Annotated in this window: 119 protein-coding genes and 2 pseudogenes (1 of these 121 running past the window's edge); 30 read left to right on the forward strand and 91 right to left on the reverse strand. The window is 71.0% G+C overall.

All coding sequences use genetic code 11. The annotated features are described in order from the left end of the window. The first annotated feature begins 70 nt into the window (after window positions 1-70). The 4 genes from OG494_RS32880 (at window position 71) to OG494_RS32895 (ending at window position 5,430) form a co-directional block, all read left to right on the forward strand. A complete protein-coding gene (locus OG494_RS32880) occupies window positions 71-1,306 on the forward strand; it encodes a hypothetical protein (protein ID WP_328445370.1) in 1,236 nt (411 codons plus the stop codon). 260 nt (window positions 1,307-1,566) lie between these two features. After that, window positions 1,567-2,433, forward strand: coding sequence for a hypothetical protein (locus tag OG494_RS32885; RefSeq protein WP_328445372.1), 867 nt, complete (start codon window positions 1,567-1,569; stop codon window positions 2,431-2,433). Window positions 2,434-2,648: 215 nt separating this feature from the next. Next, entirely contained in the window at window positions 2,649-4,283 is a 1,635-nt protein-coding gene (locus OG494_RS32890; RefSeq protein WP_328445374.1) for a serine/threonine-protein kinase, read from the forward strand. A gap of 13 nt (window positions 4,284-4,296) precedes the next feature. After that, window positions 4,297-5,430 (forward strand): serine/threonine-protein kinase, encoded by a 1,134-nt coding sequence (locus OG494_RS32895; RefSeq protein WP_328445376.1) that lies wholly within the window; start codon window positions 4,297-4,299, stop codon window positions 5,428-5,430. Here the strand turns inward: OG494_RS32895 and OG494_RS32900 are convergent. Beyond that, the gene (locus OG494_RS32900) at window positions 5,427-6,329 is read right to left on the reverse strand and encodes a LysR family transcriptional regulator (RefSeq protein ID WP_328445377.1); all 903 of its coding nucleotides are present in this window, start codon (window positions 6,327-6,329) and stop codon (window positions 5,427-5,429) included. The two genes, OG494_RS32895 and OG494_RS32900, sit on opposite strands and share 4 nt — an antisense overlap. A 103-nt stretch (window positions 6,330-6,432) precedes the next feature. Between OG494_RS32900 and OG494_RS32905 the strand changes: the two are divergent. Further along, window positions 6,433-7,299 (forward strand): annotated as a pseudogene (locus tag OG494_RS32905) (DMT family transporter); the annotation flags it as partial. Between the two features lie 233 nt (window positions 7,300-7,532). Here the strand turns inward: OG494_RS32905 and OG494_RS32910 are convergent. Both OG494_RS32910 and OG494_RS32915 read right to left on the reverse strand, forming a co-directional pair. Beyond that, on the reverse strand, window positions 7,533-8,201 hold the full coding sequence (locus OG494_RS32910; RefSeq protein ID WP_328445379.1) for a response regulator transcription factor: 669 nt from the start codon (window positions 8,199-8,201) through the stop codon (window positions 7,533-7,535). A 40-nt stretch (window positions 8,202-8,241) separates the two neighbouring features. Next, window positions 8,242-9,567, reverse strand: a complete 1,326-nt coding sequence (locus tag OG494_RS32915) for a PspC domain-containing protein (RefSeq protein WP_328445381.1) — start codon at window positions 9,565-9,567, stop codon at window positions 8,242-8,244. Window positions 9,568-9,788: 221 nt separating this feature from the next. Between OG494_RS32915 and OG494_RS32920 the strand changes: the two genes are divergently transcribed. Next, window positions 9,789-11,090 carry a PspC domain-containing protein gene (locus tag OG494_RS32920; protein WP_328445382.1) on the forward strand — a complete coding sequence of 434 codons (1,302 nt, stop codon included), beginning with the start codon at window positions 9,789-9,791 and terminating at the stop codon, window positions 11,088-11,090. Next, window positions 11,083-11,322 carry a hypothetical protein gene (locus OG494_RS32925; RefSeq protein WP_328445384.1) on the forward strand — a complete coding sequence of 80 codons (240 nt, stop codon included), beginning with the start codon at window positions 11,083-11,085 and terminating at the stop codon, window positions 11,320-11,322. Before OG494_RS32920 ends, OG494_RS32925 begins: the two co-directional genes overlap by 8 nt. 66 nt (window positions 11,323-11,388) lie before the next feature. Here the strand turns inward: OG494_RS32925 and guaA are convergent, their stop codons facing one another. After that, a complete protein-coding gene (gene guaA, locus OG494_RS32930; RefSeq protein ID WP_328445386.1) occupies window positions 11,389-12,945 on the reverse strand; it encodes a glutamine-hydrolyzing GMP synthase in 1,557 nt (518 codons plus the stop codon). A gap of 124 nt (window positions 12,946-13,069) precedes the next feature. Between guaA and OG494_RS32935 the strand changes: the two genes are divergently transcribed. Then, complete coding sequence (locus OG494_RS32935) at window positions 13,070-13,615, forward strand: DinB family protein (protein WP_328445387.1); 546 nt, start codon at window positions 13,070-13,072, stop codon at window positions 13,613-13,615. A 98-nt stretch (window positions 13,616-13,713) separates the two neighbouring features. Further along, complete coding sequence (locus OG494_RS32940; RefSeq protein ID WP_328445389.1) at window positions 13,714-14,151, forward strand: hypothetical protein; 438 nt, start codon at window positions 13,714-13,716, stop codon at window positions 14,149-14,151. On the opposite strand, the gene OG494_RS32945 is transcribed toward OG494_RS32940, so the two are convergent. Then, a complete protein-coding gene (locus OG494_RS32945) occupies window positions 14,138-14,794 on the reverse strand; it encodes a rhomboid family intramembrane serine protease (protein WP_328445391.1) in 657 nt (218 codons plus the stop codon). The two genes, OG494_RS32940 and OG494_RS32945, sit on opposite strands and share 14 nt — an antisense overlap. A gap of 65 nt (window positions 14,795-14,859) precedes the next feature. On the opposite strand from OG494_RS32945, the gene OG494_RS32950 reads away from it, so the two are divergent. Together OG494_RS32950 and OG494_RS32955 are read left to right on the forward strand one after the other, a co-directional pair. Then, complete coding sequence (locus OG494_RS32950; RefSeq protein WP_328445393.1) at window positions 14,860-15,894, forward strand: zinc-dependent alcohol dehydrogenase family protein; 1,035 nt, start codon at window positions 14,860-14,862, stop codon at window positions 15,892-15,894. A 55-nt stretch (window positions 15,895-15,949) separates the two neighbouring features. Then, entirely contained in the window at window positions 15,950-17,395 is a 1,446-nt protein-coding gene (locus OG494_RS32955; RefSeq protein WP_328445395.1) for an aldehyde dehydrogenase family protein, read from the forward strand. Between the two features lies 1 nt (window position 17,396). Here the strand turns inward: OG494_RS32955 and OG494_RS32960 are convergent, their stop codons facing one another. The 3 genes from OG494_RS32960 to OG494_RS32970 all read right to left on the reverse strand — a co-directional run bounded on the left by OG494_RS32960 (window position 17,397) and on the right by OG494_RS32970 (window position 21,491). Beyond that, a complete protein-coding gene (locus tag OG494_RS32960) occupies window positions 17,397-18,932 on the reverse strand; it encodes an FAD-binding oxidoreductase (RefSeq protein ID WP_442874310.1) in 1,536 nt (511 codons plus the stop codon). A 116-nt stretch (window positions 18,933-19,048) separates the two neighbouring features. Beyond that, window positions 19,049-19,771 carry a maleylpyruvate isomerase N-terminal domain-containing protein gene (locus OG494_RS32965; RefSeq protein WP_328445397.1) on the reverse strand — a complete coding sequence of 241 codons (723 nt, stop codon included), beginning with the start codon at window positions 19,769-19,771 and terminating at the stop codon, window positions 19,049-19,051. Between the two features lie 10 nt (window positions 19,772-19,781). After that, window positions 19,782-21,491 carry a GMC family oxidoreductase gene (locus OG494_RS32970; RefSeq protein WP_328445399.1) on the reverse strand — a complete coding sequence of 570 codons (1,710 nt, stop codon included), beginning with the start codon at window positions 21,489-21,491 and terminating at the stop codon, window positions 19,782-19,784. Window positions 21,492-21,654: 163 nt separating this feature from the next. On the opposite strand from OG494_RS32970, the gene OG494_RS32975 reads away from it, so the two are divergent. Continuing rightward, on the forward strand, window positions 21,655-21,855 hold the full coding sequence (locus tag OG494_RS32975; protein WP_328445401.1) for a DUF397 domain-containing protein: 201 nt from the start codon (window positions 21,655-21,657) through the stop codon (window positions 21,853-21,855). On the opposite strand, the gene OG494_RS32980 is transcribed toward OG494_RS32975, so the two are convergent. The 4 genes from OG494_RS32980 to guaB all read right to left on the reverse strand — a co-directional run bounded on the left by OG494_RS32980 (window position 21,839) and on the right by guaB (window position 25,775). Beyond that, the gene (locus OG494_RS32980; RefSeq protein ID WP_328445403.1) at window positions 21,839-22,972 is read right to left on the reverse strand and encodes a GuaB3 family IMP dehydrogenase-related protein; all 1,134 of its coding nucleotides are present in this window, start codon (window positions 22,970-22,972) and stop codon (window positions 21,839-21,841) included. The genes OG494_RS32975 and OG494_RS32980 overlap by 17 nt on opposite strands. 76 nt (window positions 22,973-23,048) lie before the next feature. After that, complete coding sequence (locus OG494_RS32985) at window positions 23,049-23,486, reverse strand: hypothetical protein (RefSeq protein WP_328445405.1); 438 nt, start codon at window positions 23,484-23,486, stop codon at window positions 23,049-23,051. Between the two features lie 57 nt (window positions 23,487-23,543). Next, window positions 23,544-24,074: a hypothetical protein gene (locus tag OG494_RS32990; protein ID WP_328445407.1), complete on the reverse strand. Its 531-nt coding sequence runs from the start codon at window positions 24,072-24,074 to the stop codon at window positions 23,544-23,546. Window positions 24,075-24,263: 189 nt separating this feature from the next. Next, on the reverse strand, window positions 24,264-25,775 hold the full coding sequence (gene guaB / locus OG494_RS32995; RefSeq protein ID WP_328445409.1) for an IMP dehydrogenase: 1,512 nt from the start codon (window positions 25,773-25,775) through the stop codon (window positions 24,264-24,266). Between the two features lie 129 nt (window positions 25,776-25,904). On the opposite strand from guaB, the gene OG494_RS33000 reads away from it, so the two are divergent. Continuing rightward, on the forward strand, window positions 25,905-26,300 hold the full coding sequence (locus OG494_RS33000; RefSeq protein WP_247060636.1) for a DUF5319 domain-containing protein: 396 nt from the start codon (window positions 25,905-25,907) through the stop codon (window positions 26,298-26,300). Between the two features lie 62 nt (window positions 26,301-26,362). Here OG494_RS33000 and OG494_RS33005 read toward each other — a convergent pair whose 3' ends face one another. From OG494_RS33005 to OG494_RS33025, 5 genes are all read right to left on the reverse strand, one after another. Then, window positions 26,363-27,304, reverse strand: coding sequence for an anti-sigma-D factor RsdA (locus tag OG494_RS33005; RefSeq protein WP_328445411.1), 942 nt, complete (start codon window positions 27,302-27,304; stop codon window positions 26,363-26,365). After that, a complete protein-coding gene (locus OG494_RS33010) occupies window positions 27,305-27,877 on the reverse strand; it encodes a sigma-70 family RNA polymerase sigma factor (protein WP_026468912.1) in 573 nt (190 codons plus the stop codon). A gap of 394 nt (window positions 27,878-28,271) precedes the next feature. Beyond that, the gene (locus OG494_RS33015) at window positions 28,272-28,868 is read right to left on the reverse strand and encodes a response regulator transcription factor (protein ID WP_003073605.1); all 597 of its coding nucleotides are present in this window, start codon (window positions 28,866-28,868) and stop codon (window positions 28,272-28,274) included. A gap of 131 nt (window positions 28,869-28,999) precedes the next feature. Next, a complete protein-coding gene (locus OG494_RS33020) occupies window positions 29,000-29,854 on the reverse strand; it encodes a hypothetical protein (protein WP_328445413.1) in 855 nt (284 codons plus the stop codon). Window positions 29,855-30,304: 450 nt separating this feature from the next. After that, window positions 30,305-31,279, reverse strand: a complete 975-nt coding sequence (locus tag OG494_RS33025) for a MerR family transcriptional regulator (RefSeq protein WP_328445415.1) — start codon at window positions 31,277-31,279, stop codon at window positions 30,305-30,307. A gap of 191 nt (window positions 31,280-31,470) precedes the next feature. Between OG494_RS33025 and OG494_RS33030 the strand changes: the two genes are divergently transcribed. Further along, the gene (locus tag OG494_RS33030; RefSeq protein WP_305879369.1) at window positions 31,471-31,791 is read left to right on the forward strand and encodes a WhiB family transcriptional regulator; all 321 of its coding nucleotides are present in this window, start codon (window positions 31,471-31,473) and stop codon (window positions 31,789-31,791) included. 437 nt (window positions 31,792-32,228) lie between these two features. Here the strand turns inward: OG494_RS33030 and groL are convergent, their stop codons facing one another. Beyond that, on the reverse strand, window positions 32,229-33,842 hold the full coding sequence (gene groL, locus OG494_RS33035) for a chaperonin GroEL (protein ID WP_328445417.1): 1,614 nt from the start codon (window positions 33,840-33,842) through the stop codon (window positions 32,229-32,231). A gap of 97 nt (window positions 33,843-33,939) precedes the next feature. Continuing rightward, complete coding sequence (groES, locus tag OG494_RS33040; RefSeq protein WP_007031106.1) at window positions 33,940-34,233, reverse strand: co-chaperone GroES; 294 nt, start codon at window positions 34,231-34,233, stop codon at window positions 33,940-33,942. Window positions 34,234-34,483: 250 nt separating this feature from the next. Here groES and OG494_RS33045 point away from each other — a divergent pair, with 250 nt between their 5' ends. Beyond that, window positions 34,484-36,364: an N-acetylmuramoyl-L-alanine amidase gene (locus tag OG494_RS33045; RefSeq protein ID WP_442874311.1), complete on the forward strand. Its 1,881-nt coding sequence runs from the start codon at window positions 34,484-34,486 to the stop codon at window positions 36,362-36,364. Between the two features lie 62 nt (window positions 36,365-36,426). On the opposite strand, the gene OG494_RS33050 is transcribed toward OG494_RS33045, so the two are convergent. Both OG494_RS33050 and xrtP read right to left on the reverse strand, forming a co-directional pair. After that, window positions 36,427-37,755, reverse strand: coding sequence for a glycosyltransferase family 2 protein (locus tag OG494_RS33050; protein WP_328459096.1), 1,329 nt, complete (start codon window positions 37,753-37,755; stop codon window positions 36,427-36,429). A gap of 44 nt (window positions 37,756-37,799) precedes the next feature. Further along, window positions 37,800-38,315, reverse strand: a complete 516-nt coding sequence (gene xrtP / locus OG494_RS33055; RefSeq protein ID WP_328445424.1) for an exosortase P — start codon at window positions 38,313-38,315, stop codon at window positions 37,800-37,802. Window positions 38,316-38,683: 368 nt separating this feature from the next. On the opposite strand from xrtP, the gene OG494_RS33060 reads away from it, so the two are divergent. The 3 genes from OG494_RS33060 to wecB all read left to right on the forward strand — a co-directional run bounded on the left by OG494_RS33060 (window position 38,684) and on the right by wecB (window position 40,889). Next, complete coding sequence (locus OG494_RS33060; protein ID WP_328445425.1) at window positions 38,684-39,448, forward strand: choice-of-anchor P family protein; 765 nt, start codon at window positions 38,684-38,686, stop codon at window positions 39,446-39,448. An 11-nt stretch (window positions 39,449-39,459) separates the two neighbouring features. After that, window positions 39,460-39,642, forward strand: coding sequence for an LPXTG cell wall anchor domain-containing protein (locus OG494_RS33065; RefSeq protein WP_328445426.1), 183 nt, complete (start codon window positions 39,460-39,462; stop codon window positions 39,640-39,642). 95 nt (window positions 39,643-39,737) lie between these two features. Next, window positions 39,738-40,889: a non-hydrolyzing UDP-N-acetylglucosamine 2-epimerase gene (wecB, locus tag OG494_RS33070; RefSeq protein WP_328459097.1), complete on the forward strand. Its 1,152-nt coding sequence runs from the start codon at window positions 39,738-39,740 to the stop codon at window positions 40,887-40,889. Window positions 40,890-40,947: 58 nt separating this feature from the next. Here the strand turns inward: wecB and tsaD are convergent, their stop codons facing one another. From tsaD to tsaB, 3 genes are read right to left on the reverse strand one after another with little or no spacing between them, the layout of a single operon-like run. Further along, window positions 40,948-41,994 (reverse strand): tRNA (adenosine(37)-N6)-threonylcarbamoyltransferase complex transferase subunit TsaD, encoded by a 1,047-nt coding sequence (gene tsaD / locus OG494_RS33075; protein ID WP_328445428.1) that lies wholly within the window; start codon window positions 41,992-41,994, stop codon window positions 40,948-40,950. Continuing rightward, window positions 41,994-42,473, reverse strand: coding sequence for a ribosomal protein S18-alanine N-acetyltransferase (gene rimI / locus OG494_RS33080; protein ID WP_328445430.1), 480 nt, complete (start codon window positions 42,471-42,473; stop codon window positions 41,994-41,996). Before rimI ends, tsaD begins: the two co-directional genes overlap by 1 nt. Then, complete coding sequence (gene tsaB, locus OG494_RS33085) at window positions 42,470-43,135, reverse strand: tRNA (adenosine(37)-N6)-threonylcarbamoyltransferase complex dimerization subunit type 1 TsaB (RefSeq protein WP_328445432.1); 666 nt, start codon at window positions 43,133-43,135, stop codon at window positions 42,470-42,472. Before tsaB ends, rimI begins: the two co-directional genes overlap by 4 nt. A gap of 158 nt (window positions 43,136-43,293) precedes the next feature. Here tsaB and OG494_RS33090 point away from each other — a divergent pair, with 158 nt between their 5' ends. Both OG494_RS33090 and OG494_RS33095 read left to right on the forward strand, forming a co-directional pair. Then, the gene (locus tag OG494_RS33090) at window positions 43,294-44,718 is read left to right on the forward strand and encodes an acyl-CoA synthetase (RefSeq protein ID WP_328459098.1); all 1,425 of its coding nucleotides are present in this window, start codon (window positions 43,294-43,296) and stop codon (window positions 44,716-44,718) included. After that, window positions 44,711-46,042 (forward strand): carboxyl transferase domain-containing protein, encoded by a 1,332-nt coding sequence (locus OG494_RS33095; RefSeq protein ID WP_328445434.1) that lies wholly within the window; start codon window positions 44,711-44,713, stop codon window positions 46,040-46,042. The genes OG494_RS33090 and OG494_RS33095 overlap by 8 nt, the downstream gene beginning before the upstream one ends. 42 nt (window positions 46,043-46,084) lie before the next feature. Here OG494_RS33095 and tsaE read toward each other — a convergent pair. The 8 genes and pseudogenes from tsaE to glmS form a co-directional block, all read right to left on the reverse strand. Further along, window positions 46,085-46,522, reverse strand: a pseudogene (gene tsaE, locus OG494_RS33100) (tRNA (adenosine(37)-N6)-threonylcarbamoyltransferase complex ATPase subunit type 1 TsaE); the annotation flags it as partial. Next, window positions 46,519-47,616, reverse strand: coding sequence for an alpha/beta fold hydrolase (locus tag OG494_RS33105; RefSeq protein ID WP_328445436.1), 1,098 nt, complete (start codon window positions 47,614-47,616; stop codon window positions 46,519-46,521). The gene OG494_RS33105 and the pseudogene tsaE, both read right to left, overlap by 4 nt. Beyond that, window positions 47,613-48,728 (reverse strand): alanine racemase, encoded by a 1,116-nt coding sequence (gene alr, locus OG494_RS33110; RefSeq protein WP_328445438.1) that lies wholly within the window; start codon window positions 48,726-48,728, stop codon window positions 47,613-47,615. Before alr ends, OG494_RS33105 begins: the two co-directional genes overlap by 4 nt. Window positions 48,729-48,756: 28 nt before the next feature. Then, a complete protein-coding gene (locus OG494_RS33115) occupies window positions 48,757-49,848 on the reverse strand; it encodes an ABC transporter ATP-binding protein (RefSeq protein WP_328445440.1) in 1,092 nt (363 codons plus the stop codon). Window positions 49,849-49,852: 4 nt separating this feature from the next. Beyond that, entirely contained in the window at window positions 49,853-51,283 is a 1,431-nt protein-coding gene (gene xylB, locus OG494_RS33120) for a xylulokinase (protein WP_328445442.1), read from the reverse strand. Beyond that, a complete protein-coding gene (locus tag OG494_RS33125) occupies window positions 51,273-52,106 on the reverse strand; it encodes a DeoR/GlpR family DNA-binding transcription regulator (RefSeq protein WP_328445444.1) in 834 nt (277 codons plus the stop codon). The genes xylB and OG494_RS33125 overlap by 11 nt, the downstream gene beginning before the upstream one ends. Window positions 52,107-52,257: 151 nt before the next feature. Continuing rightward, complete coding sequence (locus OG494_RS33130) at window positions 52,258-53,700, reverse strand: NAD(P)H-hydrate dehydratase (RefSeq protein WP_328445446.1); 1,443 nt, start codon at window positions 53,698-53,700, stop codon at window positions 52,258-52,260. 15 nt (window positions 53,701-53,715) lie between these two features. Continuing rightward, window positions 53,716-55,578, reverse strand: coding sequence for a glutamine--fructose-6-phosphate transaminase (isomerizing) (glmS, locus tag OG494_RS33135; protein ID WP_328445448.1), 1,863 nt, complete (start codon window positions 55,576-55,578; stop codon window positions 53,716-53,718). 275 nt (window positions 55,579-55,853) lie between these two features. On the opposite strand from glmS, the gene OG494_RS33140 reads away from it, so the two are divergent. Beyond that, on the forward strand, window positions 55,854-56,678 hold the full coding sequence (locus tag OG494_RS33140) for a dienelactone hydrolase family protein (protein WP_328445450.1): 825 nt from the start codon (window positions 55,854-55,856) through the stop codon (window positions 56,676-56,678). A gap of 56 nt (window positions 56,679-56,734) precedes the next feature. Here OG494_RS33140 and OG494_RS33145 read toward each other — a convergent pair whose 3' ends face one another. The 5 genes from OG494_RS33145 to OG494_RS33165 form a co-directional block, all read right to left on the reverse strand. Further along, a complete protein-coding gene (locus OG494_RS33145; RefSeq protein ID WP_328445451.1) occupies window positions 56,735-57,211 on the reverse strand; it encodes a hypothetical protein in 477 nt (158 codons plus the stop codon). Between the two features lie 33 nt (window positions 57,212-57,244). Then, a complete protein-coding gene (locus OG494_RS33150) occupies window positions 57,245-59,863 on the reverse strand; it encodes a WXG100 family type VII secretion target (RefSeq protein WP_328445452.1) in 2,619 nt (872 codons plus the stop codon). Beyond that, window positions 59,863-60,174 carry a hypothetical protein gene (locus OG494_RS33155; protein ID WP_328445453.1) on the reverse strand — a complete coding sequence of 104 codons (312 nt, stop codon included), beginning with the start codon at window positions 60,172-60,174 and terminating at the stop codon, window positions 59,863-59,865. Before OG494_RS33155 ends, OG494_RS33150 begins: the two co-directional genes overlap by 1 nt. 150 nt (window positions 60,175-60,324) lie before the next feature. Next, window positions 60,325-60,585, reverse strand: a complete 261-nt coding sequence (locus OG494_RS33160) for an acyl carrier protein (RefSeq protein WP_328445454.1) — start codon at window positions 60,583-60,585, stop codon at window positions 60,325-60,327. Then, window positions 60,578-62,137: a fatty acyl-AMP ligase gene (locus tag OG494_RS33165; protein ID WP_328445455.1), complete on the reverse strand. Its 1,560-nt coding sequence runs from the start codon at window positions 62,135-62,137 to the stop codon at window positions 60,578-60,580. The genes OG494_RS33160 and OG494_RS33165 overlap by 8 nt, the downstream gene beginning before the upstream one ends. Window positions 62,138-62,167: 30 nt before the next feature. Between OG494_RS33165 and OG494_RS33170 the strand changes: the two genes are divergently transcribed. Beyond that, window positions 62,168-63,040, forward strand: a complete 873-nt coding sequence (locus OG494_RS33170) for a cytochrome P450 (RefSeq protein ID WP_328445457.1) — start codon at window positions 62,168-62,170, stop codon at window positions 63,038-63,040. Between the two features lie 51 nt (window positions 63,041-63,091). Here OG494_RS33170 and glmM read toward each other — a convergent pair whose 3' ends face one another. The 3 genes from glmM to rplM form a co-directional block, all read right to left on the reverse strand. Further along, complete coding sequence (glmM, locus tag OG494_RS33175) at window positions 63,092-64,426, reverse strand: phosphoglucosamine mutase (protein ID WP_328445459.1); 1,335 nt, start codon at window positions 64,424-64,426, stop codon at window positions 63,092-63,094. Between the two features lie 199 nt (window positions 64,427-64,625). Next, a complete protein-coding gene (rpsI, locus tag OG494_RS33180) occupies window positions 64,626-65,210 on the reverse strand; it encodes a 30S ribosomal protein S9 (protein WP_442874312.1) in 585 nt (194 codons plus the stop codon). Window positions 65,211-65,224: 14 nt separating this feature from the next. After that, the gene (rplM, locus tag OG494_RS33185) at window positions 65,225-65,677 is read right to left on the reverse strand and encodes a 50S ribosomal protein L13 (RefSeq protein ID WP_328445461.1); all 453 of its coding nucleotides are present in this window, start codon (window positions 65,675-65,677) and stop codon (window positions 65,225-65,227) included. A 265-nt stretch (window positions 65,678-65,942) separates the two neighbouring features. On the opposite strand from rplM, the gene OG494_RS33190 reads away from it, so the two are divergent. Both OG494_RS33190 and OG494_RS33195 read left to right on the forward strand, forming a co-directional pair. After that, window positions 65,943-66,836, forward strand: a complete 894-nt coding sequence (locus OG494_RS33190) for a hypothetical protein (RefSeq protein WP_328445463.1) — start codon at window positions 65,943-65,945, stop codon at window positions 66,834-66,836. A 41-nt stretch (window positions 66,837-66,877) separates the two neighbouring features. After that, a complete protein-coding gene (locus OG494_RS33195) occupies window positions 66,878-67,603 on the forward strand; it encodes a DUF4333 domain-containing protein (protein ID WP_328445465.1) in 726 nt (241 codons plus the stop codon). Window positions 67,604-67,682: 79 nt separating this feature from the next. Here OG494_RS33195 and OG494_RS33200 read toward each other — a convergent pair whose 3' ends face one another. From OG494_RS33200 to eccCa, 5 genes are all read right to left on the reverse strand, one after another. Continuing rightward, on the reverse strand, window positions 67,683-67,976 hold the full coding sequence (locus OG494_RS33200) for a WXG100 family type VII secretion target (RefSeq protein ID WP_328445467.1): 294 nt from the start codon (window positions 67,974-67,976) through the stop codon (window positions 67,683-67,685). A 60-nt stretch (window positions 67,977-68,036) separates the two neighbouring features. After that, window positions 68,037-68,363, reverse strand: a complete 327-nt coding sequence (locus tag OG494_RS33205; protein WP_328445469.1) for a WXG100 family type VII secretion target — start codon at window positions 68,361-68,363, stop codon at window positions 68,037-68,039. A 254-nt stretch (window positions 68,364-68,617) separates the two neighbouring features. Then, the gene (locus tag OG494_RS33210; protein ID WP_328445470.1) at window positions 68,618-68,983 is read right to left on the reverse strand and encodes a hypothetical protein; all 366 of its coding nucleotides are present in this window, start codon (window positions 68,981-68,983) and stop codon (window positions 68,618-68,620) included. A 14-nt stretch (window positions 68,984-68,997) separates the two neighbouring features. Beyond that, window positions 68,998-71,025 carry a type VII secretion-associated protein gene (locus tag OG494_RS33215; RefSeq protein ID WP_328445472.1) on the reverse strand — a complete coding sequence of 676 codons (2,028 nt, stop codon included), beginning with the start codon at window positions 71,023-71,025 and terminating at the stop codon, window positions 68,998-69,000. Between the two features lie 115 nt (window positions 71,026-71,140). Further along, a complete protein-coding gene (eccCa, locus tag OG494_RS33220) occupies window positions 71,141-75,157 on the reverse strand; it encodes a type VII secretion protein EccCa (RefSeq protein ID WP_328445474.1) in 4,017 nt (1,338 codons plus the stop codon). 323 nt (window positions 75,158-75,480) lie between these two features. Between eccCa and eccD the strand changes: the two genes are divergently transcribed. After that, a complete protein-coding gene (eccD, locus tag OG494_RS33225) occupies window positions 75,481-76,845 on the forward strand; it encodes a type VII secretion integral membrane protein EccD (RefSeq protein ID WP_328445476.1) in 1,365 nt (454 codons plus the stop codon). Window positions 76,846-76,865: 20 nt separating this feature from the next. Beyond that, window positions 76,866-78,485, forward strand: a complete 1,620-nt coding sequence (locus OG494_RS33230; protein WP_328445477.1) for a S8 family serine peptidase — start codon at window positions 76,866-76,868, stop codon at window positions 78,483-78,485. 9 nt (window positions 78,486-78,494) lie between these two features. Here the strand turns inward: OG494_RS33230 and OG494_RS33235 are convergent, their stop codons facing one another. The 3 genes from OG494_RS33235 to eccB form a co-directional block, all read right to left on the reverse strand. Then, the gene (locus OG494_RS33235; protein WP_328459099.1) at window positions 78,495-79,616 is read right to left on the reverse strand and encodes a WXG100 family type VII secretion target; all 1,122 of its coding nucleotides are present in this window, start codon (window positions 79,614-79,616) and stop codon (window positions 78,495-78,497) included. Continuing rightward, the gene (locus tag OG494_RS33240; protein WP_328445479.1) at window positions 79,616-79,933 is read right to left on the reverse strand and encodes a hypothetical protein; all 318 of its coding nucleotides are present in this window, start codon (window positions 79,931-79,933) and stop codon (window positions 79,616-79,618) included. Before OG494_RS33240 ends, OG494_RS33235 begins: the two co-directional genes overlap by 1 nt. A 64-nt stretch (window positions 79,934-79,997) precedes the next feature. Further along, on the reverse strand, window positions 79,998-81,635 hold the full coding sequence (gene eccB, locus OG494_RS33245) for a type VII secretion protein EccB (protein WP_328445481.1): 1,638 nt from the start codon (window positions 81,633-81,635) through the stop codon (window positions 79,998-80,000). A gap of 597 nt (window positions 81,636-82,232) precedes the next feature. On the opposite strand from eccB, the gene eccE reads away from it, so the two are divergent. Together eccE and OG494_RS33255 are read left to right on the forward strand one after the other, a co-directional pair. Next, the gene (gene eccE / locus OG494_RS33250) at window positions 82,233-83,468 is read left to right on the forward strand and encodes a type VII secretion protein EccE (RefSeq protein WP_328445483.1); all 1,236 of its coding nucleotides are present in this window, start codon (window positions 82,233-82,235) and stop codon (window positions 83,466-83,468) included. Continuing rightward, the gene (locus tag OG494_RS33255; RefSeq protein WP_328445485.1) at window positions 83,465-84,184 is read left to right on the forward strand and encodes a hypothetical protein; all 720 of its coding nucleotides are present in this window, start codon (window positions 83,465-83,467) and stop codon (window positions 84,182-84,184) included. The genes eccE and OG494_RS33255 overlap by 4 nt, the downstream gene beginning before the upstream one ends. 62 nt (window positions 84,185-84,246) lie before the next feature. On the opposite strand, the gene OG494_RS33260 is transcribed toward OG494_RS33255, so the two are convergent. From OG494_RS33260 to OG494_RS33335, 16 genes are all read right to left on the reverse strand, one after another. Then, on the reverse strand, window positions 84,247-84,429 hold the full coding sequence (locus tag OG494_RS33260; RefSeq protein ID WP_328445487.1) for a hypothetical protein: 183 nt from the start codon (window positions 84,427-84,429) through the stop codon (window positions 84,247-84,249). A gap of 81 nt (window positions 84,430-84,510) precedes the next feature. Continuing rightward, window positions 84,511-85,347 (reverse strand): tRNA pseudouridine(38-40) synthase TruA, encoded by an 837-nt coding sequence (truA, locus tag OG494_RS33265; RefSeq protein WP_328459100.1) that lies wholly within the window; start codon window positions 85,345-85,347, stop codon window positions 84,511-84,513. Between the two features lie 65 nt (window positions 85,348-85,412). Further along, complete coding sequence (rplQ, locus tag OG494_RS33270) at window positions 85,413-86,090, reverse strand: 50S ribosomal protein L17, sunset domain variant (protein WP_442874313.1); 678 nt, start codon at window positions 86,088-86,090, stop codon at window positions 85,413-85,415. A 44-nt stretch (window positions 86,091-86,134) separates the two neighbouring features. Continuing rightward, the gene (locus OG494_RS33275; RefSeq protein ID WP_328445489.1) at window positions 86,135-87,205 is read right to left on the reverse strand and encodes a DNA-directed RNA polymerase subunit alpha; all 1,071 of its coding nucleotides are present in this window, start codon (window positions 87,203-87,205) and stop codon (window positions 86,135-86,137) included. 94 nt (window positions 87,206-87,299) lie between these two features. Further along, a complete protein-coding gene (rpsD, locus tag OG494_RS33280; RefSeq protein WP_328445490.1) occupies window positions 87,300-87,905 on the reverse strand; it encodes a 30S ribosomal protein S4 in 606 nt (201 codons plus the stop codon). A gap of 23 nt (window positions 87,906-87,928) precedes the next feature. Beyond that, on the reverse strand, window positions 87,929-88,336 hold the full coding sequence (rpsK, locus tag OG494_RS33285; protein WP_247060546.1) for a 30S ribosomal protein S11: 408 nt from the start codon (window positions 88,334-88,336) through the stop codon (window positions 87,929-87,931). An 18-nt stretch (window positions 88,337-88,354) separates the two neighbouring features. Further along, on the reverse strand, window positions 88,355-88,540 hold the full coding sequence (locus OG494_RS33290; RefSeq protein WP_020643221.1) for a hypothetical protein: 186 nt from the start codon (window positions 88,538-88,540) through the stop codon (window positions 88,355-88,357). Further along, window positions 88,537-88,917 (reverse strand): 30S ribosomal protein S13, encoded by a 381-nt coding sequence (gene rpsM / locus OG494_RS33295; RefSeq protein ID WP_004558883.1) that lies wholly within the window; start codon window positions 88,915-88,917, stop codon window positions 88,537-88,539. The genes OG494_RS33290 and rpsM overlap by 4 nt, the downstream gene beginning before the upstream one ends. 205 nt (window positions 88,918-89,122) lie before the next feature. Beyond that, on the reverse strand, window positions 89,123-89,236 hold the full coding sequence (rpmJ, locus tag OG494_RS33300; protein WP_004558882.1) for a 50S ribosomal protein L36: 114 nt from the start codon (window positions 89,234-89,236) through the stop codon (window positions 89,123-89,125). 96 nt (window positions 89,237-89,332) lie between these two features. Then, window positions 89,333-89,554 (reverse strand): translation initiation factor IF-1, encoded by a 222-nt coding sequence (gene infA / locus OG494_RS33305; protein ID WP_004558881.1) that lies wholly within the window; start codon window positions 89,552-89,554, stop codon window positions 89,333-89,335. 264 nt (window positions 89,555-89,818) lie between these two features. Beyond that, window positions 89,819-90,595 (reverse strand): type I methionyl aminopeptidase, encoded by a 777-nt coding sequence (gene map / locus OG494_RS33310; RefSeq protein ID WP_328445499.1) that lies wholly within the window; start codon window positions 90,593-90,595, stop codon window positions 89,819-89,821. Between the two features lie 44 nt (window positions 90,596-90,639). After that, window positions 90,640-91,194 (reverse strand): adenylate kinase, encoded by a 555-nt coding sequence (locus OG494_RS33315; RefSeq protein ID WP_328445500.1) that lies wholly within the window; start codon window positions 91,192-91,194, stop codon window positions 90,640-90,642. Continuing rightward, on the reverse strand, window positions 91,191-92,498 hold the full coding sequence (gene secY / locus OG494_RS33320; RefSeq protein WP_328445501.1) for a preprotein translocase subunit SecY: 1,308 nt from the start codon (window positions 92,496-92,498) through the stop codon (window positions 91,191-91,193). The genes OG494_RS33315 and secY overlap by 4 nt, the downstream gene beginning before the upstream one ends. A 284-nt stretch (window positions 92,499-92,782) precedes the next feature. Beyond that, complete coding sequence (locus tag OG494_RS33325; RefSeq protein WP_328445503.1) at window positions 92,783-93,442, reverse strand: LysE family translocator; 660 nt, start codon at window positions 93,440-93,442, stop codon at window positions 92,783-92,785. A gap of 21 nt (window positions 93,443-93,463) precedes the next feature. Then, complete coding sequence (locus OG494_RS33330; protein ID WP_328445505.1) at window positions 93,464-94,075, reverse strand: hypothetical protein; 612 nt, start codon at window positions 94,073-94,075, stop codon at window positions 93,464-93,466. 427 nt (window positions 94,076-94,502) lie between these two features. After that, window positions 94,503-95,126 (reverse strand): hypothetical protein, encoded by a 624-nt coding sequence (locus tag OG494_RS33335; RefSeq protein ID WP_328445507.1) that lies wholly within the window; start codon window positions 95,124-95,126, stop codon window positions 94,503-94,505. A 259-nt stretch (window positions 95,127-95,385) separates the two neighbouring features. On the opposite strand from OG494_RS33335, the gene OG494_RS33340 reads away from it, so the two are divergent. Next, window positions 95,386-95,652 carry a hypothetical protein gene (locus OG494_RS33340; protein ID WP_328445509.1) on the forward strand — a complete coding sequence of 89 codons (267 nt, stop codon included), beginning with the start codon at window positions 95,386-95,388 and terminating at the stop codon, window positions 95,650-95,652. Window positions 95,653-95,691: 39 nt separating this feature from the next. Here the strand turns inward: OG494_RS33340 and OG494_RS33345 are convergent, their stop codons facing one another. The 27 genes from OG494_RS33345 to OG494_RS33475 all read right to left on the reverse strand — a co-directional run bounded on the left by OG494_RS33345 (window position 95,692) and on the right by OG494_RS33475 (window position 111,517). After that, a complete protein-coding gene (locus OG494_RS33345) occupies window positions 95,692-96,384 on the reverse strand; it encodes a hypothetical protein (RefSeq protein ID WP_328445511.1) in 693 nt (230 codons plus the stop codon). 107 nt (window positions 96,385-96,491) lie between these two features. Further along, window positions 96,492-96,938, reverse strand: coding sequence for a 50S ribosomal protein L15 (rplO, locus tag OG494_RS33350; RefSeq protein WP_328445512.1), 447 nt, complete (start codon window positions 96,936-96,938; stop codon window positions 96,492-96,494). After that, window positions 96,935-97,120, reverse strand: a complete 186-nt coding sequence (rpmD, locus tag OG494_RS33355; protein WP_328445513.1) for a 50S ribosomal protein L30 — start codon at window positions 97,118-97,120, stop codon at window positions 96,935-96,937. The genes rplO and rpmD overlap by 4 nt, the downstream gene beginning before the upstream one ends. A gap of 1 nt (window position 97,121) precedes the next feature. Further along, the gene (rpsE, locus tag OG494_RS33360) at window positions 97,122-97,769 is read right to left on the reverse strand and encodes a 30S ribosomal protein S5 (protein WP_328445515.1); all 648 of its coding nucleotides are present in this window, start codon (window positions 97,767-97,769) and stop codon (window positions 97,122-97,124) included. A 34-nt stretch (window positions 97,770-97,803) separates the two neighbouring features. Next, entirely contained in the window at window positions 97,804-98,202 is a 399-nt protein-coding gene (gene rplR / locus OG494_RS33365; protein WP_328445517.1) for a 50S ribosomal protein L18, read from the reverse strand. 2 nt (window positions 98,203-98,204) lie between these two features. After that, the gene (rplF, locus tag OG494_RS33370) at window positions 98,205-98,744 is read right to left on the reverse strand and encodes a 50S ribosomal protein L6 (protein WP_328445519.1); all 540 of its coding nucleotides are present in this window, start codon (window positions 98,742-98,744) and stop codon (window positions 98,205-98,207) included. Between the two features lie 16 nt (window positions 98,745-98,760). After that, the gene (gene rpsH / locus OG494_RS33375; protein WP_155548873.1) at window positions 98,761-99,159 is read right to left on the reverse strand and encodes a 30S ribosomal protein S8; all 399 of its coding nucleotides are present in this window, start codon (window positions 99,157-99,159) and stop codon (window positions 98,761-98,763) included. A 157-nt stretch (window positions 99,160-99,316) separates the two neighbouring features. Continuing rightward, the gene (locus OG494_RS33380) at window positions 99,317-99,502 is read right to left on the reverse strand and encodes a type Z 30S ribosomal protein S14 (RefSeq protein ID WP_020643210.1); all 186 of its coding nucleotides are present in this window, start codon (window positions 99,500-99,502) and stop codon (window positions 99,317-99,319) included. A 4-nt stretch (window positions 99,503-99,506) separates the two neighbouring features. Continuing rightward, the gene (gene rplE, locus OG494_RS33385) at window positions 99,507-100,070 is read right to left on the reverse strand and encodes a 50S ribosomal protein L5 (protein ID WP_328445524.1); all 564 of its coding nucleotides are present in this window, start codon (window positions 100,068-100,070) and stop codon (window positions 99,507-99,509) included. Beyond that, window positions 100,070-100,384, reverse strand: a complete 315-nt coding sequence (rplX, locus tag OG494_RS33390; protein ID WP_328445526.1) for a 50S ribosomal protein L24 — start codon at window positions 100,382-100,384, stop codon at window positions 100,070-100,072. The genes rplE and rplX overlap by 1 nt, the downstream gene beginning before the upstream one ends. A 3-nt stretch (window positions 100,385-100,387) precedes the next feature. Next, complete coding sequence (gene rplN, locus OG494_RS33395; RefSeq protein ID WP_004558867.1) at window positions 100,388-100,756, reverse strand: 50S ribosomal protein L14; 369 nt, start codon at window positions 100,754-100,756, stop codon at window positions 100,388-100,390. A 94-nt stretch (window positions 100,757-100,850) separates the two neighbouring features. Further along, complete coding sequence (rpsQ, locus tag OG494_RS33400) at window positions 100,851-101,129, reverse strand: 30S ribosomal protein S17 (RefSeq protein ID WP_328445528.1); 279 nt, start codon at window positions 101,127-101,129, stop codon at window positions 100,851-100,853. Then, window positions 101,126-101,374 carry a 50S ribosomal protein L29 gene (gene rpmC / locus OG494_RS33405; protein WP_247060522.1) on the reverse strand — a complete coding sequence of 83 codons (249 nt, stop codon included), beginning with the start codon at window positions 101,372-101,374 and terminating at the stop codon, window positions 101,126-101,128. Before rpmC ends, rpsQ begins: the two co-directional genes overlap by 4 nt. Next, window positions 101,374-101,793 carry a 50S ribosomal protein L16 gene (gene rplP, locus OG494_RS33410; protein WP_004558864.1) on the reverse strand — a complete coding sequence of 140 codons (420 nt, stop codon included), beginning with the start codon at window positions 101,791-101,793 and terminating at the stop codon, window positions 101,374-101,376. Before rplP ends, rpmC begins: the two co-directional genes overlap by 1 nt. Window positions 101,794-101,796: 3 nt before the next feature. Next, a complete protein-coding gene (gene rpsC / locus OG494_RS33415) occupies window positions 101,797-102,618 on the reverse strand; it encodes a 30S ribosomal protein S3 (RefSeq protein ID WP_247060521.1) in 822 nt (273 codons plus the stop codon). Then, window positions 102,618-103,031, reverse strand: coding sequence for a 50S ribosomal protein L22 (gene rplV, locus OG494_RS33420; RefSeq protein ID WP_328445532.1), 414 nt, complete (start codon window positions 103,029-103,031; stop codon window positions 102,618-102,620). The genes rpsC and rplV overlap by 1 nt, the downstream gene beginning before the upstream one ends. 28 nt (window positions 103,032-103,059) lie before the next feature. Then, window positions 103,060-103,341, reverse strand: coding sequence for a 30S ribosomal protein S19 (rpsS, locus tag OG494_RS33425; protein WP_026468892.1), 282 nt, complete (start codon window positions 103,339-103,341; stop codon window positions 103,060-103,062). Window positions 103,342-103,359: 18 nt separating this feature from the next. Continuing rightward, window positions 103,360-104,196: a 50S ribosomal protein L2 gene (gene rplB, locus OG494_RS33430; RefSeq protein ID WP_323329518.1), complete on the reverse strand. Its 837-nt coding sequence runs from the start codon at window positions 104,194-104,196 to the stop codon at window positions 103,360-103,362. Between the two features lie 15 nt (window positions 104,197-104,211). Further along, complete coding sequence (rplW, locus tag OG494_RS33435; RefSeq protein ID WP_091618496.1) at window positions 104,212-104,523, reverse strand: 50S ribosomal protein L23; 312 nt, start codon at window positions 104,521-104,523, stop codon at window positions 104,212-104,214. Beyond that, window positions 104,520-105,209 (reverse strand): 50S ribosomal protein L4, encoded by a 690-nt coding sequence (gene rplD / locus OG494_RS33440; RefSeq protein WP_247060518.1) that lies wholly within the window; start codon window positions 105,207-105,209, stop codon window positions 104,520-104,522. Before rplD ends, rplW begins: the two co-directional genes overlap by 4 nt. Next, window positions 105,206-105,862, reverse strand: a complete 657-nt coding sequence (gene rplC, locus OG494_RS33445; protein ID WP_247060517.1) for a 50S ribosomal protein L3 — start codon at window positions 105,860-105,862, stop codon at window positions 105,206-105,208. The genes rplD and rplC overlap by 4 nt, the downstream gene beginning before the upstream one ends. A gap of 31 nt (window positions 105,863-105,893) precedes the next feature. Next, the gene (gene rpsJ, locus OG494_RS33450) at window positions 105,894-106,199 is read right to left on the reverse strand and encodes a 30S ribosomal protein S10 (RefSeq protein ID WP_003102098.1); all 306 of its coding nucleotides are present in this window, start codon (window positions 106,197-106,199) and stop codon (window positions 105,894-105,896) included. Window positions 106,200-106,606: 407 nt separating this feature from the next. Continuing rightward, window positions 106,607-107,800: an elongation factor Tu gene (gene tuf, locus OG494_RS33455; RefSeq protein WP_328445538.1), complete on the reverse strand. Its 1,194-nt coding sequence runs from the start codon at window positions 107,798-107,800 to the stop codon at window positions 106,607-106,609. Window positions 107,801-107,969: 169 nt separating this feature from the next. After that, complete coding sequence (fusA, locus tag OG494_RS33460; RefSeq protein WP_328445540.1) at window positions 107,970-110,069, reverse strand: elongation factor G; 2,100 nt, start codon at window positions 110,067-110,069, stop codon at window positions 107,970-107,972. 63 nt (window positions 110,070-110,132) lie between these two features. After that, on the reverse strand, window positions 110,133-110,603 hold the full coding sequence (gene rpsG / locus OG494_RS33465; RefSeq protein ID WP_247060514.1) for a 30S ribosomal protein S7: 471 nt from the start codon (window positions 110,601-110,603) through the stop codon (window positions 110,133-110,135). Beyond that, complete coding sequence (gene rpsL / locus OG494_RS33470; RefSeq protein WP_003102113.1) at window positions 110,603-110,977, reverse strand: 30S ribosomal protein S12; 375 nt, start codon at window positions 110,975-110,977, stop codon at window positions 110,603-110,605. The genes rpsG and rpsL overlap by 1 nt, the downstream gene beginning before the upstream one ends. A 381-nt stretch (window positions 110,978-111,358) precedes the next feature. Beyond that, window positions 111,359-111,517: a hypothetical protein gene (locus OG494_RS33475; RefSeq protein ID WP_328445543.1), complete on the reverse strand. Its 159-nt coding sequence runs from the start codon at window positions 111,515-111,517 to the stop codon at window positions 111,359-111,361. Between the two features lie 165 nt (window positions 111,518-111,682). On the opposite strand from OG494_RS33475, the gene OG494_RS33480 reads away from it, so the two are divergent. After that, on the forward strand, window positions 111,683-111,906 hold the 5' portion of the coding sequence (locus OG494_RS33480; RefSeq protein ID WP_328445545.1) for a YbaB/EbfC family nucleoid-associated protein. The gene runs 337 nt beyond the window's last position; the window shows 224 of its 561 coding nt (coding positions 1-224); its start codon is at window positions 111,683-111,685; its stop codon lies beyond the right edge, outside the window.

Here is a 111,906-nt window from a genome sequence, read left to right on the forward strand (position 1 = left end):
AGGGTGCTCCGTTCGGGTTGACCGGGGGCCGGACGGCGTCAGGACCGGACCGCCGGGTGGTCGAGCCTGCATGAGCAACGGCACGGAGTTCCACGGACGCGGCACCGCCCCCGCGCATCCCGGACGGCACCGCCAAGGCGTGACGGACGGCTGGACGCCGTCGGCGCCGCCGTACCGCCCCGTGCGGCACTGCGCCGAGGACACGGCGCCGATCGACGTGCCGCTGTCCGGGTCGCTCCCCCAGCCCGGCCGGCCGCTGCTGCCCCAGCCGCGCGACCGGCGGCCCGCCCCCTTCCCCGCCGCGCAGGGAAACCTGCCGCTGGACGACGCCCCCGACTTCGGCGAACCGGGCCGGGAAACGGGCCCGATCTCGATGCCCGACACCGAATCCCGCGCCGAGCAGGCCGCCCGGCGCACCCGGGTTTCGCTCGCCACCAACCCGAAGCCGCGCTGCCTGGAGTCCGACGAGGACGACGTCCGCATCTACGCGGCCCCGCCGATCGACGCCATCGACGGGCTCGGCGGGTTCACCATCGGTTCGGTGCCCGCGTCGGTGACTCCGCCGAAGACGTGGCGGAAGGCCGCGTGGTTCGCCACCGGCGCGTCCGGCGCCGTCGTCGTCGGCCTGCTGTTCGCCGGGTCCTTCATGGTCGGCAAGCCGCCGATGGACCAGGCCGTGCAGGGCGCGTGGCCCGGTTACCAGGGCGCACCGACGGTGGACGACCCGGTGAACGGCGGCGGCGACCGGCAGCAGCCGACCTCCCGGCCGGGCGGGTCCGCGCCCGGCCCCGACAGCACGCGGCAGCCGGACGACGCGACCGGGACGAGCAGCGGCGGGGGCGCCGGGCCGGTCGACGGCACGGTCCCGCCACCCCCGGCCGGCACTTCGGGATCTTCGGGGACGTCGGTCACCGACGAACCGGCCACGACGACCGGTCTGCCGCAGAAACCGCCGGTCACCGCGGCCGAGCGCGAGACCCCCGTGAAAGCGCCCTGGTGGTACTCCTTTCCGCCGGACGTCCAGACCTTGGGCGACAACTCGGAGAAGTTCTTCAACACGGTTACGACCGACCCCGGCACGGCGTCGTCGGTGACCACCGGAGACCTGCACGACCAGGGCCCGCACGCGCTCGCCGAGCGGTACGCCGGCATCGCGTACTTCGAGGTCAAGAAGGTCAGCATCGACCAGCAGCGCGGCGTCACCGTGAACACCGTCGAGATCACGCACGACGACGGGACCAAGACGATCGAGCAGCGCACGCTGACGTTCGGGGACGGCGACAAGATCACGAGTGACGGTCAGTAACCGATCTTGCACGTGCGGTTCGCCCGTTCCGATGCACGTGCGGTGCGCCCAGCGGTAATGCCTGGTCCGGGTGGGTGACATAAGCTGCCGCTCGTCGTATCGCGACGGCATTCCGGCGACAGAGCCTGGCGATTGCCGTCCGCACAGGGTTACCTGGCGACAGCGGCTCCGGACCCCGGCCACAAGTCGGCCATCCGGAGCAACGGACATCCGGCCGAACGGCCGAGTGCCCGTCCCCGGAACCCAGAGCGAGGACTTTCGTGCTTGATCGGCAGCGCACTCGGCGTGAGGCACCCAACGCCGTCCGCGTCGAGGACGTGATCCCGGCCGAGATTCTCGACGGCGTCGGTGACGCCGATCGTGACTATCTCGAGCAGGTCTTCCGCGATCCGCAGAAGTTCCTGCCGCCGCGCCCGGAACCGGACCGTGCCACCGAGCAGGCCGACGACCAGGGTGAACCCGAGAGCCGAGTCGCCCGCCGGGCCAAGCTGGCCGGGCTCCTCGCCGCCGGCGCGCTCGTCGCCGCGGCCGTGGTCGCCGCACCCATGCTGACCAGCGCGCACCGCGCCGCCACTCCGGCCGACACGGCCACGCCCGCCGACTTCACCGGCGCCGCGGAACTCGGCGGCCTCGCCGTCCCGCAGCGCCAGGCCGGTGGCGGCGCGCCGGAGCAGTCCGGCCCGACCACCCCGCAGGGCACGCACTCCGGCGGCGCGCCCTCGGCCCAGGAGTCGACCTCCGGTGGCAGCCCGCAGCCGCAGGCGGCCCCGAAGGCGGACACCGCGGTGCCCGACGCGGCGGCCGACCCGCGCAGCGCGAGCCGGAAGATCCAGGCCGTCAAGGACTTCTACGCCGCGATCGCCAAGAACTCGGACGGCGCGCTGGCCCTGCTGAGCCCCACGCTGGCCGACGGCGCCGCCGGTGAGCTCGTCCGCACCTGGAGCGCCATGGACGCCATCGACGTCCAGGAAGCCGACACGCAGATCAAGCCGGACGGCTCGATCGTCGCGGTCGCCACGCTCCACCGCCCGGACGGCGCGCTGGTCCGCGTGACCCAGCTGTTCCGGGTCGCCGACACGGGTGGATTGATCACCGAAGCCGAGCTCGTTTCCGCCCAGTACATGTAGCCCAGTGCGATCATCCCTTCACCCGTGGTTCAAGTGCCTGTACCGGATTCGTGTGCGCAGAGTGAGCGCCTAGCCTTGTCACGCGTCGGTCTCGGAAAAGCCGGCACACAGCCCACGACATGTGCATACGCTCCAGCGAAGCGGCGTGCGCCTGGCCGCGTCACCGGGAACCCGTCCTCACGCCCTGGTGAACTCGGAGCCCAAAGGGAGGTCGCGTGAGCGACGAGGGTCGCCTGGTCGCCGGTCGGTACCGCATCGACGGCCGGATCGGCACGGGCGCGATGGGGGCCGTCTGGCAGGCGCACGACGAAGTCCTGGGCCGCACCGTGGCCATCAAGCAGCTGCTGCTCCATTCCCACCTGGACGAGCACGACGCCGAAGACGCCCGGCAGCGCACCATGCGCGAGGGCCGGATCGCGGCCCGGCTGCACCACCCGAACGCCATCTCCGTGTTCGACGTCGTCACCGACGACAACGGCCAGCCGTGCCTGATCATGGAGTACCTCAACTCCACCAGCCTGGCCGCCGTGCTGCAGGAACGCCGCACGCTGCCGCCGACCGAGGTGGCGCGCATCGGCGCCCAGGTCGCCGCGGCGCTGCGCGAGGCGCACGCGGTCGGCATCGTGCACCGCGACATCAAGCCGGGCAACATCCTGCTCGGCGGCAACGGCGTCGTGAAGATCACCGACTTCGGCATCTCCCGCGCCAAGGACGACGTCACGGTCACCAAGACCGGGATGATCGCCGGCACGCCCGCGTACCTGGCCCCCGAGGTCGCCATCGGCGGTGATCCCGGTCCGGAGTCCGACGTGTTCTCCCTCGGGTCCACGCTCTACGCCGCGTGCGAAGGCCAGCCGCCGTTCGGCCTGTCCGAGAACACGCTGAGCCTGCTGCACGCAGTCGCCGCAGGGCAGATCAACCCGCCGCGCCAGTCCGGGCCGCTGGCCAGCGTCCTGGCCGTGCTGCTGCACCCGGACATCGAGCACCGGCCGACCGCCGAGGAGTGCGAAGAGCTGCTCGCCGCCGTCGCGCGCGGCGAACTGCCGCTCGGCGGGCCGGCGGAGGAGACCATGCTGGCCCCCGCGGCCGGCGTGCTCGGCGCGGCCGCACTCGCCGACCCCGGCGCGACCCAGATGTTCGACGAGATCCCCGCGGGCCACTCGGGCACGCTGCTGGGCGGCGGCGCGGCGCCGACGCAGGCCGTGCCGTTCTACGACGAGGACGACTACGCCGAGGGCACGGGCTACCCCGAGGACGACTACGACCGCGGGTACACGCGCTACCCGGAGGACGATCACCCGTACGAGGCCGGAGGCGTGCCTCCCGGCCTCGCCGCGACCCGTGCGGTGCCGGTGCCCCCGCACGGCCAGCAGGACCCGTACGCGGACGACCAGTACGACGACTACGAAGACGAGCCGGCCCCGCTTCCCCCGCCGCGGCAGCGTCCGCAGGCGAGCCCGCCGCCGGACGACGACGAGAAGCCCGGGGCCTGGAAGCGCCCGGCGATCATCGGCGGCATCGTGGTCATCGGCCTGGTCGCGCTGGGTGTCTGGCTGCTGAGCCCGAACAACCCGCAGGCGCCGGCGACGCCGATCTCGAGCAACCGGCCGACGCCGGCCGCGACGTCGCAGTCGCTGCCGTCGACGACGGACGAGCTGCCGACCAGCACCGTCGACCTGCCGTCGAGCACGAACGAGCCGACCACGTCGGCGAAGCGGACGACGACACGGCAGACTCAGCCGGAGCAGACCACGACTCCGCGGACGACGGCTCCGAAGCCGACGACCTCCGAGCCGACGACTACTCCCCCGCCCGACTCGTCCATTACGCCGACTAGCACCACGCCGTGACCAGAGGTTTGTGTTGAGTTCTGAAGGCACCATCGTCGGCGGCCGGTTCCGGCTGGACCAGCCGATCGGCCGCGGCCGCGCCGGGATCGTCTGGCTGGCGTTCGACACGCGGCTGTTCCGCACCGTCGCGATGAAGCGGATGTACCTCCCGGTCGGCGCCGGCGACCGCGCCGAGCAGGCGCGCGCGGCCGCGATGCAGGAGGGCAAGGACGCGGCCCGGATCGAGCACGCGTCCGCGATCAAGGTGTTCGACGTGCTGCCCGAGGGCCAGGACGTCTGGCTGGTGATGGAGTACATCCCGTCGCGCAGCATGGCGACGTTCCTCGCCGAGCACGGCCGGCTCACCCCGGACCAGGCGGCGGCGCTGGGGATCCAGCTCGGCAACGCGCTCACCGCGATCCACGCGGCCGGGTTCGTGCACCGCACGCTCGAGCCGGGCACCGTGCTGCTCGCCGACGACGGCGGGGTGAAGCTCACCGACATCGGCATCAGCGGCGGCGGGCCGAGCCCGGCGTACGTGGCGCCCGAGGTGGCGCGCGGCCTGCCGCCGGCGCCGCCCGCGGACGTCTTCTCCCTCGGCGCGACGCTCTACACCTCGGTGGAGGGCGTGCCGCCGTTCGGCGAGGACGGGCAGTCTTCGGAGCGCCCGGCGCAGAACGCCGGCGTGCTCACAGCGGCGCTGCGCAAGATGCTGCGCTCGGACCCGACGACCCGGCCGACGATGGCCGACACGGTCCGCTCGCTGAGCGCGATCACCGAGGGCCGCGAGACGGCGTTCATCCCGCCGACCGCGCCCGGCATCCCGCCGCCACCACCCCCGCCGGCGCCGCCGTTCAACCCGGCGCACACGCCCGCGGCGCCGCCGTTGCCGCCGTCGGGACCGCAGTACCAGCAGCAGATCCCGCTCACCACGCCCGCACCCGGCTACTCCTCGGCGGAGGAGACGCAGCGGATGCAGCCGGTGCCGCCGTCGGAGCAGGCGACGCAGTTCGTGTCCGCGCCGGTTCCCCAGTCGCCGGCCCCGCAGCAGGCCGCGGCCGCGGACGACTGGAACCTGCCGGTGTCGAAGAAGACGCTGATCACCGTGGCCGCGATCCTCGCGGCCGTGCTGGTGGGCATCCTCGTCTCGGAACTGTTCTTCGTTTAAGCCACTTTCGCGGTCGCCGCGCGCATCGCTTCGAGCAGCGTGCGGACGGCCGGGTGGCCCCAGGCGCGTGACGCGACGGCGGCGTGGATCGCCCGGATCGGTTCCGGGTGGCGGATCTTGCGCACGACCACGCCGGGGTGCTGCGAGCCGAGCCCGAGCTCCGGGATCAGCCCGACGCCGATGCCGGCGGCCACGAACCCCTGCGCCGTCTGGTAGTCCTCGGACTCGACGACGACGTTCGGCGCGAAGCCGGCCTGCGCGCACGCGCCGAGCAGGATGTCGCGGCAGACGCCGGGCATGCCGTCGACACCGACCCACGGCTCCTCGGCGAACTCCGTCAGGTCGATGACGCGCTTGCGGGCCAGCGGGTGGGTCTTCGGCAGTACGGCCCGGTACGGGTCGTCGAGCAGGTGCACCAGCTCGACGCCCTTGCCGGGCGGGGTCTTGCGCGGGAAGACGGTGATCGCGACGTCGGCCTCGCCCGACTCGACGTCGGCCAGCGGGTCCAGGGGTTCGACGAGCTTGAGGTCGAGGCGCACGCCGGGGTGCTCGCGGCGGACCGCGGCGATGGCGGGCGGGACCAGGGACGCGCCCGCCGTCGCGAAGTAGCGGATGGTGATGCGGCCGATGCGGCCCTCCTTGAGCTCGGTCAGCGCGGCCTCCGCCTTCGCCAGCTCGGTGCTGAGCGTCTCGGCGTGCTCGGACAGCAGCGAGCCCGCCGGCGTCGGGCGGACGCCGCGCCCGACGCGTTCGAGCAGTTCGGTGCCCGCTTCGCGTTCGAGCGCGGAGAGCTGCTGGCTGATCGCGGACGGCGTGTAGCCCAGGTTGCGGGCCGCGGCGGTGATCGACCCGCTGGTGATCACGGCGCGGAGGACCTGCATGCGGCGGACGTCGAGCATGGCCCGATCGTACAGCTCGGCTTAAGTGTTCCTGCAGTTATTTGCGCTTGTCCTTACGTCTCGCGGGCGCGAAGCTGGCGATGATCGTTGAAGGAGGACTGGGGTGGGCGAGACGAAGACCCTGCTCAGGATCGCCGCGCTGGCGCTGATGTGGGGCTCGAGTTTCTTCTGGATCAAGCTGGGGCTGGGGATGTTCTCGCCGGTGCAGCTGGTCCTGGCGCGGCTCGTGCTGGGCGCGGCGATGCTCCTGCTGCTGTGCAAGCTGCAGCGGGCCCGGCTGCCGCGCGACCGGCGGACGTGGGGGCACCTGACCGTCGCGGCGTTCTTCCACAACGCGCTGCCGTTCCTGCTCTTCGCGATCGGCGAAACGACGGTCGACTCCGGGATCACCGGCGTGCTGAATTCGACGACGCCGCTGTGGGTGCTGCTCGCGGCGCCGATGATGGGGACGTCGTCGCGGATGACCGGGACGCGCTTGGCCGGGCTGCTCGTCGGCCTCGGCGGGATCCTGCTGATCTTCGCGCCGTGGCAGGCGTCGGGCCTGCTGAGCTGGGGTGCCCTGGCCTGCCTCGCCGCGGCGGCGAGCTACGGCTTCGCGTTCGTCTACGAGGGCAAGTACCTGTCGGGGACTTCGGTGTCGCCGTACGCGCTCTCGGCCGGGCAGATGCTGCTGGCGAGCGGGTTCCTGCTGCTGGCGCTGCCGGCGGGCGGGTTCACGCCGGTGCACTTCGGGGTGGGGCCGCTGCTCGCGATGCTGGTGCTCGGCATCGGTTCGACGGGCATCGCGTTCGCGCTGAACTACCAGCTGCTGGCGAGCGAAGGCGCGGTGGCGGCTTCGGTCGTCGGGTATCTGCTGCCGGTGGTGTCCGTGTTGCTCGGCGCGGTGTTCCTGGGCGAGCAGCTGAACATGCGGGTCATCGCGGGGATGCTGGTCGTGCTCGGCGGGGTCGCGTTGACCCGCCTTCAGAAGCCGGAGCGAGGGGTCCTGGAGGAGCCCGGTGACCAGGCGGATGGGCTTGGTGACGACACCACCGGCCGCGCGTCCAGGCCTCTCGCTCCTCTGGCGGACAGAGGCTCCCCCGGAGTGCCGTCACGAACGGCCCGTTCGCGCCGCCGAAAACGCATCTTTCCTAGGGAAAGTGACGCCTTGGGGGCCGGAACGCGCATCTTTCCTGGTGAAAGTGGCGGTTGAGGGGATTGCGGTCAGACCAGGCGGCGGTCGGAGGCCCAGCGGGACAGCTCGTAGCGGTTCGACAGCTGGGTCTTCCGCAGCACGCTCGACACGTGCGTCTCGACCGTCTTCACCGAGATGAACAGCTCCGACGCGATCTCCTTGTACGCGTACCCGCGGGCCAGCAGCCGCAGGACGTCGCGCTCCCGGGGCGTCAGCAGGTCCAGCTCGGGGTCGTTGATCGGGGCCGAACCCGGACGGTCGGCGAAGGCGTCCAGGACGAAGCCCGCCAGCCGCGGCGAGAACACCGCGTCGCCGTCCGAGACGCGGACCACCGCGCGGACCAGTTCCTTCGACGAGATCGTCTTCGTCACGTAGCCGCGGGCGCCGGCGCGGATGACCGCGATGACGTCCTCCGCGGCGTCCGACACCGAGAGCGCCAGGAACACGGTGTCCGGCAGCTCCGGGCGGACGCGGCGCAGCACCTCGGCGCCGCCGCCGTCGGGCATATGGACGTCCAGCAGCACCACCTGGGGCTTCGTCCGGGCGATCCCGGCCACCGCTTCGGCGACCGAACCGGCTTCGCCGACCACGCGGACTTCGTCCGTGATCGAGTCGAGCTCGGTGCGGACGCCCGCGCGGAACAACGCGTGGTCGTCGACGAGGAACACCTTGACCGGTTCCCGCTGGCTATCCGTCACGACTCTCCCTCAGTGGCCCTGGGTCCCGAGCATAGCCGCCTCACGCCGCCCCCTTGCCCGCTTTCACCGGCATGGCGAGCTGCACTTCGGTGCCCTCGCCCGGCGCGGTCCGCAGCTTGCACGTGCCGCCGTGGCGGGTCATCCGGCCGCGGATCGAGTCGGCGAGGCCGTGGCGGTCGCCCGGGACGACGTCCGGGTCGAAGCCCTTGCCGCGATCGCGGACGAACACGGTGACCGACGTCGGCTCGACCTCGGCGTAAACGCTGACCTCTTCGACCCCGGCGTGCTTGGCGGCGTTGACGATCGCCTCGCGCGCGGCCTGGACCAGCGCGACCAGCGCCTCGTCCAGCTCGGCGTCGCCGACCACGACCTGGCCGACGGAGATCGCGAAGGTGTCTTCGACCTCGCCGCACGCCGTCGCGAGCGCTTCGGACAGCTGTCCCGAAGTCTGGGTCTCTTCACCTTCGGCGGTCTTCTCGACGGGCTTGCCGTAACCGTTCGGGCCGTAGAGCCAGCCGCGTAGTTCGCGTTCCTGGCTGCGGGCGAGGCGCGCGACCTCGCGCGGCTGCTCGCTCTGCTTCTGGATCAGCGCCAGCGTCTGCAGCACGGAGTCGTGCAGGTGGGCGGCGATCTCGGCGCGTTCGTCGGTGCGGATGCGGGCCTTGCGCTCGTCGGACAGGTCGCGGACCAGGCGCAGCCAGAACGGCACGGTCAGCACGGCGACGCCGATCAGCGTCGCGATCACCGCGATCAGCGCGAACTGGACCTGGTCGAGACTGCCGCTGCGAAGCACGACGACGCCGATGCCGGTGATCACCAGCGCGACGCCGGCGACGATCCGGATGGCCGCCGACCAGCCACCGCCCCCGAGGAAGGCGCCGGCGACGCTGTCCTTCGCGCCGGTGCGCCAGCGGCGGCGCTGCGACTCGTCGGCCTCCCGCCAGACGACCGCCGCACCGATCATGGCGACGGCGAGCGGCACGGCGACCCAGCCGCTGATGAACCCGGTGAGCGTGCCGCTGGCGACGGCGAGGCCGACACCCAGCGCGATCAGCCCGAAAGCCTGCTGACGCTCTTTCGACGTCGGCGTCGTCGCGGCTTCTTCGGACTGCTGCTGGACGAACACCCAGAGCAGGCCATACGCGAGCAAGCCGGCGCCGTTGAGGGCGGCCAGCAGCGCGAACCCCGTCCGCACCCAGACGACGGGCACGCCGAGGTGGTCGGCTAGACCACCGGCGACGCCGGCGATCGCCCGCCCGGACCGGCGCCGGAACATCTTCGGCGAGGGCGGGACGGTGACGGCCTGCGTCACCGTCTCGGGGACGACGACCTGGTCGTGGGACTCCTGCACGCCGTCCATGGTCACACGCGCGGACGTGGGGGTGCATCGGGGAAACCCCCTGATCCGGTGGATCGGCACCCTTCCGGCCGCGCCGGAAGGGCCAACACGGCGGAAGGAGTGGCCGGCGCGAGCCGGTCGGCGTGTTGGCCGGGGCGGGTGGGTGGCGGCCTCGGGGGACCCTCTCCGGGGAGAATCAGGGTCCTTCCCGGATGTCTCCGGGACCGCCGTCGCGCATGCTTTGGCCTATGAGTGGTGCGAGTGAGACACGGGCACCGAAGCCGAGTCCGTTGAACGGCTTCGAGGAGACCGTCAAGGACTTCTGGGGCAGCCGGCCGCGGCGGCCGCACGGGGGGCGGAAGGTCGCGGGGGTCGCCGCGGCGATCGGGAACCGGTACGGGATCGATCCCGTCGTGGTGCGGGTCGCCCTGGTGGTCGCGACGATCTTCGGTGGCTTCGGGGTGACCTTCTACCTGCTGGGGTGGCTGTTCCTGCCCGGCGAGAGCGACGACGTCTCGGGCTTCGAAGGCCTGATCGGGCGGGGGCGCTCGTCGGTGTCGCCCGCGTTCGCGGTCGTGCTGTCGATCCTGACCGTCGTCAGCGTCGGCGGGAGCTTCAGCGGCTCGTGGTTCGACGGCGGCGGCCTCATCAGCTTCGCGCTGCTCGGCATCGCGCTCTACCTGCTGCACCGCAGCCGGGGCCACGAAAACCGGCCGGCGCCGGTCACGCCGCGGTCGCCGGCCGCGGCCTTCACCGGGAACGGAGCCTTCACCATGACCGACACCGCGACCGCCGAAGCGCAGTCGCCGTCCCAGCGGGGCTGGGACCCCCTCGCCGCCGACCCGGCCGGCTGGGACCTGCCCGACGCACCGTCCTATCAGGAACCGCCGCCGCCCGTGCCGCCCAAGGCATACCGGGCGCCGGAACCCCGTCGCCGCTCGAACTCGAAGGTGGGTTCGGCGACGTTCGGCCTGGCCGTCGTGACCGCCGGTGGCGGCGTGCTCGCGAACCTCAACGGCGTGCCCTGGTTCTCCGCGCAGCACATCATCGGGCTGGTGCTCGGGGTGGTCGGGATCGGCCTGGTCACCGGCGCGTTCGTCCGCGGCGGGCGGGGCCTGATCGGGCTCGCGGTGCCGCTGGCGATCGTCGGGATGATCCTGACGACGGCGCCGTTCCAGAACTTCGACTTCCGCGGCGGTGCCGGCGACCTCACCGTGACGCCGGTCGTGGCGAGCGACGTCAAGCCGCTCTACCAGCACGCGGCGGGCGACATCGACCTCGACCTGACCAAGCTGCCCGTCGGCTCACCGATCACCACGAACGTGGTCAACGGCGCCGGCAACTCGACGATCACCGTGCCGGACACCGCGGACGTCACTTTCGACTGCCGTACCGGCGCCGGTACGACGGAGTGCTTCAACCGGTCGACGGACGGCATCAGCCAGGACTCGCTGACCGGGACGGACTACGGCACCGACGGCGTCGGCGGCCAGAAGATCACCCTGCACGTGTCGAACACGGTAGGCGACGTGGAGGTGCGCCGTGGCTGACCAGAACCCTTACGCCTACGACAATCCGGCCGAGGCGGCGCCCGCGCGGCGCGGCGTGGACTTCTTCACCCTGATCGTCGGGGTCGCGACGCTGCTGATCTCGGCGTACGTCCTCTCGGACGGCGCGACCTGGCTGCCGCACTTCGACTTCCGCTGGGTGATCGCGGGCGGCGCGGTGTTCGTGGGGCTGCTGCTCCTCGGCGCGTCGTTCGGCGGCAAACGCCGGCGCTGAACCGAAAACGCCACTCACTCTCGAGGCCCCGGATCCCACGCCGGGGCCTCGAGTCCGTCTAGAGGCTTACTCCCACTCGATCGTGCCCGGCGGCTTGGACGTCACGTCCAGGACCACCCGGTTGACCTCCGCGACCTCGTTGGTGATGCGGGTCGAGATCCGCTCCAGGACCTCGTACGGCAGGCGCGTCCAGTCCGCGGTCATCGCGTCCTCCGACGACACCGGGCGCAGGACGATCGGGTGGCCGTACGTGCGGCCGTCACCCTGGACGCCGACGCTGCGGACGTCCGCCAGCAACACGACCGGGCACTGCCAGATGCTGCGGTCCAGCCCGGCCGCCGTCAGCTCCTCGCGGGCGATCAGGTCGGCCGCGCGCAGGGTTTCGAGGCGCTCGGCGTCGACCGCGCCGATGATGCGGATGCCCAGGCCGGGGCCGGGGAACGGCTGGCGCTGCACGATCGTCTCCGGCAGGCCCAGCTCGGTGCCGACCTTGCGGACCTCGTCCTTGAACAGCAGCCGCAGCGGCTCGACCAGCTCGAACTGCAGGTCGTCCGGCAGGCCGCCGACGTTGTGGTGGCTCTTGATGTTGGCCGTGCCCTCGCCGCCGCCGGATTCGACGACGTCCGGGTAGAGCGTGCCCTGGACCAGGAAGCGGTAGTCGCCCTCGGCCTTGAGGTCGCGCTCGGCCTGCTCGAAGACGCGGATGAACTCGCGGCCGATGATCTTGCGCTTCTGCTCCGGGTCGGTGACGCCGGCGAGGGCGTCCAGGAACCGGTCGCGGGCGTCGACGGTGACCAGGTTGACGCCGGTGGCGGCGACGAAGTCCTGCTCGACCTGGGTGCGCTCCCCCGCTCGCAGCAGGCCGTGGTCGACGAACACGCAGGTCAGCCGGTCGCCGATGGCGCGCTGCACCAGCGCGGCCGCGACGGCGGAGTCGACCCCGCCGGACAGGCCGCAGATCGCCCGGCCGTCGCCGACCTGCTCGGTGATCCGCTGGACCTGCTCCTCGACGATCGACGACGTCGTCCACTGCGGCTTGATACCGGCGATGTCGTGCAGGAAGCGGCGCAGCACCTCCTGGCCGTGCGGCGAGTGCGCGACCTCGGGGTGGTACTGGACGCCGGCGAAGCGGCGCTCGACGTCTTCGAACCCGGCGACCACGGCGCCGTCGGAGGAGGCCGTGACGACCGAGCCCTCCGGGGCTTTGGTGACGCTGTCGTTGTGGCTCATCCAGGCGGGCTGGGTCGCGGGCAGGCCGGCGTGCAGGACACCGCCGTCGCCGGTGACGCGGACCTCGGTGCGGCCGAACTCGCGGACGCCGGTCGGCTCGACGACGCCGCCGAGCGCGCTGGCGAGCAGCTGGTGGCCGTAGCAGATGCCGAAGATCGGCACGCCCGCTTCGGTGAGCTTCGGGTCCATGCTCGGGGCGCCTTCGGCGTACACGCTCGAAGGGCCGCCGGAGAGGATGATCGCCGAGGGGTTCTTCGCGAGGAGCTCGTCGACGGACGCGTTGTGCGGCACGACCTCCGAGTAGATCTGCGCCTCCCGGACGCGCCGGGCGATCAGCTGCGCGTACTGCGCCCCGAAGTCCACGACGAGAACCGGACCGGTGGGACTGGGCACCTGGGAACCTCCTGGCGACGGTGGGATTCCCCTCCATCGTCCCAGGTGGGCCGGGTCACCCGGGCCCCGCCCCCATCCTCGAACGAGGACAGCCGCTGTCCGCGAGAGACCCTACGGTCGTCGCATGGCTGTGAACTGGACCAAGGAACTGACCGACCAGCTCGACTTCCACTGGACCGTGCTGGTGCGCCCGAAACTGGCCGGGCTGACCGACGACGAATACCTGTGGGAGCCGGCCGCGGGCTGCTGGACGGTCCGCCCGCGCAAGTCCGACGACGAGCCCGGCACCGGCCCGTTCACCATCGACTTCGCGTTCCCGGAACCGACGCCGCCGCCGGTCACGACGATCGCGTGGCGGCTCAGCCACGTCCTGGTCGGCGTGCTGGGGATGCGGACGGCGTCGCACTTCGGCGGCCCGCCGATGACCTACGACGACTACCCGTACCCGGGCACGGCCGCCGACGCGCTGGCCCTGCTGGACGACTACTACGCCCGGTGGGTCGAAGGCGTGAAGTCACTCGACGACGACGGTCTCGCACGGGCGTGCGGCCCGGCGGAAGGCCCGTACGCGAAGTACCCGATGGCGACGCTGGTGCTGCACATCCACCGCGAGATGATCCACCACTGCGCCGAAATCCTGCTGCTGCGCGACCTCTACCGCACCCGGTGACCGGAGATCCTTGTAACGCCGAGTCACCGCCGGTCCGACTCAACGGGTAGGGAAGGCGGCTCCGACCGGGGCCCGCCGCCACCGAGGGGGACCCGCGCATGCTCTACCGACTCCGCCCGCCCGGTCACCTGACCTGGTGTGACGTGCCCGGGTACGCGATCTGCCGCGCCGACGACCAGCCGCCGCCCGACTGGGAACGGCTGTCGTGGGTGCCCGCAGAAACGCGTGCGTTCAGCAACGACCTGCTGCGGATCGCCGTGCGCTACGGCGTGCGTTCGGGGCTCGGAATCGTCGTCGACGCACGGCACACCGTGGACCTGGGCCGCGCCGACGAGCTGCGCTGCGACCTGATCGCGGCCGCCCACGCCCGGACGGGCGCGCGGGTGGCCGTCGAGGGCGACGTCCGGGCCTGGGAACGGACCGAGGCGGCGGCTCGCGTGGCCGAGCAGGATCTCGCGGAGCTGCTCGCGGTGCCGGTGCAGGCGCACCTCGTCGAGCACTGGCACCGGCTCGGCGGCCACCTCACCCGCCCTTGACGCCACTTTCGCCGTGAAAGTGATCCGGTGTTACGACCTCCGGATGTGTGGCAAGAGTGGGTGATGGGAGCAGCAGGAAGCCGAGCACCATGCCCAGCAGGCAGGGCACGCCGTGGTTGTCGTGGACGACCGTGTCGACCACGGCCAGCACCGGCGCCGCGAACGCCAGCACCCGGAACTGCACCGGCAGGACCACGCCGTAGCGGCGCGACGCCACGATGACCAGCACGGCCAGCGCGCCGAGCAGGCCGGCGACGCACATCGAGTTGCCCGCGCCGACCGGGTTGAGCCAGACGTAGCTCAGGAACTGCCCGGACAACCCGCAGCCGAAGTACAGCACCAGCCAGCGCCACCGGCCGAACACGCGCTCGGCGAGCGTGCCGAACACCGCCAGCCAGACCAGGTTCGAGACCAGGCCGAACGCCCAGCCGTCCTGGAAGAACATGCCCGTGAGCAGGCGGTACCACTCGCCGGCGTCGATCCGGGCCGCGTCCCGCACGACGTGGTCGTACAGCGGCGGGTGCACCAGCTGCGCGATCCCGCACGCCAGCGTCACCAGGAAGACGATGCCGGTCAGCACCGGCAGGCGCGGGCCGGTGGCGAGGGCCCCGAAAGTGGTGCGGGGTGCGGGGTGTGTGCTCATGGCCGAAAATCTAGGCGCGACGACGCTGTCACACCCCCGACGTTTGTCACGGTGAAAGGACTTGCATGCGAGCGACAGTCATCTACGGCGCCGGCGACGTGCGGGTGGAAACCGTCCCCGACCCGAAGCTGGTCGAGCCGACGGACGTCATCCTGCGGGTCGTGCGGTCCTGCATCTGCGGCAGCGACCTCTGGCCGTACGCCGGCATGAAGCCGAGTGAGCACGGCCGCCGGATCGGGCACGAGTTCCTCGGGATCGTCGAGGAGACCGGCGCCGACGTCACGACCGTCGCGAAGGGCGACCTCGCCGTCGCACCGTTCGTCTGGTCCGACAACACCTGCGAGTTCTGCCGCGAAGGCCTCCAGACGTCCTGCCTGCACGGCGGCGGCTGGGGCTCGAAGGGCGTCGACGGCGGCCAGGGCGAGGCCGTGCGCGTGCCGCAGGCCGACGGCACCCTGGTCAAGCTCCCGCACACCGAGGACGAGGCGCTGCTCGCGTCGATGCTCACGCTGTCGGACGTCTTCTCCACCGGCCACCACGCCGCGGTGAAGGCCCGCGTGACCGAGGGCCGGAACGTCACCGTCATCGGTGACGGCGCGGTCGGTCTCTCCGCCGTCCTCGCGGCGAAGCGGCTCGGCGCCGACCGGATCGTCCTGATGGGACGCCACCGGGCCCGCACCGACCTCGGCCGCGAGTTCGGTGCGACCGACGTCGTCGCCGAGCGCGGCGACGAAGGCATCGAGAAGGTCCGCGAGCTGACCGGCGGCCGCGGGACGCACGCCGTGCTCGAGTGCGTCGGCACGAAGGGCGCGTTCGAGATGGGCATCGGGGTCGTGCGGGCGGGTGGCGCCGTCAGCCGCGTCGGCCTGCCGCAGTACGACGAGGGCCCGATCGGTGTGGGCGTGTTCCGGCGCAACGTCACCGTCACCGGCGGCGTCGCGCCGGCCCGGCACTACATCCCCGAGCTACTGCCCGACGTCCTCGACGGCAAGTACCAGCCCGGCAAGGTCTTCGACCGGACCATCGACGTCGAAGGCGTGCCGGACGGCTACCGCGCCATGGCCGACCGCGAGGCGCTGAAGGTGCTCATCAAGCCGTGACCCGTCCGGGTGGGGGTCCCACGCCGGACTCCCCACCCGGATTACGTTGGTACGCATGGACATGATCACCCCCGAGCCGCGCCCCGCCTGGATCGCCGGACGCCCCGAGCAGGGCGCCACCACCCTCGTGGTGCACCACCCGTACGACGGCAGCGAGGTCGCCACGGTCGCGGTGCCCGGGCCGGACCAGGTCGAACGCGCGGTCGCCGCCGCCGTGTCCGTCGCCAAAGAGCTTCGCCGCACGCCCGCGCACCTCCGGGCCGGCGCGCTCGAGCACGTCTCCCGCATGCTCGCCGTCCGCGCCGACGAGATCGCCGAAGTGATCACGGCGGAGAACGGCAAGCCGCTCAAGTGGGCCGAGGCCGAGGTCAAGCGCGCCGTGTCGGTGTTCCGGATCGCCGCCGAGGAGGCCCGCCGGTTCACCGGCGAGGTCCAGCGCCTCGACACGGATCCCGCGGGCGAATCGCGGCTGGCCCTGACCCGCCGCGTCCCGCGCGGGCCGGTGCTCGGCATCGCGCCGTTCAACTTCCCGCTCAACCTGGTGGCGCACAAGGTCGCGCCGTCGCTCGCGATCGGCGCGCCGATCATCGTCAAGCCGGCGCCGCGGACGCCGCTGGCCGCGCTGATCCTGGGTGAAATCCTGGCCGAGACAGACCTGCCCGAAGGCGCGTTTTCGGTGCTGCCGCTGGGAAACGAGGAGACGCAGGCGCTCGTCGCCGACCCGCGGCTGCCGGTCGTGTCGTTCACCGGCTCCGGTCCGGTCGGCTGGTCGCTGAAGGACGCGGCGCCGCGTAAGCACGTCGTGCTCGAGCTCGGCGGCAACGCGGCGGCCGTCGTGCTGCGCGACTGGCCCGATCCCGAAGGCGCCGCGCACCGCATCGCCACCTTCGGCAACTACCAGGCCGGCCAGTCCTGCATCGCCGTGCAGCGCGTGATCGTGGACGCCGCGATCGCCGGCGAGTTCGTGCCGGCGCTGCTGGAAGCCGTGCAGTCGCAGCAGACCGGCGATCCCTATGACCGCAACGTCGACGTCGGCCCGGTCGTCGACGAGGCGGCCGCCGAGCGGATCGTCGCGTGGGTCGACGAAGCCGTCGCGGCGGGCGCGAAGCTGCTCACCGGCGGCACGCGGGAGGGTGCGACGGTCGCGCCCACGCTGCTCACCGACGTCCCGGTCGACACGAAGGCGTGGGCCGAGGAGATCTTCGGCCCGGTGCTCGCGGTGTCCGTTGTGGACGGTGTGGACGAGGCCTTCCGGTCGGTCAACGAATCCGCGTACGGGCTGCAGGCCGGCGTCTTCACCACCGACGTCCAGCTGGCCTTCCACGCGTCGGCGGAGATGGAGGTCGGCGGCGTGATCATCGGCGACGTGCCGTCGTACCGCGCCGACCAGATGCCCTACGGCGGGGTCAAGGGCTCCGGCGTCGGCCGCGAAGGCGTGCTGGCCGCGATGCACGACCTCACCGAGGAGCGCGTCACGGTCTTCACCGGCATCGACCTCTGACTCAGATCTGGACGCTCTGCCCGAACCGGAAGACGTTGAAGGGGTCGTACTTCTTCGCGACGTCCTGCAGGCGCGTGGCGTTGTCGCCGTAGTAGGCGGTCTTCCAGTCGGGCAGAGCCGGGTCGATGTAGTTGACGTAACCGCCGCCCGCGCCGGCCGCGGCGAGCCCGGTGACGACCTCGGCCACGGACTGGCTCACCTTGGTCTGGTTCTTCGCCGTCGCCTGCGCGTAGACCTGCACGCTGGCCAGCGCGTCGCGGTGCCAGAACGCGGTGGCGGTCTTCGCCGGCTCGCCGACCTTGCCGCCGAGGCCGTCGATGAGCAGGTCGGTGCCGGCGCGGCCGTCGGCGAGCGCGACGATCTTCGCCGCGTCGACCGGGGCCGTGATGATCCGCGACGACCCGAGGAACGACTGGCGGGCCGAGCTGCCCTCGAAGTACTTCATGGCGCCGAGGTAGTCGAGGCTGCGGACGGTGCGCTGCGTCGGCTTCGCGCCGGCGTTGGTCGTGAGGTTGTTCAGCAGCGTGTTCAGCCCGGACGCGCCGCCGACGTAACAGCCGCCGACCCGGCACTGGACCGGCGAACCACCCGAAACGACCAGGTTCGCCCACAGCTCCGGCGGCATCGCGGGGAGCCACTGCTGCCACGCGTTGAGCACGTCGGCCGCCGAACCGGCCGGGAAGTGCAGCGAGAAGACGGTCAGGTTCGGCGCCGGGTCGGTGTCGAAGGTGAACTCGGTGACGACGCCGAAATTGCCGCCACCGCCACCGCGCAGCGCCCAGAACAGGTCCGGCTCGGACGTCGCGGACGCCGTCACGAGCTTGCCGTCGGCCGTGACGACCTGGGCGGAGCTCAGGTGGTCGCAGGTCAGGCCGTACTTGCGGGCGAGCACGCCGATGCCGCCGCCGAGGGTCAGCCCGGAGATCCCGACGGTCGGGCACGACCCGGCGGGCAGCGCGCGCCCGGCCGCGCCGAGCGCCGCGTAGACGTCCTTCAGCTTCGCGCCGGCGCCGATCACGGCTTTGCCGCCCTGGACGGTCACCTTGTTCATCGCGGACAGGTCGATGACCATCCCGCCGTCGGGCACGGAGTACCCGGCGTAGCTGTGCCCGCCGCTGCGCGCGGCGATGCTCACGCGGCCGGCGATGCCCTGGACGCACGCCTGCACGTCCTGGACCGTCGCCGCCTGGACCACGGCGACGGGGTTGCGGCCGTCGAAGAGCGGGTTGAACGCGCGCTTGGCGGCGGCGTAGGCGTCGTCGCCCGGCCGGAGCAGGCCACCGCTCAGCCGGGTGCGCAGGTCGTCCCAGTTCGGCGGGCCGGTCGGCGGCCTGCTGGTGGTCGGCGCGGACGGGGCCGCGGTGGTGGGCGAGGTCGAGCCGACGGGTACCGGGCTGCCCCCGGTCGTGCAGGCGGCGGCGACCGCGCCTACCGCCGAGACGCCCGCGATCCGGAGGAACGCCCTTCTGTCCAGGTCCACACGGGGGTAGACGTGCGACTGTCCGGCGGGTTGTCCCGGGTCGTGCTCGCTGTCCACATCGGACTCCTCAGCCCCGGGGGATGTCCCGGCCCGGCCAGTCTAGGTCCGCGGGCGATCGTCAACACGCCGAGACGCCCACCTCACCGGGTACACGAGCCCGCGCCGCGAGGCGTTCAGGACCAGGCGGGAATCCGCGGCACGGCACCGTCCAAGGCGGACCCGTCGGACCGCCCGCTCAGCCAGGCCAGCAGCTCGCCGGGAGTGCCGGTGACGGTCGTCTTCGCCGGGGCGCCCATCGACCACTCGAAGCCGTCCGCGACCAGGCGCAGCGCCGGCAGGTGGGCACTCCGGGAGGTGATCGCGTGCTGGACGACGTCCTCGGCGAGCGGGCCGAGCAGCGTCAGCACCTGGTCGAGATCGTGGCCGAGGCCCAGGTCGGCGAGGTGGATGGTCAGCTCGGACAGCCGCATCCGCGCCACCACGACGCCGGTCACGGGCGCGCCCTGGCGGTTGCGGGCCTCCCGGGCCCAGGCGTCGGCCGGCATCCCCGCGGCGTACTGCTCGAACCGCCCGGCGGACGCGACGAAGTCCGCGAGGATGTCGGCGACCCCCCGCTGGGCGCCGGCCTCGATGTCTTCGTCGCGCGCCTCGGCACTGGCGTACATCGGCGTCTCGGCACCGGTGTCCGCCCAGGTCAGCAGATTGCGCAGACCATCGGCGTTGCGCGCGATGTGCGCGAAGACGTGCGCCCGCGTCCAGCCGGGCAGAGCGCTGGGCGCGCGGAGTTCAGGCTCACCGAGCCCACCGGCCACGCGGGCCCATTCGTCGTCGAGCTTCCGTACGCCGCCGAGCAGCGCGTGGGCCTTCTCGGATGCTTGTCCCGATGCCGTCGTCACGGCGCTGAGTCTAGGACCGCCGAAGCGCCGCCGGGGCCGCCGCGGGGACGGCCGGGTTCTTCGGCGCGATCGGCTCCAGCCGGACGTAGGGCACGTCCTGCGCCGGCCGGGCGTCCGGTTCGCCCTTGTTCGGCCAGAACGAGAACGCGCGCTCCGCCTGGGCCGTGATCGTCAGGGACGGGTTCACGCCGAGGTTGGCCGTGATCGCCGCGCCGTCCACGACCGAGAGGCCCGGGTAGCCGAACACGCGGTGGTACGGGTCGATCACACCCTCGTCGGTGGTGGCGCCGATCGGGACGCCGCCGATGAAGTGGGCCGTCAGCGGGATGTCGAAGATCTCGCCCCAGGTGCCGCCCGCGAGGCCGCCGATGCGGTCCGCCGTGCGCTCGTTGGCTTCGTGGCCCGCCGGGATGAAGCTCGGGTTCGGCTCGCCGTGGCCCTGCTTCGACGTGTACTTGCGGCGGCCGAACAGCCCGCGCTTCGTGTAGGTCGTGATCGAGTTGTCGAGACTCTGCATCACCAGCAGGATCACCGTGCGCTCGCTCCAGCGGTAGCCGTTGAGCAGCTTCGCCGTCTGGAGCGGGTGCTTGACCATGAACGACACGGCCTGCCGCCAGCGCGGCACCGGCGACGCGCCGTCGGTGGCGATCGTCTGCAGCAGGCTCATCGCGTTGCTGCCCTTGCCGTAGCGGACCGGCTCGATGTGGGTGTTCTCGTCCGGGTGGATCGACGACGTGATCGCGACGCCGCGGCTGAAGTTGCGGCTCTCGTCGACGTCGGTGCGCGCGGCGCCGATGATCGCCTCGGAGTTCGTCCGGGTCAGCTCGCCCAGGCGCCGCGAGAGCGCGGGCAGCGTGCCGGTGTCCTTCATCTTGTGCAGCAGGTTCTGCGTGCCCCAGGTACCCGCGGCGAAGACGACCTTCTCGGCCGTGATCGTCGTGCGGAACCGGCGGGACGTCGTCCCGGTCTTCTTCAGATCGACCTCGTAGCCGCCGGCGGCGGGCCGGACCGAGGTGACCGTCGTCAGCGGGATGACCTGCGCGCCGTCCTGCTCGGCGAGGTACAGGTAGTTCTTGACCAGCGTGTTCTTCGCGCCGACGCGACAGCCGGTCATGCAGGCGCCGCACTCGGTGCAGCCGGTGCGCGCGGGCCCGGCGCCCCCGAAGAACGGGTCCGCGGCCTTCTCCCCCGGCTTGCCGAAGTAGACGCCGACGGGCGTCGGGTGGAACGAATCGCCGACGCCCATGTCCTTCGCGACGTCGCGCATCACGACGTCCGATGGCGTGATGGTCGGGTTCGTGACGACCCCGAGCATCCGGCTCGCCTGGTCGTAGTGCGGCGCGAGTTCGGACTCCCAGTCCGTGATGTGCGACCACTGCTGATCCGCGTAGAACGGCTTCAGCGGCCGGTACAGCGTGTTCGCGTAGACGAGCGACCCACCGCCGACGCCGGCGCCCGCGAGCACCATGACGTCGTTGAGCATGTGGATGCGCTGGATCCCGTAGCAGCCGACCTGCGGCGCCCACAGGTAGCGCTTGAGGTCCCAGGACGTCTTCGCGAACTCGTCGTCCGCGAACCGGCGCCCCGCCTCGATGACGGCTACGCGGTAGCCCTTTTCGGTGAGCCGCAGCGCCGCGACGCTGCCGCCGAACCCCGATCCGACCACAACGACGTCGTAGTCGAACGCACCGGCACTGGTGGTGGTGTTACTGGCAGTCACACCTTGAGCGTAACCCCGGGTCCGCTTCCTGACCAGAGGTAAGTTACTGACCAGTCACCCGTCTGCTGGATTCTCGGAGGGTGAGTGTGGGTATACAAAGAGTAGCTCGATGTTCACGCGGGCGAGACCCGTCGGCGGGACACGATTTCCGGGAGGGACCGACATGGGCCCCCAGCAGCTCACCGGTTGGCGCAAGTCGAGCCACAGTCACTTCGAAGAAAACGCCTGCGTGGAGATCGGTTCCGCGCCGGGCGTCGTCGGGGTGCGGGACACCAAACAGGCGGCGCTCGCCGCCCGTCCGGTGCTCGTCTACCCCGCGGAAGCCTTCGCGGCCTTCGTGCGGCACCTCACCGGCGGACGGTGAGCCCCACCCGCTGGAACTCCTTCAAATCCGAGTAACCCGTCTTCGCCATCGCGCGACGCAGGGCGCCGAAGAGGTTCACCACGCCCTCCGCGTCGGACGACGGCCCGAACAGCAGGGTCTTGAGGTCGACGGCGTAGTCCGGCCCGGCCGCCACGCGTGAGCGCGGCAGCGACGGGTGGGCCGCGGCCGCCGTCCAGTACAGGCCCTGACCGGGCGCGTCCGACGCGGCGGCCAGCGGTGAGCCCAGCATGACGGCGTCCGCGCCGCACGCGATGGCCTTCGCGATGTCGCCCGACGTCGTCATGCCGCCGTCCGCCAGCACGTGCACGTAGCGGCCGCCGGTCTCGTCGAGGTAGTCGCGGCGGGCGGCCGCAGCGTCGATGACGGCCGTGGCCATCGGGACGCCGATGCCGAGCACGCGGTCGGTGCTCGTCACGCCCGGCGTGTAGCCGTGGCCGACGATGACCCCGGCCGCGCCGGTGCGCATCAGGTGCATCGCCGTGCGGTAGTCGCTGACGCCGCCGGCGATCACCGGGACGTCGAGGCGGCCGATGAAGTCCTTGAGGTTCAGCGGCTCGGCGTCGCGCTGCACGTGCTCGGCGGAGATGATCGTGCCCTGCACGAAGAGGATCTCGACACCGGCCGCGATCAGGTCCGGGGTCAGCTCGGCGGCGTGCTGCGGGCTGACGCGCGCGGCCACCGTGACGCCGGACTCGCGGACCGTCTTGATCGCCTCGGTCAGCAGGTCGAGCCGGATCGGCGCGGCGTGCAGCTCCTGCAGCACGCGGCCGACGGCGGTCGGGTCCTCGACGTCCTCGGCCGCGCGGACCAGCTGGAAGATCGCGTCCTCGACGTTCGGGTGCCGGGCCCAGAGCCCTTCGGCGTTGAGCACGCCCAGCCCGCCGAGCTCGCCGACGGCGACCGCGGTGCCGGGCGAGACGATCGCGTCCGTCGGGTGGGTGACCAGCGGCAGGTCGAAGCGGTAGGCGTCGATCTGCCACGAGGTGGACACCACCGACGACGACCGGGTCCGCCGTGAGGGCACGATCTCGACGTCGTCGAGGTCATACGCCCGCCGCGCGGTGCGGCCCATCCCGATCTCGACCAGGTCCCGCACGTGAAGCCTCCTCCGACGACGACAATCTGCCGTGCCCCATTGTCGCTAGTCCGCGTGGGTGACCCGCGCACGGGGGTTAGAACAGCAGCAACACGGGCAGTGCGCCGGCCCCGAGCCCGGCCACCGCGCCCGCGATCGCCGGGATCGGGCGCTTGGCGTCGGCGCACGCGCCGAGCGCGCCGGCCAGGAACCCGAGCCCGGTCAGCGCCGCGACGAAGATCCCGAGACCGCCGGAGTCGACGGTGGTCCGCCTGCCGCCGACCTCGATGGCCTGGACCCCCCGCCCGACATCGGAGATCTCCGCCCGGAGCCACGTCCCCGACGACTGGCCGAGGTGCCGGTCCTTGCCCCAGACCTCGAAGCTCTCGCCCGACGCCGTGCGGAGGACGAGGTGGTGCTGCTGGTCCTCCCCCGCACCCGGCTCGGTGTTCACCGGCCACTGCACGGGGTCCGCCGCCTCGACCACGGCTTCCTCCCAGCCGGACGGGCCGAGCGCCTGGAGGAACCAGAACACGGCGAGTGAACGCCGCCCCGGCGACGACCGCCCACAACGCCGGCCTGAGGTCCACGGCTACACGCGGACGAACACGGCGACCGGGGACAGGATCGCGCCCAGCGCGAGCGCCAGCCAGGTGGCCATCGGTGGATAGACGTTGAGGCGGACCGCGCCGAAGTAGACCGCGCCCAGGGCGAGCAGCGACGCGACGATCAGGAGCACCGGCCGGATCACGCCCGCCCGCAGGTCGAGCACACCGCCGCCGGCGCGCAGGTAGGCGATGGTGCTGTCCGCGGTCGAGACGTCGAGCGCGACCGGCTGGCCCGGCGGCAGGTCGAGGCCGGACCCGACCGTCGTGATGCTGTAGTGCCGCCCGTCGGCCGCGTCGATGCCGATGGTGTGCCGCACGGCGTTGTCGTCCCCGCCGACCGGGAGCTCGCCCCGCTCGTGGGACACGACGTGCCCGTCGACGCGGTAGGTGGGCGCGTCCCGGCCCGCGAGCACCTGGCACATGAGGCAGACGACGCCGCCGAGGAACAGCGAGACGAGCGCGACTGCCGTGAAGAAGACCCTGCGGAGCAAGCGCGTGAAGCGGCCGGCCGTCATGGCGTCCAGTGGACACTACGGTGGCCACGGAAGGCGATAGGCCAGTTACCGTAAGCACTCTGGGTAACGAAGGTTCAGCCGAAGAGGTCTACGGCCGGGGCCGAACGGGGGCATTCGCCGCCGAATGGCTCGCGATCTTGTAATCAGAGCAGGTCGCGAGCGGTGCCGTGGGCACCGCTCGCGGCCGGCTCAGCGGGTCGTGTAGTTCGGTGCTTCGACGGTCATCGTGACGTCGTGCGGGTGGCTCTCCTTGAGCCCGGCCGCCGTGATCCGGACCAGCTGCGCCTCCTGCAGCTGCGGGATCGTCTCGGCGCCCGCGTAGCCCATGCCCGCGCGCAGGCCGCCGACCAGCTGGTGCACCACGTTGGCGAGCGGGCCGCGGAACGGGATCCGGCCCTCGATGCCCTCGGGGACCAGCTTGTCCTCGTTGAGCACGTCGTCCTGGGCGTAGCGGTCCTTGGAGTAGGACTTGCCCTCGCCGCGCGACTGCATGGCACCCAGCGAGCCCATGCCGCGGTAGACCTTGAACTGCTTGCCGTTGACCAGGATCAGGTCGCCGGGGGCTTCGGCCGTGCCGGCCAGCAGGCTGCCCAGCATCACGGTGGACGCGCCGGCCGCGATGGCCTTCGCGATGTCGCCGGAGTACTGGATGCCGCCGTCGCCGATCACCGGGATGCCCGCCGGGCGGGCGGCCTGGTCGGCCTCGTAGATCGCCGAGATCTGCGGGACGCCGACCCCCGCCACGATCCGGGTGGTGCAGATCGAGCCCGGGCCGACGCCGACCTTGACGCCGTCCGCGCCCGCGTCGACCAGGGCCTGCGCGCCCGCGCGGGTCGCGACGTTGCCGCCGACGATGTCGACCGCGTCGCCCAGCTCCTTCTTCAGCAGCGAGACGGTGTCGACGACCGCGCGGGAGTGCCCGTGCGCGGTGTCGACCATCAGGACGTCGACCCCCGCGTCGGCCAGGGCCATCGCGCGCTTGTGGCCGTCCGGGCCGACGCCGACCGCGGCGCCGACGATGAGCCGGCCGTCCGGGTCCTTCGTCGCCTTCGGGTACTGCTCGGTCTTCACGAAGTCCTTGACCGTGATCAGGCCGCGCAGCTTGCCCGCGCCGTCGACGATCGGCAGCTTCTCGATCTTGTGCCGGCGCAGCAGGCCGAGCGCGGCGTCCGCGGACACCCCGACCTGCGCGGTGATCAGCGGGGCCTTGGTCATCACCTCGGACACCGGGCGGCTGTGGTCGACCTCGAACCGCATGTCGCGGTTGGTGATGATGCCCACGAGGGTCCCGGACGCGTCGGCCACCGGCACGCCGGAGATGCGGAACTTCGCGCACAGGGCGTCGACCTCGGCCAGCGTGGCGTCGGGCGAGCAGGTGACCGGGTCGGTGACCATGCCGGCCTCGGACCGCTTGACCACCTCGACGGCGGCGGCCTGCTCGTCGATCGGGAGGTTGCGCTGGAGCACGCCGATGCCGCCCTGGCGGGCCATGGCGATCGCCATCCGCGCCTCGGTGACGGTGTCCATCGCGGCGGAGACCAGCGGCACGCCGAGGGTGATGTTCCGGGTCAGCCGGGTGCCGGTGTCGACCATGCTGGGCACGACGTCCGATTCCGCCGGCAGCAGCAGCACGTCATCGAAGGTCAGGCCGAGCATGGCGAACTTGGCCGGAACGGGGGCGGTGATGCCGTCGCTGGTCATAGCGGGTGAAGGGCCTTCCTGGCGCGGGGTGAGCGGCGTCGCTGTGGCGACTCGGAGCCTTCCCCTCATGGTATCCGGGCCCGGCCCCCGCCCCGGGTGGTGGGCGAGCCACGAGGCCGGACCGGTAGCGTGCAGGCCGTGGCGCATGACGTTCTGCCTCCGGACCCGTTCGCGGACGACCCGGACGACCCGGCCCGCGCGTTCCTCGACAACGAGGAGCGGCTGGACGAGCCGATCAGCGACCAGGAACGCACCGAGCTGCTGGCCGATCTCTCGGATCTGGCCGTCTACCAGGCGCTTCTCGAGCCTCGCGGGGTCCGCGGGATCGTCGTGGACTGCGGCGAGTGCGACGAACCGCACTACCACGACTGGCACCTGCTGCGGGCCAGCCTGGAGCAGCTGCTGGCCGACGGGCGGATGCGCCCGCACGAGCCGGCCTACGACCCGAACCCCGGCGACTACGTCAGCTGGGACTACTGCCGCGGCTTCGCGGACGGCGTCACGGCGAACGAAAGCGCCTACTGAGCGCCCCGTACCGAACAAAAAAGCCCTGGTGAGGTAGCCCACCAGGGCTTTTTCCGGAGCTTTTACGGGTTGTCCGTGACGCCCTGCTGCGCGGCGCCGCCCGAGGTCTCGCTGCGGGGTGACGTGCCCGGGTCGTTGCCGCTCGCGGCCGTGGTGGTCGGCGTGGTCGGCGGCGGAGGCGTCGGGGTCTCGGTCGTCGGCGGCGGCGGTGTCGGAGTCGGCGTCTCGGTGCCCGGAAGGCTGGTCGTGCCGCTGCCGCTGCCCGGGATCGACGTCGCCGAGCCGGCCGGCGGCACCTGCGTCGACGAGGCGCCCGGCGGCACCGGCGTCGAAGTGGTCTGGGTCGGACCCTGGACCGGCGCGTCCGGGTTCTGGAGCTGGGCGGCGAGCTGCCGGTGCTGCTCCATCAGCTGGCCTTTGTTGTCCTCGTCGCTGACCTGCGAAAGCGCGGTCTGTGCGTCCTGGAGGGCCTGCCGGGCGGTGGCGAGGTCGCCGCCGGCGAGAGCGAGGTTCGCCTTCTCGAGGTCGAGCTTCGCGTTCGCGGCGGCCTCGACCGAGTGGGTGTGATCGGAGTACAGGACCTTCGCGAGGCCCCAAAGCGTGTCACCGGGTTCCGCGGAGCGCGCGGCCAGCCCGGTTCCGGTGAAGGCGATCGCCAGCACCGCCGCGGCGGCGGCGACCGGGACGAGCAGCCTGCGGCGGCGTCCGCTCGAGGCGTGCCGCTGCGCGAGGGCGGCGGTCGTGACGGTGCGCACGGCGGTGTCGACGTCGACGAGTTCGGCCAGGGGCTCACTGTCGATGTCTCTTCGCCACGCGACCAGCAACGCGTTGAGCTCCTGGTCGCCGAGGCCGTCGGCCAGCGCCGGGTCGGACCCGCCCAGCGCGTCGAGCAGCGCGTCGTCCGCTTGCACGGCCGTCAGATCGGCGGCGAACTCCGCCTCCGAGCCCGACAGGCCATCGCCCCAGACGTCATCCGGCTCGAAACCGTTCTCGTGACCGGTCACTCAGATCACCTCCTCCGCGGCCAGGACCTTTCTCAGCCGCGCGAGGGCGCGGTGCTGGGCGACGCGGACGGCACCGGGGGTGGACCCCACGGCGTCCGCGGTCTCCTCCGCCGACAAGCCGACGACCACGCGCAGCACCACGATCTCCCGCTGCTTGTCCGGCAGCACCTGCAACAACTGGGACATCCGCTCGTTCAGTTCACCCTGCAGCGCCCGCTGCTCGGGACCGACGCCACCCTCGACCTCGTCGGGGATCTCGGCAACCGGTTCGGCGCGGTTACGGGCCGCCGCGCGGTGCGCGTCGGCCACCTTGTGCTGGGCGATTCCGTAGACGAAGGCCAGGAACGGGCGCCCTTGGTCACGGTACGAAGGCAATGCCGTTAGCACCGCGAGACACACCTCCTGCGCAACGTCGTCCGCCGAAGCGAACGATCGCTCCTGCCTGCCAACCCGAGCGCGGCAATACCGCACTACCAGTGGACGGATAGCAGCCAGCAGCCGCTCCACCGCCTGGGGATCTCCCTCGACAGCAGCGGCGACCGGTTCATCCAGTCCATCCCCCACATTGGCCATCGCAGACAACAGTCCCAGTGTTACGTGTAGGCGTGCAAAGAGTCCGGCTCGTGGCTGCCCGCGCCGCGGACCGGTGACCGTTACCGTACCTGCGGCCACCCCGGCCCGGCGCGCGCGGTGCTTCCCGGCGCGCCGCGCCCGCCGGCGCCGCGAAAATACGGATTAGCCCCTGCGAGCCACGATCGATGTCGTCGAATCAACGAGCGACCGGGGCCACAGGTACGAGTTCCCGCCCGGTGGACGGGAGCCGGGGCGCGTGAGCACCCCGAGGGCGGCCCCGAAGGGCGCCGGAATGTGATGGGGACCACACAAGTGCGGGCCAGGGCGGTGCGCCCTGGCCCGTCGTCACCTGTATTCCGGCCGTGTCAGGATCGAGGAGAGTGCCGTGAACCGGTCAGCTGACCAGGCCGCGGCGGAAGCCGTGCGCCACGGCCTGCGCGCGGTCGCGCACGCCGAGCTTGCGGAACAGCCGCCGGGCGTGGGTCTTGACCGTGTCCTCGGACAGGTACAGCTCGCGGCCGATCTGGCCGTTGCTCTTGCCCTGGCTCATCCCGCGGAGCACCTGAAGCTCGCGCTCGGTCAGCTGGACGCCCGGGTCGGACGGCTGACGGGGCGCGGGCACCGAGGTGCTCGCGAGGGTGTGGGCCAGTGCGGCGACCAGCTCCGGCCGGGACGCGTCCCAGCGGAGATAGCCGCGGGCACCACCGGCGATCGCGGCAGCGATGCTGCCCGCGTCGTCCGGGGCGCCGAACACGATGACGTTCGCCTGGGGGTTCGCAGAGACGAGCCGCCGGGTGGCTTCGACACCTGTCGGGACCGCGCGTTGCGTTCCGACCAGCACGACGTCGACGGGCTGACGGGAGTACCGGGCCAGCAGCTCGTCACCGTGCGCTACGCAGTCGATGCGACTGACCCCAGGGACCGCGGACATCACTCGGGTGAGCCCTTCACGGACACTGCGTCGGTCGTCGCAGATCAAGACCGTCGTCACGGGGTTTCCTTCCTGCAGCCGGGTGACATTCCACTTCCCCTATCGGACGCTTTAGCCCGAACCTTGACACGATCCGGTGGCTTTTTTTGAAACTTCTTAGCCCGGATGCCGGAACACCCCATTCCGACGGCTCAACCACCCGGGGCGGGGACCCATGGCGATTCCCCCGCGATCCTCCTCCCGCAAGGATCTGCGCTTCGTAACACTGCGTGCAACACCTCCGCCACTCTGAATCGATACTCCTCGGCGTGTCCAGGGCGCAGATCGGCCGCGACAAGGGCGGCCGGCCACAAAAGTGAAAGCAGTTCGCATTCTTCGGCGGTCGCCATTGCCTTTCCGACGAGAGCGTCCGAAATGTTCCGGTGATCGGGAGCCTCGGCGGCCCGCAGGGCCACGGCCAGCACAATCCCGGATTTGGTGGCGTGCCGGCGCGCGCCACGGGCGACCGCAGTTTCGAAGGCGCGCTCGGCGGGCGCCACGGCGGCGGCACCCTGACCTGCGGCGAGCTCGATCTCGGCGCCGACCCAGCCGCGGCGGACGTCGGCCCGCCACCCGGCGTGCTCCCGCTCGGCGCGGGCGGCCAGCCGCCGGGCGGCGCTCAGCCGGCCGAGGGCGAGGTTGTCGGCGGCCAGGCCCAGCAGGGCGTCGGCCCGGGCACCGGCGGCGTCGAGCCCGTCCGGGTCCGGGTCGCTGTGGAGGGTCGCGGCGCGGGCGAAGGCTTCGCCGTCGAGCGCGCGGGCTTTCCGGTGCCCGCCCAGCTGCCGCCGGTGCGCGGCGAGAGTGCTGGCGGCCAGGGAGCCGAGCAAGGGGTCGCCCGCCGTCCGCAGGGGGTCCAGGAGCGCCGCGGCGGCCGCGTAGCGCCCCTGGGCGCCGAGGACGATCGCGGCGAGCAGGCGGGCTCTGGGCGTCCCGGTGCCACGAAGGACGGCCGGGTCGGGCCGCGGGTCACCCCCGAAGGCGGCGGCGCGGAGGGCGGGTTCGTGCACCCGTCCTTTCTAGCCCCTCCCACCGACAAGAACATGATCGAAGTGACCGGAGCCGCGCGGTTCGCGCCGGGTACCGCTGACGACTCGGTGGCGCGCCCGTCGCGGATCCGCCGAACGGCCGTACGGCCCGACCGAGCCACCGGCAGCGCACGGCGCGTTCGGGCGGGCCGGCCCGCGAATCGCGACGGCCGCCGGGGCACGGCAGCCCGCGGGCCACCCGTCTCCCCCGGCCGAGCCGCCGCCCCGCCTCGCCCGCCCCGCCTCGCCCGCCCCGTTCGGCCGCCGCACCATCCCGGTCGCCGAGCCGCCGCCCGTCTCGCCGCCGTCGACCCGTTTCGCCCGCCGAGAGGCCACCCGTCTCGCCCGCTGCCCCATCTCGCCTCGCCGAGCCGCCCGCCCCGTCTCGACACCGTCGCCCCGGGAAAGCCCGTCAGGGCCACCCTCACGGACCTAAAAGCCGTGAAGGTGCCCCTCACGGCTTTCCCGCCGCGCGCCGACCAGGACGTGCTCGATGCGGTCCGCCGCGCCCGGGAGGTCCGGGAGCAGCTCGACCTGATCCGGCATCCCGGCCGGGTCCCAGCCCGGTCCGCAGGCGAAGAGCCTGCTGCGCTGGCGGCCGCGCGAGACCCGGGCGAACAGGCGGGGGTCGGCCATCCCGCGGCGGTGGGCCCACAGCACCACCGCCGCCGGGGCGCTGCGGCGGACCGCCACCGCGAGGACGTCCGCGGGCAGCGGCACCCCGAAGAGCTGAGCGCCGATCCGGCGGCCGGCCAGCGACGCCGCGAGCGCGTACATCGGCATCGTGTCGCGCTCTTCCGGGACGCAGCCGAGCAGCACCGGCCGGGTGTTGCGCGGCTCGTCGAGCACCGGGGTGGCGCGGACCAGGGCGGCGGACACGCACTCGGCGAGCAGGTACTCGACCTCCGCGCCCGCGCTCGCCCCGCGCCAGCGGGCCCCGAGCGCCGACAGCACCGGCTCGAGCACGCCCGTCCAGGCGGGCAGCACCCCGAGCTCGGTGATGGTGTCGGCGAGCATGTGCTGCACGGCGTGGACGTCCATGGCGAGCGCCGCGGTGCTCAGCCGGCGCGCGAGCCGGGAGCGGACCTCGTGACCGTCGTCGGCGGCGCCGGCTTCGGGAGGCTCCTCGGGCTCCTCCGGCTGCGGCGAACCGGAGCGCGGGATCTGCTCGAGGGCGTAGCGCGCGGCCTCCGCCGTCGACGCCCCGCTGAGGAGGGCCCGCTGCATCAGTTCGAGCCGGCCGATGTCGGAGGTGCCGTAGCGGCGGTGCCGGCCGTCGGTGTGGCGGCTGGGGCCCAGCCCGTAGCGCCGGTCCCAGGTTCGGAGGGTGGACGGCGCGACCCCGAGCCGGCGGGCGACCGAGGCCACCGGCAGGGTGGGTTCTTCGGTACCCGACCCAGCTCCCACGAGCCTCAATATCCAGGCACGCACCGAGGTCGGCAACCGGAGGCGAAACCCCCGCTCACACATCCGGGGGATGCCTAACGGCTGAATCGAACCGAATCGCTTGAACAACTATTGGCGCGCTTCTAACGTTACGGCCGTTGCACCGAATGGAGTATCGGCACCACAGCAGAGCAGCTAGCGGCATCGACCGAATGACGGAGGCGGTCAGGATGGCAGACACGCGCAGGCTCCCAGGACCCAACGCCGACATGTGGGACTGGCAGCTGGAAGGGTCGTGCCGGGGGATGGACAGCGCGTCCTTCTTTCACCCGGACGGCGAGCGCGGCCCGGCGCGGGCACGGCGGGAAGCAAGGGCGAAAGCGGTGTGCCTGAGCTGCCCCGTCTTGGAGATGTGCCGCAGCCACGCGCTGGCGGTGCACGAGCCCTACGGCATCTGGGGCGGGCTCTCGGAGTCCGAACGCGAACACTTGATCAAGGCCGACAAACGCACGCTCAGCATGTCGGGCGGCTGACGGCCCACAGACACCGGAGGGCGGCGCCGGGTGGGGTGGCCGCCCTCCGTGCTTTCCGGGCTGCAGTCCGGCCCGGGACGGGAACGGGGCGGCATCCATGCGGATGCCGCCCCGTTTTCGCGCGTCGAGCAGGCGGCACGCTCGGGAGATGCCGCCTTGTCGCGCGTCGAACGCGTCGGTGTGAGTGGCCGCGGGGCGCTGTACAGGTCCTGCGCACCCGGCCGAGAACGGCGGCTTCACCTGCGCGGCTCCCCGGCTGACGTGCGAGGGGCTGCGTCTGTGCGGGTGCCGCCTCGGTCTCGTGTGTCGGACGTCAAGGGCGAGCAACCGCGGGGCCGCCGAACAGGCCTCCGCCTGCGGCGTGACCCGGCTGCCGACACAACGAGAAGGGGCGGCACCCCTTGCGGGATGCCGCCCCTCTCGTGCTCGGAAACGCGTCAGTGCGAGTGGCCGTGGCCCGCCGCGGCGGGCTCTTCGTCGGCCGGCTTCTCGACGATGGAGCTCTCCGTCGTCAGCACCAGGCGCGCGATCGAGGCGGCGTTCGCCACCGCGGACCGGGTCACCTTGACCGGGTCGACGATGCCGGCGGCCAGCAGGTCGGTCAGCTCGCCGGTGGCGGCGTTGAAGCCGTGGCCCCAGCTCTGCTCCCGGACCTTGTTGACGATGACCGCGCCCTCGTGGCCCGCGTTGGTCGCGATCCAGAACAGCGGGGCGGACAGCGCGTCACGCACGATGCGGACACCGGTCGCTTCGTCGCCTTCGAGGCCGAGGCCGTCTTCCAGCTCCTTGACCGCGTGCACCAGCGCCGAGCCACCGCCGGGCAGGATGCCCTCCTCGACGGCCGCCTTGGTCGCCGCCACGGCGTCCTCGATGCGGTGCTTGCGCTCGTTCAGCTCGGTCTCGGTGGCCGCGCCGACCTTGATCACCGCGACACCGCCGCCCAGCTTCGCGAGCCGCTCCTGCAGCTTCTCGCGGTCCCAGTCGGAGTCGGTGCTCTCGATCTCCTTGCGGATCTGGGCGATCCGCGCCTGGGTGGCGTCCTTGGTGCCGGCGCCGTCCACGATGGTGGTGTCGTCCTTGGTGACGACGATGCGCCGCGCGCCGCCGAGCGAGCCGAGGTCCGCGTCGGCCAGCTTCATGCCGATCTCCGCGGAGATCACCTCGCCGCCGGTGACGACCGCGAGGTCGTCCAGGAACGCCTTGCGACGGTCACCGAAGAACGGCGCCTTGACGGCGACGGCGGTGATCGTCTTGCGCAGCGAGTTCACCACGAGGGTGGACAGCGCTTCGCCGTCGACGTCCTCGGCGATGATCAGCAGCGGCTTCTTGGCCTCGACGACCTTCTCGAGCACCGGCAGCAGGTCCGCCAGCGACGAGACCTTCTCGCGGACGAGCAGGATGTAGGCGTCCTCGAGGATCGCCTTCTGCTCCTCCGGGTTGGTCGCGAAGTGCGCCGAGAGGAAACCCTTGTCGAACTGGACGCCCTCGGTGATCACCAGCTCGGTCGCCAGGGTGGACGACTCCTCGATGGTGATGACGCCGTCCTCGCCGACCTTCTCGACGGCTTCGCCGAGCAGGGCGCCGATGTTGGCGTCGCGGGAGGTGACGGTGCCGACCTGGGCGATGCTCTCGCGGCCCTTGACCGGGGTCGCCTTGCTCTTGAGGACCTCGATGACCTTCGCCGCGGCGGCTTCGATGCCACGGCCGATCGAGGTCGGGTTCGCGCCGGCCGCGACGTTGCGCAGGCCGACCTTCACCAGCGACTGCGCGAGCACGGTCGCGGTCGTGGTGCCGTCACCGGCGACGTCGTTGGTCTTGGTGGCCACGCTCTTGGCGAGCTGGGCGCCGAGGTTCTCGAACGGGTCGTCGAGCTCGATCTCACGGGCGACGGTCACGCCGTCGAGGGTGATGGTCGGGCCACCGAACTTCTTGTCGAGCACGACGTGGCGACCGCGCGGGCCGAGGGTGACCTTGACCGTGTCGGCGAGCTTGTTCACCCCGCGCTCCAAGGCGCGACGAGCGTCCTCGTCGAATCTGATCTGCTTGGGCATAGCGTGTTCCGCTTACCTTTCGGTGGGTCTTGAACGCACGAACGCCCCGTCCCCCGGCTTGTGCGGGGCCCGGGGCGTCATGCGCTGCGAGCGGACGTCAGTTGATGACGGCCAGCACGTCGCGGGCGGACAGGATGAGGTAGTCCTCACCGTTGTACTTGACCTCGGTGCCGCCGTACTTCGAGTAGATGACGACGTCGCCGACGGAAACGTCGAGCGGGACGCGGTTGCCCTTGTCGTCGATCCGGCCCGGGCCCACGGCCAGAACCTTGCCCTCCTGGGGCTTCTCCTTGGCGGTGTCGGGGATGACGAGGCCGGAAGCGGTCGTCTCCTCGGCCTCACTCGTCTGGACAACGATCTTGTCCTCGAGCGGCTTGATGTTCACGCTCACCGGGTTGACCTCCACGGTCGTCGAAAGCGTTGGCAGGATGTGGTTACGGCTCTACCACCCCCGCCGTCGCGGGTGCCGGGGCTGTCGGGCCGTGCGATTAGCACTCTAGCCACGGGAGTGCCAGCCGTGCAACCAGGGTCCACCCGAAGGCCGGCGCCCCCCACTCTTCGGCAGGTCGGCGGCGGCTCTTACCCCCGGCGTGAGTTTCTGGTTAGGTTCTCACCGTCTGGCACCTGGACCCTGGGGGTTTATGCCCATGTCGTTTCGTTCGCTCTCCAGAACGGCGGCGCTGGCCGCTGCCGTCGCCCTGCTCGGTGGGCTCGCCACCGCGCCCGCCCATGCCGCGACCACCGATCAGCGGCAGCGGGACTTCGCCGCCGCGGCCGCCGAGTTCGGGGTTCCGCTCGACGTCCTGCTCGGCGTCTCCTACCTGGAGTCCCGGTGGGACTTCAACGGCGGGACGCCCAGCACCGCCGCCGGGTACGGGCCCATGCACCTCACCGACCTGCGGGAAGCCGGGGTCGCCGGCAGCCACCACGACCAGGGCAGCGAGGACCCGCGCGGTGATGACGCGCGGCCCGCGTTGCACCCGGCCGCGGGGCCCGACGTGCCGCCGCAAGCCGGGCTGCAGACCGTCGACGAGGCCGCTCACCTGCTCAAGACCGAACCGAAGACCCTGCGTACCGACACCACGCAGAACATCCGGGGTGGCGCCGCCCTGCTCGCCAAGTACCACCTGGGGCAGACCGGCTGGTACGACGCTGTCGCGCGGTACGGCGGATCCGGCGAGGCCGCTGGGCAGACCTTCGCCGACGAGGTCTTCGAGACCATCAAGAGCGGCGTGAGCCGCACCACCGACGACGGGCAGCAGGTCACCCTCGCCGCCACGCCCGGCATCACCGTGCCGGAGCACGCCGAGGCGAACCCGGCGAACGTCGAGTGCCCGCGGACCGTCACCTGCGAGTCCGTGCCGGCGCCCTACCAGGAGCTGCCGGGCAACGACTACGGCAACCACGACCTGGCCGACCGGCCGGCCGGCCAGAAGATCGACCACATCGTCATCCACGACACCGAGGGCTACTGGGACAGCGTCCTCAAGCTCGCCCAGGACCCGACGTACGTGAGCTGGAACTACACCATCCGCTCGGCCGACGGCCTGATCGCGCAGCACGTGCCGACCAAGGACGTCGCCTGGCACGCGGGCAACTGGTACATCAACGCCAAGTCGATCGGTATCGAGCACGAGGGCTTCGCCGCGAAGGGCACCTGGTACACCGAGGCGATGTACCGCTCGAGCGCGAAGCTCGTCGGGTACCTCGCGCGCAAGTACGACATCCCGCTCGACCGCGCGCACATCATCGGCCACGACAACGTGCCGGGCACGATCCCGTCGACGATCGCCGGCATGCACTGGGACCCGGGCCCCTACTGGGACTGGTCGCACTACTTCGACCTGCTGGGCGCGCCGCTCGGCGGGTTCGGGCTGCCCGGCTCGTCGCTGGTCACCATCGACCCGGACTTCACGAAGAACCAGCCGATCTTCACCGGCTGCGACACCGCCGGAACGCCCTGCACGCCAAGGGGTTCCGAGGCCGTCGTACTGCACTCGCAGCCCTCTGACTCCTCGCCGCTGCTGGTCGACGTCGGCCTGCACCCCAAGGGCACACCGTCCACTATGGACGTCGCGGACGTCGGCAGCCGGGCCGCCACCGGGCAGCGGTACGCCGTCGCCGGCACCAGCGGCGACTGGACGGCGATCTGGTACCTCGGGCAGAAGGGCTGGTTCCGCAACCCGCACAACGCGCGGGTCGCCAAGCCCGCGATCGGCCTGGTCGTGACGCCGAAGCCCGGCCTCGCCACGATTCCGGTGTACGGCCGCGCCTACCCCGAGCCCGAGGCCTACCCGGCGAACCTGACGCCGCAGGCCATCACGCCGCTGCCGTACACGCTGGCCGCCGGGCAGAAGTACTCGTCGGCCGGGGTGGTCGGGTCGGAGTACTACTCGGCGACGACGTTCGACGTCGCCGACCACGTGGTCGTGAAGGGCAAGCTCAAGTACGTCCAGATCCAGTTCGGCCACCGGATCGCGTTCGTCAAGGCGGACGACGTCCGGTTCCTGCCGGCGTTCTAGCCGAGGTCCGTGAAGGCCTCCTTGAGGGACTCTGAGTCCCTCAAGGAGGCCTTCACGGACTTTCAGGCGTCCAGGGCGACCTTCGCGCCCGCGGACTGCTCGGTGTTGCGACGCGTTTTCGCCCAGCCGTTGCGGCCGCGGATCAGGCGGAACAACGCTCGCCACGACGTCACGTAGAACGTGTAGATGTACGCCGCGTACGCGAAGCCCAGGCCGATGCCGCGCAGGATATTCTTGCTGCGCAAGCACTTCAGCTGGTAGATCGGGCCCCAGACCAGGAACGGCAGCAGGCCGAACGAGCCGTAGATGGCGAAGAGGATCCACGCGCCGCCGGTGAACCACGACCACATCTGCGCCGGGTCGCCCGCGGTGCCGAAGATCAGCAGCAGGAACGGGATCGGGTACAGCAGCGACCCGAGCAGCTGCAGCCACGGCTGCGCGAGGTAGTACATCATCTCCGCCGCGCCGAGCGTGCTGACGTGCGGCGAGTCCCAGATCCGCCGCAGGTACCGCGCGCACTGCATGGTGCCCTGGCCCCAGCGCGTGCGCTGCACCAGGAACCGCCGCAGGCTGTACAGACCTTCTTGCGCCACATGGGAATCCGGCGTGAACCCGGTGCGCCAGCCTTCGGTGAGCAGGTGGACGCCGAGCTCGAAGTCCTCCAGCAGCGAGCCGCGCCACGGCTGCGCGGCGGGGCCGGCGATCGAGTCGAGCGCGGTGAGCCGGGTGAACTGGCCGTTGCCGCCCATGGAGATCGTGCCGGTGAACCCGCGCGACGTCTGGATCGCCGCGATCGCCGTCCGGAACTCCAGGTCCTGCAGCTGGGCGAGCTTCAGCCCGAACCAGCGGCCGGCCGGGTTGCGCGTCGGCGGCGGGGTCTCGACGTTGCTCATCCGGACGTCGAGCTGCACCGCGCCGATCCCCGGGTCGCCGAAGAGGTGGTCGGCGGCGCAGACGTCGAGGCAGTTCGGCGCCGGGCGGCCGTCGGCGTCGACCACCACGACCACGACGTCGTCGCGCGTCGCGGCCGGCCCCATCCAGTCGTTCAGGGCCCGGTAGGCCGCGTTGAGCGCGTCCCCCTTGCCGGTGCGGGCCTCGGGCCGGACGCGCGGCACGAGGTGCAGGTACGGGTCGTACCCGCCGTTGCGCCGCCACAGCATCCGGACGACGCGGGCGGTCCGGTCCTCCGAGTCGTCGTCGACGACCCAGACGTGCGCGTGCCGGAACGTCGTGCGCAGGTAGCGGATCGTCTCGCGGATGACGGTCTGCTCGTCGCGGCACGGCACGAAGAAGTGCCACGTGAAGTCCGCCGGGTCACCGACCGGGCCGGGTTTGCGGCGCAGGTACGGCACCACGATCAGCACGACGTAGACGAGGAACGCCACGCTCATGGTCAGCGCGAACGCCTGGGTGATCGCCAGCAGGACCTTGACGCTCACGCCGCCACCTTGGGCTTGCGCGTCGCAAGCCAGACGAACAGGACCAGCGAGACGGCGCCGCCGAACACGCTCACCATCGAGCCGAGCAGCGTGTGCCCCCAGTAGTAGCCCTCGTCCGGGCCGAGCCAGTGGACCAGGCCGACGATCGTGAGAATGCGCAGCTGGTTCACCAGCACCACGACGACCGCGGAAATGCCGAGGGAAAAGAACAACCGGCGCGCATTCGCGGGCCGGAACCAGAGCATGGCCATCGTGACAACGAGCAGTGGCAGCAGAAGAAACGCCGACGAACATTCCGGTGTCATTCTCAACCCGAATGGAGTAGCGCTACTCAACCCAAAGTAAACAGACTCCCGATCGGGCGCTACGTAAACACCCGATGTAGTGATGACGTTGAGGATCGCGCCCGCGAGCCGTACTTCCAGTTCGCGGTAGAGCCGCTCGGCCAGCACCACCACGGCTCCTGCGGCGGCCAGCGCGGCCAGCGCCACGACCAGCGGAAACTTCGTCATCCCTGAGTGCGGAGCGCTCGCTACGGCCACGACGTTCCTCTCGGTGTCGATTTCTCGTTCAAGCTGCGGACCCCGCCCGAGCGTAAGTCATGATCGCCCCGCGGTTCCACTCGGAGGAGGGGTTTAAGCGGCCATTCGGCAGTTTCGGGCGCGAACTTGCTAGGCCGTCCGGGTGACGTCGGATTCGACCTGCGGGATTACTCGAAAGCACTACCCGATCCGGTGATTCGGCGATTTTAGTGTGCTATTCGGGGCCGTCTTGGCGATAGTCGATTCGCGTGCCGAATCGAGGCAAGCCGGATGCATCCGCGCCCACAGACACGTAAACCCAACCCCCGAGAAACTCAGCGAATTCGGAGGACCAGTTGATGAAGAGCTCCCTCGTGCGACGCGGCGGACTGCTCGCCGCGGTCGTGGCGAGCGTCGTGCTCGCCGGCGCGGCCCCCGCTTCGGCGGCCCCCGGCGACGGTTCCGCGTACGGCGTCAAAGTCGGCGTGACGCTGCTCGGCCAGCCCGCGGTGAATGTGGGGCCGCTCGCGGTCGCGAACACCGCCGGTCCGACGACGAGCACGGTGGCCGGCGCCACCGCGGCCGGCATCCTGACCGCCGGCGTGATCACCGCCGAGGCCAAGCGCGACGACGAATCCGGCGCGGTGACGGCCAAGGCGACCACCGCCGACGTCGGCCTGCCCCTGCTCAAGGCCGCTCTCGGCACTGTCGGCGTCAAGACCGTCGAAGCCGTCTGCACCGCCACCCAGGAAGGCGTCAAGGGCAGCAGCACGCTGGCCGACGCGAAGCTCGGCAGCATCGGCGCGGTCGACGCCAACCCGGCGCCGAACACCCAGATCAAGGTGGCCATCGGCCTGGTCAACGTGGCGACGATCATCCTCAACGAGCAGATCCAGAACAAGGACGGCAGCCTCACGGTCAACGCGCTCCACGTGAAGCTGCTCGGTGGCGTCGTCGGCGCCCTCGGCTCGGGTGACGTGATCGTGTCGTCGGCGACCTGCGGCCCGGCCGCGCCGCCGATGCCGCTGGCGTCCGGGGCCGGCCTGTGGGTCGGGCTCGGCCTGCTCGGCGCGATCGCGCTGCCGGTCGGCACGCGCATCTTCCGCAACCGCCGCACGGCCTGAGCGAGGTCCGGATGTACAGGATGCCGGGCGCGGGCGTCGGCGTGGCCGGTGGCGGGGTGGGCACCCTCGCCGCCACCGGGGCCGACATCGGGTGGTGGCTGGCCGTCGGCGTGCTGCTGGTCCTGCTCGGGACCGTCGCGCTGATCGCCGTCCACCGCCGCAACCGCCGTCTCTCCCAGGCGCGGGAGCACTGAAAACCGGAGCCGTCGGCGTGCGCCCCTCGCACGCCGGCGGCCCCGGTCCCAAATTCTCGTGGAAACTGGACGACGTGGAAAAGGAGCACCGCGGGGTGGACGTGATGTTGCTGGCCGGGACCCGCCCGGAAGCGCTCAAACTCGCGCCGCTGGCGCTGGCCATGGACGCCCACCCGGCGCTGCGGCCGATCCTGGTCCACAGCGGCCAGCACGCGGGCATGGTCGAGCAGGCGCTGCTGCCGTTCGGCCTGGTCGCCGACGAGTGGCTGGACGTCCCGCCGCGCGTCACCGGCGGGCAGGCGGAGCTCGTGGCGGGCCTGCTGCCCGCGCTGGACGACGCGCTGCGCCGGTGTGCGCCGGCCGCGCTGGTCGTCCAGGGCGACACGACGACGACGCTGGCGGGCGCGCTCGCCGCGTTCTGGCTGGGCATCCCGGTGGTGCACCTGGAAGCCGGGCTGCGCACGCACGACCTCACCGCGCCGTTCCCCGAGGAGGGCGCGCGGCAGATGGTGTCCCGCCTGGCCGCGCTGCACCTGGCCCCGACCCTCGGCGCGGCGGCGGAGCTGCGCGCGGAAGGCGTTCCGCGGCAACGCATCGCGGTCACGGGCAACACGGTCGTCGACGCGGTCCTGGAGATCGCGGCCCGCGACCTCCCGGCGCGCGACACGGCGCTGGCGCTGCTGGAAATGGAGATCGCCGAGGCGGGCGAGCGGCTGGTGCTGGTGACGTCGCACCGCCGCGAGTCCTGGGGCGAGCCGCTGGAGCGGACGCTGGCGGCGGTGCAGCTGATCGTCGCCGAGCACCCGGACGTCCAGGTGCTGTTCCCGGCGCACCCGAACCCGCAGGTCAGGGACCAGGTGGAGGCCGCGCTGGGTGGCCTGCCGCGGGTGACGGTGACCGACCCGCTGGAGTACCCGGACCTGGTGCGCGCGCTGCGGCTGGCGTCCCTGGTGCTGACGGATTCGGGCGGCATCCAGGAGGAAGCGCCGACGTTCGGCACGCCGGTACTGGTCCTGCGCGACGTCACCGAGCGCGCGGAGGTCGTCGAGGCCGGGTGCGCGTGGCTGGTGGGCACGGACACGGCCCGGATCGCCGACACGGCCGCACGGCTGCTCCAGGGTGACCTACGCACAGCACAGGTGGGAAACCCTTACGGCGAAGGCAATGCGGCGGTCTTGGCGGTCGCCGCGATCGAAGAGCTGCTCGGCGTCGGGACGCCCGCGCACCGGCACGCCGCGGCTTCGTAGGCCCAGACTCGTCGTGAGTGTTTAGGGCGGTTAGAACCGCCCTAAACACTCACGAGGACTAGAGCGAGATGACGTTGACCGGGAGGGCCGGGTTGGCGCTGAAGTCCAGCGCCGCTGTCGGGCGCTTGGCCGCCACCACGTGCGCGCCCAGCGCCGCGATCATCGCGCCGTTGTCCGTGCACAGCCGCGGCCGCGGCACACGCAGCTCGATGCCCGCCGCCGCACAGCGTTCCGCCGCCAGCGACGACAGCCGCGAGTTCGCCGCCACGCCGCCGGAGATGACGATCGTGCCGATCCCCTGCTCCTTCGCCGCGCGGATCGCCTTCGCCGTCAGCACGTCCGCGACGGCCTCCTGGAACGACGCCGCGACGTCGTCCACCGGGATCTCCTCGCCGCGCCGCTGAGCGCCTTCGACCCAGCGCGCGACCGACGTCTTCAAGCCGGAAAAGGAGAAGTCGAACTTCGCGTCACGCGGGCCGGTCATGCCGCGCGGAAACGCGATCGCCGCCGGGTTGCCGTTCTTCGCCGCCTTGTCGATCGGCGGGCCGCCCGGGTACGGCAGGCCGAGCACCCGCGCGACCTTGTCGTACGCCTCGCCCGCCGCGTCGTCCACAGTGGACCCGAGTTCGGTGATCGACGACGCGATGTCGTCGACGCGCAGCAGCTGCGTGTGCCCGCCGGAGACCAGCAGCGCGAGGCACGGAGTCGGCAACGGCCCGTGCTGCAGTGTGTCCACCGCGATGTGCCCGGCCAGGTGGTTGACGCCGTAGAGCGGCACGTCCAGCGCCGTCGCGTACGCCTTCGCCGCGGAGACGCCGACCAGCAGCGCACCCGCGAGGCCCGGCCCCGCCGTCACGGCGATGGCGTCCACATCGGACAGTGACAGCCCGGCTTTCTCGAAAGCGCGGGAAGTCGTCGGGACCATCGCTTCGAGATGCGCACGGCTGGCGACCTCCGGCACGACGCCGCCGAACCGCGCGTGCTGCTCGACGCTCGAAGCGACCTCGTCGGCCAGCAGCTCGACCGCACCGTCGTCGTGCAGGCGGACCAGGCCGACGCCGGTCTCGTCGCACGAGCTCTCGATGCCCATGATGATGCGCGACATCAGCCCGCCACCTCGTCTCGCGTCCGCGCGGGGCGGACCATCGTGTACGCGTCGGCGCCGGAAGGCTGGTAGTAGCGCTTCCGGATGCCGAGCCGTTCGAAGCCGTGGCGCTCGTACAGCGCGAGCGCGGTCGTGTTGTCCGTGCGGACCTCGAGGAACACCGGCGACTCGTACTCGTCGGCGCGCTCGAGCAGCGCCAGCAGCAGCGCCTTGCCGATGCCCTGGCCCTGGTACTCCGGCGCGACGCCGATGGTGTGCACGGTCGCCTCGTACTCGCCGCGGCGCCGCCCGACGACGGCCAGCCCGGCGTACCCGAGCACCTCGTCGCCGTCGTCCGGCCGGGCGGCCAGGTAGAAGTGGCCGATGTCCAGCTCGGAGTGGAACGCGTGGGCGTTCCACGGGTCGTCCCCGGGGAAGAGGATCTTCTCGATCTCGACGCAGCGGGCGATGTCCTTGCGGCGCAGGGGATCGAGTCTCACGGCGCGGTCACCCGTTTCGGCGCCGACGGCTCGGCGGCGTCCGGGCGCCGCAGGTACAACGGCGTCAGCGGGGCTGGCGTTTCCTTCGCGAGCAAGGCGCTCCGAGCGGCCTTCACCAGCCCGGCGGGCGACGGGAAGCGCGGCTCGATCGGCTGGACGTCGAGGACCGCGCCGTAGAGGATCGCGCCGTCACCGGCCGCCGCCTTGACGTCGGTCTCGAGATCGGCCGGGCGCTGGACGTCCGGGCCGTGCGTGCGCGTGCCGGACGCGTCGTAGGCCGCCCAGTAGACCTCGCGGCGGCGCGCGTCGGTGAGCACGAGGAACGGCTTCCCACCCGGGACGACGTCGGCGGCGATCGCGTCGAGGCTGCCGACCGGGTACACCGGGACGCCGAGCGCGTGGCCGAAGGCGGCCGCGGTGGCCATGCCGGCGCGCAGGCCGGTGAACGGCCCGGGGCCGACGCCGACGACGATCGCGTCGAGGTCCTTGAGGGTGACGCCGGCGGCTTCGGCCGAGGCCAGGGCGTGCGGCGTGATCAGCTCGCCGTGAGCGCGGGGATCGACCGTGACCCGGTCGCCGCGCGTCTCGACCCGGTCGCCGTCCAGTGCGACGACGCCCGCGGTGACCGCCGGGGTCGAGGTATCGATCGCCAGTACCAACACGGTGTCCCAGCCTACGACCAGGCCGGGATGTCCTTTTTAGCGACCCTGCGCGGGCCCGGGCCCTGCTGTGAAACCGGTCGCTGCGGGGGCCAGATCAGCACGGTAACGTGCGAATCGGGGTTCGCAGCAGCGAGTCCCCCGAGCTGGAGGTCCCCGCGGTGCCCGACCCGTTGTTCCCCGCCCTCACGTCAGCCTCGGGCAACGAAGCCCTCCGATTCGGCGACCAGGCCCTGACCTACGCCGAGCTCGCCGCCGTCGCCGGCAACCTCGCCGCCGAGCTGCCCCGCGGCCGCGTCGCGGTCTGGGCGACGCCGACCCTGCACACCAGCGTCGCCGTCGTCGCCGCCCTGCTCGCCGGGGTTCCCGCGGTGCCGCTCAACCCGAAGATCGGCGAGCGCGAACTGGCGCACATCCTCGCCGACAGCGAGCCGCAGCTGGTGCTGGCCGAGCCGGGCGTCGAGCTCCCGGAGGGGTTGGCCGGCCTGCCACGGCGGGACATCCCGCTGACCGGCCCGGCCACACCGCTCGCGGAAGAGCCGGACGCCGAGGCGCCCGCGTTGATCGTCTACACCTCGGGGACCACCGGGCCGCCGAAGGGCGTCGTCCTCCCCCGCCGCTCGATCGCGACCACGCTGGACGCCCTCGAAGACGCCTGGGCGTGGACCGCCGACGACGTCCTGGTGCACGCGCTCCCGCTGTTCCACGTGCACGGCCTGATCCTCGGCATCCTCGGCCCGCTGCGCCGCGGCGGCTCGGTCCGCCACCTCGGCCGGTTCTCGACCGACGGCGTCGCGCGTGAGCTGAGGGCCGGGGCGACCATGATGTTCGGCGTCCCGACGATGTACCACCGGATCGCCGGCGAGGTCGGCACCGACAGCGCGCTGGCCGACGCCCTGCGCGGCGCGCGGCTGCTCGTCTCCGGATCCGCCGCGCTGCCGGTGCACGACCACCAGCGGATCACCGACGCGACCGGCCAGCAGGTCGTCGAGCGCTACGGCATGACCGAGACGCTGATGAACACGAGCGTCCGCGCGGACGGCGAGCGCAAGCCCGGCACGGTCGGCGTCCCGCTCGGCGGTGTGGACCTGCGGCTGATCGGTGACGCCGGCGAGGTGCTCGACGACGTCGAGACCGTCGGCGAGATCCAGGTGCGCGGCCCGAACCTGTTCACCGAGTACCTCAACCGCCCGGACGCCACCGCGGCCGCGTTCGACGACGGCTGGTTCCGCACCGGCGACATGGCCACGCGCGACACCGACGGGTACGTGAAGATCGTCGGGCGCAAGGCGACCGACCTGATCAAGAGCGGCGGCTACAAGATCGGCGCGGGCGAGATCGAGAACGCGCTGCTGGAGCACCCCGGCGTCGCCGAGGCGGCGGTCACCGGCGAGCCGGACGACGACCTCGGCGAGCGGATCGTCGCCTGGGTCGTCCCGGACGGGGAACCGCCGTCGCTCGGAGAACTCGCCGACCACGTCGCGCGGCTGCTTTCCCCGCACAAGCGCCCGCGGGTCGTCCGGTACCTGGATGCCTTGCCGCGCAACGACATGGGCAAGGTCCTGAAGCGAGCGCTCGGTGAGTAGGCGGCCGGCGCGCGAGGTCGTCGAAGCGATTTCGACCGGCTTCGAGGAGTTCACGACGCCGTTGCGCGAGGAGCCCGCCGACGGGCCGATCGACTGGCCGGGCTACCGCGAAGCACGCTCCGCCGCCGAAGAGCGCACCGGCGAGAAGGAGTCGGTCGTCTGCGGGACGGCGAAGATCGGGGACGCCGAGGCCGTCGTGATCGCGTTCGAGTTCGGCTTCCTCGGCGGCTCGCTCGGCCAGCGCACCGGGGACCGGATCGAGGCGGCGTTCGCGCACGCCCGCGACGTCCGGCTGCCGGTGGTCTCGCTGATCGCGACCGGCGGCAGCCGCATGCAGCAGGGAATGCGCGCGCTCATGCAGCTGCAGCGGGTGGCCCGGGCGGCGGCGCGCACGCGCGCGGCGGGCGTCCCGCAGATCGCGGTGCTGCGCGACCCGACGACCGGCGGCGGCTGGGCGACGCTCGGCGCGGGCGCCGACGTCATCCTCGCGCTGCCGGAGGCGCAGGTCGGCTTCGCGGGTTCGCGAGTGCGTCCCGCCGGTTCGCCCGAGGCCTACACGGCGGAGGCGAAGCTCGAGTGGGGCCAGGTCGACGCCATCGTCGCGCCGGAGAACCTCGGGGCGGCGCTGGAACGATGGCTGCGGTTGCTGACGTCCCGGTCGAACGCCGCGGCGCCGCCGCCCCGGGCGCTGCGCGAGGCCGCGTTGCCGGAGACGGGCTGGGAAGCGGTCCAGGCCGCGCGTTCCCCGCGCCGGGCAAGGGCCGTCGAGTACCTGGACGCGTACTTCGACTGGCGCGAGGACATCAGCGGCGACCGCTGCGGCGGCGTCGACCCCGGCGTCGCGTGCGGCTTCGGCTGGCGCAACGGAAGGACGATCGCGTACGCGGCCCAGTGCGGCACACCGACACTGCCGTCGGGCTTCCGCACGGCGGCGCGGTTGGTCCGGCTGGCGTCGCGGCTGGCGATCCCGGTGCTGACCATGGTCGACACCCCGGGCGCGGCCAACGACCCGGCGGCCGAGCAAGCAGGCGCGGGAGGCGCGATCGCGGACCTGTTCGAGGCGGTAGCGACGGCGGTCGCCCCGGTGACGACGCTGGTGATCGGCGAAGGCGGCTCCGGAGGCGCGCTGGCGTTCGCGGCGCCGGGCTCGACGTGGGTGACGCCGGACGCGTACTTCTCGGTGACGTCCCCGGAAGCGGCGGCGGCGATCCTGAAGCGCCCGGCCTCGGAGGTGCCGGAGCTGGCCAACCAGCTACGGCTGCGGCCGCAGGATCTGGTGCAGCTGGGCGTGGCCCGCGCGGTCGTCTCGGTGCAAGAGTCGTGAGTGTTCAGGGCGGTTAGAACCGCCCTGAACACTCACGACAGCCCGTGCCGACCATGAGCCGTGGGGTTCCAGGGTGACCTCGCGGACGTCGTCCTCGCGGCGGTCCAGGCGCACCACCAGGAAGTCCGACGACAGCCGCTCCGCCGAACCCTCGCCCCACTCGACGATGATCGCCGAACGCTCCAGGTCGGTGTCCAGGTCCAGGTCGTCCAGCTGGGACAGGTCGCCGCCCAGGCGGTACGCGTCGACGTGGATCAGCGGGACGCCCGCAGGGCCCGCCGGGTGGACGCGGGCGAGGACGAACGTCGGGCTGCTCACCCGGCCGCCGACACCCAGGCCGTCCGCGATGCCGCGGGTCAGCGTGGTCTTGCCCGCGCCGAGGGGGCCGGCGAGCAGGACCAGGTCACCCGCGCGCAGGGAACGGCCGAGCGACCGCCCGAACTCCATCGTGTCTTCGGGCGTCGGGAACAGATACGTCAACGCTGCCACCACCAGTTCCGCCGGGCCGGGTCTTCGCCGTCCACACCGGAACAGCGTTGCAGTAAGTCGATCAGGTAGCTGGTCACCAGGTCGGGCTGCTCCAGCAGCACCATGTGCCCGGCGCCGCGGACGCGCACCAGCTCCGCGTCGGGCAGCTCGGACGCGATCCGCTCGGCGTGCGCGAACGGCGTGAAACGGTCCGAATCACCGCCGATGACCAGCACTTCCGCCGTCTTCAGCCCGGCCAGCGCCGCGTAGCGGTTGTGGCTGCCGAGGGTGTCGACGAAGTTCACCAGCCCGCGCACCGGCGTCACTTCCAGCATTTCGAGCATGAAGTCGACGAGCCGGGGCGCCACGTCGCGGCTGCCGAACGCCAGCCGGCGCACCGCCTGCCGCGTCAGCTGGCCGCCGGCCGCGCGGACGAACTCCACCAGGCCCGGCTGCCAGCCGGCGAGGCCGCCGGCGGCGCGCGTCAGTGGGTTGTACTTCGAGAGCAGCGAACGCGGCAGCCCGCGGGCCCCGACTTCGCCCGCCGCCGTCGCGATGAAGGCGACGCCGGCCACGCGGTCCGCGAACAGCTGGGGGAACTCCGCGGCCAGCTCCATGATCACCATGCCGCCCATCGAGTGCCCCACCAGCACGATGGGCCCCTCCGGCACCACGGACCGCAGCACGACGTCGAGGTCGCGGGCCAGCTGCTCGATCGTCGAGTTCTCCGCCGACGCCGCGCCGGACAGGCCGTGGCCGCGGTGGTCGTAGTAGACCTGACGCACCCGCGGCAGCCGGAGCGTCGCGAGGTCACGGCGCTGGAAGTGGAAGCACCGCCGGGAAAGCGCGAAGCCGTGCACGCCCACGACGGTCAGTTCCGGCTTGCCGCCGTCGTCGGAATCGATCTCCTCGACCGACAGGGGGGTGCCGTCGTCGGCCGCGACCGTGGACATGCGGTCCGGCTTCAGCTCCCCCAGCGGCTCGTCCACGTACGGGTCCTCACTGTGCCGCCGCTGCTGCGCGGCGACGATAGCGGCGGCGGCGGTCCCGGTGGCGATGGCCCCGACCCCGCCGGCGATGGCCAGCAGTCGACGTGAAGGTGTCACGAGGCCGCCCCCAGATACCGGCGCCGCACCCGCGGGCGGTACATCGACGTCACGATCTCGTAGTCGATCGTGCCGAGCTTGTCGGCCCATTCGCGCGCGGTCGGCTCGCCCTTCGTCCCCCGCCCGAACAGGACGACTTCGGCGCCGACCTCGGGCTCGAAGTCACCGCAGTCGACGATCAGCTGGTCCATGCAGACGCGCCCGACGACCGGACGCCGTTGCCCGCCGAGCCAGACATCCATCCGGCCCGACAGAGACCGCGGCACGCCGTCGGCGTACCCCGCGGGCACCAGGGCCAGGTTCGTGTCGCGCGACGCCGTCCAGGTGTGCCCGTAGGACACCGATTCCCCGGCCTCGATGCGCTTGACCAGCGCGACGGCGGACCGGAACGTCATGACCGGGCGCAGGTCCTCGGCCTGCGGCACGGGGTTGAGCCCGTACATCGCGATGCCCGGCCGCACGATGTCGAAGTGCAGATCCGGCCGGGTCAGCAGGGCCGCGGAGTTCGCGAGGTGGCGTTGCGGGTCGAGCCCGGCGGCGCGGGCGACGTCGTAGGCCTCGTCGAAGCGCTTCGCCTGGGCGTCGATCGACGGGTGGCCCGGTTCGTCGGCGCACGCGAGGTGGGACCAGATCGCGACGACGTCGACGCGCGGTTCGGCTGCGGCGGCCGCGACCAGCTCGGCCCAGCCGGCGGGCGGGCAGCCGTTGCGCGAGAGGCCGGTGTCGATTTTGAGGTGCACGCGAGCCTGAGTACCCACTGGGACGGCGGCGGCGATGCGAGCCAGCTCACCCACCGAGCTGGCGGCGAGGTCGACGTCCGCCTCGACGCCCGCGGCGAAGTCGACCTCGGGCACGTCGAGCCAGCTGAACAGCCGGGTCGTGATCCCGGCGCGGCGCAGGTCCAAGGCCTCGCCGAGCGAGCAGGTGCCGAGCCAGCTCGCGCCGGCCTCGACCGCGGCGCGCGCCACCGGCAGCGCGCCGTGGCCGTAGGCGTCGGCCTTCACCACGGCCATCACTTCGGCGCCGGGCGCGCGGGCGCCCAGCAGCGCGAGGTTGTGGCGGATCGCGTCGAGGTCGATGTCGACCTGGGCCCTGGGAAGACTGGAGGACATAACGCCTCCAGTTTCCCATGACCCGAGGTCAGGACAGGCGCGCCCCGGACGTGGCGGAGAACACGTGCAGCTCGTCGGGACGGATCCGCAGGTGCAGGGTGTCGCCCATGGCCGGCGGCTTGCGCGGGTCGACCCGGGCCACGACGTTGGACTTGGTGCCCTCGGCGTCGGTCTCGGCGAGCTTGCCGTAGACGTAGGCGTCCGAACCGAGCTCCTCGACCAGTTCCACCTTGATCGGCACGGTGCCGTCCTCGGTGGCCGACACCTCGAGCGACTCCGGCCGGAAGCCCAGCGTCACGGTGTCGCCCTCGGCGGCGGCGATGATCTCGCGGGTCAGCGGCACGCGCGCGCCGCCCACCTCGGCGCCGTCGGTGGTGAGCTTCGCGGTGACGAGGTTCATCGCGGGCGAGCCGATGAAGCCGGCGACGAACGCGTTCGCGGGCTTGTCGTAGAGCGCGCGCGGGGTGTCGCACTGCTGCAGCAGGCCGTCGGACAGCACCGCGACGCGGTCACCCATCGTCATGGCCTCGACCTGGTCGTGCGTGACGTACACGGTCGTGACGCCGAGGCGGCGCTGGAGCGCGGCGATCTGCGTACGGGTTGACACGCGCAGCTTCGCGTCGAGGTTCGACAGCGGCTCGTCCATCAGGAAGACCTGCGGCTCGCGCACGATCGCGCGGCCCATGGCGACGCGCTGGCGCTGACCACCGGAGAGCGCCTTCGGCTTGCGGTCGAGGTAGTCCTCGATGTCGAGCAGCTTGGCCGCGTCGAGCACCTTCTGCTTGATCTCGGACGCGGGGCGCCCGGCGATCTTCAGCGCGAAGCCCATGTTCTGCCCGACCGTCATGTGCGGGTAGAGCGCGTAGTTCTGGAACACCATCGCGATGTCACGCGAACGCGGCGGCAGCTGGGTGACGTCGCGGTCGCCGATCCAGACGGCGCCGTCGTCGATGTCCTCGAGCCCGGCGAGCATCCGCAGGCTGGTCGACTTGCCGCAGCCGGACGGGCCGACCAGCACCAGGAACTCGCCGTCGGCGATCTCCAGGTCCAGCGCGTCGACGGCCGGGCGGTCGCTGCCGGCGTAACGCCGGGTCGCCTTGTCGTAGGTGATGGAAGCCATCGGGTCAGTCCTCTCCGAAAGTCCGCCGGACCCCGTGCGCGGCTTCGCGCGCTTCGAGGTGGCGCTGCTGGATCCGGTGGCCCTCGGCGCGCTGCGCCTCGGTCGGCTCGTCCAGCTCGAGCCGCGCTTTGGTGTTTCCTTGCCAGGACGGGGGTTCCGCGCTGGAAGTCAGGGCCCACGCCGCCTGCCGCGCCGCGCCGATGGCGACGTACTCGGCGACTTCGGGCAGCTGCACGGGCACGCCGAACACGAGCGGCGCGACCGCGCGGACGGCGGCCGACTGCGCGCCACCGCCGATGAGCAGCACGCGGTGGACGTCGAGACCGTGCGCGCGGACGGCGTCGAGACCGGCGGCCAGGCCGCACAGCATGCCCTCGACGGCACTGCGCGCGAGATTCTCCGGCGTCATGTTCGCCCGGGTCAGGCCGGTCAGGGAGCCGGTGGCGTCAGGCAGGTTCGGGGTGCGTTCGCCGTCCAGGTAGGGCAGGAACGTCAGGCCGCCGGCGCCGGGCTCGGCGCGCAGGGCGAGCCGGTCGAACTCGCTCAGCGTCGCGCCGAGCATCGCCGCGGTCGACGTCAGCACCCGCGCGGCGTTGAGCGTGCAGGCCAGCGGGAGGAAGCGGCCGGTGGCGTCGGCGAACCCGGCGACCTCGCCGCTGGCGTCGGCCGCGCCGGTCTCGGCGACGCCGAACACGGTGCCGCTGGTGCCGAGCGACACGACGACGTCACCCGGCTGCAGTTCGAGCGCGAGTGCGGCGGCCATGTTGTCGCCGGTGCCGGCGGAGACGAGCACGCCGCCCTTCGTGTGGCCGGCGGTGTCGGCCGGGCCGAGCACGGTCGGCAGCTCCGGCGTCCGGCCGCCGAAGGCGTGCGCGAGGACGTCGAGGCGGTAAGCGTTGTCGGACGGCGAGAAGTAGCCGGTGCCGGACGCGTCACCGCGGTCGGTCACCGGGTCGCCGCCGGTGAGCTTCCAGGTCAGCCAGTCGTGCGGCAGCAGCACGCGGGCGACGCGGTCGGCGAGCTTCGGCTCGTGTTCGGCCAGCCACCGCAGCTTCGTGACGGTGAAGCTGGCGACCGGCACCGAGCCGACGGACTTCGCCCAGACGGACGGCCCGCCGAGCTCGTCGATCAGGTCGAGCGCGGCCTGCGCCGAGCGGTTGTCGTTCCAGAGCAGCGCGGGCCGGACGACGTCGCCGGTTTCGTCGAGCGTCACCATGCCGTGCTGCTGGCCGCCGATGCCGATGGCCTTGACGTCGTCGAGCAGGCCGGTTGTGGCGGTTGCGAAGGCCTCCCACCAGGCCGCGGGGTCGACCTCCGTGCCGTCCGGGTGCGGCGCGCGGCCGGTGCGGACGATCTCCCCGGTCACGGCGTCGCACACGACGACCTTGGTCGACTGCGTGGACGAATCGATGCCAGCCACCAGCTCAGCTGTCATACGGCTGCCCCTCCTCGACGTGTTCGACGATCTCGATCGCGGTGCCCGCGTTGAGCGCCGCCTCGATTTCCTCGGTCGGCGTGGTCTCGCCGGTGATCAGCAGGTCGTAGTCGCCGACGTCGCCGTGCGCGTAGGTCGCGGTGCGCCCGAACTTCGAGTGGTCGACGACGAGGACGTTGTGGTTCGCGACCCGCAGCGCGGCCTTCTTCAGCTCCGCGTAGTCGCGATCGGGGTGGTAGAGCCGCCCGATCGCGACGGCGGTGACCGAGACGAACGCGACGTCGGCGCGGATGCTGTCCAGCAGGTTCAGCACCTCGGGCCCGGCGCAGGAGTCGTACTCGTGGCTGTAGCGCCCGCCGGCGAGCACGACGTCGACCCGCGGCCCGAGCAGGCGCGCGGCGTGCAGCGAGTTGGTGACGACGGTGAGCGCGTCGATCTCCGCGAGCCGCTTGACCAGCGGGAGGAGCGTCGTCGAGTCGTCGACGAAGACGGTCTGGCCGGGCTGGACGTGCTTCGCGGCCGCCTCACCGAGAGCGTCCTTCTCCCCGTGGTGGAGGGTGTCGCGGAAGCGGGCGGCGGTCTCGATGGTGGGCGCGGGATAGGCCGCGACCTTGCCGCGGAGCTTGCGCAGAAGACGACGTTCGTCGAGGTCGTCGAGGTCGCGGTGGATGGTCATCAGGCTGACCTTGAACCGGGCGGTGAGGTCGTCGATGCGGGCCTCGCCCTGCTCGATGACGTGATCGAGGATGTCCTGCCGCCGCTGCTCGACGACGGCGTCGGACGGCCGGGTCTTCCGGTCTCCAGGTCCTGTGCCGCCGCTCACACGGACTTCTTACCAGATTTACCGCCCAGAGTTAACAGAGAACTCGATAACTCTTCACGCCACCGCCGTCCCAAAGCGCCACTTTCTCCGTGAAAGTGTTCCGGAGGAGGTGGCTCCGGAACACTTTCATAGGGAAAGTGGCGTCTTGGGGTCAGGGGGTGAGGGAGCGGATCGCGCGGATCGCTTCCGGGATCGCGTGGACCAGGGCCGAGGACGACGTCGGGGCGTTCTGGGCCGCGATCGCGCCCGCCAGGGAGTGCACGTGGGCCGCCGCGGCCGCGGCCAGCCACGGGTCCAAACCCGCCGCCAGCAGCGAGCCGATCAGGCCGGACAGCACGTCGCCCGACCCCGGCGTGGCCAGCCAGGCGCCGTGCGGCTTGTTGACCGCCACCCGGCCGTCCGGGGCCGCGATCACCGTGACGTACCCCTTCAGCAGCACCACCGCGTTGTACCGGCGCGCCGCGTCGCGAGCGGCTTTCACCCGGTCAGGGCCCGGCGCGGCACCCATCAGGCGCTCGTACTCACCCGCGTGCGGCGTCAGGACCAGCGGCGTGTCCGGGTCGCGCGCGTCGAGGACGTCCGGGGACTTCGCGATGATCGTCGTCGCGTCGGCGTCCGCGCACACCGGCAAGCCGCGGCCCAGGACGTACCGGACGACGTCGCGGCCCTCCGAGCCTGTGCCGATGCCGGGCCCGACCGCCCACGCCTGGACGCGCCCGGCGTCCGCGACCGTGCCTGTCGCGATGACCTCCGGCCACTGCGCGCGGACGACGTCGGCCGCGTGCCCCGCGTACCGGACCATCCCGGCCGTCGCGCGCACCGCCGAGCCCGCCGTCAGCACCGCCGCGCCCGGGTACGTCGCCGAGCCCGCCGCGACACCGACCACGCCCTGGCTGTACTTGTCGTCCTCCGGGCCCGGCACCGGCCAGGCCACGGCGATGTCCACGACGTCCAGCTGCCGGATCGAGGGCTCCCCCAGCTCCGGGCCGAGACCGATGTCGACCAGCACCACCTCGCCGCACCACGTCGGCGCCAGCACGTGCACCGGCTTGCGGCCGCCGAAGGTGACCGTCAGGTCCGCGCGAACCGCCGGGCCGTCGACGGCGCCGGTGTCCGGATCGACGCCGCTGGGCAGGTCGACCGCGACGATCGGCGCTTCGACGAGGGACACCAGCCGCGCGGCGTCCGGCCGCAGCGAACCGTGCCCCGAAATCCCGATGATCCCGTCGACCACGACGTCCGCCCGCGCGATCCACTGTGGACCGTCCTCGGCGGACACCACCCGGCCACCGGCTCGCCGCAGCGCCGCGAGTCCGGCCTCGTGGGCCCGGGAACCCAGCAGGACAGCCGTGACGGCGACCCCGCGGCGGCGCAGGAAAGCCCCGGCCCACAACGCGTCGCCGCCGTTGTCACCGGAGCCGACCAGCAGCACGACCCGGCGTCCCGACACCGTGCCGGTGTGCTCGCCGAGGAACTCCGCGATCCGCACGGCCAGCCCGAACGACGCGCGCCGCATCAGCTCGCCCTCGGGCGTGACGGCGAACAACCGCCCCTCCGCCTCGCGAATCCGTTCCGTGGTCCAGATTCCCTGCACGGCGAAGGCCTCCCGCTATTCGACGGTGACAGACTTCGCCAGGTTACGCGGCTTGTCGACGTCGTACCCGCGAGCGCGGGCGATCTCCGCGGCCAGCACCTGCAGCGGGACCGTGGACACCAGCGGCTGCAGCAGCGTCGGCACCGCGGGGATCTCGATCAGCTCGTCCGCGAACGGCCGGACCGTCTCGTCACCCTCTTCGGCGATCACGATCGTGCGCGCGCCGCGTGCCTGGATCTCGCTGATGTTCGACACCAGCTTCGAGTGCAGCACCGCGCGGCCCTTGGGCGACGGCATCACGACGACGACCGGCAGGCCCTCCTCGATCAGAGCGATCGGGCCGTGCTTGAGCTCGCCGGCGGCGAAGCCCTCGGCGTGCATGTACGCGAGTTCCTTGAGCTTCAGCGCGCCTTCGAGGGCGACCGGGAACCCGACGTGCCGGCCGAGGAACAGCACGGCCTTCGAGTCGGCGATCCGGCGGCCGAGGTCGCGCACCTGGTCCACAGTGGACAGCACCTTCTGGACGGCCGCGGGCATGGCCTCCAGCTCGGCGAACTCGCGGGCGACCTCGTCCGGGTACTTGGTGCCGCGGGCCTGCGCCAGTGCCAGGCCGACCAGGTAGTTGGCGGCGATCTGCGCGAGGAACGCCTTCGTCGAGGCGACGCCGATCTCGGGCCCGGCGTGGGTGTAGAGCACCGCGTCGGACTCGCGCGGGATCTGCGCGCCGTTGGTGTTGCAGACGGCCAGCACGCGCGCCTTCTGCTCGCGCGCGTGGCGGACGGCCTCCAGCGTGTCCGCCGTCTCGCCGGACTGCGACACGGCGACGACGAGCGTCGCGCGGTCGAGCACCGGGTCGCGGTAGCGGAACTCGCTGGCCAGCTCGACCTCGACCGGCAGGCGGCACCAGTGCTCGATGGCGTACTTGGCGACCAGGCCGGAGTGGTAGGCCGACCCGCAGGCGACGACGAAGACCTTGTCGACGTCGCGCAGGTCCTGGTCGGAGATGCGCTGCTCGTCGAGGATGATCCGGCCGTTGTCGAAGTGCCCGCGAAGGGTGTTCGCCAGCGCCTCGGGCTGCTCCTCGATCTCCTTGAGCATGAAGTACTCGTGGCCGCCCTTTTCGGCGGCGCTCAGGTCCCAGTCGACGGTGAACGGCTTCGCCTGGGCGGCGTCGCCGTGGAAGTCGGTGACCTCATAGCCCTCGCGGGTGATCACGACGAGCTGGTCCTGCCCCAGCTCGACGGCCTCGCGGGTGTGCTCGATGAACGCGGAGACGTCGGAGGCGACGAAGTGCTCGCCCTCTCCGACGCCGACGACCAGCGGCGACGACCGGCGCGCCGCGACGATCGTGCCGGAGTGGTCGGCGTGCGTCACGACCAGCGTGAACGCGCCTTCGAGGCGACGGCAGACGGCGGCGACGCTGGCCGCGAAGTCCCCGGCGGTCTCGCCGCCGGTGTAGGCCCGCGCGATGAGGTGCGCGGCGGTCTCGCTGTCGGTGTCGCTGGCCATCTCGACGCCGTCGGCTTCCAGCTCGGCGCGCAGGGCGGCGAAGTTCTCGATGATGCCGTTGTGCACGACCGCGACGCGCTGGGAGGCGTCCCGGTGCGGGTGCGAGTTGCGGTCCACCGGGGCACCGTGGGTGGCCCAGCGGGTGTGGCCCATGCCGGCGGTGCCGGCGAAGCTGTCGCGACCGACCTTGTCCAGCTCGGCTTCCAGGTTGGCGAGCCGGCCGGCCTTGCGCTCGACGTTCAGTGCGCCGGCGCCATCGAGGACCGCGACCCCGGACGAGTCGTAACCGCGGTACTCCATCCGCCGGAGCCCGCCGAGAACGACGTCCAGAGCCGGGCGGTGCCCGACATATCCCACGATTCCACACACGCGCACCAGCCTAACGAGGGACATTCGGCCGGCTGACCGGGCACGCGAACCGCTCCCGACCTGCACGGACGTCACTCCATATGGTCCGGACCAATGCCGAACCGGGTGACACCGCCCAGCCCACTCCCGACCGCCCCGAGGCGGCCTTGGTTGCGTCCGACGCACCGAAGGCCGTCTTCGGTGCGTCGGACGCACCGAAGGCCACATCGGGGCGTTTGAAAGGTGCCGGTGCGGCGAGCGAGCCGGGGGCGGGGGCGGGCAGTAGGGTTCCGGCCATGGCCAGCAAGCCCAAACAGCTGCTCGCGGAGCTGAAGCACCCGGGTCCGCACGAGGTCCTCCGGGGCAACCTCGCCCTGGTCGGCCTGCCGGGCGTGGTGTACACGCCCCGCGCCGGCCTCGGTCTGCCCGCCATCGCCTTCGGGCACGGCTGGCTGCAGCCGCCCGACCGGTACCGGCAGCTCCTGCACCACCTCGCCAGCTGGGGCATCGTCGCCGCGGCGCCGGCGACCCAGCGGGGGCCGCTGCCCTCGCACCGGCTGCTCGCCGCCGATCTCCTGACCACCCTCGACGTCGTCACGACGGTCCGCCTCGGCCCGGACGGCATCAGCGTCGACCCGGCGAAGCTCGGCCTCGCCGGGCACTCGGCCGGCGGTGGCTCGGCGGTGCTGGCCGCGGCGCAGGACGCGCAGGCCGAAAACCCGCGGATCCGCGCCGTCGCGACCATCACGGCCGCCCAGACGCTCCCGCCGGCGAGCGAGGCCGCACGCGCCATCACCGTCCCGGGTCTGCACCTGGCCGCCGAAGAAGACCTGGTCGCGCCGGCCGTCGGCCACGCCGAGGCGATCGCGGACAACTGGGGCGGCGACGACGTCCAGCTGCGCACCCTGGGCAAGGCGTCCCACCTAGGCGTCACCGAGGGCCGGCACTGGTCGCAGCTGATCATGCACGGCAAGCCCCACCGCGGCACCCAGCAGCTCACCCGCGCGCTGTTCACGGCGTTCTTCCTGACCCACCTGACCGGCACGGACAAGTACCGGCCTCTGCTGGAGGCGGACGTCAAGCGCGCGACCATCGAGCGCGAGGACGAACCCGCCCACTGAGTCCCCTACTGACGCGAAAAAGGCCCGGCTCGCGCCGGGCCTTTTTCGCGTTTCCCTCAGACCAGCCAGCTCGTGCTGGAGAAGTCGTCCTCGTCCTCGACCGGACGCGCGTGGCGTCCCCGGGGCCGCTGCGGCTCGGGTGCCGAGGCCGGGGGCTCCGGTGCCGGCGAAGGCACCGCCGCCACCGGCTCGGGCTGCGGGGCCGCCGCGGCCGGGGCCGGGTACGCCGGGAAGCTGTTCGTCGGCGTCGAGTCCTCGTCCTCGCCGCCGAACTGCATCAGCGACTCCCGGCCCTTGTCGGCCAGGGTCTTCTCCGTCGCCCAGCCGCCCGCGCTCTGCTTGCGCTTGTTGAGCTCGTCCATGTGCTCGGCGTACTTCTGCGCCGCACCCAGCTCGTTCTTCAGGCCCTCGCGCGCCTGCGTCTCGGCCTCCGCGACGCGCCGGTCCCGCAGCCCCCGCTGCTCGTCCTGCTCGCGCGCCGCGGCGTCCATGGTGGAGACCGCCGCGCGATACCGCTCTTCGGCGCTGCTCATCGCCCCTCCTCAGGCTCTACCCTCACTGGCCCGTCACCGGTCGTACCGGATCGAGCGCTCACCCTCGTCGTCCAGCGAACCGCTGATCCGGCCCTTCGCGCCACTCGTCTCGAAGACGCCGCCTTCGATGCGGTACTGGCTGGCGCCGCGCTGCTGGTCACCGCCCCCGCCGGGCGAGCCGCCCATGCCGCCCATCATTCCGCCCATGCCCCCCATGCCGCTCATGCCGCTGGCCGAGCCGCTCGCGGCCGCCTGGTGCGCGCCGGGGTCGACCGGCGTCGCGCCGAGCCCGCCGCCGTCGGCCGCCGGGAGCGACGCGTCGCTGCCCGTCTGGGCGCCCGGGTCCAGGGACACCGCGCCGGCGAAGTCGGCCGTCGTGTGCCCGCCTGTGACGGCGGAGCCGAAGTCGCTCGCCCCGGCCGTGGTCGTCGAGTCGCCGCCACCGCCGGCTCCCGCGTCGGCCGTGGCCAGCGCCGGTTCGGCCGTCGTGTCAGTGCCGAGGTCGCCGGAGAAGTCCATCCCGCCCGGCGCGCTGAACCCGCCGCCACCGCCGGCGGCCGCCGCCCCCTGCGTCATGCCCGGGTCCGGGTTGTCCGGCGACGGGTCCTTGGTCAGCGGCGACTCGGCGTTGGCGTCGTGCTGGATCTCGGAGGCGACGCCACTGCTGCTGTCCGGCCCGGAGGAAGCCCCGTCGGACCCACCGGTGCCGCCGGCGGTCGCGCCGGACGTACCGGTGTCGGACGCCGCGCCGGTGCCGTCGGCCTTGAGGTCGCCGGTCTTCGGGCCGTCCTTCGAGTCCAGCGTGTAGGTGGTCGGCTCGCCCTTGCCGTCGTCGACGGTGACGACCGTCGGCCCGCCAGGGCCCTCCGGCCGCTCGGCGGTGATCTTCAGGTTGCCGTCCTGGATGTGGATCTTGCCGTCCGCGCCCGGCTTGTAACTGCCGTCGGCCGACGGCTGCCCGTCCTTGACGGCCTGGCTGCCCTGCGGCCCGAAGGCGGCGTCCTTGCCGTCGGCACCCTTGCCGTCGGCGCCCTTGGCGTCGGCCTTGTCGTCATCGCCCCAGTCGAGCGGGTAGTCCTTCTTGTGGCCCTGGCCGTCGTCCACCGTGATGTCCATCTTGCCCTGCTTGTCGGGCTCGGACATCTCGATCGTGTTGTCGCCCTTCTTGACCGACACCGTCTCCGTGTCGTCGGCGTCCTTGATGGCCTCGCCGGTCTTCGGGTCGATCGGGTACGGCTCCCCGGTCGACGGGTCGACCTCGAGCGGCTTGCCGGTGACCGGGTTCGTGCCGGCGTCGCCCGGCTTCGGCGCGGCGTCCTCCGGCTTCGGCGGCTCGCTCGCGGACGGCGTCGTGGTACCGCCGCCACCGCTCCCGGTGCCGCCGCCACCCGTGCCCGGCCCGCCCCCGCCGGTGCCCGGCCCGCCGCCACCGGTGTTGGAGTCCTTGCCCCCGCCGCCGGTGCTGGTGTCCTTGCCGCCGTCACCCTTGCCCGTGTCCGGGCCAGCGCCCTTGGCCTCGGTCAGCTGGTTGGTGTAGCCGGCCAGGTACTGGTCGAGCGCGCCCCACTGCTGGTCGATCGTGTCCTTGGCGGACTTGCACGAGCCGTTGAACGCGTTGATCAGGCCCTGGTACTCGGTGGTGAACGCGCCGTCGCGCCAGTAGCGGCAGACCTGGCGGCCGTACTCCTTGTTCTCGTCGTTGAAGCCGCAGTCGTCGTTCTGCAGCCGCTCGGCGAGGTTCGTCTGGTTGCCGTTCTTCGCGTTGACCCCGTCGACCCAGCCGGCGACCTTCATGAAGTCGTCGAACTCGCCGGTCTCGCCGTTCGCGATCTTGAGGACGTCGCGGGCCATGCCGATGTCGGCCTGGGCGATCGTCGTGCGGTGCAGCCCGAGGACCTCGTCGACCTTCTTCTTGACGGCGTCGAAGACGTGCCCGACGGTCTCCGGGAGCAGCTTCGCGGCGCCGTCGATCTGCTGGGAGAGCTCCTTGGCGTGCGGCTTGATCGTCTCGTCGTACTTGATCTCCGCCGCGTTGGCGCCCTTGCCCTTCCACTCCCCGAAGAGGGTCTGGAGCTCGGTGTCGCTCTTGGTGAGCGTGTCCTCGACGACCTTGTGCGCCTTGGCCAGGTCGTCGGCGTCGGTGAGGAACTTCTGGTACTGGATGCCGCGGTTCTCGTGGAACTTGTCCTTGAGGTCCTTCTGCGGGTCGAGCTGGCCGGTGCCGCCCTTGATCTTGTTCCAGATGTCGGTGGTCCACAGCACCAGGAAGTCGACCGTGACGTTGCCCTGGTCGAGCTGCTCGTCGGAGCTCTTCGCGCCCGCGTTGAGCGTCGGCTTCGCGATGCCGTCGAGGTTCTTCTTCGCCTGGTTCTTGCGGTCGGTCTGGGCCTGCTGTTCCTTGCCCTTGGCCTGCGATTCCTGCTGGGCTTCCTTCAGCCGGTCGTCGACCTCGCCGTCGGAACCGGTGGGATAGAGCGGCGTGGTGGCCCAGTTCCGGTCGGAATACCCGTCGATGTATTCCTTGGCGTACTTTTCTTCTTCGTCGTTGAAGTTCCAGGTGTCCTTGTCGTACGCCTCCATGAGGGCGGACTTCTTTTCCATGGAGACGTTCGGGTCGTCGAGGACCTTCTTGATGTCAGCCCATTCGGCCATTACTTGCTCCCCGCCGCGTTGGCCCGCGCACCCGCGTCCGATTCCTGCGTGGTGTATTTCCCACCGGCCGTGCCGATGCCGCTGCCGAGGTTCATCAGGGCGTTCGACAGCCCGGTCATGCCCGCGCCGATCTCGTCGATCCCGGCCTTGTACTTGCCGAAACCGTCCTGGTGGACGCGGCCGAAGTCCGCAGCCACGATCGCCGTCGGCGCGACTTTCTTCGCTTCGCCCGCCGGGTCGTCGGCGACGTCGTTGAGGCGGATCTGCGCCCGCGTCATCGCTTCCGAACTCGCTTCATAACCGTTTGGCATGGTGGCTGCCCCCTTCGATCCCACAGTCCCTGGCACCTGTTCGAAGACTGTGACGCGCCCGGACGCCGATCGGTGCCGTCGCAGATGCACACAGAGTCTAGCGTTCGGCCGCGTGGCCAGCCGGGACTTCGGAAAAGTGCACCCCGGGGGTCACCCGGTGGCGCGCTGGGCCTCGACGGCTTCGGCGATGACCTCGGCGACACCCCGGACGTCCACCAGGCGGTCGAGCTCGTCCAGGTCGACGGAGACGCCGAAGCGGACCTCGACCCGCGCGAGCAGCTGGATCCGCTGCCGGGACGTCAGGCCGATGTCGTCGAACGGGGTCGAGTCGGCGAGCCGCTCCGGCGGGATCTCCAGCGCGAGGCAGACGATCTTCCGGATCTCGCCGGCGTAGGCGGCCGCGTCAGTCATGGCGCCCATTCTCACCCCACCAGCGGTCGCGGGCCGCGGCGCGGGAGACCTTGCCGCTGGAGGTGCGCGGCACCGCGCCGGGCCGGACCAGCCACAGGCCGCGCAGGGGCAGGTCGTGGCCCGCCGACACGGCCCGGCGGACGGCGCTCGCCACGGCGTCGCCGTGGTCCGCGGCGCCGACGACCGCCGCCACACCCTCGCCGCGGCTGTCCCGCACCGCGAACGCGGCGACCCGGCCGGCCCGGACGGCGGGGTGCGCGGCCTCGATCGTCGCCTCGATGTCCTGCGGGTGGTGGTTGCGGCCGTCGACGATGATCAGGTCCTTGAGCCGCCCGGTGACGTACAGCAGGCCGTCGTGGAGGAAGCCGAGGTCGCCGGTGCGGAGCCAGCCGGGCTCGGCGAAGGCGTCACCGCGGTCCGGCCGTCCCCAGTAGCCGTCGGCGACGTTGGGGCCCGCGACCCAGATCTCCTTGTCGACAATCTTGACCCGCTGACCGTACGGCCGCCCCGCCGACACCAGCGGCTCGCCGTCGAACTCGGTGATCGTCGGGCCCTCGTCCCCCGCGCTGGCGACGAACACCGTCGCCTCCGCCAAGCCGTAACACGGCTTCTGCGCCGCGCGCGGCAGCCCGAACGGCGCGAAAGCGCGGTCGAACGCCTCGACGGTGGCCGCGCGGACCGGCTCACTGCCGTTGAGCACCGAGTTCACGTGCGACAGGTCGACGTCTTCGAGCTCGCCGGCGGCTTCGGCTGCTTCCGAGGCCAGGTCGAAGGCGAAGTTCGGGGCCGCCGTGATCGCGCCCGGGTGCTCGGCCAGCAGCCGGATCCAGCGCAGCGGGTCGCGCACGAACTCCATCGGCGTGAAGAACACCGAGTGCGCGCCCAGGAACACCGGCGTGCCGATGAGCAGGACCAGCCCCATGTCGTGGAAGAACGGCACCCAGCCAGCGAGGTGGGTCGACGCGTCGGCGTGGTAGCACCGGGTCGTCTGCCAGCAGCTGGCCACGAGCGCGCGGTGCGAGATCACGGCGCCGGCCGGGCGGCTCGTCGAGCCCGACGTGTACTGCAGGTACGCGGGGTCGGTCATGGCGACCGCGGCGGGCGGCCCGGCGTCGGCCGGCTCGACGTCCTCGATCGCGAGCAGGACCTCCGGCCGCGACGCCAGGCCGTCCAGGAAGTCCTTCGAGGTGAGGATGACCGACGGCGTGGCGTCGGCGAGGGCCGACTCGAGCCGGGCGCGGTGCGTGCGCCCGGCCGGGACGGACAGCGGCACCGCGACGAGCCCCGCGTACAGCGTCCCGAGGAAGCCGACGACGTACCCGAGGTCCTGGCGGGTGACGATCGCCACCCGGTCACCCGGCCGGGTGTGGCGGCGCAGCTCGCGGGCGACCCCGCGGACGCGCGCGAGCAGCTGCGGCCACGTCAGGGTGTGGTCGGCCGGACCCGGGAAGACGCGGCAGGTGAACGCGGGGCGGTCTTCGGCCGCGTTGCGGAGCAGGAGGTCCGTGAGGGGCGTGGTCAGGACCTCGTCCGGGACGGCTGCGGGCGGCACGGCCCCATCCTGCCCTACGGTGGGGAGCCGATGGACGAGTTCGAGCGGCACGGGATCGCGGTGGTCGAGGGCCGTGACGCGGCCGCGCGCGCCCTGCGGTCGCCGGAGCTGACGTCGGATCCCGGCCTCGGGTCACCCAGCGTGCTGCTGCGCGACGGCGACGGCCACACGCGGGTGCGCGGCGTGCTGCGGGAGATCATCGCCGGGCTGGAGCCGTTCCCGGACCCGGTGCGCGCGGAGATCACCGCGGTCGTCGGCGCGCTGGGTGCGCCATTCGACCTGGTGCACGACTTCGCGCGGCCGGTCGCGGGCCTGGTGACGGCCGCGGTCCTGGGCGTGCCGCTCGACGACGTCTTCCTGGATCACCTGGAAGCGACCACGGCGAACCTCGACGTCTTCGGCGGCACCGACCGGCCGGGCCAGGCGTCGGCGTTCCGGCTGTCGGTGCAGCTCGGCCGGGCCCCGGCCGAGCCGGGCAGCGGCCTGGCGGCCCTGCGCGCGGCGCACGCGGCGGGCCGGCTCGACGACGACGAGCTGGCGATCAACCCGGTGGTGCTGGCGCACGCGGCGTACGAGAACTCGCTGAACTTCCTGGCCTGCGCCGGGCTTTCGCTGGCTTCGGGCGCCGCGTGGACGAGCGTGCGTGAGCTGGCGGCGGAGATCTGCCCGGCCCGGTACGTCCTGCGGTTCGGTTCCGAAGGTCCGGTGGCGATCTCCCTGACCGACGGCCTGCCGTTCGGCCTCGGCCGCCACGCCTGCCCGGGCTCCGGCGTGGCACTCGCGGAGGGCGAGATCGCGCTGCGCGAGCTGGCCGACGTCCTCGCCGGCGGGTGCCGGGTCGAGGACGTGCGGTGGAAGACCCACCCGGTGTTTCGCGGCCTGGCCTCGGCGCGGGTCTCGTGAGTGGTTAGGGCGGTTAGAACCGCCCTAACCACTCACGAGAGCCGCGGCAGACTACGAAACGGCGGAAACCACGCCGGCCAGGCGGTCGGCGGCGGCCTGGGCGGTGGCCTGGGCCGGGGCCTCGACCATCACGCGGACCAGCTGCTCGGTGCCGGACGGGCGCAGCAGCACCCGGCCTTCCTCACCCAGCTCGGCCTCGACCTCGTCGACGGCGACCCGGACCTCGGTCGAATCCGCGACCGCCGCCTTGTCGGCGACCGGGACGTTCACCAGCACCTGCGGCAGGCGGTTCATCACAGCCGCCAGGTCGGCGAGGGACTTGCCCGTCTCGGCCATGCGGCTCATCAGGCGCAGCGCCGTCAGCAGGCCGTCGCCCGTGGTGGCGTGCGCCGGGAGGACGACGTGGCCGGACTGCTCGCCACCGAGGGCGAAGCCGCTGGAACGCAGCTCCTCGAGGACGTAGCGGTCGCCGACCGCGGTGGTGACCACGGTGATGCCGTGGGCGCGCATCGCCAGGTGCAGGCCGAGGTTGCTCATCACGGTCGCGACCAGCGTGTCCTTGGCCAGCTCACCGGACTCGGCCAGCGCGAGCGCCAGCACGGCCATGATCTGGTCGCCGTCGATCAGCTCGCCGGCGGAGTCGACGGCCACGCAGCGGTCGGCGTCACCGTCGTGGGCGATGCCGAGGTCGGCGCCGTGCTTGACGACGGCCTCGCGCAGCCGCTCCGGGTGGTTGGAACCGCAGTGTTCGTTGATGTTGACGCCGTCCGGATCGGCGTACAGCGCGACGACCTCGGCGCCGGCCCGGCGGTAGATCTCGGGCGCGGCCGCGGACGACGCGCCGTTCGCGCAGTCGACGACGACCTTGAGGCCGTCGAGCGAGTGCGGCGTCACCGCGAGGAGGTGCTCGGCGTAGCGGTCGAGGGCGTCATCGACGTCCGTGACGCGCCCCACACCGGCGCCGGTCGGGCGGATCTTGCCGTCGGCGAGGCCGGCCTCGATCTCGTCCTCGATGCCGTCGGGGAGCTTGTGCCCACCCGAGGCGAAGAGCTTGATGCCGTTGTCCGGCATGGGGTTGTGCGACGCGGAGATCATCACACCCAGGTCGGCTTCGAGCGAGCCGACCAGGTAGGCGACGGCCGGCGTCGGCAGGACGCCGACCCGGCGGACGTCCGCGCCGGCGGAGGTGAGCCCGGCCACGACCGCGGCTTCGAGCATCTCACCACTGGCGCGCGGGTCCCGGCCGACAACCGCGACCGGCCGGTGTGAGCGGTCGTGCGCGGCCAGCACGCGGGCGGCGCTGGCGGCCAGCGCCAGGGCCAGTTCCGGCGTCAGCTCGGCGTTGGCCAGGCCACGTACCCCGTCGGTACCGAACAGGCGTGCCATCGATCGACCTCCTCAGAGCGGCTGCGGCAGCGCAACCACCACGACAACCTAGCGAGCGTTCCTGGACGCTCTCCCCCACCCCCGAATGTCGCTCCGAGCACGGGAAATGCGACATCGGCCCGGGCGGGTCGGTAAAAACGCCGGAGCGCCCATCCGATAGACGGATGAGCGCTCCGGTGGGTTGCGCCAGAGGCGCGAATCAGCGCTTGCTGTACTGCGGGGCCTTACGGGCCTTCTTGAGGCCGTACTTCTTCCGCTCCGTGGCGCGCGCGTCACGGGTCAGGAAGCCGGCCTTCTTGAGGGCCGGGCGGTCGTCCGCGTCGACCTCGATGAGCGCACGGGCGATGGCCAGGCGCAGCGCGCCGGCCTGACCCGAGACGCCGCCACCGTGCAGGTTGGCGAAGATGTCGAACGCGTCCGGCTTCTCGACCAGGACCAGCGGGTCCTTGATGAGCTGCTGGTGCACCTTGTTCGGGAAGTACTCCTCGAGGGTGCGGCCGTTGAGCTTGAACTCGCCGGTGCCCGGGACGACACGCACGCGAACGACGGCTTCCTTGCGGCGGCCGACGGTCTGGGCGTTGCCGCCCGCGGCCCGCGACGGGCGCGGGGCGGTGGCGGACTCGCTGGTCGCCGCCGGGGTCTCGCTGGTGGCCACCGGGGTCTCGCTCGTCGCCACCGGGGTTTCGGCGGCGGCGGGAGCCTCAGGGGTCTCGGGGGTCTCGACGGCGCCGGTCTCGGTCGCCTCGGTGGTGACCTCGGCGGTCTCGGGGTCGGTGCTGGTCACAGACTGTTCCTCACTCACTGCGCGACCTGCGCGATCTTGGTGATCTCGCGCGCCTGCGGCTGCTGCGCGGCGTGCGGGTGCTGCGGGCCGGCGTAGACCTTGAGCTTCTTGGCCTGGGCGCGGCCGAGCTTGTTCTTCGGCAGCATGCCCTTCACGACCTTCTCGAGAAGGTGCTCGGGCTTGGTGTCGAGCAGCTCGCCGAACGACCGCTTCCGCAGGCCGCCGGGATAACCGCTGTGCCGGTACGCGAACTTCTGCTCGCGCTTGTTTCCGGTGAGCGCGACCTTCTCGGCGTTGACGATGATGACGAAGTCACCGGTGTCCACGTGCGGGGCGAAGGTCGGCTTGTGCTTGCCGCGCAGCAGCGTGGCGACCTCGGTCGCGAGCCGGCCGAGCACGACATCCTCGGCGTCGATCACGTGCCAGGCACGAGTGACGTCGCCGGGCTTGGGGCTGTACGTGGGCAAGGGTCTACCTCGTCGTCAACATTGCGTGTGGGTTCTGTGCGGGCCTAGCGCGCTGATGCGCCGCAACGCACAACGACATATGAAGATACCCCCACGCTCGCCGCAGCCACGCATCGGGGGTGGGTGGAAGCACCGGGACAGGCCCGGCCCCTGCGGACTCTACCCGGTTTTCCGGCCGAAGTGCCCGCACGCGCGGCCCCGACACGCGAGGATGAGACGATCCGGGCGCCCGGAGCACGGGCACAGACGAGGCATGGGGACGGCGATGAGGAAACGACCGACGGCGATCTTCGTCCTGGGGGCTTTCCTGGCGCTCGTCAGCGCCTGCGGCCAGGCCAAGGCGGGCACGCCGCTGCCGAAGGGCGACGACGCGGCGGACTACGTCGGCGGCAAGTTCGAGCAGCTCATCGGCAAGCTCGAGGACAGCATCACCGACACGCGCAACGTCACCAACTCGCTCGACGCCTACTTCAAGTTCGACGACAAGTGGATCCACAGCACGGTCACGTCGGCGCGCACCGGCAGCCCGGAGAACCGGGTCGTGCGGCACCGCTCGCTGAAGAACCCCGATGAGATCATCGACACGTACACGCCCGCGGACGGCCCGGTCGAATACACCTACCTCGGCCCGATGTACGTGCAGAAGGGCGTCTCGCCGACGGCGTGGGTGTCGATGCCGAAGCCCGAGGCCGGCCTGGTCCAGCCGTGCGTCTGGGGCGGGGTGCTGACCCCGTGCCGGATGGCCGACTCGACGGTGGAGGCCTACAAGGCCGACAAGCGCGCGGTCCGCGGGGCGAAGAGCCTCGGCGACGGCAAGACCGCGCTGACGGTCAACGTGCCGTTCCAGGTCTTCGTCAAGGACCGGGTCGAGATCCTGCCGGACAGCGTCACGAGCCAGATCGGGCCGGAGCTGAACAAGGCCATGGTGCCGACCACGATCACCCTGAACCCGGACGGCAGCCTCGTCTCGTTCGTGATGGACGCCAAGTTCGGCGGCGACGGCCACCAGCTCGAGCTCAAGTACGAGTTCAAGTTCACCGGCCCGGCGAGCCTGCAGGACATGCCGAAGCTGCCCGACGCGGCGCAGATCACCGTGCTGCCCGACCGGGCGGCGATGGACGACTTCTACCGCCGTCTCGGCGACGCGCAGGGCAACTGACCCGTGGCCGTCCCCCACCGCCCGACCCGAGGTGATCTCCGATGACCCAGCCGCCCGACCAGCAGCCGCAGTGGTGGCAGCCGCCGGCCGACCCGCGGGCGCCCGCGAACCCGCAGGCGCCGGCGTGGCAGCCGGAACAGCAGCCGACCGGCCCGCATTCCGGGCAGTGGCAGCAGAACGACGCCCCGGGCGCGGCCACCGGGTCCTACACCGGCCAGTGGGCCCCGCAGCAGCCCGGCCCGTCCGGCTCGTTCTCCGGGCCGTGGCAGGGACAGCAGAACGCGCCTTGGCAGCAGCAGCAACCGCCGTCGCAGCCGACACCCCAGCAGGGCACGCCGGGCGGCGGCTGGCCCGCGCAGCAACCGGGACAGCCGGGGCAGCCGTACGGCGGTGGGTTCCAGCCGTCGCAGTACGGCGGCCTGGGCGCGTTCGCCGCGACGCCGGAGAAGAAGCCGAAGTCGAAAAAACCGTTGCTGATCGCCGGGATCGCGGTCCTGGTGCTCGTGGTCGGCGGCGGTGGCGCGTGGCTGCTCGGCGCGTTCCGCGGCGACGTGCTGGACCAGCAGTCCCTTCAGGACGGTGTGGTGAAGGTCCTGAACGAGAGCTACGGCGAGCCGGACGTGAAGAACGCGCAGTGCCCGTCGAACGAGGCCGCGCAGAACGGCACGACCTTCGACTGCACGGTGCAGATCGGCGGCCAGGCCAAGAAGGTGACCGTGCGGGTGCTCAACGACCGGCCCGAGTACGAAGTCGGCGCGCCGCACTGAGTTTTCCCTTACCCGCAAACGGAAAACGGCGGGCCCCGCACCGAAGTGCGGGCCCGCCGTGGTTCCCGGGGCTAGCGGCTCAGAACAGGCCTTCGACAGCGCTGTCCGTCTGCTGGTAACCGTCGGCGATCTGCGGCAGGGCGGCGGCGATCTGCGCCAGAACCTGCTTGAGGTCCTCGAACTTCTGGTCCCAGGTGCGCTGGGCCTGGTCGTACTGCTCCTTGGCGGAACCGGTCCAGGTGGTGATCAGCGGCTTGAGGTCGTCCTTGAGGCGGTCGAACGCCTGCTGCAGCTCGCCACCGGTCTGCTGGCAGTCGTCCGCGGCCGCGCGGATGGTGGCATAATTGACGACAATTCCGGCGCCATCAGGCATGATGTGCTCCTTCTGTACTCAAGAATTTCGGGTGAATGAAAAGAAAGACGAAGGTGAAGATCAGCCCAGCGCGTCGAAGCCGCGGTTGACGGCGCCGAGGATCTCCTGCTGCTGCTGCTCGGACTTCTCGTACTTCGAACCGGCCTCGCGGAGCAGGTCCGCGATCTTCTGGAGGGCCTGGTTCATCTGGCGGGCGTCGTCGTCGAAGCGCAGCATGACGTGGTCGAACGCCTTCTGCGCGTCGCCCTGCCAGCCGGCGCGGGTGGCCTCGATGCGGTCGCGCAGCGTGGACAGGTTGGCGTCCATGCCCGCGCGGACCTCGGTGACCTTGCCCTCAGCGTCGGTGAACTGTGCGACTGTTCCTTGGAATCCGGCTCCGGCGCTCATACCGGTACCCCCTTCAAGAGTGGTGGTTGTCCGTAACAAGTCTTGTGCGTTTGTTCGGACCTACGACGCAGACCCTGCCATGTCCGGTTCCCCCTTGTCGTGCTTTGCCGGCAAGTAGTTGCTTGCGTGAACGCTCTTCGCGGGAACCGATCGCGGCCGGTATCCCCGGATCACTCCGATCCGGCGACACCTCACCCGGAAATGTGTTCTCCACCAGCGGGGTTAGCACACGCACAGCGAGCACCGGGCCGAACTCACCCGTCGCGTTTCATGATTCGCATCTGGGAAAAGTCTTCGTCGTCGTCACTCGTTCGAGGGGCACGGGCGGCAGATTGCGAACGCGAAGGAACCGAATCGGGAACAACGGGGGTGTCCGGGACCTCGGGAACGGTCAGCCCGCGGGCGCGGCGGAACCGTTCGGCGGCCGCGCGCAGCGTGCCGGGCGTCGGATCGCCGGACTTCGCCCCGCGGCCCGTTCGCTTCAGCAATTCGACGTTTTCGCTGTGGTGCCGCTGATTGCGCGCCTTCGCGGTCCCGGAGACGCGCCGGGCGTGCGTCACCGCGTCCTGACCGATCCGCTTGAAGGACGCCGCGGCGCTTTCGAATTCCTCGGACGGCACCGCGTGCCCTCCTCTCAGTTGAGGATTTCCACCGTGCGCACGGCCTGCGTGCACGCGGCGGCGACCCGGTCGCGCAGCTCGGGCTTCACGTACTGACAGCCGACGTGGACCCGGATCCGGCCCTTCGCCACGACGTACCAGTCGACCTGGATGTCGGGGCGGTCCGGCTTGACCTGGTGGTAGAAGATCACCGTCCGGCCCGCGTACGACAGGTTCGGGTCGTACGCGCTGTACTGCTGCTGCGAATCGTTCTCCGCGCTCTTGCGGAGCTCGTCCGCGAGCTTCTGCGGATCCGCCGTCGCGTCGTAGTCCATGACGTACTCCTGCGCGACGAGCAGGTCGTTGCCGTCCGCCGACTCCTGCGGGTGGATGACGACCTGGCGCTCGGCGACCCGGTCGTCGGTCTGGACCCAGTCGTTCGGCGAGACGAACTTGAAGTCGTACTGCGAGAGCGTCCGGCCGGTCTCGGCCTGGGTGCTGTCACGCGTGAAGAGGAGCACCCCGCCGACGACGAGCGCGGCCACGACGACCACCGCGACGGCCACGACGCCCCACAGCTTCTTGCGGTTCTTCGCGGGCGGCTCGGGCGACGGCGGGGCTGCGGACGCGCCGCCGGGGCGAGGCCCCGGAGGGCCGCCAGGACCGCTCAGCGCGGGCTGCCCGGCCGCCGGAGTCCACGGGCGGGCCGCCGGCTGGCCGTGGGGCGGTGAGGGCGGCGGTCCGGGCCGGTTCGCGTTCGGCGGGGTGAACTGCGCCGGCGTGGAGCGGGGCGGAGCCGGGCGCGGGGCGACGTCGCCGGGGCGGACGACCTCCGTGCGCTGCGCCGCCGGGTTCAGCGCGCCGCCCGGGACGGCGCCCATCCGGGCCATCGCCTCGCCGGGGAGAGCACCGGTGCGGTCCGGGTCGACCAGCACCGCGCGCAGCGCGCCGCGCGCGACCACCGTCTCGGGCTGGTCGAGGCTCGTCGGCACGACGCCGGTGCGCTCGTGCACCAGCCGGGAGATCATCGGGATCCGGCTCGACCCGCCGACCAGGAAGATCGCGGTGAGCTGCTTCGGCCGCAGGCCGGCGTCGCCGATCGACGCGACGGTCAGTTCCACCGCGCGGCCCAGCGGCGCCGCGATCAGCCGCTCGAGGTCCTCGCGGGTGACGTGCGCGTCGGCGAACGGCGGCGGCATCGGGACGTCGGTGTAGGCGTGCCGCGACAGCGTCTCCTTCGCGCCGCGCACGTCCTGGCGCAGGACACGACGGCGTCGCCGGTCGACGAGCTCGCGGCCCTCGACCAGCTGGCGCCAGGCGTCCTGCTCCCCACCCGCCACGAGCTCGCCGACGTGCTCCAGCAGGGCCTGGTCGATGTCCGCGCCGCCGAAGGCGGGGTCGCCGCGAGTGGCGAGGACCTGGAAGCCGCCGCGCTGCGGGCGGCCGGCGCGATCCCGGGCGTTGTCCGGCGGGAGGCGGCGCACGACGCTGACGTCGACCGTGCCGCCGCCGAGGTCCAGCACCGCCAGCGCGTCACCGGGACGGCCGCTGAACTCCACGGTGCGGTCGTTGGTCACGTCCTGCGGTGCGAACGTCGCGGCGTGGTAGACCGCCGCCGCGACCGGCTCCGGCACCAGCGCGACCTCGCGCGCCAGCCCACCGGCCGCCTGCCGCAGCAGCCGGGTGCGGATGGCGCCCCAGTCCGCGGGGTGGGTCAGCACGAGCAGGTCGACCTCGGCGTCACCGGCCAGCCGGCGCGCTTCGGCGACCGCGCGGCCGAGCACGGCGTGCACGACGTCGGTGACCCGCAGGACGCTGTCACCGAGCAGCAGCTCGCCCTCGTCGATCCGGCGCTTGGGGTTCGGTTCGTAGCGCGACGGGTCGACCGCCGCCTGCCGCTCGGCCTCCTGGCCGACGAACAGCGTGCCGTCGGCCGCCGCGTACACCGCCGAGGACATCAGCGGCTGGCCGTCGATCACCACGACCTGCGGATCGCGCCCGTTCACCGAGGCGACGACACAGGTACTCGATGTCCCGAAGTCCACCGCAACCCGCACTGTCACCCGAAGCTCCCGCACTATTCGCCGCGATCCCCCGCGCCACCGCGATCACGCCGGCGGGGCGCACCCTCGGGGAGGAAACCTACCCCGTCGCCGAAGGCGCGCCCCGCCGCCGTACTCAGTCCGGCTGGATCCACGAGACCTGGATGAGCTGCTTGCCGGCCTTGCGGGTCAGCATGTTGCCGCGACCCGGCGGCATCGAGCTGGCCTTGATGTTGCCAACGAGCGCGCCTTCGTCCCGCGAACCGTTCATCACCATGCCCGGCGCCGCGATCTCCTTGAGCTTGCCGATGATCGGGTCGTACATCGCCTTGCTCGCACCACCGGTGCGCCGCACGACCACCAGGTGCAGGCCGACGTCCTTGGCCTGGGGCAGGAAGTCGGAGATCTTCCGCAGCGGGTTGTTGGTCGAGGTGGCCACCAGGTCGTAGTCGTCGACCAGGATGAACAGCTCCGGGCCCTTCCACCACGACCGCGTCTTCAGCTGCTCCTGCGTGACGTCCGGCCCCGGCAGGCGGCGCGTCATCGAGTTGAAGACGTCGTTGACCATGCTCTCCAGCTGCGCCGCCGACACCGCGTACCCCAGCAGCGAGTCGCCCTGGACGAAACCGAGCATCGTGCGCCGGTAGTCGACCAGCAGGATCAGCGCTTCCTTCGAGGTGAACCGCTCGGAGATGCCCCGGGCGATCTGCCGCAGCAGGTTCGTCTTGCCCGACTCGCCGTCCGCGAACGCGTAGAAGTGCGGCTCGGCGTTGAAGTCCAGGTAGATCGGCTGCAGGTCCTCTTCGTTGACCCCGATCGGGATCAGCTTCGACTCGCGGGCCGTGTCGAGCTTCAGCACCTCGTCGTAGGTGATCATCTCCGGCAGCAGGCGGACCTGCGGGGCCACCCGGCCGCGCCAGGCCGCCTTGATCTTCGCCACCGCGTCGGCCACGCCGGAGGCGATGGTCTCCGGGTCACTCGACCCGTCGATCCGCGGCAGGCCGCCGAGCAGGTGCAGCTTCTCCCGCGTCAGGCCGCGGCCCGGCCGCCCGGTGGGGATGTTGACCGCGACCCGGCGGTCGATGTCCGACTCGGTCGGGTCACCGAGGCGCAGCTCGAACCGGGTGCCGATCATGTCCTTGATCGCCGGGCGGATGTCCGCCCAGCGGTTGGCGGCGATGACGACGTGCACGCCGTAGGACAGACCCTGGGTCGCGATCCGGGTGATCGTGGTCTCGAGCTCTTCGAAGTCGTCACGCAGGGCCCGCCAGCCGTCGACGATGAGGAACGCGTCGCCGAACGGGTCCTGGTCGGGCCGGATCTCGCCGCGGCGCTTGCGGTTGCGGAACTCGGTCATCGAGTCGATGCCCATCGCCCCGAACCGGCCTTCCCGCTCGACGAGCAGGGTGGTCAGCTCGGCCACGATCCGGCGGGCCTTGTCCGGCTCGCGCCGGGCCACGGCCACCCCGCCGACGTGCGGCAGGTCGGCCAGCCCGGCCAGGGTGCCACCACCGAGGTCGAGGCAGTAGAACTGCGCCTCTTCCGGCGTGTGGGTCAGCGCCATCGACATGATCAGGGTGCGGAGCATCGTCGACTTGCCCGACTGCGGGCCGCCGACGATCACGCCGTGGCCGGCCGCACCGGAGAAGTCCGCCCAGAGCGGGTCACGGCGCTGCTCGTACGGCCGGTCGACGATGCCCAGCGGCACCTGCAGCCGGCTGTTGCCGAAGAAGCCGACCGGGGACAGCCCGCGGTCGTCGGTCGGGTTCAGGTTCGGCAGCAGCGTGTCGAGCGAGTTCGGGTCCTTCAGCGGCGGCAGCCACACCTCGTGCGCCGGCGGGCCCTGCCCGATCAGCCGCGAGACGATGACGTCCAGCTCGCTGGGCTCGACCGCCTCCTCGGGCTGCTGCCGCTCTTCGACCTTCGGCGCCGCGTCGAGCAGCTCCGGTTCCGGCTCCTTCGGCAGTTCGACGAAGTCCGGGACGAACAGCTGCGGGCGCTTGTCCGCGCGCACGACCGTCGCCGCCGGGCCCGCGGCCTGGATGCCGGCCGGGCGGTACGGGCCCGAGACGTAGGACGCCTTGAACCGCACCAGCGTGGACGTGTCGAACTTGAGGTACCCGCCACCGGGGACCGACGGCAGCTCGAACGCGTCCGGCACGCCGATCGCGGCGCGGGACTCCGCCGCGGAGAACGTCTTCAGGCCGATCCGGTAGGACAGGTGCGAGTCCAGGCCCCGCAGCTTGCCCTCTTCCAGGCGCTGCGAGGCGAGCAGCATGTGCATCTGCAGCGACCGGCCCAGCCGGCCGATCGCGACGAACAGGTCGATGAAGTCCGGCTTCGCCGCCAGCAGCTCGGAGAACTCGTCGCAGACGATGAACAGCGCGGGCAGCGGGTCGAGGTCGGCGCCGTTCTCACGGGCTTTCTCGTACTCCCAGACGTTCTTGAAGTTACCGCCGTTCTTCAGCGCTTCCTGCCGGCGGTTCATCTCGCCGGCCAGCGCGTCCTTCATGCGGTCGACCAGCGTGACCTCGTCCGCGAGGTTGGTGATGACCGCGGAGACGTGCGGCGCCTTGTCCAGGCCGAGGAAGGTCGCGCCACCCTTGAAGTCGACGAGGACGAAGTTGAGCGTGCTCGACGAGTGCGTGGCCAGCATGCCCAGCACCAGCGTGCGGAGGAACTCCGACTTGCCGGAACCGGTCGCGCCGATGCACAGGCCGTGCGGGCCCATCCCTTCGGCCGCGGCTTCCTTGATGTCGAGCTCGACCGGCTGGCCGTATTCACCGACCCCGAACGGGACGCGGTAGCGGTCGCGGATCGGGCGGGGCCGCCACGCCTGCTGGACGTCGAAGGTCATCGGGTCGCCCGGGATGCCGAGCAGCTCCAGCAGCGACGGGTTGGACAGCAGCGGCTCTTCGTCGCTGACGTCCTGGCCGGCCGCGCCACCGACGCGGTACGGCGAGATGAGCCGCGCGAGCGACTCCGTCTCGACGACGCTGAGGGTGTCCGGGCGGCCGAACCACTCGACGCCGCCGGCGCTGCGCGCACCGAGCCTGTCGGCCTCCACGACCAGCCGGAGGCCACGGCGGGCGGCGAGGTTGCCGATCGAGTCGGACAGGTCGATCAGCGTGACGCCGACCAGGCCCTCCTCGAGGATGATCTGCTCTTCGCGGGTCACCTCGGCGTCGTCGACGATGATCACGACGTGCGGCTGGTCCGGCGCCGGCGTGGCGTTGCGGGAGAACCGCTGGCGGTCACGCAGTTCCTCGTCGAGCCAGTTCTCGATCTGGGCCAGCGAGCCGGCCATCATGCGGAGCTGGCCGATGCCGTCCGACATCGTCGGGTGCTGGGCGTGCGGCAGCCACTTCGCCCACTCCCACTCCTCCTTCGCGCGACCGGCGGTGGCGACCGCGATAAGCACGTCGTCGGGGCTGTGGAAGGTGACCATCTGCGCGAGCATCGCGCGGGTCAGGCCGCGGGTCAGCGCCCGGTCGCCCTGCATGCTCACCGCGGCGAACCCGCGCAACGTGATCTGGGTGGGCAGGTCCGGCACGATCGAGTGCGCGCGCACGAACCGGCGCAGCGCGAGGGTGGCGATCGGCTCCAGCTCGTCGACCGGCCCGGTCTGCGGCGGGACCAGCCGCGTCGCGAGGCGGTGCGAGCTGCGCCCGACGCGCAGGTGCAGGAAGTCCTGGTCGTTCTGGCGGCGTTCCCACATCCGGCGGCTGGCCGCCAGCGACCAGAGGGACTGCGGGTCCGGGTGCACCCACTCGAGCGCGGCCCGCTGGTCGACCATCGCCTCGCGGGCGCGATCGCGCATCTGGCCCAGGTAACGGAGGTAGTCCTTGCGGTCCTCGTCCATCTCGGCGCGCTTGGCGCCACCGCCCTTGCCGCCACCGCCGGCCATCATCCCGAGCGTGCCGACGACCATCATGCCGCCCATGGCCATCATCATCGGGTTCCGGTTGCTGGCCTGGAACATGAAGACCATCATCCCGAGCGACGCGACGATCATCACGATCGGCAGCGCCTTCATGACGATGTTGCCGGGGATGACGCGGGGGACCTCGGGCGGCGGCTCGAGGTGCACCTCACCACCCGGCGGGCGCGGTGCCGCCAGCCGCGGCGACTTCTTGAACTGCAGCGTGCTCATCGAAGGACCCCTCTTCAAACTCGACGATGGCGGCCACCGTTTAGTGCGCAAGGTGCGCGGAACAACCTATCGAACGTCGCGGAGGAATTCCGGCGGATGCCGCAACCGCCTCGGTGACCCACGTCGGGCGTCCCTGCCCTCGTCCGGCGAGTGTACGGCCCACGACCGACAGTGATCCCGCGGTGCGCGTCCTGACCTGCGGCGGGCAGTGAATTTCGGACGTTCGATGATGTCGGCACCCGGGTCCGGTATAAGTTCCCCGGGAGCAGTACCAACCGAGCGGGGGCAGTTCAGTGGCTACGGGCACGACAGTTTTCAGCAGGGTGACGGTGGTGGCGCCCTCCACCCGGATCGACGTGGCGCTGCCCGCCGACGTCGCGGTGGCCGATCTCCTCCCGATGCTGCTCGACATGGCCAAGGAGGCGTCGCCCGACGGCGGTGCCCGCCACGGCGGCTGGGCGCTGGCGAAGCTCGGCGACGCCCCGCTCGACCCCAGCCGCACGCTCGCCTCGCTCGGCATCGTCGACGGCGAGCTGTTGCAGCTGCGCAAGCGCAACGAAAACCCGCCGCCGCCGCTGTACGACGACGTCGTCGACGCGATCGCCGAATCCTCCCCCGACAGCTTCCGGCCGTGGACCAAGGAAACCGCCCACCGCTTCGGGCACGTCGCGGGCGGGCTGGCGCTGGTCGTCGCGGCCGTCGCGCTGTTCTTCAGCGGGTCGTTCTACGGCGGCAGCGCGCTCGGCGCGGCCATCGCCGGCGGCATCGGCGCGATCGCGTGCGTCGCGATCGGCGCGACACTCGCGAAGGCCTACCAGGCCGAGTCGACCGGCGTGCTCGTCGCCGCGGCGGGCGGCCTGCCGCTGGCCTTCGTCAGCGGCTTCTACATCGTGCCGGGGCTGTCCCTGCGGGCGAACCTGCTGCTCGGCGCGGTCCTCGTGATCATCGTCGCCTCCGTCTGCATCATGGTCATCGGCGCCGGCATCACGACGTTCATCGCCGCAGCGACCGCGGGCACCTTCGGGGCGCTGGCGTTCCTGTTCGGCACGCTCATCGCGCACCCGGCGGCCGGCATCGCGGCGGGCACCATCGCCGTCGCCCTCGCCTGCATCTCGATCCTGCCGCGCGCCACGATCTGGCTCGCGAAGCTGCCGCTGCCGCACGTCCCGGGCAGCGCGGAGGAGCTCAAGGAAGACTCCGGCTTCCCCGACTACCGGGCGATCGAGCGCCGCACGGCGATCGCGCACAACTACATGACCGGCCTGATGATCGGCTGCGGCGCCACGGTCGCGGTGGCCGCGGTCATCGCCTCCTCCGCGCCCGGCGTCTTCGGCATCATCCTCGGTGTCGTCGCGACGCTCGTGCTGCTGCTGCGCGCCCGCGCCTACGCGAACGGCAGCCAGGCCATCGCCCTGCTCACCACGGGCATGGTCTCGGCGACCGGCATCGCGATCGGCTGGCTGACGACGTCGAGCCCGCAGAACCGCCTGCTCATCGTCTTCGGGGTGCTGATCCTGCTGGCCGCGGGCGCGCTCGTGGTCGGCGTGATCTTCCCGAACCAGCGCTTCTCCCCGCCGCTGCGGCGCACGGTGGAGATCATCGAGGCGCTCTGCATCGCGTCGGTGCTCCCGCTCGCCCTGGGTGTGATGGACCTCTACACCACCCTGCGGCACCTGAACTTCAAGTGACCGGATCAGGTGAACCTCGGATGGCAGTAGGACGCCGCTTCGGCGCGACCCGGCGAACGACCACGGCGTTGCTGGCGGGCACCATCGGCGTACTCGCGCCGCTGAGCGTCGCGCTGCCGGTGTGGGCGCAGACGGCCCCGGCGGACGGCTACTACGCGACCCCGCCGCCGGTGGACGACAGCAAGCTGATCCCGGACGAGCGCAAGCCGGACAAGACGTACAAGCAGTCGAAGGGCTGCGTCCAGCGCGCTGTCCTCGGCCAGAACATCGTGCTCAAGAACCGGCCCTGGGGCCAGGAGTACCTGCAGATCGCCAAGGCGCAGGACATCGTCAAGGCGGCCACCGGCAGTGCCGGAGGCGGGATCAGGGTCGCGGTGATCGACACCGGCGTGACCCCCCACCCGTGGCTCAAGGACCGGCTGGTGTCGGGCGGCGAATACGTCTCGACGCCGAAGAACGCCGCGCCGGGCCTCGAGGACTGCGACGGGCACGGCACGGAGGTCGCCGGGATCATCGCGGGCAAGCCGGACGACCCGGAGGTCGGGTTCGTCGGTGTCGCCCCGGACTCGACGATCGTGTCCTACCGCCAGCTGAGCGAGAACTACGAGCCCGACACGACTCCCCCCTCGTCGTCGTCGCCGCCGGCCAGCAGCAGCGGCACCCCGTCGTCGAGCACGAACCCGCCGGCCGGCTCCGAAAGCTCGCTGCCCCCGAGCGGCGGTGGCGGCGGCAGTGAGGGCGACGAGACCTCGCCCGGGCAGACCAACAGCGGCCGCCAGCTGGAGAAGGCCGGCACCGCGGGCACGCTCAAGACGCTGGCCGAGATCATCCACGGCATCGCCCAGCGGCGCGAAGCCAGTGTCATCAACATGTCGGTCGACAACTGCCGCACCGCGACGGGGTCGATCACCGAAGGCGAGCAGCAGGTCCAGGCAGCCGTGCACTTCGCGGCGTCGCAGAACATCGTCGTCATCGCCGCCGCGGGCAACGCGACGGACACCTGCCCGCAGAACGACCAGCCGGACTCGCGGAAGCCGAAGACGATCGTCACACCGCCGTGGTTCGCCGATGACGTGCTCTCCGTGGGGGCGATCGACAGCACGGGCAGCGTGGCGCCGTTCAGCGTGCACGGCCCGTGGGTGGGCGTCGCGGCCCCCGGGACGCAGATCATCTCGCTGGACCCCGCCGAGGGTTCGGCGGGACTGGCGAACCTGACGTTCGAAAGCGGCGACAAGGCCAGCGAAATCCAAGGCACGAGTTTCGCGGCGCCCTATGTCGCAGGCCTCGCGGCCCTGGTCCGGGCGAAGTACCCCAACCTGGACGCCAAGCAGGTCGTCAACCGGATCAAGGAAACCGCCCAGCACCCGGCCGCCCCGGGCGGGCGCGACACCTTCGTCGGCGCCGGCGTGATCGACCCGGTGGCGGCCCTGACGCAGAGCCTGCCGTCGGAGGTCGGGGTCGTGGCCTCGGACCCCGGACCGCAGATGGCCCAGCTGCCCCCGGCCGACGACCGCAGCTCGACCCCGATGATCGTGGCCCTGGCCGGCACCGGCGGCGGCCTGGTGGCCCTGCTGATCACGCTGTTCGTGATGCGCACGATCCGCCGCAACCGCCCGGAGACCACGGGCTCGGCCCGCTGACCGCGGGCGCTACTTCGCGGGCGGCGCCGGAGGCTTGGGCTTCGGCGCCGTCTCGTCTTCGCCGATCACCGGCGGGGCGACCAGGTCCGGCTCGCCGAGCAGTTCCGACGACTTGATCATCGGCCGGTTCTTCGACGGACGGCGGGCCTGGCCGCCACCACCGAAGCCGCCGATGCCCATCATCGGCATCATCGGCATGCCCGACGCGCTGTGGTCCGCGGTGCTTTCCACCGGCGGCGCGACCGGCGCCTGCTGGGTGGCCGCGTCCGCGGGCTGACCGGAGTCGGTGTGCTTGCCCTCTTCCGCCGCGGCCGCCGTCATGACTTCGCCGGAACCCGGGTCCGAAGCCGGGTCCGAGCCCGTCGAAGCCGTCGAAGAAGCCGTCGAAGAAGCAGCCGCCGCGCCGGATTCCGTGTCCTGCAACCGGAACCGGTCCTGCGGGTACCGGTGGTTGATCTCGACACTCCGGGTGGTCACGTCGGGGTCGTCGACGCCCTCGCACAGCCGGTCGAACGCCTCCAGGACGTCGCGCGCGGTCTCGTACAGCGCCTTCGCCGAGTCCTGCGTCTCCCGCAGCTGCGTCCGCGCCCGCCGGGTGCCGCCGCTCGGGAGGGTCATCGACTCCGACACCAGTTCCGCCGCGTCCACCAGGACTTCGACGAGGTCGACGACGACGTGGCGCAAGGTCGTCACCAGGTCGTCGAGGGCGCCGGCGAGGACGGTGAGCGCCTCCTGGAGGTCGCCGCCCGCCGCGCCGATCTCGCGGATGTACGCGACGAACGCGTCCGCGTCACGACCTTCCCAGCCGCCGTCCAGCCGGCCGAGCTGGTCGTCGAGCCGTGCGGACACCGCGGCCGCCGCGGCGGCCGCCTGACGCAGCCGGCCGGCTTCGGCGCCGAGGTCGCCCCAGCGGCCGATCAGCGGGCGGAAGTACGTCTCGACGGGGTCGATCAGCCCCAGCTGTCCCGAAAGGTCCGTGAGGTACGACAGGTACGGCTCGGCCGTCGCGGCGATCTCGTCGCCTTCCGCGGCCGGCCCGAAGGTGACGGCGGGAGCCGCCGGTACGGCGGCGGTCCGCTTGGCCAGGGGGTGCGGGATGGAAGCGGTGGACGCTTCCGGTTCGGCGAACATCATTCGAGCCTCCCGGCACGCTTGATCAGCTCCGCGGCCTCGGCGTCCTGCCCGCTGTGGCGGACCGTGACGTGCCGCAGGGCGTCCGCGGCCGACCGCAGCGCCTCGGCGCCGTCGGCCAGCTGCTGCCGCAACGCCCCGGCCGCGCGGCCGTACGACGCACCGAGGCCGATCCGCGCCCCCAGAGCGCCGTAGGACTCGTCGGAGACGCCTTCGCCGCCGACGTCGGCCGCCGCCGAATCCAGCTCGGCAGCGGCCTCCTCGGCCGTCTTGGCGTACTCGGCGACGACCACGCCGTCCATCCTCAAGCCGGCCACGGCACCTCCGCTCGCGAGAAGACCATCCGAGCGTGTGACGCGCAGAGAAGCCCGATGGTTCCGCTCAGCTGCCGGGCTGCGGGCCGGGCGTCGGGAACGAGCCGGCGTTCGGGTCGATCGGCACGGAGTCGAACTCCCGCAGGACGTCCTGCGTGTTGAGGGAAGCACCGGTCGGCAGCAGGCCGATGATCGACTCCGGCGCCGGCTGCCGGTTGTTCAGGCCGATCGCGTCCGCGGTCGCGGCGTCCGGGACGCTGTAGCGGATGCCGCGGTCGGAGATCAGCTGGATCGAACCCTTGCCGAAGCTCGCCTGGCCGGTGGCGGACTGGACGACCGCGCCGAACCCGGGCTGCAGGTAGAACCCGTTGACCGGCACGCGGTTCGGGCCGGGCGTGGTGACCTTGATGGTGCTGAACTTGTCGCCGTGGCTGTTCTGGCCCGGCAGCTGCGTGTCGATGTAGACCGAGGTGTGGGCGTCGCGGTTGTTGCCGTCGCCGACCACCGACCAGCCGAGGCACGAGACCGCCGAGTTCTTCGTCGCGTCGAGGATCGTCGGGACCGTGCGCGGGAAGTCGTCGACCTTGATGTAGTCCGGGTCGGTGGGCTGCAGGACGCGGACGCCGGACAGCTTGTCGAGGCCGAGGACCTGGATCCTGCTCGCGCTGCCGTGCTTCGCGACGCGGATGACGTCGGCGACCGCGTTCGACACCTGCTGGATACCGCCCGTGGTGATGGCCCAGTACTGCGGCTGGGCCCCGGTCGGCTGCGTGGAGAAGACGTCGCCCGCGGTCAGGCCGTCGAAGTCGGCCGGCGCGTTGCCGTCCGCGATCACCGGCGGGGTCAGGCGCGCGACCTCGGGGATGGCGTTCAGCAGCCCCTGCGTGATCTTCCGCGGTTTCTGGTTCAGCTGCAGGGCCGTCGAGACGGCGTTGTGCGAGTCGCTGGTGTCGATCTCGGCGCGGACGGTGTTGGCGTTCGGGCGGTTCTGCGTGCTCGGCAGGCGGTAGATCAGGTAGGTCTTGCCGTTGTCCGCCGCGGCGAGCAGCGCGTCCTTCTCGCCCAGCTCGGTGCCGAGGGCGCTCGGCGCGATTCCGCCGAAGACGTAGGTGTTGGTCTTGTTCACGCTGTCGGGCTGCGGCAGCGAAGGATCGAGCTGAACCTGGTCGCAGACGGCCCAATTCGCGGAAGTCCGCTGCGAATCCCCCGGAATCAGTTGCGGGCCGTCGGGAATTCCGGTCAGTTTTCCGCGCGGGATGTTCTTCAGCTGTTCATCCGAAACGACCGTGGGATTCTTCACAGCGGCCGGCGCCGCGGGCGCCGCCGGTGCCGCGGCGGTGTTGCCACCGGCCGCCCCGGACGACTGCTTCTGCTGCGCGAGCAGAAGAAGCCGCGCGGACGCGAGGTTGAAGGTCGGGACGAGCGTCTTCGGGTTCCCCATCACGACGTAGACCGTGCCGGACTGCTCACCGATCACGATGCCGCCGGACTCGGGCACCGACGGCGCCGGGCTGAGCAGCCCCCAGACGACGAACACGATGGCGCCGAGAGCGCCGAGCACAACACCGACGATCGTGGCCCTCGTGTGGGTGCGCATCGGGTCGTGCAACATCACGGCGTCGCGCCGGACCAGTGCCGACTGCATCCGGCGCAGGACGAACTTGTACGCCTGAACCTGAGACTTAGTCGTGGGTGTTGATGGCATTCTCGACCTACAGCTCTCCCCGTCGCGGTACGGTTCCGCAGGATAGCCGTACGGGGACCGTCTGGTGTGGGGTTTCTACCAACCCAAGCTAGTGTCGGACTCCCCGGGACCCGGCTTCCGGGTACGCAGCAAGCACGAGGGGAAGAGAAAGCGCGGATGTCCGTCACCAACCCTCCACGTCCGCCTGGCCCACCCGGGCCCCCGCCGCCCGGCCGTCAGCCGGGCCCGCCGCCGCGCCCGGGCAGACCGACCGGCCCCAACGTCCTTCCCGGCGGCCCCGGCGGCGTGCCGGGCGGCCCTGGCGGTGTGCCGGGCGGACCCGGTGGCGGCCCTGGCGGACCCGGTGGTCCTGGTGGCCCTCAGGGGCCGGGTGGCGGCCCCGGCGGACCCCCTCGTGGCCCCGGCGGCCCCGGTCCCGGCCCTGGTGGCCCCGGCGGACCGGGTCGTCCCGGTCCCGGCGGCCCGGGTGGACCCGGCGGTCCTGGCGGACCGGGAGGTCCCGGCGGCCCTGGCGGACCCGGTGGTCCCGGCGGCCCGCAGGGGCCCGGTTCCGGTGACTCCGGCGGCGCGCCCACTCCCCCGGCCGGCGCGACCCGGATGGCCCCGCCGGCGCGGCGCCGTTCTTCGGGCGTGAACCTCGGCCCGCTCCCCGTGGCGAACCTCGTCGTGCTCGAGGTCGGCCTCGCGGTCGGGCTGGTGCTGCTCGCCATCGACATGTCGTTGAAGTACCTGGGGATCGGCATCCTCGCGTTCGCGTTGATCGTCGCGCTGCTGCGCTGGCGCGGCCGCTGGTTCACCCAATGGGTCGGCCTGACAATGCGGTACTCCTTCCGGTCCCACGACCGCGTCGCCGAGCCGCTGCCGCCGAGCACCGTCGAGGCGATGGCCGCCGAGGAGACCGCGGTCACCGGCGCGGACGACGCCCGCGTGAACCTGCTCCGCATCGCCGTCCCGGACCTCGTCGTCGCGCACGGCGTCGACCACGAGCGCCAGCAGGTCGGGCTCGCGTGGCACGACGGCACCTGGACGGCCGTGCTGCTCGTCGAGCCCACCCCGGCGATGATCACCCAGGCCGGTGACGCGCCGAGCCTGCCGCTCGCGGCGCTCGCCCCGTGCCTGGAGGACCGCGGGGTGGTCCTCGACTCCATCCAGATGATCTGGCACTGCTACCCGGGCAGCGCGGCGCTGCCGTCGGACTCGCCGGCGCTGAGCTCCTACATGGAGGTGCTCGGCCCGCTGCCCGCGGCGGCGCGGCGGACCACGTGGGTCGCGATCCGGCTGGACCCGAAGCGCTGCCCGGCGGCGATCCGGGAGCGCGGCGGCGGCGTCGTCGGCGCCCACCGCGCGCTGATCGGCGCGCTTTCCCGCGTGCGCAACGCCCTGGAGTCCCAGGGAGTGCCGACCCGGCCGCTCGACCCGGACGAGCTGCTGCGCTCGAGCATCTCCGCCGCGGAGCTGACGTCGGTCGCCGGTTCGCCGGACAAGGTGACGTTGCAGGAGCGGTGGTCCGGCGTGACCGCGGCCGGCATCGGCCACGCGAGCTACGCGATCACCGGCTGGCCGAAGGGCAAGATCACCGGCAGCCTGAACGCGCTGACGAGCGTCCGTGCGCTTTCGGCGTCGGTCGCGATGTCCATCTCGCCGGCCTCGGACGAGGGCAAGATCGGCCTGCGCGGCGTGGTTCGGCTGAGCGCGCGCAACCCGCGTGAGCTCGACGCCGCCGACCAGCGGCTGCACGGCCTGTCCGAGCGGCTGGGCGTGGATCTGACGCCGCTGCGGGGGCTGCAGGTCTCCGCGCTCGCCGCGACGTTGCCGATCGGAGGCACAGCATGACGTCCCGTCTCCGCGACGCCGGGCAGAACACCGGTGTGGCGCCGGAGTTCACGGTGGACCCCGCGATGCTCGACGCGATCAGCCCCTCGGGCGACCGCGGCGGCATCGTGCTCGGCTCGGGCCTCAAGGGCGAGCCGCTGACGATCTCGGCGCTGCGCTCGACGCCGACCCGCATCGTGCTGGTGGGCGGGCTGTACCTGGCCCGCCAGGTGGCGATGCGCGCGATGGCGGTCGGCGCGTGGGTCGTGGTGGCCACCGGCCGACCGACCGAGTGGCAGGTGCTCTCCCGCGCGGCCGGCAGCCGCGACGGCCGGCCGTCCCCGCTGGTCCAGATCCGCCGGCTGTCCCCGATCGAGCTGCCCCGCCCGTCGGAGGACGCCCCGCTGCTGGTGGTCACCGACGGCGGCCCGACCCCGCAGGACCTGTTTCCGCCGAGGTCACCGTGGCAGACGACGATCTACGTCCTGCCGTACCTGCACCCCCAGGCGGGCGCGACGGCGAACGCGGCGGACCTGGTCCTGATGCAGCGCCTCCCGGCGGGCCAGGCCGAGCTGGCGGCCCGCATCTGGCGCCTGCCGCCGCAGATGATGCGCCAGCTGACGACGTTGAAGGACGACCAGGTGGTGGCCCTGGGCCGCAACCTGTGGCGCCCGCTGCGCCTGGTGACGACGGGCAAGGAGCAGCAACTGCTGGGCCCCGTCCGCCGCGGCGACTGAAGTTCCCCGCTCCTGACAAGCGAAAGCGGGTGGTTCCCTCGGGAGCCACCCGCTTTCGTTGTTCAAGAGAGCCCGGGGATCGGCGGCCAGAACGGCGCACGCGTGGCTCGCAACCGCTGCTCGAGAGCCGCGACCGCATCGCTTCGGCCGACGCAATCTTCGGATTTGACTTCCGCGAATGCCTCGCTGACTTCCGCCTCGGTCAACCGAACGCTGGGCAAGAGCCGCAAAAACTCTTCGTTCATGAGCTGGCTACTCCTCTCGAAGTGAAGGAGGGATCTCCTCACTTCTTGAACCGGGCTCGATGCGAGTCCGGCAGGAGCAGCTCAGATCTGCGGCGAAGTGCGGACGTTGCGCGTCTGCTCGGCTCGTGCGGCGAGTTCGGTGTCCGGCGGGTAGTCGACCGCGGTGAGGGTCAGGCCGTGGGCCGGGGCCACCGCGCTGTCGCGGACGCCGCTCGCCAGGACCTCGCCTGGCCAGTGACGTCCGCGGCGGCCGTCGCCCACCAGCAGCAACGCTCCGACCAGGCTGCGGACCATCGAGTGGCAGAACGCGTCCGCGGAGACCTCGACCTCCAGCAGGTGCTCGTCCACCCGGCGCCAGACCAGGCGTTGCAGCTCGCGGATCGTCGTGCCCGTGTCGCGCTGCTTGCAGTACGCCGCGAAGTCCTGCAGGCCCAGCAACGACGCCGCGGCGGTGTTCATCGCGTCCGTCGACAGTGGACGGTTCCAGGCCAGCGTGTCGTTGCGGCGCAACGGGTCCACGCCCCACGGGGCGTCCGAGACGCGGTAGCGGTAGTGGCGGCGGATCGCCGAGAACCGCGCGTCGAAACCCGGCGCCGCGAGCCGGGCCCCCAGGACCCGCACGTCGCCCGGCAGGAGACGGTTCCAGCGGCCGGCCATGCGGGTCAGGTCCGGGATGCCCTCGGCGGAGACCGGGACCCGGCCCGAAGACGCGGGATCGAGCGGGACGACGTCGACGTGCACCACCTGGCCGGACGCGTGCACTCCGGCGTCCGTGCGGCCCGCCACGACGACCGGCTTCGGCACCGAGGCACCCGGCGGCTGGCGCTGCAGGGCCTCCTCCAGCACCCCCTGGACCGTGCGGCGGCCCGGCTGGCGGGCCCAGCCCGAGAAGTCCGTGCCGTCGTAGGAGACGTCCAGGCGCAGACGAACGAGCCCGCCGTCCCCGGCGGGGATGGCGGGCTCGTCCGGAACGGCTTCCGTCGTCAGGACTCGTCGTCCTGCTGCGACGGCGGCAGCGAGAAGCCCGCGGCTTCCGCGGCCTCGGCGGTGGCGAACCACACCTCGGCCTTGGTCTGCTCGTAGTACGGGCTTTCCTCGGTGTGGTAGTACTTCGACTCGTCGTTGCCCTTGATCGGGAAGCCCTCGGGCTGCGTCCCGTCCTCGAGCGGCGCGTGGCTGCCCTCACCGTAAGGAGCCTCCGAAGCGGCTTCCTCAGCGGCCTCGACAGGCGCAGCTTCCACTGCCGGCTTCTCGTCCTTGGCGAACTTGGTCTTGCGCGCGCGCTCGGCCTCGCTCGTCACGGTCTTCTCGTTCACCAGCTCGATGACGGCCATCTTGGCGTTGTCGCCCTTGCGGGCCATCGTCTTGGTGATCCGGGTGTAACCACCGGGACGCTCCGCGAAGTGCGGACCGATCTCGGCGAACAGCTTGTGGACGACGTCCTTGTCACGGACGACGCGCTGCACCTGACGACGGTTGTGCAGGTCGCCCCGCTTCGCCTTCGTGATCAGCTTCTCGGCCAGCGGACGGACCCGCTTCGCCTTCGCCTCGGTCGTCGTGATCTTGCCGTGCTCGAACAGCTGCGTGGCCAAGTTGGCCAGGATCAGCCGCTCGTGCGCGGCTGATCCGCCGAGCCGGGCTCCCTTGGTAGGGGTGGGCATTGGTTCTCCTACTAGTTCAGCTCGCAGCGTCCAGGCACAGAGCCCTAGAGCTGCTCGGTCTCTGCGTAGTCCTGGCCATCGTCGTGGCCGTCCGAAATCCCGTCGGCGATGCCACCGACACCCTCCGACCAGCCTTCACCGTCGTAGCTGGCGGCCGCCGCGGTCGGGTCGAACCCGGGCGGGCTGTCCTTCAGCGCGAGGCCGAGGCCGACGAGCTTGAGCTTGACCTCGTCGATCGACTTGGCGCCGAAGTTGCGGATGTCGAGCAGGTCCGCCTCGGAGCGCGAGACCAGCTCGCCCACCGTGTGGATGCCTTCGCGCTTGAGGCAGTTGTACGACCGGACCGTGAGGTCCAGGTCCTCGATCGGCATCGCGTAGGCAGCGATGGTGTCCGCTTCCTGCGGCGACGGGCCGATCTCGATGCCCTCGGCGTCGACGTTCAGCTCGCGGGCGAGACCGAACAGCTCCGTCAGCGTCTTACCGGCCGACGCGACCGCGTCGCGCGGCGTGATCGACGGCTTGCTCTCGACGTCCAGGATCAGCTTGTCGAAGTCGGTGCGCTGCTCGACACGGGTGGCCTCGACCTTGTAGGTCACCTTCAGCACCGGCGAGTAGATCGAGTCGACCGGGATCCGGCCGATCTCCGCGCCCGCCTGCTTGTTCTGCAGGGCCGGAACGTAACCGCGGCCGCGCTCGACGACGAGCTCGATCTCGAGCTTGCCCTTGCCGTTCAGCGACGCGATGTGCAGATCCGGGTTGTGCACGGTGACGCCGGCCGGGGGCACGATGTCAGCGGCGGTGACCTCACCGGGGCCCTGCTTGCGCAGGTACATGGTGACCGGCTCGTCCTCTTCCGAGGACACCACGAGCTCCTTGAGGTTCAGGATGATGTCGGTGACGTCTTCCTTCACCCCGGGAACGGTGGTGAACTCGTGCAGCACGCCGTCGATGCGGATGCTCGTCACGGCCGCGCCCGGGATGGACGACAGCAGCGTGCGCCGCAGCGAGTTGCCGAGGGTGTAACCGAAGCCGGGCTCCAGCGGTTCGATGGTGAACCGGGAGCGGGTCTCGTTGACCGTCTCTTCGCCGAGAGCCGGCCGCTGGGAAATCAGCATTCTTCCTAATTCCTTTCCAGACGACGCCCGCCATATGACGTCGAAGGGATGGCGCGGCGGCGGCGCCCCGGAGGGCGCCACCGCCGTAACTCGATTACTTCGAGTAGAGCTCGACGATCAGCTGTTCCTGAACCGGAACGTCGATCTGCGCACGCTCCGGCAGCTGGTGGACCAGCACGCGGAGGTTGGACTGGACGACCTGCAGCCACGCCGGGATCGGGCGGTCGCCGTAGGACTCCTTCGCCACGACGAAGGGCAGCATCGCGAACGACTTCGGCCGCACGTCGATGATGTCCCACTTCGAGACCTGGTACGACGGGACGTTGACCTTGACGCCGTTGACCACGAAGTGACCGTGGCTCACCAGCTGCCGCGCCTGACGGCGGGTGCGGGCGATGCCGGCGCGGTAGATCACGTTGTCCAGGCGGGACTCGAGGATCTGCAGCAGGTTCTCACCGGTCTTACCGGGACGCCGGACGGCTTCCTTGTAGTACCGGACGAACTGACGCTCGAGAACGCCGTAGGTGTAGCGAGCCTTCTGCTTCTCCTGCGACTGCAGGAGGTACTCGGACTCCTTGATGCGCCCGCGGCCGTGCTGGCCCGGCGGGTAGGGGCGACGCTCGAAAGCCTGGTCGCCGCCGATGAGGTCAACCTTGAGGCGACGCGAAATACGCGTCGCGGGGCCGGTGTAACGAGCCATTTCTTCTTACTCCTCCCCGTTCCTCAGACCCGGCGCCGCTTGGGCGGGCGGCAGCCGTTGTGAGGCTGCGGGGTCACGTCCTGGATGGTGCCGACCTCGAGGCCGGCTGCCTGCAGCGAGCGGATCGCCGTCTCGCGGCCCGAACCCGGGCCCTTCACGAAGACGTCGACCTTCTTCATGCCGTGCTCGGCAGCCTTGCGGGCAGCGTTCTCGGCGGCCATCTGCGCGGCGAACGGGGTGGACTTGCGCGAGCCCTTGAAGCCCACGTGACCACTCGACGCCCACGCGATCACGGCACCGGTCGGGTCCGTGATCGAGACGATGGTGTTGTTGAAGGTGCTCTTGATGTGCGCGTGGCCGTGCGCGACATTCTTCTTTTCCTTGCGGCGGACCTTCTTGGTCCCCGCCGCGGTACGAGACTTCGGTGGCATGTTCTGAGGGTTCTCCTGTTAGCGCGCGTTCTCTTGGTGAGCGGCGACCGCTTCGGCCTGTCCGCGCCGGATGATCGAACCGGCGTCGGTGTACAGGTTGCGGAGCGCCATCGGGCGGGCGTAGAGCGCCTTGGGCGAGACACAAGCCGAGCCGCGACGCTGGGCGCCGCCCATCTGCACGACCTTCTTGCCCTGGACGCTCACTTCTTGCCAGCCTTCTTCTTGCCGGCGACCGTCTTCTTCGGACCCTTGCGGGTACGGGCGTTGGTCTTCGTGCGCTGACCGCGGACGGGCAGTCCGCGACGCCAGCGAAGGCCCTCGTAGCACCCGATCTCGATCTTCCGACGGATGTCGGCGTTCACCTCGCGGCGAAGGTCACCCTCGACCTTGAAGTTCTCTTCGATGTACGTACGCAGCTTCGCGAGGTCGTCATCGCTGAGGTCTTTGACACGGGTGTCCGCGTTGAGCTCGGCAGCCTTGATCAGCTGCTTCGAGCGGGTACGGCCGATGCCGTAGATGTAGGTAAGCGCGATCTCCAACCGCTTTTCGCGGGGGAGGTCTACGCCAGCGAGTCGTGCCATTGGCGTTGATGCTCCTTCATAGATTTCATCTTCAGGTCTGCTCCCCGTCCGGTTCCGGGACCGACTCGCCTGTCGTGCCCTCGGCTTGCGCTTCGGGTGTCCCAGCCCCGGCCTGAAGCCCGGGGGTGAACCGGGCCACTCGCGTGGCCCGGCAGGTGCGGGGAGGTTGTGTAGCCGTCAATCCACTCTGGTCGAGTGCGGGCGATCAGCCCTGCCGCTGCTTGTGCCGCAGGTTTTCGCAGATCACCATGATCCGGCCGTGACGGCGGATCACCTTGCACTTGTCGCAGATCTTCTTGACGCTCGGCTGGACCTTCACGTCTTCTGCTCTCCTGTTAGCTGCTCTGTCATCCGGGGCTTCGCCCCGGAGCCGGGGGCTCCGCCACCCGGAACCCCCGAAAGCGACTCGTCGTGATCACTTGTAGCGGTAGACGATGCGACCACGAGAGAGGTCGTAGGGCGAGAGCTCCACGACAACCCTGTCCTCGGGCAGGATGCGGATGTAGTGCTGCCGCATCTTGCCGCTGATGTGTGCCAGGACCTTGTGACCGTTCTCCAACTCGACGCGGAACATCGCGTTGGGGAGCGGCTCGACTACGCGGCCTTCGACCTCGATGGCCCCGTCTTTCTTCGCCATGTCCTCCGCATTTCCTTTGTCGGCATTGCCTGTCGCCACACCTGATCAACTCGAGCACTAGTGCTGGGCTGGGTGGTGCGCGGCACACTGGTGCCCGAGTCCCATGATCGCGAATTCACAAGCGCGCAGGATCCGGGCACGATAAGTGCGCCGACTTGACAGTGTACGCAACCCGTGTCGCGACCCCCAAACCGGGGGTAACCATGCTAGAAGGACACGCAGGTCGACCGGCCAATGATCACCACCGACGGGTGAACGTGCAGGTCAGGTTTCTTCCGGAGCGGTGAGGACCCAGGGGCCGTCTTCGGTGATCGCCACCGTGTGCTCCCAGTGGGCCGCGCGGGAGCCGTCGGCCGTAACCACGGTCCAGCCGTCGTCCAGCTCGCGGGTCTCCCCGCCGCCGCCGGTGAGCATCGGCTCGATCGCCAGCGCCATGCCGGGCTTCAGCCGCGGGCCCTTGCCCGGTTTGCCGACGTTCGGCAGGAACGGGTCCATGTGCATCTGGCGGCCGATGCCGTGGCCGCCGTACTCGACGATCATCCCGTAGTCGACGCCGTCGTCCTTGGCCGCGCGTTCGGCGGCCGACTGGACGGCGTAGGAGATGTCGGTGAGCCGGCCGCCGGCGCTGACAGCCTCGATCCCGGCCCACATCGCCGCTTCGGTCGCCGCGGACAGCGCCAGGTCGGCCTCGGCGGTCTCCCCGATGGCCAGCGTGACAGCGGAGTCGCCGTGCCAGCCGTCGAGGATCGCGCCGCAGTCGACCGAGATCAGGTCACCCTCGGCGAGGACCTGGGTCTTCGCCGGGATGCCGTGGACGATCTGCTCGTTCACCGACGCGCAGATCGACGCCGGGAACCCGTGGTAGCCCTTGAACGACGGCACCGCGCCGGCGTCCCGGATGGTCTGCTCGGCGAGCTCGTCGAGCTCGGCGGTGCTGACCCCCGGGACCGCGGCGGCACGGACGGCCGCGAGCGTACGGGCGACGACGAGCCCCGCGGCCCGCATCGACTGCAGCTCGCCCGGGCTCTTGACCTCGATCATGCGCCCACGCCGGAGCACTTGCAGTACACGCAATCCTCCGAGATTCACGTGCGGTCGCGCAGCGCTTTCAGCACGCGGTCCGAGATCTCCTCGACACTGCCGACGCCGTCGACGGTCACCAGGATGTCCGCGTAGTACTCGAGCAGCGGCGCGGTGTCCGACACGTAGATCTGCTGCCGGCGGCGGATGACGTCCTCGGTGTCGTCCGCGCGGCCCCGCGACATCAGGCGGCCGACGACGACGTCCTCCGGCACCTGCAGCTGGATCACCGCGGTGAGGGAAGCGTCCGCCTCGCCCAGGATCTCGCCGAGGACCTCGGCCTGCTTGGTGTTGCGGGGAAAGCCGTCGAGCAGGAAGCCGGCCTTCGCGTCCGGCTCCGCGAGCCGCTCGCGGACCATTTCGTTCGTCACCGAGTCGGGCACGAGCTCGCCCGAGTCCAGGTAGCGCTTGGCTTCCTGGCCGAGCGGGGTCTCCTGGCCGACGTGGGCGCGGAACAGGTCGCCGGTCGAGATGTGCGGGATCCGCAACTGCTCGGACAGCGCCACCGCCTGCGTACCTTTGCCCGCGCCGGGCGGACCCACGAGAACCAGCCGCGTCACTTCAGGAACCCTTCGTAGTTGCGCTGCATCAGCTGGCTTTCGATCTGCTTCACGGTGTCGAGACCGACACCGACCATGATCAGCACAGCTGTGCCACCGAACGGGAAGTTCTGGTTGTTCCCGCTACCGGTCAACGACAGGAAGAAGTTCGGGAGGATCGCGATGATGCCCAGGTACAGCGAGCCCGGGAGGGTGATCCGGCCGAGCACGTAGCTCAGGTACTCCGCGGTCGGACGGCCCGGGCGGATGCCCGGGATGAACCCGCCGAACTTCTTCATCTCATCCGCACGCTCGTCCACGTTGAACGTGATCGTGATGTAGAAGTACGTGAAGAAGATGATCAGGGCGAAGTACAGCGCGATGTGCACCCAGCTGGACTGGTTCACGATGTAGTTCTTGATGAACACCTGCCAGCCGGAGTTGCTGTTCTGGTCGCCGACGAGGCGGCTGATCAGGTCCGGCAGGTACAGCAGGGAAGACGCGAAGATGACCGGGATGACGCCGGCCTGGTTCACCTTGATCGGCAGGTAGGTCGACGTGCCGCCGTACATCCGGCGGCCGATCATGCGCTTGGCGTACTGCACCGGGATCCGGCGCTGCCCCTGCTCGACGAAGATGACGCTGGCGATGATCACCAGGCCGAAGACGCAGATCATCGTCAGCGCGATGCCACCACCGTTGCTGAGGATGTTGCCGCCCTCGACCGGGATGCGCGCCGCGATGTTCAGGAAGATCAGGACGGACATGCCGTTGCCGACGCCGCGTTCGGTGATCAGCTCGCCCAGCCACATCATGACGGCGGTGCCCGCGGTCATGGTGATGACGATGATCGTCAGCGAGTAGACGCTGTTGTCCGGGATGATCGGCGAGTCGCAGTCCGGGAAGAGCTGCTTGCGGTCCGCGAGCGCGACCACGCCGGTGGCCTGCAGGATCGCCAGCGCGACCGTCAGGTACCGGGTGTACTGGGTCAGCTTGCCCTGGCCGGACTGCCCTTCCTTCTTCAGCTCCTCGAAACGAGGGATGACGACGGTCAGCAGCTGGATGATGATGCTCGCCGTGATGTACGGCATGATGCCGGTCGAGAAGAGCGACAGCTGCAGCAGCGCACCACCGCTGAACAGGTTCAGCAGCTGGTAGACGCCCTCCTGCTGCGCCTGGGAGCTGCACGCCTGGACGGCTCCGTACGAGATCCCGGGGGCCGGAATGGTCGCACCGATTCGGTAGACCGCGACGATGGCTAGCGTGAACAGGATCTTCTTGCGTAGATCCGGCGTCGCGAGAGCCGAGCGGAAGGCGCTGAGCACGCGGGGGACCTCCTCGGCGTCGTCGGCTGTCCTAACCGACGATCGGCTTGGCCGGCACGGGTGGCCGGCGGGAACACAGCACTACTGGCACGCAAGCCAGGAACGCTTCGGGGCACACTCGTCCCGAAGCGTGTCGCCGACTCTAACAGCTTCACAGGGCGTGTCCGCAGTGCGTGTGGGTTTTCCGTACCAAGGTTGCTCCGGCGGGTTGATCCACTTCGGCGGCTTGGCTGTATTCCTTGACACACCGGCCCGTGATCATGGTGGATCCGGGCCCCTCCGGGTCAGGCGTTGGACGTCGCGAGGACGCCGGCCAGCCCGACCAGGACCACTCCGGTGCCGCGGTCCACGTTGCGCCGCGCCCGCAGCGACAGCTTGATCGACTTCACCGCGGCGCCGGCGCCGACGTAGGCCGAGCCGGCCAGGAACTCGGCCAGCAGGTACACCCCGCCCAGCACCGCGATCTGCGCCGGGAAAGGCCCGTGACCTGGGTCGATGAACTGCGGCACGAAGGCGGTGAAGACGAGGATGGCCTTCGGGTTCGCGATCGCGACGCCGAACTCCTTGCGCGCGACCCGCCGCGCGGGCATCGGCACGGCCGGCGGTCCGACGTCCTCGGCGGCGACGTCGGCGTCGGTCCCGCGGCGGATCGTGGACCAGAGCAGCCGCAGCCCGAGCCAGAGCAGGTAGGCCGCGCCGGCCCATTTGATGATCGAGAGCGCGGTCTCGGAGGCGGCGAGCAGCTGCCCGAGCCCGGCCGCCACGGCCGTGATCAACAGCGTGAACGCGGCCAACCGGCCCACCAGCCCGGCCAGCCCGCGGCGAACACCGTGCGTCATACCGTGGTGCAGCCCGAGCAGGTTGTTCGCCCCTGGCGTAAGGGCGACGAGCACAGACGCGCCGAAGAAGACCAGCACCCACACGACGACCACCTCCGGACCCACCGTAACGACCACCGCGAGCGGTTAACGGGCCGCGGGATCCCCCGGCGGCAGCACGGTGATGGCGATGCCGGACGGCGGAGTGGGGGTGTCCGCGTAGGCGGTGCCGGGGTCCGCCCAGGCCGGCCCCGCGCCGGCCGGCGTCAGGTAGCCCAGGACCGCGGCCGCGGCGGCGGCCACCACCGCGAGGAAGAGCAGCCACATCCCGGCCTCGAGCGACGTCTCGAACCTGAGGCGGCCGGTGTCGACGGGCGCCGGGATGCCCGCCATCGCGGTCGCGAGGACCACACCCGCCAGGAAGGCCGCCCCGCCGAGCGTGACACCCCGCGCGGCGGCGCTCGCCCTGCCGGTGACGACCTGGCGGATCACGAAGACGAGCGCGACCAGCAGAACCAGGGCGGCGACCAGCAGCGCGACCCCGAGCGGTTCGGACGGCTGGCTGCCGCTGTCCTCGCCCGGTAGGCCGAAGACGGTCGACCAGCCGCTCTGGGTGTACCGCAGCACCCCGCGGGAGTCGTCTCCACGGCCCAGCACCTGCTCGGTGCTGAAGAGCGGCAGGAAACCGGCGGCGAGCGTCGCGACGGCGGCCAGCGTGACCAGGACGATCGGCAGGAAGTCGCGAAAACTTCGCGGCACGGGCTGGGCGGCGGGTGGTCCGGGTCGGACCGGGAACCGCTGCGGTCGAGCCGATGCCGGCAGCACCGTGACCGGCACCGGCTCGGTGGGCGGGGACGGGTCAGGCGGGCCCGCGGCCGTGGACCGGAGATCGCCGGCCGGAACCGGCTGGCCAGATGGCGCCGACTCCGGCACCTCGACCCGGGACGACGGCGGACCCTCTCGTCCTTCCGTCGGCGAGGACGGCTCCGGCGGGCCCGCGGCCGTGGACCGGAGATCGCCGGCCGGAACCGGCTGGCCAGATGGCGCCGACTCCGGCGCCTCGGCCCGGGACGACAGCGGACCCTCTCGTCCTCCTGCGGGCTCGGCGGGTGGGGTCGGGTCCTGCGACGGTTCGGGCACCCGCTGATCCTCCCGGCGGATTCCGTTCCCGGCAAGGATGTCCGGTTCAGTGACCGGGCGGGTCCGGCGGCCGGGGCCCGGGCGGTGTCTCCGGTGGGAGGACCGTGATGGAGAGTCCGGCGCCCTCGATCGTCGGCGCCGGGAACCCGCTGGGCGGGGTGGGGGTGTCCGCGTAGGCCAAGGCGGGATCGGACCAGTCGTCCGGTTCCCGGGCCGGCAGGTACCCGAGGACCACGGCCGCGACCGTCACGGCGACCCCCGCGATCAGCGACCACAGTCCCAGGCCGAGGCTGATGTCCAGGCCCTCGTCGCCCAAGCCGGAGGACCAGCCGAAGCCGCTCATCCCGATGGTGGCGGCGATTCCGGCGGCGAAGGCCGCCCCGGCCACGGCGAGCCCGTGACCGAGCCGTTTCCGCCGCGAGAAGCCGAAGACCGCCGCAACCGCCAGCACCGCGACGGCGACCACCACCGGGATACCGACCGGCGCGGCGGGCTGGTCGACCGACTCGTTCCCTTCCGCGGAGACCTGGCTGTTCCAGGCGGTCTCCGTGAAGACCAGCTTGGGGGTGAAGAAGGTCTGCTGGGCGGTCACGTGCTGCTCGACCCGGAACAGCGGCAGGAAACACGCCCCCAGGACCAGCAGCGCGCCGATGACCACCAGGACCGGCACGAGAACACGCGATGCTCCGGGAGCCGGTGGTTCCTCGACCGGCGGCGAAATCTCCGCGGCCGCCGGTCGCGGCGGAGCCACGGGCGAGCCCGGCAGGATCGCGACCGGAACCGGCTCCGTGGGTGGCGATCCATCACCGTCGGACGGCTGCGCGGGCGCCGGCGGTGACCCGGGCTGGGACGGCTCGCCCGGAAACGCCAGCAGACCGTCAGCCGGCCGATCCACGTCGGGTTCCACCGGGGCGAAGAGCTCCTCCGCCGTGGGCGGCGGCACCTCCTCCGGGACCGCCGGCAAGGCGTCCCCCGGTTGCACCGCACCGGATTCCGCCGGTGCCAAGGGCACGCTCGCCGCGGGCCGCGGCGCCTCCACCGGGAACGCCAGCAGCGCGTCCCGCGGCTCCACCGGGACGGAGGACGCCGCCGTGGGCCGCGCCTCCACCGGGAAGGCCGACGGCGGCTCCCCGGCGGCCGGCCGTTCGGGCCTGGCCGGCGGGTTCGGCTCCTGCGACGGTTCGTCCACCCTGTGATCTTCCGCGCGGATTCCGATATCGGCAAGAAACTCCGGTTCAGCGGCCGGTTCGGTCCCACGGCCGGGCCGGCGGCTCGGGCGGCGGCTCCGGCGGGAGGACCGCGGTGGAGACCTCATCCGGCGCCTGGACCTCCGGCATGGCGAACCCCGACGGCGGGGTGTCCGTGTCGGCGTAGGCCACCGACGGGTCGGCCCAGTCCGCGCCGCGGTGGCCGTCCGTGCGGCGGGTGACGATCGCCGCGACCGCGGCGACCAGGGTGCCCCCGATGAGGAGCCACATGCCGAGCTCGGTGGTCAGGTCGATGCGGTCGAACCGGTCGCTCTCCCCCTGGCCCAGGCCGACCGTCTCGATGGTGAGGACAACACCGGCGGCGAAGACCGTGCCCACCTGGCCCAGCCACGCACCCAGGCGCCGGCGGCGTGCGAGGAGAAGGCCCGCCGCGGCGGCGAGCAACACCGCCGTGACGATGATCGGGATGCCGAAGGGCGGGCCGGGCCGGTCGAGAGACTCGTCGGTGGTGACCTGGAACTGGGTGCTCCACGCCGACGTCGTGACGACGGCCAAGGCGCCGGCCTGCACCTGGGAAAGGGTGTGGACCGCGCTGAAGAGCGGCAGGAACAGCCCGCCGGCCACGAGCGCGGTGGCGAGCGCGTAGAGCCCCGGTGCGAGGAAAGCCTGCTTCCGCCGCGGCGTCGGCGCGGGCGGTGGGGGCTGCTGAGGGGTGTCCACTCGGTGATCCTCCAGGCGAAATGCCCGGTGGGCAAGGACGGGGCCGGGAACGCCGAAGGCCCGCCTGGCTGGGCCAGGCGGGCCTTCGATCAGTACTGCGGAAGAGCTCAGTTGGTGGTGGCGGAGCCACCGGCCGCTTCGAGCTTCTCCTTGGCGGAGCCGGAGAAACCGTCGGCGGTCACGTCGAGCTTGACGCCGTCGACGTCACCGTTGCCGAGCACCTTGACGAGCTTGCCCTTGCGGACGAGGCCCTTGGCGACGAGCTCCTCGGCGCCGACCTTGCCACCGTCCGGGAAGACGCGGGCGATGTCGCCCACGTTCACCGGCTGGTACTCGGTGCGGAAGCGGTTCTTGAAGCCGCGAAGCTTCGGGAGCCGCATGTGGATGGGCATCTGCCCACCCTCGAAGCCGGCGGGCACGTTCTTCCGGGCCTTGGTGCCCTTGGTACCGCGACCGGCGGTCTTGCCCTTCGAACCCTCACCACGACCGACGCGCATCTTGTCGCGCTTGGCGCCCGGAGCCGGACGCAGGTGGTGGATCTTGATGGCCGTCATGCCTGGACCTCCTCGACCTCCACCAGGTGGCGGACGGTGTGGATCAGGCCGCGCACCTGGGGGGTGTCATCACGCACGACGCTCTGGCGGATCTTGCGCAGCCCGAGGGTGCGCAGCGACTCGCGGTGAGCGTGCTTCGTGCCGATCTTGCTCTTGACCTGGGTGACCTTGAGCTGAGTCATGTCAGACCCCCTGGCCCGCGCGCTGGCGCAGCATCCGGGCCGGAGCGACGTCCTCGAGCGGGAGACCGCGGCGGGCCGCGACCTCTTCGGGACGCTGCAGACCCTTCAGGGCCGCCACGGTGGCGTGCACGATGTTGATCGCGTTGTCGGAGCCGAGCGACTTCGACAGCACGTCGTGGACGCCCGCGCACTCCAGCACCGCGCGCACCGGGCCACCGGCGATGACGCCGGTACCGGCGGACGCCGGACGCAGCAGCACGACACCGGCGGACGCCTCACCCGTGATCGGGTGGGGGATGGTGCCGCCGACGCGGGGAACGCGGAAGAAGTTCTTCTTCGCTTCCTCGACGCCCTTGGCGATCGCCGCGGGAACTTCCTTGGCCTTGCCGTAGCCGACGCCGACCTGACCGTCACCGTCACCGACGACGACGAGGGCGGTGAAGCTGAAGCGACGACCACCCTTGACGACCTTGGCGACGCGGTTGATCGTCACGACCTTCTCGAGGTGCGGGGTCTTGTCCTGGCCGGCCCCGCCACGGCCGCTGTCGCGCCGGTCCCGGCCGCCACCGCGACGGTCATTGCGGTCGTTGCCGCCCTGCCCGCCGGGTCCGCCCTGTCCGCCGCCGAATTGCCGTGTACGTCCCGGCATCAGGCTTTCCTTCCGTTAACAAGCTTCTGCATCGTCAGAACTCCAACCCCGCCTCACGGGCGGCGTCGGCGAGCGCGGCGATGCGGCCGTGGTAGGCGTTGCCCCCACGGTCGAACACCACAGCCGAGATCCCGGCGTTCTTGGCACGGGCCGCGACGAGTTCCCCGACCTTGGCGGCCTTGGCCTTCTTGTCGCCGTCCAGCGCCCGCACGTCCGCCTCGAGGGTGGACGCCGACGCCAGCGTGTGGCCGACCAGGTCGTCGATGACCTGCACGGCGATGTGCCGCGAAGACCGCTTGACGACCAGGCGCGGACGCTGTTCGGTGCCCGAGACCTTCTTGCGGAGCCGGAAGTGCCGACGGGCCTTCGCGACGCGGCGGCGGGTCGAGATGTCCTTGCCCACCGGCTGGCGCTTCGTAGTCGTGTCGCTCATGATCACTTACCCGTCTTTCCGACCTTGCGGCGGATCTTCTCACCCTCGTACCGCAGGCCCTTGCCCTTGTACGGGTCCGGGCGCCGCAGCTTGCGGATGACGGCCGAGATCTGGCCGACCTTCTGCTTGTCGATACCGGAGACCGAGAACCGGGTCGGGGTCTCCACCTTGAAGGTGATGCCTTCCGGAGCTTCGATCTTCACCGGGTGCGAGAAGCCCAGGGCGAACTCGAGGTCCGAGCCCTTGGCCTGCACACGGTAACCGACACCGTGGATCTCGAGCTTCTTCTCGTAGCCGGCGGTGACGCCCACCACGAGGTTGTTCACGAGCGTGCGGGTGAGGCCGTGCATGGCCTTGCTGTAGCGCTCGTCATCCGGGCGCTTGACCAGCAGGGTGCCGTCCTCGTCGCGCTCGACCGTGATCGGCTCGGCGATGGTGTGCTCCAGGGTCCCCTTGGGGCCCTTGACGCTGATGTGCTGACCGTCGATGGTCACCTCGACCCCGGAGGGGACGGCGACCGGCAGCTTTCCGATGCGTGACATGTCTGTGCCCCCTTCCTTACCAGACGTAGGCGAGGACTTCGCCGCCCACGCTGTTTCGCTTGGCCTGACGGTCCGTCTGCAGCCCCGAAGACGTCGAGATGATCGCGACGCCGAGGCCACCGAGAACGGACGGCAGTTCGGTCGATTTTGCGTAGACCCGCAGGCCGGGCTTGGACACGCGCCGGAGACCGGCGATGCTGCGCTCACGGTTGGGGCCGTACTTGAGCTCGACGATCAGGTTCTTGTGCTTCTCGCCCGGCTCGTCGCGGTAGCTCGCGATGTAACCCTCACGCTTGAGGATCTCCGCGATGTTCGCCTTGAGCTTCGAGTGGGGAAGCACGACCTCGTCGTGGTACGCCGAGTTCGCGTTACGCAGACGGGTCAAGAAGTCTGCGATCGGGTCGGTCATCGTCATGGTGACCTGTCAACCTTTCTCGCCTGGTTCCCCGCTGTCCGGAACACGGACGGCGGGGCCTGTGGCGAAGTGGGAGTTCTGTATCGAATTTTTGCCGATCCGGCCGGCAGTCGGCGCGGACGGGGTCCGCCTGCCCGGCCGGATCGGCAAAGCGCTCTTACCAGCTGGACTTGCGGACGCCGGGCAGCTCGCCCGCGTGCGCCATCTCGCGAAGGCAGATCCGGCAGAGCCCGAACTTGCGGAACACGGCGTGCGGACGGCCGCACCGCTGGCAGCGGGTGTAGCCGCGCACGGCGAACTTCGGCTTCTTCGAGGCCTTGTGGACCAGGGCTTTCTTGGCCATGGGCTCAGTTCTCCTTGAACGGGAAGCCGAGCTTGCGCAGCAGCGCCCGGCCCTCGTCGTCGTTCGTGGCGGTCGTGACGACGGTGACGTCCATGCCGCGCGGGCGGTCGATGGAGTCAGGGTCGATCTCGTGGAACATCGACTGCTCGTTGAGACCGAACGTGTAGTTGCCGTGGCCGTCGAACTGCTTCGGCGAAAGCCCGCGGAAGTCGCGGATACGCGGCAGCGCGATGGTCAGCAGCCGGTCGAGGAACTCCCACATGCGGTCGCCGCGCAGCGTGACGCGCGCGCCGATCGGCTGACCCTCGCGCAGCTTGAACTGCGCGATGGACTTGCGGGCCTTCCGGACCTCGGGCTTCTGGCCGGTGATCAGGGCGAGGTCCTTGACCGCGCCCTCGATCAGCTTGCTGTCGCGAGCGGCGTCACCGACGCCCATGTTCACGACGACCTTCACGACGCCCGGGATCTCGTGGACGTTGCCGAAGGAGAACTCCGCCTGCAGCTGTCCCTTGATCTCTTCGCGGTAGCGCACCTTGAGGCGCGGCGCGACCTTCTCTGCGGTGGTCATCAGATGTCCTTACCGTTCCGGCGCGAGATCCGGACCTTCTTGCCGTCCTCGCCGATGCGGTAACCCACCCGGGTCGGCTTGCCGTCCGCGTCGACCACCATCACGTTCGAGATGTGGATGGGGGCTTCCTGGGTGACGATGCCACCGGACTGCGCGCCGCGCTGGGTCTGGCTGATCCGCGTGTGCTTCTTGATCCGGTTCACGCCCTCGACCAGCACGCGGTCGCGCTCGGGGTAAGCCTGGATGACCTTGCCCTTGGCGCCCTTGTCCTTGCCGGCGATGACGACGACCGTGTCGCCCTTCTTCACCTTCATGGCTTACAACACCTCCGGCGCGAGCGAAATGATCTTCATGAACTTTCGGTCACGCAGCTCGCGGCCCACCGGGCCGAAGATGCGGGTGCCACGGGGCTCATTGTCGTTCTTGATGAGCACGGCGGCGTTCTCGTCGAACCGGATGTAGGAACCGTCCGGACGACGACGCTCCTTGACCGTGCGGACGATGACGGCCTTGACGACATCGCCCTTCTTCACCCCGGCAGCCGGGATGGCGTCCTTCACGGTGGCGACGATGATGTCGCCGATGCCGGCGTAGCGCCGCCCGGAGCCACCGAGAACCCGGATGCAGAGGATTTCCTTTGCACCCGTGTTGTCGGCTACCCGAAGCCGCGACTCCTGCTGGATCACGTCAACTCCTGTATGTCGCGCCGGTTCTCGCCAGCTCGTGAAAGGTCACAGTGAGCGAGCCTTGCGGAACTAAGGACTCCCGAGAGAGCCCTGCTTACTTGGCCTTCTCCACGATCTGCACCAGGCGCCACCGCTTCGTCGCCGACTGCGGGCGGGTCTCCATCAATTTGACCCGGTCGCCCACGCCCGCCTCGTTGTTCTCGTCGTGCACCTTCACCTTGGAGGTGGTGCGGACGACCTTCGAGTAACGGGGGTGCTTCTTGCGGTCCTCGAGCTCGACCACGATCGTCTTGTTCATCTTGTCCGAGACCACGTAGCCCTCGCGGACCTTGCGGTCGTTCCGGGCCGGCGTCTCGGTGGTGGGCTCGCTCATGCGGCACCTTCACTTTCGGCGTCGGGGGCCACGGACAAGCCGAGTTCGCGCTCGCGCATGACCGTGTAGATCCGCGCGATGTCCGTACGGACGGTGCGCAGACGGCGGTTGTTGTCGAGCTGCCCCGTCGCCATCTGGAACCGGAGGTTGAAGAGCTCCTCCTTGTATTCCTTCAGACGCAGGACGAGCTCTTCCGCGGTGAGCTCACGCAGCTCCGATGCCAGAGCGGCACCTGCCTTCGCCATCAGAACTCACCACCTTCACGGGTCACGATGCGGCACTTCATGGGCAGCTTGTGGATCGCGCGACGGAGCGCCTCGCGGGCGGTCTCCTCGTTCGGGAAGCTGATCTCGAACATCACGCGACCCGGCTTCACGTTGGCGATCCACCACTCGGGCGAACCCTTACCGGAACCCATGCGGGTTTCGGCCGGCTTCTTCGTCAGCGGGCGGTCCGGGTAGATCGTCGTCCACACCTTGCCACCACGCTTGATGTGACGGGTCATGGCGATACGAGCGGACTCGATCTGCCGGTTCGTCACGTAGCTGTGCTCAAGCGCCTGGATGCCGTACTCGCCGAAGCTGACCTTCGTGCCACCCTTGGCGGCGCCGTGGCGCTTCGGGGAGTGCTGCTTCCGGTGCTTGACCCTGCGCGGGATGAGCACGTCTCAGCCCTCCGTCTTTTCTGCGGTCTCGGTGGCCGGGGCCGCCTCGGTCGTGGCGGCCGCAGCGGCGCGACCGGCTTCGGTCGAGGTGGCGGTCGTGCCCGAAGCGCCGGAACGACGCGGACGGGCCGGCCGGTCACTGCGCTCGCGACGCGGCGCGCGCTCGGCGGCGTCACGGGCTTCGCGGGCCTTCAGGCCACCGACGAGCTCACCCTTGTAGATCCACACCTTGACGCCGATGCGACCGAACGTCGTCTTGGCCTCGAAGAAGCCGTAGTCGATGTCGGCGCGCAGCGTGTGCAGCGGGACACGGCCGTCGCGGTAGTGCTCGGAACGGGACATCTCGGCACCGCCGAGACGACCACCGCACTGCACGCGAATGCCCTTGACCTGCGGCGAACGCATGGAGGTCTGGATCGCCTTCCGCATCGCGCGGCGGAACGCCACACGGTTGGAGAGCTGCTCCGCGACCGCCTGGGCGACCAGCTGGGCGTCGGCCTCGGGGTTCTTGACCTCGAGGATGTTCAGCTGGACCTGCTTCTTGGTCAGCTTCTCCAGCGCGCCGCGGATCCGGTCGGCCTCCGCGCCGCGGCGGCCGATGACGATGCCCGGCCGGGCGGTGTGGATGTCGACGCGGACGCGGTCACGGGTGCGCTCGATCTCGACCTTGGAGATGCCGGCGCGCTCCATGCCCGTCGCCAGCAGCTTGCGGATCTTGACGTCCTCGGCCACGTACTCGGCGTACTGCTTGTCGGCGTACCAGCGCGACTTCCAGTCCGTGGTGATACCCAGGCGGAAACCGTGCGGGTTGATTTTCTGGCCCACTACCGGCCACCTGCCTTCTTCTTGCTCTGCGCCTTCTGCGCGGCGGCCGGACGCGACTCCACCTCGACGGTGATGTGGCTGGTCCGCTTGCGGATCCGGTACGCGCGGCCCTGGGCCCGCGGACGGATGCGCTTGAGGGTCGGGCCCTCGTCCGCGTACGCGTTCTTGATCCAGAGGGTCTCCGGGTCAAGCTGAAGGTTGTTCTCGGCGTTGGCCACGGCGCTGGCAATCACCTTCGCGACCGGCTCGCTCGCCGCCTGAGGGGCGAAACGGAGCACGGCCAAGGCGTCGGCGGCGCTACGTCCCTTGATGAGCTCGATGACCCGGCGCACCTTGGTAGGCGAGTCCCGGACAAAGCGAGCCCGCGCGTAAGCCACAGGCAGAGCCTCGGCCACGTCGTTCTGGGCGTTCATCGCTAGTTCCTTGATCTCTCGTGCCCGCTCAGCGGCGGCGCGACTTCCGGTCGTCCTTGATGTGACCCTTGAAGGTCCGAGTCGGGGCGAACTCCCCCAGCTTGTGACCCACCATCGCCTCGGTGACGAACACCGGGACGTGCTTGCGGCCGTCGTGCACCGCGATCGTGTGACCCAGGAAGTCCGGGATGATCGTGGAACGACGCGACCAGGTCTTGATCACGGTCTTCTTGCCCGACTCGTTGAGAACGTCCACCTTCTTGAGCAGGTGGTCGTCCACGAAGGGGCCCTTCTTGAGGCTACGTGGCATGTTCTTCTACCTCCCTGCTCAGCGCTTGTTCTTGCCGGTACGGCGGCGGCGGACGATCATCGCGTCGGATGCCTTGCGGCGACGCGTGCGGCCCTCGGGCTTACCGTTCGGGTTGACGGGGTGACGACCACCGGACGTCTTGCCCTCGCCACCACCGTGCGGGTGGTCGACCGGGTTCATGACGACACCGCGGACCGTGGGGCGCTTGCCGCGCCAGCGGTTACGGCCGGCCTTGCCCCAGTTGATGTTGGCGTGCTCGGAGTTGCCGACCTCGCCGATGGTGGCGCGGTTGCGCACGTCCACGTTGCGGATCTCGCCCGAGGGGAGACGCAGCTGGGCGTACGGCCCGTCCTTGGCGACGAGCTGCACCTTCGCGCCCGCGGACCGCGCCATCTTCGCGCCGCCACCGGGGCGGAGCTCGATCGCGTGGATCACGGTACCGACCGGGATGTTGCGCAGCGGCAGGTTGTTACCCGGCTTGATGTCGGCGCGGGGGCCGTTCTCAACCGTGTCACCCTGGCGGAGCTTCTCCGGCGCGATGATGTAGCGCTTCTCACCGTCGGCGTAGTGCAGCAGCGCGATGCGAGCGGACCGGTTGGGGTCGTACTCGATGTGCGCGACCTTGGCGGGAACGCCGTCCTTGTCGTTCCGGCGGAAGTCGATCAGCCGGTACGCACGCTTGTGACCGCCACCCTTGTGCCGGGTGGTGATCTTGCCGGACGAGTTGCGACCGCCCGAACCGCTCAGCGGACGAAGCAGCGACTTCTCGGGAGTGGAGCGAGTGATCTCGGCGAAGTCCGAGACGCTCGAACCGCGACGACCCGGGGTCGTCGGCTTGTACTTGCGGATGCCCATTGTCAGCTCAGTCCTTTACGCGGTGGGTCCGCCGAAGATCTCGATCGCCTTGCTCTCAGGCGAAAGAGTCACGATGGCGCGCTTCGTGTCCTTGCGCTTGCCGAAGCCGGCGCGAGTCCGCTTCCGCTTGCCCTGGCGGTTGGCCGTGTTGACGCTGACCACCTTGACGCCGAACACCTTTTCGACCGCGATCTTGATCTGGGTCTTGTTGGCGTCCGGACGGACGATGAACGTGTACTTGTGGTCCTCGAGCAGTCCGTAGGACTTCTCGGAGATCACCGGCGCGAGCAAGATGTCGCGGGGATCGGCAATGGCGACCGAACTCACTGCTCGTCACTCCCTTCCGAAACCTCGCTCGACCGCGCCGAAGCCTTCGCGCTCTTACCCCGGGCGGGGCCGGCGACGAAGCCGTCATAGGCGGCCTTGGTGAACACGACGTCGTCGTTGACCAGCACGTCGTAGGTGTTGAGCTGGTCGAACCAGATCAGGTGAACCTCGGGGAGGTTCCGCAGGGAAACCCAGCTGTACTCGTCGTCCCGGTGCAGCACCACGAGCACGCGCGTCGCCTGCGTCACCGCGGCGAGAACGGCCTTGGCGGCCTTCGTGGACGGCTTCTCGCCCGTCACCAGTTCGGTGACGATGTGCAGCTGGCCGGCGCGAGCCCGGTCCGAGAGGGCGCCACGCAGAGCGGCGGCCTTCATCTTCTTCGGGGTGCGCTGGGAGTAGTCACGCGGCGTGGGGCCGTGGACGACGCCACCGCCGACGAACTGCGGCGCGCGGGTCGAACCCTGGCGGGCACGACCGGTGCCCTTCTGGCGGTACGGCTTCTTGCCGCCACCGCGAACCTCGCCACGGGTCTTCGTGTCGTGCGTGCCCTGGCGGCCGGCGGCCTGCTGGGCCACCACCACCTGGTGCATCAGCGCGACATTGGCCTGCACGTCGAAGATCTCCTCGGGGAGGTCCACGGTGCCGTCGGCTTTACCGGCCGGGGTCTTCAGCTCGACGCTTGTCATTCGGAGTTACCACCCTTCGCGGCGCTGCGCACGAACAGCAGGCCGCCCTTGGGACCGGGCACGGCGCCCTTGATCAGCAGCAGGCCGTCCTCGGCACGCACCGCGTGCACGGTCAGGTTCTGCGTGGTGACGCGGTCGGAACCCATCCGGCCGGCCATGCGCACGCCCTTGAAGACGCGGCCCGGGGTGGCACAGCCACCGATCGAGCCCGGCCGGCGGTGCACGGCCTGCGCACCGTGGCTCGCGCCCTGGCCCTTGAAACCGTGGCGCTTCATGACGCCCGCGTAACCCTTGCCCTTGCTCGTACCGGTGACGTCGACCTCGACGCCGGCGGCGAACACCTCGGCGGTGATCTCCTGGCCGACCTCATAGGTCTCGGCGTCGGTGGTACGCAGCTCGGCAAGGAAGCGGCGCGGCGTCACGCCCGCCTTGTCGTAGTGGCCGGTGCGCGGCTTGTTCACCCTGCGCGGGTCGACCGCGCCGAACGCCAGCTGCACGGCCGTGTAGCCGTCCTTGTCCTGAGTCCGAACCTGGGTCACCACGTTCGGACCGGCCTTGACGACGGTGACCGGGACGACCCGGTTCAGTTCGTCGAAGACCTGGGTCATGCCGAGCTTCGTGCCCAGGATGCCCTTCATTTGCCTGTCAGACATGAGTCTCTTATCTCCGCCGCTCGCCCAACGCTTACTGGATGTTGACGTCGACGCTCGCCGGCAGGTCGATGCGCATGAGCGCGTCGACCGTCTTCGGCGTCGGGTCGAGGATGTCGATCAGACGCTTGTGCGTGCGCATCTCGAAGTGCTCGCGCGAGTCCTTGTACTTGTGCGGCGAGCGGATGACGCAGTAAACGTTCTTCTCAGTGGGCAGCGGCACCGGCCCGACAACACGGGCACCGGTGCGCGTGACCGTCTCCACGATCTTGCGCGCCGAGGTGTCGATCGCCTCGTGGTCGTAGGCCTTGAGCCGGATGCGGATCTTCTGTCCCGCCATGGTGGCTGCTCGTTCCTTGTCGTCTCGTGCCGCTATCTCACAAACCCGGCCCCAGTGTTGCCACTTTGGCCTGGGTTTCCGCAGTTCAACGGCCCTGTCCCCGGTCCACGCGGTCGGGCGTGTCGCGCCCGACGCACAGACGGATCCCGCGGGATCGTCGTCTTGCCTGGTCTTCCTCAACGTGAGGAGGCGATGAGCCGGCTCGCCGTCTCACTGCCTTTGCCCGCTCGCCAACCCGAAGGAAGAGCTCGGCGGACCGTGGCCGCTCGCACCAGGGCGGCCGGACCCCGATCGAGTAATACCCGATGTGGATCGGCCGCCCCAGGACGAGCAACCTGAATAGTGTCGCACACGTGATTTGACGCCCCTGACCCGGGGGTGTATTGCCCCCGGGGAGGGCGCCTAAATCACTTGATGATCTTGGTGACCTGACCCGCACCGACGGTGCGGCCACCCTCGCGGATGGCGAAGCGCAGGTTCACGTCCATGGCGATCGGCTGGATCAGCGCCACCGAGATGTCGGTGTTGTCGCCCGGCATGACCATTTCGGTGCCCTCGGGGAGGGTCACGACGCCGGTCACGTCCGTGGTGCGGAAGTAGAACTGCGGGCGGTAGTTGTTGAAGAAGGGGGTGTGACGGCCACCCTCGTCCTTCGACAGGATGTAGACCCGGCCCTCGAAGTCGGTGTGCGGGGTGGTGGTACCCGGCTTCACGACGACCTGGCCGCGCTCGACGTCCTCACGCTTGATACCGCGGACGAGGAGGCCGACGTTGTCGCCCGCCTGGCCCTGGTCCAGCAGCTTGCGGAACATCTCGACACCGGTGACAGTCGTCTTGGTCGACTTCTCCTTGATGCCGACGATCTCGACCTCTTCGTTCACGTTGACCACGCCACGCTCGACGCGGCCGGTGACGACAGTGCCGCGACCGGTGATCGTGAAGACGTCCTCGATCGGCATGAGGAACGGCTTGTCGAGCTCGCGCACCGGGTCCGGCACGTTGTCGTCGACAGCGGTCATCAGCTCGAGAACGGCTTCGCCCCACTTCTCGTCGCCCTCAAGGGCCTTGAGGCCCGAGACGCGCACGACCGGAGCGTCGTCGCCCGGGAACTCCTGCGAGGACAGCAGCTCACGGACCTCCAGCTCGACGAGCTCGAGGATCTCCTCGTCGTCGACCATGTCGGCCTTGTTCAGCGCCACGACGATGTAGGGCACGCCGACCTGGCGGGCGAGCAGCACGTGCTCACGCGTCTGCGGCATCGGGCCGTCGGTCGCCGCGACCACGAGGATCGCGCCGTCCATCTGAGCGGCACCGGTGATCATGTTCTTGATGTAGTCAGCGTGACCGGGGGCGTCCACGTGGGCGTAGTGACGCTTCTCGGTCTGGTACTCGACGTGCGAGATGTTGATCGTGATACCGCGCTGGCGCTCTTCGGGCGCGTTGTCGATCTGGTCGAACGCACGCGACTCGTTGAGCTCCGGGTACTTGTCGTGCAGAACCTTGGTGATCGCCGCGGTCAGCGTGGTCTTGCCGTGGTCGACGTGACCGATGGTCCCGATGTTGACGTGCGGCTTGCTCCGCTCGAACTTCGCCTTCGCCACTGGAATGTCCTCCTGGACTGATTTCGCTTTGTGCTCGGGGGCCGGCGTGGCTGCCGACCCCCGCTGTGTTGACGCCGCCTCCGCGGTAAAGAGTGCGTCGGCGGGATTCCTTCGTCGGTGCTAGCGGACGTTCAGGAGAGTCCCTTAATGCCCGCGCGCGGTGGGGGAGTTACTCCCCCGTCGCCTTCGCGATGATTTCCTTCGCGACGTTCGCGGGAACCTCGGCGTAGGAGTCGAACAACATGGAGTAGTTCGCCCGGCCCTGGGTGCGGGACCGGAGGTCACCGACGTAGCCGAACATCTCCGACAGCGGGACCAGCGCCTTCACGACGCGGATGCCCGCTCGCTCCTCCATGGCCTGGATCTGACCACGACGGGAGTTGAGGTCACCGATGACGTCACCCATGTAGTCCTCGGGCGTGGTCACCTCGACCGCCATCATCGGCTCCAGGATCACCGGGCCGGCCTTCTTCGCGGCTTCCTTCATCGCCATGGAACCGGCGATCTTGAACGCCATCTCCGAAGAGTCGACCTCGTGGTACGCGCCGTCGATCAGGGTGAACTTCAACCCGACGAGCGGGTAGCCGGCCAGGACGCCGTACTGCATCGCGTCCTGTGCGCCCGCGTCGACCGACGGGATGTACTCCCGCGGCACGCGACCACCGGTCACCTTGTTGACGAACTCGTAGAGCGCGCCGTCGGTGCGCTCGAGCGGCTCCAGCTTCACGATGACCTTCGCGAACTGGCCGGAACCACCGGTCTGCTTCTTGTGGACGTAGTCGAGCTTCTCGACCGTCTTCTTGATCGTCTCACGGTAGGCGACCTGCGGCTTGCCGATGTTCGCCTCGACCTTGTAGTCGGACTTCATCCGGTTCACCAGCACCTCGAGGTGCAGCTCGCCCATGCCCGCGATGATCGTCTGGCCGGTGTCCTCGTCCAGCTTGACCTGGAACGTCGGGTCCTCTTCGGCCAGCTTCTGGATCGCCAGGGACAGCTTCTCCTGGTCGGCCTTCGTCTTCGGCTCGATCGCGACCCGGATGACCGGCTCGGGGAACGTCATCGACTCCAGCACGATCGGGTTCTGCGGGTCCGCCAGGGTGTCACCCGTGGTGGTGTCCTTCAGTCCGATGACCGCGTAGATGTGGCCGACCTGGGCGTCGTCGACCGGGTTCTCCTTGTTGGAGTGCATCTGGAAGATCTTCCCGATGCGCTCCTTGCGCTCCTTGGTCGCGTTGACGACCTGCGCCCCGGCGGCGACCTTGCCCGAGTAAACCCGGATGTAGGTCAGCTTGCCGAAGAACGGGTGCGCGGCGATCTTGAAGGCGAGCGCGGCGAACGGCTCGTCGACCGACGCCTTGCGGGACGCCACGGTCTCGCCGTCGGGCAGCAGGCCCTCGACGGCCGGGACGTCCAGCGGGGTCGGCAGGTAGTCGATGACCGCGTCGAGCATGGGCTGCACGCCCTTGTTCTTGAACGCGGAACCGGCCAGCACCGGGAAGACCTGGCTGGTGATGGTGAGCTTCCGGATGCCGGCCTTGATCTCGGCCTCCGTCAGCTCCTCACCCTCGAGGAACTTCTCCATCAGCGCGTCGTCAGCCTCGGCGACGGTCTCGACGAGCTTCTCGCGGTACTCCGCGGCCTTCTCGGCCAGCTCGGCCGGGATGTCCTCGACGGAGTAGTCCTCGCCCTTCTGGACCTCACCACGCCAGGTCAGCGCCTTCATGCGGACCAGGTCGACGACGCCTTCGAAGTCGTTCTCGGCACCGATCGGCAGCTGGATGACCAGCGGCCGGACGCCGAGACGATCGATGATCGTCTTGACCGTGTAGTAGAAGTCCGCGCCGAGCTTGTCCATCTTGTTGACGAAGCAGATGCGCGGGACGTCGTACTTGTCCGCCTGCCGCCAGACCTGCTCGGACTGCGGCTCGACGCCTTCCTTGCCGTCGAAGACCGCGACCGCGCCGTCGAGCACCCGGAGGTTGCGCTCCACCTCGACGGTGAAGTCGACGTGGCCCGGGGTGTCGATGATGTTGATCTGGTGGTCGTCCCAGAAGGTGGTGGTGGCAGCCGAGGTGATGGTGATACCCCGCTTCTGCTCCTCCTCCATCCAGTCCATGGTGGCGGCGCCGTCGTGGACTTCACCGATCTTGTAGTTGACCCCGGTGTAGAACAGGATCCGCTCGGTGGTGGTCGTCTTGCCGGCGTCGATGTGGGCCATGATGCCGATGTTGCGGACCTTGTTCAGGTCGGTCAGCACGTCACGTGCCACGAGAGTGTTCCCCTGTTCTCAAGCTTGGGGCCCGGCATGGCTTGGTCGACAGCCGGGCGGTCGTCACCAGCGGTAGTGCGCGAAGGCCCGGTTGGACTCGGCCATCTTGTGCGTGTCCTCGCGGCGCTTCACGCTGGCACCGAGGCCGTTGGAAGCGTCGAGGAGCTCGTTCTGCAGACGCTCGATCATCGTCTTCTCGCGGCGGGCCTGCGAAAAGGAGACCAGCCAGCGCAGCGCCAGGGTCGTGGAGCGACCCGGCTTGACCTCGATCGGCACCTGGTAGGTGGCGCCACCGACGCGGCGGCTCTTCACCTCGATGGTGGGCTTCACGTTGTCGAGAGCGCGCTTCAGCGTGACGACCGGGTCGGTGCCGGACTTCTCGCGAGCGCCTTCGAGCGCGCCGTAAACGATGCGCTCGGCGAGGGAGCGCTTCCCGTCCTTCAGCACCTTGTTCACCAGCTGGGTGACCAGCGGGGAGGCGTAGACGGGGTCGGAGATCAGCGGCCGCTTCGGGGCCGGACCCTTGCGGGGCATTAGCTCTTCTCCTTCTTCGCGCCGTAGCGGCTGCGCGCCTGCTTACGGTTCTTCACACCCTGGGTGTCGAGAGAACCGCGGATGATCTTGTAACGGACACCCGGAAGGTCCTTCACACGACCACCGCGCACGAGCACCATCGAGTGCTCCTGCAGGTTGTGGCCCTCACCGGGGATGTAGGCGGTGACCTCGATGCCGCTGGTCAGCTTCACACGCGCGACCTTGCGCAGCGCCGAGTTCGGCTTCTTGGGGGTCGTGGTGTACACGCGAGTGCACACGCCACGCCGCTGCGGGCTCCCCTTGAGGGCCGCGGTCTTCTGCTTGGCAGCCTTGTCCTGGCGGCCCTTGCGGACCAGCTGCTGGATCGTGGGCAATGGACCAGCTTCCTGTCGTGATCTGCTTCTTCGTGTCTTCACCGGCCCCCGCGGTCGGGCGTGTCGGCCCGCGTCACGGTCTCTCGACCGGTAACTTCCCGTAGGGATTTTCCGTCGGAACCCCGTCCTGCCGAAGCCGGTGACCGGGTGCCTGAGCACCCCGCCCATGCCGCACGGCACGCGGAGCGGCCCGACGCCTGCCGGGCACGGTCTCCAAAGATACCCGCCCATCTACCGGACGGGCGCAGCGGGGGGTCTGAAGGTCGACGAACCCTCAGCCTACCTCTCAACACCGGCGGAGCGCCGGACATTCCGCAGGGTGGCGCGGCAGGCCCGGCGGGGCCGGGAACGCCGCCACGGCCCCGTTTCGCGGCCCGCCGCTCAGTCTTCGTCGGGCTTCGCGTGGTCCGGCTTGCCCGGGTTCGGGTCGCGCGAAAGGTCGATCAGCGGGTGCACGCCGGCCCCCTCGGGCGCCGCGTGGCTGCCGCTCTGCTTCCGGTCTTCCTCTTCGGGCCGTCCGGCCCCTTCGGTGCTGCTCATCACACACTCCTAGCGCTCGTCCCCTGCTTCCCCTTGCGGCCGAAACCTACCCATTTCCCGATCGGGTGACGCAGAGGGATCGGATCCGCCGTTCCCCGCGTCACACCGTCGCCGAGGGGCCACGATGGGTGGACCACGTACCGGACGTTCGGGAGGAAGAAGGACATGTCGGCCGAGTTCGACCAGGTGGTCGCCGAGTTCCGGCGGTTCGAAGCGGGTATCCGGAACGCCGACGACCGGTTCGCCGGGCTGGACGCGATGCGGCGGGAACTGACCGGGCTCCGGGCGAGCGCGGCGTCCCCGGACGGGGGCGTCACCGTGGTCACCGGGCCGGGTGGCGCGGTCCTCGACGTCACGTTCACCGACGCGGCGCTGGCGAAGGGGCCGAA

It is taken from the genome of Amycolatopsis sp. NBC_00438, from assembly GCF_036026695.1.
In the GTDB taxonomy this organism is placed as follows: Bacteria; Actinomycetota; Actinomycetes; order Mycobacteriales; family Pseudonocardiaceae; genus Amycolatopsis.

Excerpts from the sequence above, each read along its gene's own strand:
- OG494_RS32880 (WP_328445370.1), top strand. The coding sequence starts at position 71 with ATGAGCAACGGCACGGAGTTCCACGGACGCGGCACCGCCCCCGCGCAT.
- OG494_RS32900 (WP_328445377.1), bottom strand. The coding sequence starts at position 6,329 with ATGCTCGACGTCCGCCGCATGCAGGTCCTCCGCGCCGTGATCACCAGC.
- OG494_RS32920 (WP_328445382.1), top strand. The coding sequence starts at position 9,789 with ATGAGTGGTGCGAGTGAGACACGGGCACCGAAGCCGAGTCCGTTGAAC.
- OG494_RS32935 (WP_328445387.1), top strand. The coding sequence starts at position 13,070 with ATGGCTGTGAACTGGACCAAGGAACTGACCGACCAGCTCGACTTCCAC.
- OG494_RS32940 (WP_328445389.1), top strand. The coding sequence starts at position 13,714 with ATGCTCTACCGACTCCGCCCGCCCGGTCACCTGACCTGGTGTGACGTG.
- OG494_RS32945 (WP_328445391.1), bottom strand. The coding sequence starts at position 14,794 with ATGAGCACACACCCCGCACCCCGCACCACTTTCGGGGCCCTCGCCACC.
- OG494_RS32950 (WP_328445393.1), top strand. The coding sequence starts at position 14,860 with ATGCGAGCGACAGTCATCTACGGCGCCGGCGACGTGCGGGTGGAAACC.
- OG494_RS32955 (WP_328445395.1), top strand. The coding sequence starts at position 15,950 with ATGGACATGATCACCCCCGAGCCGCGCCCCGCCTGGATCGCCGGACGC.
- OG494_RS32975 (WP_328445401.1), top strand. The coding sequence starts at position 21,655 with ATGGGCCCCCAGCAGCTCACCGGTTGGCGCAAGTCGAGCCACAGTCAC.
- OG494_RS32990 (WP_328445407.1), bottom strand. The coding sequence starts at position 24,074 with ATGACGGCCGGCCGCTTCACGCGCTTGCTCCGCAGGGTCTTCTTCACG.
- guaB (WP_328445409.1), bottom strand. The coding sequence starts at position 25,775 with ATGACCAGCGACGGCATCACCGCCCCCGTTCCGGCCAAGTTCGCCATG.
- OG494_RS33010 (WP_026468912.1), bottom strand. The coding sequence starts at position 27,877 with ATGGCCAATGTGGGGGATGGACTGGATGAACCGGTCGCCGCTGCTGTC.
- OG494_RS33030 (WP_305879369.1), top strand. The coding sequence starts at position 31,471 with ATGACGGAGGCGGTCAGGATGGCAGACACGCGCAGGCTCCCAGGACCC.
- groL (WP_328445417.1), bottom strand. The coding sequence starts at position 33,842 with ATGCCCAAGCAGATCAGATTCGACGAGGACGCTCGTCGCGCCTTGGAG.
- OG494_RS33045 (WP_442874311.1), top strand. The coding sequence starts at position 34,484 with ATGCCCATGTCGTTTCGTTCGCTCTCCAGAACGGCGGCGCTGGCCGCT.
- OG494_RS33050 (WP_328459096.1), bottom strand. The coding sequence starts at position 37,755 with ATGAGCGTGGCGTTCCTCGTCTACGTCGTGCTGATCGTGGTGCCGTAC.
- xrtP (WP_328445424.1), bottom strand. The coding sequence starts at position 38,315 with ATGACGAAGTTTCCGCTGGTCGTGGCGCTGGCCGCGCTGGCCGCCGCA.
- OG494_RS33060 (WP_328445425.1), top strand. The coding sequence starts at position 38,684 with ATGAAGAGCTCCCTCGTGCGACGCGGCGGACTGCTCGCCGCGGTCGTG.
- OG494_RS33065 (WP_328445426.1), top strand. The coding sequence starts at position 39,460 with ATGTACAGGATGCCGGGCGCGGGCGTCGGCGTGGCCGGTGGCGGGGTG.
- tsaD (WP_328445428.1), bottom strand. The coding sequence starts at position 41,994 with ATGTCGCGCATCATCATGGGCATCGAGAGCTCGTGCGACGAGACCGGC.
- alr (WP_328445438.1), bottom strand. The coding sequence starts at position 48,728 with ATGTCCTCCAGTCTTCCCAGGGCCCAGGTCGACATCGACCTCGACGCG.
- OG494_RS33115 (WP_328445440.1), bottom strand. The coding sequence starts at position 49,848 with ATGGCTTCCATCACCTACGACAAGGCGACCCGGCGTTACGCCGGCAGC.
- xylB (WP_328445442.1), bottom strand. The coding sequence starts at position 51,283 with ATGACAGCTGAGCTGGTGGCTGGCATCGATTCGTCCACGCAGTCGACC.
- OG494_RS33140 (WP_328445450.1), top strand. The coding sequence starts at position 55,854 with ATGGCCAGCAAGCCCAAACAGCTGCTCGCGGAGCTGAAGCACCCGGGT.
- OG494_RS33145 (WP_328445451.1), bottom strand. The coding sequence starts at position 57,211 with ATGAGCAGCGCCGAAGAGCGGTATCGCGCGGCGGTCTCCACCATGGAC.
- OG494_RS33150 (WP_328445452.1), bottom strand. The coding sequence starts at position 59,863 with ATGGCCGAATGGGCTGACATCAAGAAGGTCCTCGACGACCCGAACGTC.
- OG494_RS33155 (WP_328445453.1), bottom strand. The coding sequence starts at position 60,174 with ATGCCAAACGGTTATGAAGCGAGTTCGGAAGCGATGACGCGGGCGCAG.
- OG494_RS33160 (WP_328445454.1), bottom strand. The coding sequence starts at position 60,585 with ATGACTGACGCGGCCGCCTACGCCGGCGAGATCCGGAAGATCGTCTGC.
- OG494_RS33170 (WP_328445457.1), top strand. The coding sequence starts at position 62,168 with ATGGACGAGTTCGAGCGGCACGGGATCGCGGTGGTCGAGGGCCGTGAC.
- glmM (WP_328445459.1), bottom strand. The coding sequence starts at position 64,426 with ATGGCACGCCTGTTCGGTACCGACGGGGTACGTGGCCTGGCCAACGCC.
- OG494_RS33190 (WP_328445463.1), top strand. The coding sequence starts at position 65,943 with ATGAGGAAACGACCGACGGCGATCTTCGTCCTGGGGGCTTTCCTGGCG.
- OG494_RS33195 (WP_328445465.1), top strand. The coding sequence starts at position 66,878 with ATGACCCAGCCGCCCGACCAGCAGCCGCAGTGGTGGCAGCCGCCGGCC.
- OG494_RS33200 (WP_328445467.1), bottom strand. The coding sequence starts at position 67,976 with ATGCCTGATGGCGCCGGAATTGTCGTCAATTATGCCACCATCCGCGCG.
- OG494_RS33205 (WP_328445469.1), bottom strand. The coding sequence starts at position 68,363 with ATGAGCGCCGGAGCCGGATTCCAAGGAACAGTCGCACAGTTCACCGAC.
- eccCa (WP_328445474.1), bottom strand. The coding sequence starts at position 75,157 with ATGAGCACGCTGCAGTTCAAGAAGTCGCCGCGGCTGGCGGCACCGCGC.
- OG494_RS33230 (WP_328445477.1), top strand. The coding sequence starts at position 76,866 with ATGGCAGTAGGACGCCGCTTCGGCGCGACCCGGCGAACGACCACGGCG.
- OG494_RS33235 (WP_328459099.1), bottom strand. The coding sequence starts at position 79,616 with ATGTTCGCCGAACCGGAAGCGTCCACCGCTTCCATCCCGCACCCCCTG.
- eccB (WP_328445481.1), bottom strand. The coding sequence starts at position 81,635 with ATGCCATCAACACCCACGACTAAGTCTCAGGTTCAGGCGTACAAGTTC.
- eccE (WP_328445483.1), top strand. The coding sequence starts at position 82,233 with ATGGCCCCGCCGGCGCGGCGCCGTTCTTCGGGCGTGAACCTCGGCCCG.
- OG494_RS33255 (WP_328445485.1), top strand. The coding sequence starts at position 83,465 with ATGACGTCCCGTCTCCGCGACGCCGGGCAGAACACCGGTGTGGCGCCG.
- OG494_RS33260 (WP_328445487.1), bottom strand. The coding sequence starts at position 84,429 with ATGAACGAAGAGTTTTTGCGGCTCTTGCCCAGCGTTCGGTTGACCGAG.
- rplQ (WP_442874313.1), bottom strand. The coding sequence starts at position 86,090 with ATGCCCACCCCTACCAAGGGAGCCCGGCTCGGCGGATCAGCCGCGCAC.
- OG494_RS33275 (WP_328445489.1), bottom strand. The coding sequence starts at position 87,205 with ATGCTGATTTCCCAGCGGCCGGCTCTCGGCGAAGAGACGGTCAACGAG.
- rpsD (WP_328445490.1), bottom strand. The coding sequence starts at position 87,905 with ATGGCTCGTTACACCGGCCCCGCGACGCGTATTTCGCGTCGCCTCAAG.
- rpsK (WP_247060546.1), bottom strand. The coding sequence starts at position 88,336 with ATGCCACCGAAGTCTCGTACCGCGGCGGGGACCAAGAAGGTCCGCCGC.
- rpsM (WP_004558883.1), bottom strand. The coding sequence starts at position 88,917 with ATGGCACGACTCGCTGGCGTAGACCTCCCCCGCGAAAAGCGGTTGGAG.
- infA (WP_004558881.1), bottom strand. The coding sequence starts at position 89,554 with ATGGCGAAGAAAGACGGGGCCATCGAGGTCGAAGGCCGCGTAGTCGAG.
- map (WP_328445499.1), bottom strand. The coding sequence starts at position 90,595 with ATGATCGAGGTCAAGAGCCCGGGCGAGCTGCAGTCGATGCGGGCCGCG.
- rplO (WP_328445512.1), bottom strand. The coding sequence starts at position 96,938 with ATGACGGCCATCAAGATCCACCACCTGCGTCCGGCTCCGGGCGCCAAG.
- rpmD (WP_328445513.1), bottom strand. The coding sequence starts at position 97,120 with ATGACTCAGCTCAAGGTCACCCAGGTCAAGAGCAAGATCGGCACGAAG.
- rpsE (WP_328445515.1), bottom strand. The coding sequence starts at position 97,769 with ATGCCGGGACGTACACGGCAATTCGGCGGCGGACAGGGCGGACCCGGC.
- rplR (WP_328445517.1), bottom strand. The coding sequence starts at position 98,202 with ATGAGCGACACGACTACGAAGCGCCAGCCGGTGGGCAAGGACATCTCG.
- rplF (WP_328445519.1), bottom strand. The coding sequence starts at position 98,744 with ATGTCACGCATCGGAAAGCTGCCGGTCGCCGTCCCCTCCGGGGTCGAG.
- rpsH (WP_155548873.1), bottom strand. The coding sequence starts at position 99,159 with ATGACGATGACCGACCCGATCGCAGACTTCTTGACCCGTCTGCGTAAC.
- OG494_RS33380 (WP_020643210.1), bottom strand. The coding sequence starts at position 99,502 with ATGGCCAAGAAAGCCCTGGTCCACAAGGCCTCGAAGAAGCCGAAGTTC.
- rplE (WP_328445524.1), bottom strand. The coding sequence starts at position 100,070 with ATGACCACCGCAGAGAAGGTCGCGCCGCGCCTCAAGGTGCGCTACCGC.
- rplX (WP_328445526.1), bottom strand. The coding sequence starts at position 100,384 with ATGAAGGTGAAGAAGGGCGACACGGTCGTCGTCATCGCCGGCAAGGAC.
- rpsQ (WP_328445528.1), bottom strand. The coding sequence starts at position 101,129 with ATGAGCGAGCCCACCACCGAGACGCCGGCCCGGAACGACCGCAAGGTC.
- rpmC (WP_247060522.1), bottom strand. The coding sequence starts at position 101,374 with ATGGCGAAGGCAGGTGCCGCTCTGGCATCGGAGCTGCGTGAGCTCACC.
- rplV (WP_328445532.1), bottom strand. The coding sequence starts at position 103,031 with ATGAACGCCCAGAACGACGTGGCCGAGGCTCTGCCTGTGGCTTACGCG.
- rpsS (WP_026468892.1), bottom strand. The coding sequence starts at position 103,341 with ATGCCACGTAGCCTCAAGAAGGGCCCCTTCGTGGACGACCACCTGCTC.
- rplB (WP_323329518.1), bottom strand. The coding sequence starts at position 104,196 with ATGGGCATCCGCAAGTACAAGCCGACGACCCCGGGTCGTCGCGGTTCG.
- rplD (WP_247060518.1), bottom strand. The coding sequence starts at position 105,209 with ATGACAAGCGTCGAGCTGAAGACCCCGGCCGGTAAAGCCGACGGCACC.
- rplC (WP_247060517.1), bottom strand. The coding sequence starts at position 105,862 with ATGTCTGACAGGCAAATGAAGGGCATCCTGGGCACGAAGCTCGGCATG.
- rpsJ (WP_003102098.1), bottom strand. The coding sequence starts at position 106,199 with ATGGCGGGACAGAAGATCCGCATCCGGCTCAAGGCCTACGACCACGAG.
- rpsG (WP_247060514.1), bottom strand. The coding sequence starts at position 110,603 with ATGCCCCGCAAGGGTCCGGCCCCGAAGCGGCCGCTGATCTCCGACCCC.
- OG494_RS33475 (WP_328445543.1), bottom strand. The coding sequence starts at position 111,517 with ATGAGCAGCACCGAAGGGGCCGGACGGCCCGAAGAGGAAGACCGGAAG.